The sequence below is a fragment of the Flavobacterium fluviatile genome (assembly GCF_010645065.1).
Lineage (GTDB): Bacteria > Bacteroidota > Bacteroidia > Flavobacteriales > Flavobacteriaceae > Flavobacterium > Flavobacterium fluviatile.
In genome coordinates this window covers 115,343-230,685 of sequence record NZ_JAADZW010000001.1, presented here as the reverse complement: position 1 = coordinate 230,685, position 115,343 = coordinate 115,343, and the positions used below count along the sequence as shown (strand labels likewise).

The following is a 115,343-nucleotide window of genomic DNA, read 5'->3' as shown; positions in this document are numbered from 1 at the left end:
TGCAGATAACGGAAAATCAGCACTAAAAAAAGCGGTTATTTTTTTACCCACTGTAGTAGTTAGTGATGTAATTATGCCTGAAATGGTGGGTACAGAATTATGTGCCAAAATAAAAGAGAATCCACTAACTAGTCACATTCCTGTTATATTATTGACTTCACGTTCTTCTTTGATTTATAAATTTGAAGGATTAAACAGTGGTGCCGATGATTACATTAGCAAACCTTTTAATTTAATCGAATTCAAACTTCGTATTAAAAACATTATTGAGTCGTCTCAACGTTTAAAGGATAAATTCACCAAGGAAGATGCCTTTACTCCTACTGATGTTGTACTTACTTCAGTAGATGACGAACTCCTAAAAAAAGCTTTTAAAATAGTCGAAGAAAATATTGCCAACAACCAATTTGATATTCCACAGTTTTGTAGTGAACTTGGAGTCAGTAGAACGATGCTTTTCTTAAAAATTAAAACTTGGACCGATTGTACGCCAAATGAATTCATTCATGAAATAAGATTAAAAGCCGCTGCTCAACTTCTGGAGCAGCATAAAATAAATATCTCGCAAGTAAGCTATAAGGTAGGATTTAACAATCCTAAATACTTTAGTAAATGTTTCCAAAAAAAGTACGGAATAACCCCCAGCGAATATTCCGAAAAATTCTACTCCAATATTCTGTAAAACTTCTAAAGCCTTAAATTTAAAGGCTATTTTTTGCGATTTTGCACAATTGTATACCCTATTTTGGACTTTTAGAGATTTTTAGGACGTTACATTTGCCTTATGAAACTCAACAAAACAAAAATTTTTTTATTGCAATTACTTCTAACATTGCTCGTGATTTTTGAACTGCTGCTGTTTTTAAATTTATTTATTTAACCTAAAACCAAAATGAATGTTAGCAACCAAAAAAATTAAGAAAAAGCATTGGCTCTTGTTCGGACTCTTGTTTGTAATGGGAATTAATGTAAATGCGCAAGAACGCAAAATTACCGGAAAAGTCACCTCAAGCGAAGATGGCTTAGGTTTACCCGGAGCGAATGTATTAATTAAAGGAACCAGAATAGGTACCTCTACCGACCTTGATGGATCTTATGAATTGACAGTAAATGGTAAAATTACGTTAGAATTTAATTTCATCGGATTTGATACTAAAGATGTAGTTGTAGGCAATACTAATACTATTGATGTAGCTTTAAATTCAAGCGTTAATACGCTTAGTGAAATAGTTGTAGTAGGTTATGGTTCACAAAAGAAAAGTGATATAACTGGGTCTGTTTCCTCTGTAAAATCAGCAGAACTTACCGCCTATCCCGTTTTAAGTGCGGAGCAGGCCCTACAAGGTCGTTCTGCAGGGGTTTCTGTGCAATCTAATAATGGTGGTGAGCCTGGAGCTCCTATCAAAATTAGAATAAGAGGAGGAACATCCATAAATGCTAGTAGCGATGCACTGGTAGTAGTCGATGGATTCGTTGGTGGGACAATGCCACCTCCTGAGGATATAGCTTCTATGGAAATCTTAAAGGATGCGTCGGCAACAGCTATTTATGGTTCCAGAGGTTCAAATGGTGTAATTATGGTAACAACAAAAAAAGGAAAAGCAGGGAAACCGACGATTGAATTGAATACCTCTTATTCTTCGCAACAAGTAAACAATACCTTGGATGTTTTAAATGCTGATCAATTTGCTGCATATAGAGCAACTTATGTTCCGGGTTATGTTAAAGGATCAGCCGATACTAACTGGCAAGATGTTATTTACCGTGCTGGTGCAATCTCGAACACACAATTATCTTTTTCTGGAGGTTCCGATGATGTTAGGTATTATGTGTCGGCTAACTATTTCAATCAAGAAGGAGTTATTATTAATTCTGATTTAGAGCGTTATGCAATTACGAGTAACGTCGATTTCAAAATAAATGATAAGTTCAAAGCAGGAATCAATGTTTTTGGAAACAAAAGTAAAAGAAGCGGGGTATCTACACAAGCACAAACAGGTGGTACAGGTAATGCTGATGTGGTGTCTTCTGCCTACCGATTTGCACCCGATTTAGGAATTTATAAACAAGATGGTACCTATACTACCAATTCACTTGGAGACGATATTGACAATCCTTATGCATCGGCTATGGAAAGAGTAAACGAAACTACTTTTACAGCACACCGAACGAACTTCTATGCTGCTTATGAATTTATCAAAGGTTTGGAGTTTAAAACAACTTTTGGTTTAGATGCTACAAACTCTAAGTTAGGACAATTCATTCCGACGACTTTAATCGTTGGTGCTGGAGTTGGTGGTCAAGCTGAAATTACAGAAACAACACGTTCTACAATCTTATCAGAGAATTACTTAACATACAAAAAAGATATTGGCCTTGGATCATTGACTCTTTTAGGTGGGTATTCGTACCAAAAAAACAGAACCGAAGAATTATATGCAGGTTCCCAAGGATTTGTAACCAACAGTGTTTCGTACCACAATTTAGGAGCAGGATCTAATCCATTGATTCCTGGTTCGGAATTAACAGAGCAAGAATTAGCTTCTCTTTTTGGTCGTATCAATTACGATTATAATGACAAATACTTATTTACGTTCACGGCAAGAAGAGATGGTTCGTCTAACTTTAGCGAAAATAACAAATATGCCTTTTTCCCTTCTGGAGCAATTGGGTGGAATATGGGGAATGAAAATTTCTTAAAAGACAGTAAAATAATCTCTAACTTTAAATGGAGAGCCAGTTACGGAGCAACAGGGAACCCATCTATTGCACCTTACGGAACATTAGCACGTTTTTCGGAAACATACGCTGTAATTGGAGATCAAGTAACTAATGCAGTGGCAGTAACATCCTTAGCAAATGATGATTTGAAATGGGAAACCTCTTACCAAGCTGATTTTGGTGTTGACATTAGTTTTTTAGACAATAAAATCAACTTCACAGCTGATTATTATTCAATCATCACAAAAGATTTATTGTTCGCACGACCATTACCCGAATATGTTGGATTAGCTAACCCCTACCAAATTCAAAATGTGGGTGAATTAGAGAATAAAGGTTTTGAATTTGCATTAAATACAAAAAACATTACAAATGCTGATTTTAAATGGACTACGGATTTCAATATTTCATTTAATAAAAATAAAATCAACAAATTACCTAATGACGAAGATATCTTAATCGCTTCGGCTCCAGGTCATTTCTTGCAAAGTGATTCTCAAATTTTACGTGTTGGTGAGTCAGTTGGTTCTTTCTACGGTTATATTTATGACGGCGTGATTCAAGCAGGACAAACTATTCCTGTAGGCTATGAAAACAGCCCAGGTGGAGAGTTACTACGTGATGTTAATGAAGATGGAAAAATAAACTCAGATGATAAAACAATTATCGGTGATCCAACTCCTGATTTTATTGCTGGTTTCAACAATGATTTCAAATACAAAAACTTTGACATGAACATCTTTTTCCAAGCATCTGTTGGAGGTGATATTTTAAATTACACATTGCTTGAAATGGCTTCTGGAGATTCTAATGCAACAACAGAAGTATTGAATGCTTGGACACCAACCAATACAGATACCAATGTTCCGATGAATGCTCGTAGAGCAAAACGTATCACATCAAGATATGTATATGATGGAAGTTACATTCGTTTGAAAAATATCTCTTTTGGATATAATTTACCAACCGATTTTTTAAGTACTACAGGAATTGAAAAAATTAGAGTGTATGTAAGTGCTCAAAACTTATGGACACAAACTAAATATCCTGGAGCAGATCCTGAGGTAAACTACCAAAACAATAATAATGTAAGAAGTAATACCAACTTAGGGTTGGATTACGGAAGTTATCCAAATGTTAAAACATTTACTATGGGTATCAACTTTAAATTTTAATTGTAAAAAGAAATCAAAATGAAAAAAATAATTATATGCATATTTTCAGCGGCGCTACTGATAAGCTGTTCAGATTTAGAAGAAAATCCTGTAGGCATTTTAGCACCAAAATCATTCTTTAAAAGTCCTTCCGATGTACAAGCTGCCGTTAATGGTAGTTTTGCTTACATGGCATCTGAAAAATATTGGGGACGAAAATTAACCGTTTCACTTTTGTTAAGAGGTGACATGGCTGATATCGGTGATCAAACTACCTCTATTGCTCGTGTAGAAGTTAACAAATTTACCATGACGGATGAAAGTGCTATGGTGGCAAGCTTCTGGCCGCAATCATACGCTATTATTGGCGCTGCCAATCAAGCAATTGATGGTGCAAAAAGAGTCACTGGAAAAGAAGCGGAAATAAATGCAATTGCGGCACAAGCTTATTTTGCAAGAGCGTTCGCCTACTATAACTTAGTACGTCTGTTTGGAGCGATTCCTTATATTGATTTTGCAGTTTCTAATGTAAATGATGTAAATACTTTATCGAAAACACCTGAAAACGAAGTTTACAACAAAATCATTAGTGATTTACAATATGCAAAACAATGGTTACCTAACAAACAAAAAGTAAAATCTTTACCAACAAAAGGAACAGCGGCTGCATATTTAGCTTCTGTTTACTTAACTTTGGGTGATTTTCAAAATGCATATACAGAATCTAAATATGTAATTGATAATGAAACAACTTTTGGATTAGGTTTAGAAGCTGATTTTCAAGATTTATTTCGTTCGACCAAAACAGCTACTTTAAAAGAACCTTTATTCACCATAGATTTTATAGGTCAATCACGAGTGGGCGATTTAGGTCAAGATTATTTAGCCTCATTAACAGGTATAAGAGGTGACCAATCTCATAGTTATGGTGAAGGTTGGTCGGTAGCGGTTCCTACTCTTAAAGTTTTTAATGACTGGGATGCACGAGACTATAGAAGAGCAGTGAGTTTTGATACTACTGCCGTTAGAAATGGAAAAGTAGTCGATTATACCAAATTTACGTCAATGTCTTCTTTGGCTGTAAACAGACCTCATATTGCAAAATACAACCGTTATGCAGGTGTCGCTGGTTCAAACGGACGCGAATCTGATAACAATTATTTTATAATGCGTTATGCAGAAGTATTATTGATTGCTGCTGAAGCATTGAATGAAATTACTCCAGGTTCACCAGAAGCTACTGGTTATGTAAACCGTCTTTTACTTAGAGCAAGAAATAAAGGCGGAAAAATGAGTAACTTTCCAGTTGATGTTCCTGCAGGTCTTTCTCAAACTGATCTTAGAGCACGAATTCTTAATGAAAGAAGGTTGGAATTGGCTTTCGAATTTGGAAGATGGTTTGATATCAAACGTTTAAAGCTAGGATCAGAAGTATTTAGTCCTACAGGTAATGAACCACAGCCGAACTTTGATCCAAAAAGAGACTACTATTTTCCATTACCTGGTGATGAATTGAATAGAAATCCAAACTTATTGCCAAACAATGCTGGTTATTAAACGTTAATATTTATGATTAAACTTAGTTTAAGCAGTATAATTGTTTGCATGATAATGATTACATCATGTAAAAGCGAACGTACTTCTTTAGCCCCGTCAAGCGATTCGTCGCTTGACCGGCTATATGAAACCCGTTATGAATCACTAGTTAATTATCCTGTAGATTCCCTTAGCTTTCCTAGGGCTATGACCCCAACAACGGGCGTAATTAAAAAAGTCCCCTCTAAAGATTGGACCAGTGGATTTTTTGCTGGTAATCTCTGGCAATTGTATGCCTTAACAGGAAAAGATGCTTATAAAGAGAAAGCGATTGCTTGGACGGCATTTATCGAAAAAGAAAAACACAACGGCAAGACTCACGATATGGGTTTTAAAGTGTATTGCAGTTTCGGAACAGGAGCCAAATTAGATCCTAGCAAAAAAGCTGCTTATCAAAAGATTATAGTTGAAAGTGCAAATACCTTAATTACACGTTATAATAAAAAAGTAAAGGCCATCCGTTCCTGGGATTTTAATAAAGACATTTGGGAATTCCCAGTGATTATTGACAATATGTTAAATTTGGAATTGCTGTGTGAAGCATCGATTATTACAGGTGATACCAAGTATAAAGATATTGCCGTAAATCATGCCAACACTACTTTAAAGAATCACTTCAGACCAGACAATAGCACTTTTCACGTAGTCGTGTATGATACCATTACAGGAAAAGCCAAAGCCAAAGTTACGCATCAAGGCTTCAATGATGCTTCCTCTTGGGCTAGAGGTCAATCTTGGGCTGTTTACGGTTACACCATGATGTACCGTTACACCAAAAATCCTGCTTATCTGAAACAAGCAGAGGCGACAGCAAACTATTTTATAACCAACAAAAACATGCCGCAAGATGGCATTCCGTACTGGGATTTTATAGATCCAAAAATTCCAAATGCACCAAAAGACGTATCGGCTGCTACTTGTATGGCTTCAGGATTAGTAGAGTTGTACACCTATACTAAAAACAAAACATACTTAGCCTATGCTGAAAAAGTTGTAAAAACACTGAACAGCAAAAACTACATTTTAGATGCAACTGTAAAAGGCCCTTTTATCTTAGACCACAGTACTGGAAACTGGCCTAAAAATGATGAAATAGACGAACCAATTGTTTACGGAGATTATTATTTCCTAGAAACATTATTACGATTAAAATCGATTTAAACATGCCACTATCCAACCTCTCAAAAACAAAAAAATTTTATGTCGCTGTTGTTACTTTTCTAGTAGGATTTACTGCAAATGCGCAAACAAAAGACAGTCGAAAAACGACTAATTTAAACGCAAATTGGCAGTACGTCGAAAACAATACCGACCAATTGCAAAAGATCAATTCAACAGCAAATTGGCAAACAATCAATTTACCTCATACTTGGAACAGCGAAGATGTAACTGATTTAGAGCCAGGATACCGTCGCGGTGCAAGTTGGTACAAGAAAAACCTTCAAATTTCAAATATAAACGCTACAACGAACTATTATTTATACTTTGAGGGTGCCAATATTACCACAACTGTTTACATTAATAATAAAAAAGCAGGCACTCATATTGGTGGTTATATCGGTTTTAAAATTGATGCTACTTCATTTCTAAAAGAAGGAGCCAACGAAATAATCGTTCGTGTGGATAATAGTTATAATATTGAAATTATTCCTTCTCAAAAAAGTGACTTTTACATCTACGGCGGAATCACCAGAGACGTTTGGTTACTGGAAATGAATAAAACTCACATTGCCAACTTGAAAGTAAACACGCCAAATGTTAGTGCAAAAACAGCGACTATAAAATTAGATTTTAGTCTAAATGATTGGGATAAAAATTCAAATACAAGTTTAAAAGCAGTACTTAAAAATCCAAGTGGAAAAGTGGTTGCTTCTAAAACTGTCGTTGTCAAAGCAGCTGCTGCTACACTTACTTTTGATAATCTTAAAAACCCAATTCTGTGGGATACAGACAATCCGAATTTATATACCGTAGAAACTGCTCTTATAAAAAATAAAGAAGTAATTGATAACCTTACCGAAAAAGTAGGATTGCGTTGGTTCGAATTTAAAGATCATGGTTCTTTTTACCTTAACGGGAAGAGACTCTTAATTAGAGGAACACACCGTCATGAAGAACATGCTGGAGTTGGTGCGGCCATGTCAAACAAGCAGCACCGTGCCGATATGGAACAAATTAAAGAAATGGGGGCCAATTTTGTACGTTTGGCTCATTATCCGCAAGATCCAGAAGTGTACAAAGCTTGTGATGAACTTGGTTTATTAGTTTGGGATGAATTGCCATGGTGTCGTGGTGGTTTAGGAAACCAAACGTGGCAAACCAACGCTAAAAATATGTTGACAGAGATGATTCAACAAAACTATAACCATCCTAGTATTATCATTTGGTCGCTAGGTAATGAAATGAACTGGCTTCCCGATTTTGAAGATGGTGGCAATATCGAAAGAACCAATACTTTTTTGAAAGAGCTAAACAATCTTTCACATCAATTAGACCCAAGTCGTAAAACAGCTGTTAGAAAATATTACGAAGGTGCCGAAATTGTAGATGTGTTTTCTCCTTCTATCTGGTCAGGTTGGTATTCAGGAAGTTATAAAAGCTATCAAAAAGCGCTTGATATCTACAAAAAACAATACAAACATTTTATCCATGCTGAATACGGTGGTGATAGTCAAGTAGGGCGTCATACTGAAAAGCCTGTTACTGGAGAAGGTGTCATTCAAGCAGAAGGTTGGGAAGAAGCTATAGTACAAACACAAGTTGCCAATATTGCACAAATTGGTGATTGGAGCGAAAATTATATTGTTGATTTATTCGATTGGCACTTGCATGTTTCTGAAAATGATCCTGAATTTGTAGGGAACATTCAATGGGCTTTTAAAGATTTTGCCACTCCCCTACGCCCTGAAGATGATATCCCATATATGAATCAAAAAGGAATTATGGATCGTAACGGAAATCCCAAAGATGCTTATTATGTATTTAAAAGTTACTGGAGCACAACTCCTTTTGCATACATCGAATCACATACATGGACCGAAAGACAAGGTGAGAAAGGAAAACCTAGAACTTTAAGCGTGTATAGCAATTGCGATGAGATTACCTTTTATCAGAACGGAAAGTCCCTAGGAACTAAAAAAAGAGATTTAAAAGCGTTTCCAGCACAAGGGTTGAATTGGGAGGTTACTTTTGAAGCAGGCGCAAACAAATTGGTAGCAGAAGGAAAGAACAAAGACGGAAAAATAGTAAAAGATGAAATTACCGTAAACTACCGTTTTGAGAAAAATGAAGCTGCTGCAGGACTAACACTTTCTTCTGAAAAATTGGCCAACGGGAATTATTTGGTAACCGCAACAGCTATAGATCAAAATAATTTACGTTGTTTGGATTATGAAGAGCGCATCTATTTTCAATGTTTAAAAGGTGGTAAAACCCTTAAAAACCAAGGAACACCTACTGGAACAGAAGCCATCAAAATGGCAAACGGAAAAGCTGCAATTGAGGTAACACCTGATGACACTAGTACCCCTATTGAAATGACCGTTCTAAATCAAAATTTTAAAGGATCGTATTTAAAAATTAATCCGTAAAAAACAATTATTCGTATGTTTTTTTTAACAAGAAAATACTATTAACAAATTTATGGGTTCTGTCACATCTATCAGAATCAAATATAAGAATATCACTATTTAAAAATTATCTCGCCGATTTTCGGAATGATTTAAAACATAGATATCTCTGTCCTAATCATCTGATTCTTTCTAAGCATATGCACAACTTCAATTCCACTCAATTTACTTTTTACCGATTCAAAACTTTTAAATCATAATCCGTTTTGTATGCGCCAATTGATAAAACGATGATCCTGTTCTAAAATATTGTTGAGATATTTACACTGCCGGATTTTAATTTTTGAGAACGAACGCTTGTTTTAGACTTTGATAGCTGCCCTGCTTCTATCACGATACTTTTATACTAGACGGTTCTATATAAGGGATTAACGTTAAATTATTATTTTGCAAAATAAAATATGAGGTTATTCAAGTTATAAAAATATAAAAAATAACGGGGAAAAATATAAACTCGTGCAGATGTGCAGGGTTTTGGGCAGATGGAAAAATAATGGGACACTAGAAAAAAAACTGCAAATAATTTCCCTAAAGAAAAAAATTTCTGAAATATTTGCCAGTTCCGAGAAACGTTATTGGATCAGGGAAATCACCCGGGAACTTAACAGGCTTGAATGCAGTATAAAAGAGAGTAGAGCTAACTTCAATTTTGCCACAAAACGCTATGGCGGTTAAAATAAACTTTATAATGAAAGAAGCTGTTTTTCATTGTATAATATTCTTGAGTAATTAGCTTTGAATAAGAGTTTGGTACAACACATTTCCAATATCGGCAAAAAAGCATTTATTACTAAATATTTTTAGCTTATATTGCCGATAACGGAATCATATTTAAAAACATGAAGTATCTTTCGGTAGTTGAATTTGCAAAAAAACTGAATCTCTCTGAAAGGACGGTTCGTAATTATTGTTCTACAGGAAAATTAAAAGGGTCGTTCCTAACCGGTAAAACGTGGAATATTCCCGAAGATGCCGTAATTTCAAAAAAAAAAAAAAGAAAGTACAAATGTTTTATTGGAAACTCTGAAAGAACAAAAGAATATGAAGCTAAAAGGTGGTATTTACCACCGCACGCAGATAGATTTAACTTACAATTCGAATAAAATTGAAGGTAGCAGGCTAAGCCATGATCAAACGAGATATATTTTTGAAACCAATACAATTGGAGCATCTAAAGAAAGTGTAAATGTAGATGACATTATTGAAACTTCTAACCACTTTAGATGCATTGATTTTATTATTGAAAGAGCAAATAACAAGCTTACCGAATCCATCATTAAAGAACTCCATTTTTTATTAAAGTCCGGAACTTCTGATAGTGGAAAAGATTAGTTTAATGTAGGGGAATACAAAAGAATGCCAAATGAAGTGGGGGGCAATGAGACCTGTCCGCCTAAAGAAGTTTCTCAAAAGATGAAAGAACTATTGTCGGATTACAATGCCATAAAAAATAAAAGTATCGAAGACATTATCGATTTTCATTATAAATTTGAAATTATACATCCTTTTCAGGATGGAAACGGCCGTGTAGGGAGATTAATCATTTTTAAGGAATGTCTGGCCAACAATATAGTCCCATTTATAATAGATGAACAGCTGAAACTATTTTATTACAGGGGACTTCAGGAATGGAATAATGTAAAAGAATACCTAATGGACACATGTCTCACTGCTCAGGATACTTACAAATCAATACTAAATTATTTCGAGATAGAATACAGGTAAAAAACAGGACAAAACAATCAATTTGACAAGAAAAACAATTAAATTTACCGCCAAAAGAATTACGGAAACAAAAAACAAAATAACCTATTAAAAATCAAAACATTAATACTTAAAAATTAACAGTTTTATTTTTATGGCAAAATCGTGGCAATACCAGTTTTAAAATAAACAAAACGCAGCAAATAAGCGGGCTTCCAGACTTAAGTTCGAATCCTGCTCTCCCCACGGAAAGGCCGAAAAGCCGGAAAACTTAAAGTTTTCAATCTTTTCAAAAAGCCATAAAAAATGTCTGAAGACCTGCAAATTCAACGATTTGCGGGTCTTTTTCGTTTAAAGCCTATTTTCAATATTTATAAAAGCTCACAAAATTAAAGGTGCAGAATCGGTGCACTTTCAGGCGCAGAGAAAAGTGCACCAGAAACAGCAAAAATCCCTTATTTCACAGGGGTTAACGAGATTAACGACTTGATTTGGCAGTAATATTATTCTACATTTATTAATTTAAAAAGTAGGATTATGTTGGAAAGCAGTTTTGGTTTGGGATTCTTTTTAAAAAGACCCAAAATAGAAAGTAAAGAATGGATCGTATATTTCAGAATAACTGTTGACGGTATCCGCAAGGAAAGCTCAACAAAGAGAAAATGGGATAATACGCGATGGGATCAAAGGTTTGAAAGAGCAGTCGGCTCAAAGGAAGATGCAAAGTCAATAAACTTCTTTTTGGATGCTCTGACTTTAAAAATCAATGAAATCAAAACCGAAATGATGTACAGCGGCAAACTTATAACCGCTGAGAAAATTATGGACGAGGTTCTGGGACGGACAGCGCCAAAGATTAAGGTGCTGGAAGAATTTCAAAAGCATAATGATGAAATGAAGGCGCTTCTTGGAAGAGGATATGCCAAAGGTACTCTCGACAGATTTACAATCACTAAAAACCATTTAACAGCATTTATCAGATTCAAACTTAAAAAGGAGGATGTTGAATTTGCAGATTTGAATCTCGAATTTGTGAAGGACTTTGAGTTCTACCTTAGAACAGTACGCGACTGCAGCAACAACACCACTCTTAAATACATTGCAAATTTCAAGAAGATTGTGATCCGCGCCATTGATAAGGAATTAATCACCAAAGACCCTTTTAAGAACTTTAAGGGACGTAAAACAAAACTGGTAAAAAAACCCCTTACCGCTCAGGAATTGCATGAACTGGAAAGGCATTATTTCACAACCGACAGACTCAATGTGGTAAGGGATGTATTCGTTTTTCAATGCTACACCGGACTGGCTTACATAGATGCCTATCAATTGAAGAAAACGGATATAAAAGAAGGCATTGACGGCAATTTATGGATTATGTCCGAAAGACAGAAGACAAATTCTACCACTAATGTACCGCTACTTCCTCAGGCACTTCAGATAGTTGAAAAATATAAAGAGCACCCGCTGTGTCTCCAGCGCGGAACTGTACTTCCTGTATCATCGAATCAGAAAATGAATGAGTACCTGAAAGAGATTGCGGTCTTGTGCGGATTTCCTTTTACATTAAATACCCACATAGCACGCCGCACTTTTGGAAGCACAGTCACACTCAACAACAATGTTCCTATAAACGTAGTTAAAGAACTGCTCGGCCATGCATCAGTGAAGCAGACCGAAGCGTATGCCATTACAGAACAGAAAACAATTGGCCGCGAAATGTCAATTCTAAATAAAAAGCTGAACAAAAACGCTTCAAAGATTTCAAAACAAGATTTAGCGGTTCTCGGAAGACTTGAAAAAGAAATCCAGGCAATCAAAAAGAAATACAGTATAACTTCTTGAAACTTTCTTCCAGTTGGCAATTAAAATCAAAAAGGCTATCTCAAAATTGCTGAGATAGCCTCTTTTTATATAGTTTAACTTCGCTTTTATAACCCGGATGATAAGACGGGCTGTATTTAATATAACCTAAATCCTGCAGCTGTTTAAAATATTTGTGATAAGTGGGTAGTGTATTTACATGCGCCATTTCCATTATCTTACTTCGGCTGACTTGTATCGTCCTTCCTTGCCCCTGTCTGTAACCCAACCCTAATATTGCCGTTAAAATTGACAAATGCCAGACATTAAGCTTTGGGTCAGCAATATAAACTGAAAGATATTTCATGATATTGCTATCTTTTAATTTCTTAGTCTTTTTCATCAATAAAAAGTTTTTGAATATCTTCTCTATTGTAATAATAGGATCCAAGCACTTTCTTAAAACGTACTTTTTGTGATGTTCTAAGATTTTGAACAGATCCGGCAGAAATGTCGAGCATCTTGCGGACAGCCTTACTCTTCAGCCACTCAGGTTCTCTTACAATATTTTCTGCATTAAAAGCTTCTGCAACCGCATTACGGATTGTATCGGTCATTAACAGTCCAAACTGCCTTAAATCATCTTTTGTTATAAATTCTTCCATAAAATACCAGCTTAAATCCTTACAAAAAAATAAATCATATACTTAAAAAAGATCTTTCTGTTTCCAAAAAAATTGCAACAAAGCTTATTCCAGATAAAAATAAACACTGCTTCTTTTATTCTTATTCTTTGTCGGGACATAAATAAGATAACCGTAATCATCTAATTCGCGCATGCATTTATGATAAGTTTTTGGAGATACGACCTTAGCGATAACCTGGATTTCAATACTGTATGCCTGTATTGGATTTATAAAATTCCTGCTTGCGCGAAATTCAAGCAGGGCCGCAAAAATTGCAATGTGAGTTGTGCTGATCCTGAAGTCATTTTCAATTGCCTTAAAAAATCCCGATAAAAGCTTAAGGTTTTCCATAACTGTACATGTGTTGGAAAAATCACATATGATGAGATTTTTTTGCTGTCTGAGTCTCAATATTCTGCCGCGGTTTCAGCGGGCTAATTTTACAGCCGTTTTTAATTTCCGCCAAACTAAGTTTCTGCATCCTGTCGTTATAAAAATTCAAGGTTTTAAAGCGTGGATTTGCTTCCAAAAAAACTTTCATTTCTCTCCCCTGTATCATAAGAACAACTTCTTCCCTCCTGCCCTTTTTCAAAGAATCGGCCAAGGATTCGAATGTCTCATAGTCATCATTTTTAAGAGGAACAGTCCGTAAAGCATTGCTCACATTGTATCCATACGCATCTGGAAATTCATGCATCCGATAATTGTCATTAAGATCCCTGTCGTTGAAGTTAAACTGTTTCCAGGTTCCGCTTTTTAGAACTGCTCTTCCTGCAAGCATTTCGTATGCTTCTGCAGCGCTGAAGCTCTCAGGTTTTTCATTCTTAAAGTAATGTGTACAGCGGCTGGATGGCGATGAATCTGTATGAAGAATTGATCTAAATCCATCAAATTGGTAGGCCCCTTGCGCATCTTTTACAAATTGCAGGGAATGTTCAAGCCGCTCATTTTCTGAGATGTGATAAGAAACAGGAACAGTAAAATTTAACAGCTGTTCCTGCATATTCGCCAATACTTTGCCATAAGCCTCATGAAAACCGCATTTTATCAGCTGTTCCTCTAAAGTTTTCTTGTTTAATTCCAGACCTCTAAGATAATCCCGCTTATCTATCCTTTGAAAAGCGACAGCACTAAGCGCTTCATTTACAAGCCTAACAATGATATTGGGATAAACTTGATGCTTCAATTTATTATATTCATGCTTCAAAAACCTGAGAGTTATTTTTTCATCTACAGCTTTCGTCTTTTCATATTTAAAAAGTAGCATCTTAAAAAATTTCAGTTTCTCTATGCCAAAAGAGCGTTCTATATTAGGGCTGTTCTGAAATAAAAATTTTAATTTTTCTTCCTTGGACTGCCAGACTTTTATCTCATTTTCTACTCGATTGTTTTCAGAAGACATAACTCAGTTTTAATTTATTTAAGCACCTTAAACCGATCTGCCCGTTTTTTTTGAACGGGAATTACTTTTTTTTTCTTTCTGAGAGGTCTCATCGGAATTGTCAGCCAAGTCTGCGCTCTTTCCTTTGGTCTGCGACTGCTTCTCGTTCTTGCTTTCACGGTCATTTATTCTCTGCAGAGAAGAATCATAAACCTTAATAGTCTTAAACTGCGGATTAGCTTCCACAAACTGTTTCCTCTCCTCTCCTCCTACAACAAAAGTTACGGACTGCAGATTGCCTTTTTTCAGAGAGTTCATCAGATCTTCCTTGTACTGCGGTGTCAGCAGTTCTTTTATAGAATGCTTTTCCAGCGAAGCTTCCAGATCATATCCATAGTTCTGATGATAATGCTGCAATTTGAAATTTCCACGGTCGTCACTTTCTTTGAAGTCCATACGAATCCAGCAATTATAGGCTTCACCGTCCTTATTCTTTAAATCCTTATTGACCGATCTGCCCTCCATCAAATTATACGCCTCTTTGAGAGTGATGCTGGTATTATCATTATTAATATAAAAAGTCTGTTCCAATCCCGGCTTATTATCCTCTTTCTGGAGATTAACCTGATAGCTATTGAAAAAATACATATCGCTCTGGTCGGATTTTTTAAAATTCAGTTCAACGGTTACTGTATCTTTGTTAGAGACACCATTGTTCATAATACCTGTATGCATCAATTTAAAATCCTTATCCCCTTTCTGGATATTCTCTCTTAATTCAGCATCAAAAGTTTCTCCGAATCCAGTATATTTTAACTGGTCTTTCAGATACTGTACATTTTTCTCGTTCATGATATTCACATTTAAAATTAGTACTGATTATAAGTTACCCAGTATTTCAAGATTTACCAGGTGCCTATTTTTTATATTAAGTTCAAGATTCCTGCCTCCATTTTTCTCAAAGACCTGCATTGTGAATTTCTTCTTTTCTGGTATCGTAAATTTAGATATAGCAAATACTACTGTAGTTTCTGATTTGTCGGAAATCCTGCTAAATTCTCCGGTGCATAAAAGCGGTGTCAGTTCTATTTCCTGAGCTGCAGTTCTTTTGGATTTTTTCTGGTCTCGGATAAAAAAACGAAGCTGATCCACATCGTAATTAATTCTGGAATCATTCCCTAAAAACACTCTGAAATACATCACATCCTGATGAATAAAAATGCCGTCAACCTTAAACTCAATTTCTGCATTTTTTGAGCCCAGTCCGCTTACCTTATTTTTCTTGGATAAAGCAAGCAGTGCATATTCTTTTATTTCTTTCTGGTTTTCGTTCTCAAGGGAAAACAGCAGCGATTTATCCTCGCCAATTCGTAATCGTGCATCCACATTTAATGTAGGACACAGATCATCAAAATTTAAAATGAAACTGTAAAGATTGCCGTCAGATGTTACAACAGTCAGGTTAGTCTGCGGAAAATTCTGCTTTCCAGCTTTAAGAAGCAGTATATTTTCCACTCCTTTAGCTTTCTGCACCAGAACATCACGGCTTCCGATATCCAGGCTTTTTACCGCATACGGAAATAAAATGCTGGTGGTTTTTGAATAGCTAAGCTGTATATTATTAAATTCGGCTTTAGCATCATACTGTGCAGAAACTGAAAAACCAGCCAGAAAAATAAATGTGATAATTAGTGTCTTTAAATTTTTCATTTTCTTTTAGTTTAAAGTTATTGTTCATTCTTTTCTTTTTCATCGTAGAGAAGCACTTTGTAACCTGCCTTGACTGCTACTTTTATCAGCTTAACTTTCCTGCTTAAAAGTGATTTGGCTGCCTCCACTCCCATTCCTGCCGCCTGAGCTCCCCAAGAATCACTGACTCCTACCAGTCCAATACTCTGCATGGACCTGTCAGCGGATGCTTTTGCTACATCCCTGTTTATAGTTCCAGGAATGTAAATGCCTTTAATGCCGTCTATATCAAAGACGGATAGTTCAACCGGGAAAATGGAATTCTGGTATTTTATGGTATTGATCTTTATTTCAAGCCTTTCTCCCTTAAGTGACGCTGTCCCAAAAACGAAACTGTTTTTTGGAATTAGTACGCCATTGATAAAAACGTCACTTGCAAGTCTGATTTTTACAATAGAACCGTTGACAATCGTCTGCGTTTCATGAACAGCTGCCTCAACTGCGTTCTGATTTTGTTCATCGTTGATTTCACCATCAAGCGAATAAAATGAATTTGCTGACTGCTCATAATTTACTTTGTTTGTCTGAAGAGAGCTCAGGTTTTGCTCTTCAGCTTTTCTGCTCACTGAAAAAACTTTTCCTTTTTGAAGCTTTGAGTTCTGACGCAGTTTTTCCTGTACACGTTCTGGATGCTGGATATCCAGAATATTTTCCAGCATGCCGCCAAGCTGGGCAAGTTCAGGATCAGGCTCAGAAGGCGCACTCATGGCTGCCATGAGCTGTTCAAGATTTTTCAACTCGGCTGATTCACCGTGAGGCATTTTCTGGTACTGAAATTCCCTCATATCCTGACCGCTCTGATATTCTTTTGGAGGCTCCGCAATAGCTTTCTGGAGCGCTTCAAGTTTCTGGTACATCTTCTTTTCATTATCTGGTTTTAGATAGTCTGTTTTCAGTCCGTTTTGTTTATCATTCCATGCAACCTCATCCGTATCAAAAAAACGTTTTGATTCAAGATTATCATTATCTTCCGCACCAACCGAATAATTAGGATCTTTCTTTTTTTGTTCCTGCAGTTTTATCGAATCAATTGATGCCTGGTCATAATAGCTCATTTTATCCAAACTGGAATCTTCCTTTAGTTTTGGATTTGGAAGCAGCATATTAAATCCTTTTTTTTTAGTTCCTGAAATTGGATTTTCTGTTCCCTTGCCTCCTCCAAGCACCCAGAACAGCATGGTTATAAATGGAAGAACAAGCAGTGGAAGAACCAGCATCATACTGCGATTCTTTTTCTCTCTGGCTGAAAGTGTTTTATGTTCCATAATCTTATTTTTTATAGTTAGATGAATTAGTTGACTTGAGCTTCGGACTGATGCTAAAATCTTCAGCGTTGGAATTTTGATTTTTAGACAAATCGGTTAAGTCTGCTTCATTTATCACACTGTCAATATATCTGCTGAGGTTGGATCTCTCAGCATATTTGTTAAATGGCAGATCCAGAGAATGCATATGGCCTCCCTTATCACTATAAGCAGGCTTAAGCACTTTTACTGCATCAATGCTCATTGATTTTTGACTTTCTGACAGAAAACCGCTCAATGCGTTATAAACACATAAAATCGTTCCAAGGGCCGCAAAAATGATTACTGAAAACTTAAGCTGTGAATTTGAAAGGTCTCTAGTCAGCCTATTCATTTTTGTTACCCACCAGAATCTGATTATCATATATGACCTTGAAGACTTTACATTCTGTTTTTGTTTTCGCATCAGTCTTCTCATGGCTTTCGGTTTACTGTTCCCAAATCCTTATTCTCAAGAGTATTGAAGCGTTCAATCAGAAAACCATGCGGATTGTTATCGCTCCTTGAAACATTTCGCAGCGTTCCTTCTGTAATCAGATTTCTGTTCAATATGCTTGTTGTCCTTATAATGTTCTGCCGGGCATAGCATTTAAAGCGGTAGGGATATTCATTAATATCAATGCGGACGCTGTCTACAATAACAGTCTGGCTTATATTTCCTGATATAATTCCCGAATAATATCCGTTTTCTTTTAAATCATCGTATATCCGTTTAACAGAATTATCGGCCAGATACAAGGCCTTGGTAACATTGGCTTTAATTACTTTATCATCTGGGTCAAGGCTGAAGAAAAACTGATGGAATGTCCTGACATGATCCCTTGCTTCAATAGGTACATTATCCTTACGGTCTGATGCAAATGCCTCAAGCGCCTTTCCATTTGCGAGGATATAAACCTTGTCGTGCATCAAAGCGACGGAACTGAAACTTTTATAAATAGAATAAGAGGTTATAGCAGCGCAGCTAAGAATAACCAGCATTGTAAATCCTCTTATATGACGAAAAGCAGTATCTATATTTTTCATTTTACTAAACATAATCGAGTGCTTTTAATTTTTAGAGTTTCCCTTGAGCTTCTCGCTCATGTAATTTCCTTTTTCCTCAAAATAAGGCGACGCAGCTGCTGAAGATGACATGCTCTGGCTCATTCTGCCCGTTGCATTTCCCATTGAATCCATTACCATTCCTGCTCCAGTGGCAGCACCTCCAATCACAGTAGAAGTTGACCCGCCAAACAGGCTTGTCACTTTGTGTCCCAATGCGCTTCCTCCTGATGCATGCACGATATAATTGGCCACGGAAGGCACAGTAAAGTACCCCACAATTCCTATAATCATGAAAATCAAGTATCCGATATCGGTCCTGCTGAAAAAAGTATCTCCCGAAGTATTAATCTGTGAGATATCCAGCCTCAGCATCTGTTCCTGAATCTTCCCGATAATGCTGCCGAAAATGTTGGCAACGGGAAGCCAGAGATAAATGTTTATATACCTGGCGAGCCAGATCGTCAGGGTATGCTGGAATCCGTCAAAGACTGCAATACCGAACACCAGAGGTCCTAAAATGGACAGCACCACAAGCTGAAATGTTCTGAGCGTATCAATACACAATGAAGAAGCTTCGAAAAGAATTCTCAGAATTTCGCTAACCCATTCCTTTACAGAATTCCTGAAACTATATGACGCTTTCTCCATTGCAAATTTTACATCATTTCCGATTCCTTCCATAAGTCCTTCATCTGAAGGATCTGCACCGTCATGGGTGTATTTATACCATCTGTCGCGGTCGCCTGTGCCCAGCACTCCGACATACATTTTCCAAGGTACGCTTTCTTTGACTGCTTTTTCTTTTTCTCTCAGCAGCACTTCGATTGCTTTGTTTGACCCCTCAACCATAGAAGCTGTGGCAGTAACTGTTGGTTTCATGACCCCGTTTATGAGCGCCAGAACAGAAGGAAAAATCATAATGCAGAAACCAATCACAAAGGGCCTGAAGAGCGGATAAAAATCAATCGGTTCCGCATTGGCAATATGACGCCAGACCCTGGAAGCGATATAAAAAATAGCAGCAAAACCCGCCAGCCCCTGCCCGACTCCAATAAGATTGCTGCAAAGCGGCATCATATCATCGTAAAGCTTTTCCAGAACTGCATGAAGACTGCCTATATTATCTCCGAGTCCCTGTGCAGAAACTGCTTCAGGGAACAAAAAGAGCATTAAAACTAATACAGCTGATTTGAAAATATTTATCATAAGACCAGAGTTAATTTTTAAACTGATAACTGTTCCGCACCGCATTCACATCATTAGCCTCCTTAGAACGCTGCATTGAAAACACTGATATTGATCCGTTGAAATCATTTAGAAAGAGCACCTTCTGCTGCATATCTTCATATATCTTGTCAATAGCTGCAAGTCTTTCGTCATCGCTCATTCGGAGTTTATCAGCTGTTACGATGGAAGTCAGTTCGTCTAAATTTCTAAGGCTTTCCCTGCTTAAATTAGAATACACTTTTTCAAAATACTGGATTTCCTGCGGCCTGAAACTTTGATTTTTAATGATACGGTCTATCCCTTTTCTGCTTTCCCTCATAAGCATAAACTGATAATCAATAATATCCCCGACTCTTTTGTAATTCTTAACAACAGGACTTACCTGCATCAGGGCATCCAGGAAAGTCTTATGAAGTGAAAAATTTCCTTCCGACATATCTTTGACAGCCTTATACCCTCCGCTGAGAATATCATATCCTTTCTTCATGTCGCTTAATATCTTTTTAAACTGCGACAGCTTTTCAATATTTAAAATAAGCTGTTGGATTTCGGCTGACTGCGCCTTTACCGAAAAAGGCATACACATCAGAAAAAGCATTCCAAAATATATAAGTAACTTTTTCATGTTATTAGTGTTTATAGGCCAAGCAGAACTTCGGCTTTTTTTACATCATTTTTTTCTCTTGCTTTTGATAATGCCAGAAGTTTAATCTCACCGCTGAATTTTTTACAGAAAGCATAATCATCCCGCGCAGCTTCATAAAGCTTATCAATACGTTCAATGCGTTCATCATCTTTCATTTCAAGTGATGTACTGGTTGTGATCAGAAACAGTATATCAAGATTGTCATCACAGCTGTCAAACAGACGCCTGAAAGTCCTTTCAATGTATTCAAGTTCATTTCCGTGAAACAGATCATCCTGGGGGAGGCTTGCTAAAGTATTTTTATATATCTTAAAAATTTCAATCTGAAGAGTGATTATTTCAGCCACCCTGGCGTAGTTTTTTACTTTAGGATTAACAGATATCAGTGATGTGAAATAATCGCTGTGCAGGTTGACTTCTCCTTTCTTTGCATCTGATATAAAATTAAGTCCGCTTTTTACCGCCTTATAGCCTTTTGCCGCATAATCCACATATGTCCGCAGGGCCGCTATCTGAAGCACCAGCATCCTTTTCTGTTTTGCCTGCTGAGCCTGAAGCTGGCATACAGATAAAAATACAGACACAAAAAGCATTATTATCTTTTTCATCATTTTTAAAGTTGATTACGGAATTCCGTAAAATTGTTTCACTTTATTTACATCAGCGTCCGTTTTTGCCCTCTGGAGGCTGAGCAGTATATTCTGCTGGTTAAAAAGTCTCAGATCATTGTAACTTGTATCTATCTGATCTGCTGCTGTATTTATAATTTCGAGTCTTTTCAGATCGCTCATCTGCGTGGTGAAAGATTCTATGATTAAAAATATCTGGTCGATATTTTTCATGCTTTCTCCAAGAATTCCGTTATACACTTTTTCCATGTATTCAAGTTCAGAGATCTTGAAATGGTCGTCTCTTTTAAAAAGATTCCAGGCCTTTTCATATTCGGCAATCAGGCGGGTCTGTTTTTCTGAAATTTCTTTAATTCTCTGATAATAGGTTATAATAGATTTCACCTTCTGCAGTTCATCGTAATAATCCTTATAGAGATCACGCTGTTTTTTTGTCCAGTCCGAAATCTCATCGAGTTTCAGTTTTGAAAGCGTATTTTCAATCTGCTTCTGTGCATTCTGAAGCCAGATGGTCTTGTTCTGCATTCTTTGGATACCCAGATCAATTGCCTTTATTACTTTCTTGGTAACTGCCTTTACAATCTCCAGTATAGGCATGGCTGCTGTCTTTTCTGCAGGTCTTGCAGGCATGCTTACTAAAAAGAAGCACAATAAAAATGTGACAGCTTTAATTTTCGTTTTCATTTTTACATTAATTTAAGTTCCGCTTCTTAATTCCTGAGCCATAGCGGCAATTCCTTTTTTGATGTCTCCTCCAAATTTTTGGGCGTAGGCATTCATTTTTACTTTCTCGCTTTCCTCCGTAGTGTAGGCAAGATATTCTTCCAGAGATACTTCTGTCCTGTAGACTTTAGACAGCATTCCTCCTAATGAGATAAAAACCTCCTTGTATTTCTTGGAAGGATCATTTGCTTTGTTTACCGAAAGCACCAGAGCCTTTTCCTTATCGGTCAGCCCAAGCAGTTCCTGAATCTGGTCAAACTTATTCTGGTACTTGCTCTGGTCTAGAAGAATTTTGCAGTCGCTGTTATTAATGATTGCCTGCTTTACTACGGGTGAAGAGATAATATCTTCAACCTCCTGCGTCACTACTATCGCCTCGCCAAAGAACTTACGCACAGTTTTAAAAAGATACTTGATATATTCTGACATTCCTTCCTTTGCAATAGCTTTCCATGCTTCCTCAATAAGGATCATTTTTCGTATACCCTTCAGCTTTCTCATCTTACTGATGAATACTTCCATGATTATTATGGTCACTACCGGAAAAAGAATCGGATGGTCTTTGATGTTGTCCAGTTCAAATACAATAAAGCGCTCTTTTAGCAGATCCAGATTTTCAGCAGCATTGAGCAGATAGTCAAACTCTCCTCCGCTGTAATAAGGACGAAGCACATAAAGGAAATTATTCACATCAAAATCCTTATCTTTTACATTATCACCCTGAAGAACCGTTACAAACTCCTGTTTTAAAAACTCATAAAAAGTATTGAAACAGGGAAAGATGGATTCATCCTTATCCAATTTATCGAAATACAGCTGCAGGGCATTGGAAAGCGCCACGTATTCGCTTCTGTTAAATGTTTCATCATCTTTCTTCCACAAAGCCAGCAAAAGCGTTTTGATGCTTTCCTTTTTCTCGGTATCAAGACTGTCTCCTTCCCCGATATAAAATGGATTGAAACGAATCGGATTCTTCTCGTCATAGGTAAAATAATAGCCGTTTACCATATCGCATAAGCCTTTGTAGCTGTGACCAACATCCACCAAGACAATATGAGTTCCCTGTTCGTAATAGCTTCTGACCATATGATTGGTAAAGAAGGATTTTCCGCTTCCAGAAGGCCCCAAGACAAACTTGTTTCGGTTAGTGCAGATTCCCATCTTCACCGGCTCATCGCTGATATCCACGTGAACAGGCTTTCCCGTCAGGCGGTCTCCAAGACGTATTCCGCAGGGACTCAGTGAGGATCGGTAGCCGGTCTCCATATTCAGAAAACAGACAGCCTGCTCGGTAAAAGTGTCAAAAACATCATTCATCGGAAAATCTGCTGCGTTTCCGGGAATACCCGCCCAGTAAATCTGCGGAGCTCCAACTGTCTCCTGTTTAGCCGCCGCATCCATCTGCGCGAGAGCAGATGACACTTTGTTTTTTATGTCTTTGAGTTCTTCTTTTTCGGATGTCCACGCAAGAACATTAAAATGCGCTTTCACAGGCAGGCGCTGCTGTGCTATAGCTTCATTGAGAGAATCATTTGTGGCATCCCTTGCGATCATATTTTCTCTGCTGTAAGCAGACAATGACTGAAGTCTTAATCTTTTGCTCTCCAGTTTCTGGATTGTTTTCTGCGAATCTTCAATGAAAATATACTGGTTGTATATGTGATTGCAGGACAGCAGCTGGCCGAGTGTTGAAGCAAATCCGATACTGAACTTTGTTTTGTCTGTTGAGTAACGGTCAAAATTGATTCTTGAACCGCAGAGCGTCGGCAGATCGGCGGCATCTCCAAGCGTAAAAAGCTGGCTGTGCTTATCCCCTATCTGCATCCCGTCTGAAAACTTGAGATCATTATAGATATACGAATTTTCATTTTCAGAAAGAAAACAATACTTTTCAATAAGGCCTGTGTTTCTGCTATGGCTTTTCAACTCATCATTTCGAAGTCTTGTCAGCCTTATGAAGCCACTGTCTTCCATAATCCTTCTAAACTGGCCTGTACTGTCAATGAAGTCCTGAAGGAACTGCATATTGAGAGTTTCATCAGGTATCAGTTTATTTCTTATTAGATTAGAAAATAAAGAACTGGAATTTTTTCTTCCTGCTGGTTTCTTAGTAATCATTATATAACAGCAGTGGTCAAGAAATGGCCTTTCATTAAAAAATCTCTCACTGCTTCTGGTTAAAAAACTGCTGTCTTCATTATCAAAGTCCGCTTTGTAGCTGCTTTCTAAAAACCAGTCCTGTTTATGAAAAACTGTGAACTTCGGCAGAATTTTTATCGCCTTTATCCATGACTGGTGAAACGCCTCATATTCCTGATCCGACATTGTGAAAATCTCCGGCAGATCAGCCTTAAAAACCACTGTAATATCTCCCTGTTTTGATAAGATGCAGTCATGCTGCACGTCCATTATCGGTAAAACATCATCTAACTCCTTTTCCATTTTTCCTAGTTTTACTAATCTTCACTTTGTTTATATAAAGACTTCTGGCTGTATTTAAGATATGCAACCCAAGATTTGGGTCCACACAATTGCGAAGGACCTGCCTTTTGTTTGAAATATTACATCCCTTTAAGCAGAAACCTAAAGACTCTTCCAGTTCAGGAATCTGTGCATGACGTATTTTAATTATTGCCTGTCCTTCAGATTCTGGAATCTGAAAATTGGACCAGAAAAGATGACGCTGCAAAGCAGCATCAGGTTCGATAAGCACAGTGTAATAAGGCTTGACATTTTCAACAGCCCATAAACACTCGGCATTATGCTGCAGAAATAAAATTTCCTGATACAGCCTCATGTCGGGAAAAACAGCAGGAGTGCCTCGGAATCTCACGCAGATATTCTGCCGAAAAGAGGAATGTGACTGGCACGGGGGTGATGACCAGATAAAATCAAATTCTTTGTAATGATCCAAAAGATACTGGTGTGCATCCCCTACAATCACTTTATCTTCTGGAAAGTTCTGCGAGTACAATGCTGCCAGTGCAGGATCCAGCTCAACTGCCGTAACCGATACGTCATCCCAGTTTTTTCTGTTTCCGCCAATTCCGGCATATAAGTTTAAGACTTTCATAATCCACCTCCATCTCTATAACGTTCTTCAGCTATCACTTAATAAAAAGAGCCCTGCTCCGCACCTTAACACATTTAGGAATCTGCCTCGCAGATAAAGCTTTCATCATGCCGAATTCACCATACTGCCTGCTCATTTTATAGATCTTAATCACCATCACAGTTCCTGCCGTACCAATTAAAGCCACACAGACAAGAGATGGAATGCCTACTATGAAAAGCACTGCAAAAACAATCATAAGTCCCACGACACCCCCGCCCAGGTACCATATGTACTGGGCTTTCAGGCCTTTAAATTCAATTGACTGATTGATTCCTTTGTTAATCTGATAAATACTGCTCATTTTAATGCTGGTTAAACTCCAAAGAAAGATTTGATCACAGTGGCAACTACTACCAGAAACACGCAGCTGCCAAACCACGCAGCTGCCACTTTACCTGTGTCGGGATCTCCTGCATTCCACTTCTGATATACTTTCACCGCTCCTATGAGTCCCAGTATTGCTCCAACTGCATACATAAGTTCTGTCCCTGCATCAAAATAGCTTCTCACCTTTTGGTTGGCTTCATTGATTCCGGCAACACCATCTTGGGCATAAGCATTTCCATTAATTACTAAAAGCAGAAGAATAATGCTTACTAATAACTTGTTTGTTTTAAAAAAACGCTTTAACTTTATTCCATCGTTCAACATCTCATATCTTTTTAAAGATTAATACTAATTCAAAAAGCAGAGGAACAGCGCCGTCGCATCATCTATTCTCCTTGTCACATTTTACCATACCGCACTAGAGCGGACGGGGAAAGTTCTTCTGCTGTCATTTAATTATTTTCTTCCCATAGTTTGTCTGCCTCATTAGAAGTGAGAAGCAGTTCCGGGTACTTTTTCGTTTCGTAAACAAGAAGATTATTCACATTGCTGCGCAAAGAAGAGATCTTCACATAAGGATATTCAGAGAGTATTAATCTGATGTAATTATTGAATTCCTGCTTTGGACGGCCCAATGCGGCGCTTTCTGAAACTGCTCCTGTCAGTCTTGCTGACAGTTCTTTAACCTCATCAAGTGTAGCAAAAGATTCTTGAAATGCTTCATTGAGATTTGTAGGATTACCATCTTCCTGGTCAGAAGAAGGGAAGGAATCATTTTTAGTTTTTTTTCCTATTGACGGAAAACCAATTTTCTTTCTGCCCGAGAGAATCTGCTTTATCTCAGAAGAATAATAGCGGAATCCTGTATACAGATACCATAAAACTAATAGAGTAACAACAGCCACTAGGTAACTGTTCCATGAAATAGAATTTAACATAGCATTTTTCATTTATCATTCAACATCTTCTCATACTATGAATAAACCAGCAAGAACAATTATGGTTTATTTTACATTCCAAAGTAACTTCGGAAATAAAACTTCTACAAGTACAACTTTTTCTGTACCCCAGCTGTACCCCTGTACCTCGCAATGATATTAGGGGCTATGCGAAGTGCATTAATTTAAATCCATAAAAAAACCTCCTTAACAGGAGGCTGTTTTTTGATGATTTTAGATATTTATTTTTCCGTAATTTTCTTAAGCATCATAAGCTCGGCATCTTTCTTCTCAATAAGCTGCCAGCCATTATCTGAGAATGTAAAATATGCTTTTTCTTTTTTTTCAGCAGGAAGGCCTGGCCATAGTACTCCAAATGCATTCATATCATATTTTACATTGTACTCGGCTACCGCTATTCTGTTGTCATTAGTTTCTGCAGCTATCTGAATGATTTTATCAAATTTTTTCGTTCCGATCTTGACCTTCTGTATTTTATATTCTCTTTCCTCTAAAGTTGTTTCAAGCAAGAAGTTTTTTGATAAGGCTGTAAATTCGATCAAAGGCTTATCACGATCTTTAAATTCTCTTGTTTTCATTATCTTGACAAGGCCTTTTTCTTCCAGTCCTGATTCCAGCATTCTTCTTGCATGAATAGGATCACTGCAAAAAACTTCAAAATCTATAGCAGATGGATATTTGTATTTTTTAATAATCATGTTTTCAGCAGTTTTAGAATCCAGTTCTTTTTTCTGGCACGAGATAAAAAGAAGCAGAACTACTAGTGCTATTTTTAATAATGTTTTCATAATATCAAAAATTAAATTAATATTCTTTTATATGTTTGATAATTTTTTCTAATGTTTTAATCACAAATTCTTTATCCTTTTCCTCAGGATTATAAGACTTACTTCTTACGGACTGATACGATAAATTTCGTTTAAATGGAGTTGACAGATAAGGAACAATCGTTTTAAAAATCAGACTCATTGATCTTGCTTTCAATATTCTTGTTTCATCGGTTGCTCTTAAAATCAGCCCCATTTGATCTGAGGAAAGTGTGCATTGGATTTTATTTTGGTCAGCAAGATGCGAGGGATTGCCACTTTTTTTAGAAGATGAAATATCTTGTGCTTCAATTATGTCTCTGCTCTGAAGAAAATTGATCTCAGATACAAACCAGTTTTCCAAAACATCCTTAATGTTCTGATGGCTGGCATCGAACGTTATTTTCACATTTGAGTGAAGCTGTTTGAAATCCTTGAAAAATAGCAGAAGCAGGTTTAATTTGGAAGATTGTTTCTCGGTTTTGTAAATCTGTTCGGTCATTCTTTCTGTTAGAATTGAAATATATTGCACCGAATTAAAATTATGGTCGATTAGAAGTTCGTCAAGCGGAGTGAAAATGGAAAGATTTTGCATATCATCATTATGTTCTTCTAACAGCTTTAAAAACTCCCGGAAATAAAGGATCCGGCGATAAGTTAGTTTCTTTCCGTTTTCTGCTTCAATTGCATTCTGTACTATTTTTACAACTCGCTTGATTGTCACTTTATCAGTCTCAGTGCTTAAATTCCTTTTACTGATTCTTTGCAGTTTTAATGCTAGTTCCTTTCTGCAAACCATAAGATAGGTAATTGGAACTCTTTCATCTAGGCTCAAATAATAAGAGAATCTATCCTCGATGAAAGAAATCAGATAATCCAGGTTTGAAATGAGAAGATCAGCGAGCTTCCGTATTTTGTCAGATTGAATGACCTTTTCCGTTCGATTTTCCATAATACTGTCCAGCAGAAAAATTAGTGTTGAATGATATTGCCTGACTGTGACGCGTATATGTCGTTTCTTCCTTAATGAAAAAACTTCATTTTTTATATGCACCTGTATTTTTATAGATTCCTTGGAAATATTCTCAGAAATAACTGCTATATCATTATCAGTCAAACTGTCAATATTCATGCTTAATGGATCAAAAGTGTGCAGTATCAAAGAATCAAACCATTCTAATGGATATATATTATTCATCATAGTATAGTTTTTTTTCGATAATTACATCAACCACTAGCTGCCTTTGAATTTTTCAAAAGAATTAGATCGATAATCAGAAAGCGATAAAGAAGTGTACTTTTTAAAAAATATCCTAAAAATTGACAGACTTTCGAATCCCAGTTCTTCTGATATTTCTACCAAACTCAGCTGACCATCTTCCAGAAGAATCTTAGCCTCGCTTATAAGTGCCTCTATAATTAATAGTTTGACGCTTTTGCCGGTAATTTCTTTTACCACTCTGTTTAAATAAATTGGAGTGATAAAAAGAGCTCCTGCATAAAATTGAACGTGATGCTGTTTTTTATAGTGAATTGACAATATTGTCAAAAACTCCATAACAATATTTTCCTTTCTAGTGAACTTAGGCATCGAATTCCCAACATACTTCGTATAAATAACTTTAAGTTCATAAAGGAATAAATTTAAACTTATACGGTGTAGCTCACTTTCATATCCCTCTCTATGTGCATTCACATTTACATAATATACAAGCCTATAAATAAGAGACAAAACTGAATATTCGTTTTCATTCAGTGATGCTTTCATTGTTTCTTTCCTTATAAAAAAGTAAAACGAGTCGATTAGCTCTTTTTTGAGACAGTTTTTAACCGTAAACTCTGAAGAGAATGTAACTAGATAAATCTGCAGTTTATCGTGAATTTCAAGAATATTACAATCTGAGTCTTTAGGAATTATAATTAAATCGCGTGCCGACAAATCTTGAATAACGTCTTCAAGTTTTAATTTAAATCCTCCTGATCTTATTAGCAAAAAGGCTAAATTTTCAGACTTAAATTCATCTACACTATTAGTGACTTTTTCATATTTTTTAATAAGGTGAATATCGAATCCTTCAATAGGAAGGTTTTGCAGTTTCGTGTTGATTAAATTCTTTAACATTATCCTAATTTTATCATTTTTAAGATGTATTCAAGTTTTTAATCTTTAAATTTCCTTCTAATTATGAGAAAAAAAAAGAAATAAAGATTGGAAAGAGTAATTATATATAGAACATATGCAGAAATTCTAAGGTTGTTCCATAAACTTAATACATTATGATTTTCGGCTTCCATCTCATCATAGGTAAAAAGACCTATGATGAAAAAGAGACCTATAAGATTTACTAAAATCAAGAGTGGAAATAAAATGCTTCGCAGTTTCATTCTAATAGGATTTTAATAATCTATTCAATTTTACTTGATTGCGTTTAAAAGAACCGCCAGGTTAATATATGTCATTTGGTTCTCTTTCAGGAAGGGAACTGACGGCCTGTTTGTCACTGATGTCTTCCAATCAGGATCACGTTGTCTAGCCTCGGCATATAAGGAGTATCTTGAAATTGATGAAACTTTTAAAATTGTATCTTTTTCATCTTCTTCCAAAATTGAATCAACCACAACAGCTGCCTCATATGATACGATGTGTTCATATACCTCGTCATAATCATCCTGCGTTCTACTAATTAAATCCGCAACAAATTCATTTAAATTTGTTTTTACAGCTATACTCAAATCGGATTCACTAATAATTTCTACAAGTTTTCCTTCAGGATCTGATAAAATCAATGATATCAATTCTGGTGTTATAGTAATGACGCTTTTACCTGTCATTTTACTACCTCCGCGTTTAGCCAGCAAAAAGAATACTTGATCAATTAAGTGCTCATTAGAGCTTGGATATCCATATTTAGAAACATAGAAGTCAAGGTCATTGTAAAAATTAATACCTGTCTGTTCAAAAGGATTAAACTTATTAAAAGCATTTATTCCTTTTTCATTTGCATTTGGAACCACAGTGTTCACAATTTCAGAATTATAATCTTGGTCAGCTGAACATGAAAATACCAAAAAAGCGGTCATGCTCATTAATAAAAAACTTTTCATTTCTCAATAGTTTGACGGTGAGCGGGAATTACCCCAGTCCATTTCATCCGGATTGGCAGAACTTTAATTCAGCACCTTGCTGAACATTTTTGCCTTTGAATTCGGAGCAAATCTATTTCGTAAAAAAGCCTTGCGCAAGCCATTGTATATGGATTTCCATGAAATTACACTATGGATTTCATGGAAATCCACACCTCATTTTAACATAACAATTCCTTAACATTCAACTATTTAACCTATTTTTACAAATGGCTTTAGAAAGATAATCCTGCAGTGGCAAATTTTCTTCAGGATTCATTAAATCACAATGAAATATCTCTAAAAAATATCGCCCGTATGAGACAAAATTTAATATTTGTAATGCTGTTTTGTGTTTTTTATTCTGAATTCGGTTTTGCACAGAAAAGAGAATTAAAATCAACTGATTCATTAAAATATAAAACTTATACTTACCTTGACGATCAATTGTATAAGTATCGAGAAGACAGTTCGAAAGCGTCTGTATATCTCTTCAGTTATCTACATAAAGCTAAAAGAGAAAAAAACTGGAAACAGATAATTTACGCATACCAAAATATCCTTCATCATTCTCCTGAAAAATTGCGCCTAATCTACGCAGATAGCATGATTTACAGTGCTAAAAGATCAGCTGACAATACTCTCCTTGGTTCATCATATCTCTCAAAAGGAATAGTGTATTATGGTCGTAAAGATTATGAGAATGCTTTCCAGTATTACATTAAGGCAAATAGCTATATTTCTGGTTCAGATGATAAATATCTTATCAATAAGGTAAAATATCATATGGCTCAAATCAAATACTATCTTGGGTTTTATGACGAAGCCATTTCATTATTTAATGATTGCTTAATCTACTTCAAAATTGAAAATACCACAGCTTATCTCAACACACTTCATTCAATTGGAGTGTGCTACAACAGAATTGGAAATTACGGACTGTGTTCTAATATTAATAGAAAGGGTATTAGGGAAGGCAAATCTATGGGAATTCCTGACATGGAGATCTATTTTATTCATTCGGATGGAATTAATGAATATTTCAAAAAGAATTATCATCTAGCAGTGTCAAAAATAGAATCAGTTATTGGAAAAGTAAAAGACAATAGAGATTTTGCTAATGAAACAGTAGGTTACTTTTATATCGGTAAGAGTTTTTGGGCAGTAAAAAATAAAGAGAGAGCCCTTCCCTATTTAGTAAAAGTTGATTCGGTTTTTCAAGACAAAAACTATATAAGACCTGATCTTCGTGAGGCATACGAGCTTTTAATTAGTTATTACAAAAATAAAAAAGATCTCAATAAGCAATTGTACTACATCGACCAGCTACTCCGAGCAGATACAATATTAAATAATACGTACAAATATCTTGTGACTAAAATACATAAGAGCTATGATACCAAAGAACTAATAATTGAGAAAGAAAAAATTCAAACTGAAAATAAGCAGATTCATAAAGAACTTGCAAAGGAAAAGCATTATGACTTAATTTTTGCGTTGGTTATACTGGTACTTTTTACTGTATCTTTTTATCTTAACTACAGGCATCAAAAGAATAAAAAGTTTTATAAAAAGAAATTTGATGAACTTATACTTGAATTAAACACCAAACCTCAAGATACAAAAGAATCGACAAAAGAGAAAGGAGTAATACTTGATATACCCTTCGAGACGATTACTTGTATTTTAAATGCATTACAGAATTTTGAAGATTCTAAAAAGTTTCTAGGAAAAGATCTTCGCCTCAATTTGGTCGCTTCAATGCTAAATACCAACTCAAAATATCTCTACAAGGTGATTTCACATTACAAAGGAAAACGTTTCGTAGAATATATTAATGACCTAAAAATAGATTATACAATAGAATTACTAAAGAATGATAGAATGGCAAGAAAATATACTAATTCAGCTTTAGCAGAAATGGCTGGTTTCAGCAGTACGCAGCAATTTGCTCTTGCGTTCAGGCAAAAGACCCAAATGCCAGTTAATTTTTTTATCGAGCAAATAAGCAAATAATTCATTTTTTTGAACTCGTTTTAATCTGTAACTTTTACATTTGCTGCCGTAATTAAAAAAAAAGACAATATGAAAGATCTAATCGCAAAGATTAATGCAGAGATTGAAACATTCAAAACTGAATCTGATTCTCTATCGGAAAAAGGAGTTAAAGCTGCTGGAGCTCGAGCTCGTAAATCTTCTTTGGAAATTGAAAAACTTTTAAAAGAGTTTAGAAAAGTTTCTATTGAGGAATCTAAAAAATAATCGCTACAAACTCAATTAAAAAGCCTTTCAGAAATGAAGGCTTTTTTATTTATTGGTCTGACGTTCCTTTTCAAGCAAATCAAATTGAATTCTTAAAGTCTTTTTTAGAATATTATAGTAATCAATTTTTTCCTGTGTTAATTTAGCCTCTAAGTTAAACGATTCTTCAACAATCACTATTAGCGATTCCAAACTTTTTAAGACAAATAAAGATTTAAAGTCTATTTTTAAGTAACGACTTATCGTATAAATCTTATCCCATCCACTAATACTTTCAGCACGCTCAACTCTTCCGATCATCGTTGAACTGTAGTCTATTTTGAGTCCAAGTGTATGTTGAGAAAAATTTTGTTTTAATCTACCCAATCGAAGCATACATCCAATCTGCAGATTAATTAAATTTAACTCTATTTCACTTGTTGTTTCCATTTAGTAAAAATTGAGAAAAAAGATTAATTTATTCGATACAAATTTGTATCGAATAGAATATTTTGTTATATTTGTCACAAATAATACATTCAAAAATGTAATTTTGCGACTCTTCAATTAAAATATTTGAAGCATTCGCTTTGAATCTCGTTTCAGAAAACTGGTAATTTTTAACGCACGAGATGATAAGTAAGATGCTCACGTCATAGGCGTGGGCTCACTTATTCGTGCGTAAGGTATACCAGTACCTCTGAATCGTTTAAGCTGAGTTCTACGCCTTTTTACTTTAACTCCTCTTTCCTATTCATCGCAAATCCTTCATTATTTTTCTATCGCATTAGTAACTGTATACTAACCAAAAAAAAATGCCTGTGAATTAAAATCAAATTTGCTTAAAAATTAAGTATAAAATTGGCCCTCAACGGCAGCGACCAAACTAGCGAAGAGGACCTTAGCTAATCAAAATCAATTTAACTAACCAAAACCAATATTATGAATTATTTTTCATTCTTCAAGGATGGAAAGGGATTTTATTGCCTAATATTTATAGGCTTTCTTTTTTCTTTTTCATCATCATTTGGCCGTAATATAGATCGGTATAATACATTTTTTCAGGAAAATCAGGTACACGGAACTGTAACTGATGGCTCAAATCCACTGCCTGGCGTAACAATTTCGATAAAGGGTAAAACTAATAATTCATCCATTAGCGACTTTAATGGACAGTACACAATAAAGGCCTTAGCTAAGGATACACTGATTGTCTCATTTATAGGATTTAAAACAAAGTATGTTCCAGTAAATAACAGAGCTAGAATTGACATAAACCTTGAGTACGACACAACTACACTACAAGAGGTCCGGGTAAATGCTGGTTATTATTCCGTTAAAGAAAGTGACCGTACAGGGAGTATTGCCCGGATTACCTCCAAAGATATAGAAAATCAACCTGTAACAAATGTCTTAGCTACGATGCAGGGAAGAATGGCAGGAGTAAGTATTACACAAACTACGGGGGTGCCTGGTGGAGGTTTTGATATCAAAATCCGAGGACAAAACAGTCTTAGAGCAGATGCTAATTCACCGCTATACATAATTGATGGCGTGCCAATCTCATCTGAGCCGATTGGTTCCTCTTATACAGGGACTACCTTTCCGATTCTTGCAAGTCCAATTAACAGTATCAATCCTGATGCAATCGAAAGCATTGAAGTTCTTAAAGATGCTGACGCAACATCCATTTACGGCTCACGAGGTGCAAACGGTGTGGTACTGATAACCACCAAGAAAGGAAAAATCGGAAAAACAAAATTCAATATTTCTGCTTCCACTGGAACCGGAAGGGTCACTAAATTTCTAAACCTGATGAATACCCAGCAGTACCTAGTTGTCCGGAGACAGGCGTTTATAAACGATGGCAAGACGGCATACGGTGCTAGTGATTATGACATTAATGGAACATGGGATCAAAACCGGTACACCAACTGGCAGAAGGAACTAATAGGCGGGACAGCAATGATAAATGATCTGCAGGGTTCGGTTTCTGGAGGCTCAGCAAATACACAGTTTTTGCTAAACGGCTCATATCACACTGAAACGACCGTTTTCCCCGGCCAGTTCCGATATAAAAAAGGCGGAAGCAATTTCAGTCTGAACCACAAATCCGAAGATGAAAAATTTTCGCTCAACTTCTCCGCCGGATTTAATTCTCAAGATAATGACCAGCCTTCTTATGACTTTACAAGTGACGCCAGAAATCTTCCTCCTAATGCTCCTGCACTCTATACTCCAGAGGGAAATCTTAATTGGGAAAACAATACATGGCAGAATCCGCTTAGAAATCTTAACACAAAGGCTGAATCTGTTATTAACGACCTGACAGGAAATGCTGTTCTTTCTTATGCAATAACACCAGAACTTTTAGTCAAAGGAAACTTCGGATTTACTTATCTTGACAACAACGAAACGAGGATTGTGCCTTCCACAATCTATAATCCTGCTTTTAATGTCGGCCCTTCACAATCCTCAATTTTCACAAATGATGTGAATAGGTCTTCATGGATTGCAGAACCACAGATCAGCTGGAATAAACAGCTGAAGAGTGCGAAAATTGATATTCTTCTGGCTTCTACATTTCAAAGCCAGCGTGGGACTAAAATCTCCAATTTTGGATTAGGCTTTACCTCCAACAGCCTAATTTACAACTTGGCTGCAGCCAAAACGATCAGAGTGCTTCTGGATGAGGAAACACTATACAAATATCAGGCTTTTTTCGGACGGATTAATTTTAACTACCAGCAAAAATATATTGTAAACCTTACCGCGAGACGTGACGGTTCAAGCAGATTTGGGCCGGGCAATCAGTTTGCAAACTTCGGGGCGGCCGGGGCGGCATGGGTGATTTCAAACGAAAGATTTCTACAGAACAGCCTGTGGCTTAGTTTTGGAAAAATAAGAGCAAGCTATGGAACTACCGGAAATGACCAGATTGGCGATTATCAGTTCTTTGATACTTATTCAGTCAATGGAATATTGTATAATGGAATTTCAGGCCTTTCGCCAAGCAGGCTATTTAATGCGAATTTTGGCTGGGAAACAAATAAGAAACTGGAAGCGGCGCTTGAATTGGGATTTTTTAAAGACCGAATTTTCACGACAGTGGAATGGTACCGGAACAAGTCTTCCAATCAACTGGTTGGCATTCCGCTTCCGGGCACGACTGGCTTTTCATCCATGCAGGCCAATCTGGATGCGGTTGTACAGAATAGAGGATTTGAATTTACCCTTAGGACTGTCAATTTTAACAGCGGAAATTTTAACTGGACCACCAGTTTTAATCTTACAGTTGCAAAAAACAAACTCCTTTCATTTCCTAACCTTGCGAGCTCAACCTACAGCCAGCAGTACAGGATCGGACAGCCCCTGAATATTCAGCTCTTGTACAAATTTAATGGAGTTGATCCCCAGACAGGAATTTATCAGTTTGAAGACCTCAATCGGGATGGACGTTTGACGGCAGCTGAAGATAGGCAGATAATAATGGATCTAAACCCAAAATTTTATGGAGGTCTTCAAAATAGGCTGGCTTATAAAGGTCTTTCATTGGACTTCCTATTCCAGTTTGTAAGCAAGGACAGCAAAGCCTATTCCATGAGCCCTGCCGGTACGATGTCAAACAAACATGTCAGGCTGATGGAGAGCTGGTCTGCACAGGGAGATTCTGCTGCCTACCAGCTTTATACTGCTGGCTTTAATAGCGCTGCGGTAACAGCAAACAGTCTGTTTAATCAAAGTACTGCTTCTGTAACAGATGCTTCATTTATAAGGCTTAAAAATATAGCGCTTTCATATAGGCTTCCCCTAAGCCTCAACAATACGCAATGTACTATACTGGTTCAGGGACAGAACCTGCTAACTTTTACCAAGTATGATGACGGAGACCCTGAATTCACAACCTATGGCTACCTGCCTCCGCTTAAAGTTATTACGGCAGGAATTCAACTAACTTTCTAATATACGATTATGAAAAGAACATATTTATTTATCCTGCGATTTTTAATGCTTCCAATTCTATTAAGCGCACTATCGTGCGATTCCTTCTTGGAAGTCGACCTGCCAAAATCTCAATTGGCAACAGAATCAGTTTTTAAAAATTACAGCACCGCCGAATCGGCGCTTAGCGACATTTATTCAAAGATAAGAGACAGGGGAATGCTAACCGGAGACGGCATAGGTATTTCAAATCATCTTGCCTGCTACACTGACGAGATGATAAGCACCGAGAGCCTGTCAAATCCAAGCTTCAGTTTTTACTCCAATACGCTCCTTCCAACTAATTCTATAATTGCCGATTATTGGAATTCTGCCTACAACCAGATTTATGCCGCCAATTCCATTATCAAAGGCTGTGAATCCAGTACGGCTTTAACGAAAGCCCAAAAAGATCAGCTGACCGGCGAAGCCCTTTTTATACGTGCTTTGGAACATTTTTATCTGGTAAACCTTTTTGGCAGCGTGCCGTATGTTTCCGAAACGGATTATAAAACAAACAGCAGGATTTCAAGAATCGCCCCTGAGGAGCTTTATCCAAAAATTGGCTCTGATCTGGAGGCTGCTGTGGCTCTTCTTCCAGATGCATACATCGCTTCCCAGCGCATTCGCCCGAATAAGTATGCCGCGAAAGCTCTACTTTCCAGAATTTACCTCTACAGCGGTAAATATCCTGAAGCATCAAACACAGCATCGGCAGTAATAAACAATCAGAGTTTGTATGCCATTGAAAATATAGACCTTACTTTCCTGATAAATTCCAAAGAAACGATTTGGCAGCTTCATTCCGGCGCTGCAGGAAAAAACACCACTGATGGCGCTTATTTCATATTTACAGTGGGGCCTCCTCAGTATGTTTGGCTGAGTGACGTACTCTACAGTTCATTTGAAGCTGCTGATCAGCGCCGCACCCATTGGATAAAAGAAGTAAAGGATGCTTCGGGAACTTGGCATCATCCTTTTAAATACAAAGAAAATTTTGATACATCGGTCTCAAAAGAATACACAGTCATGCTGCGCCTTTCTGAACAGTTCCTGATCAGATCTGAAGCCAGAGCAAAACAGGGCGATCTTATTGGAGCCAAAGAAGATTTGAATAAGGTGAGAAAAAGAGCCGGACTTGCAGAATCGCCTGCATTGACGCAGGACGAAATACTCGCAGCTGTTCTTGAAGAAAGAAGACATGAACTTTTCACAGAGTACGGTCACCGCTTTTTTGATCTCAAAAGAAACGGAAAGCTTAATAGCGCTCTTGGAAATATTAAGGCAGGATGGAATGAAACTGACCAGCTTTTCCCTATTCCCGAAGCCGAAATCAATGCAAATCCTAATTTAAAGCCGCAGAATCTGGGATACTAAACACATAGCCTATGTTACCAGTATATTTTAATCGACGATTATATGCCTTTAAGGCATTGCTTTTACCTTTTTTAGTTTTATTATTTATTTTGCCGTTAGTAGCCTGTCCCTTATGGGGACAGGTGGTGCAAAAAACAAAACTTACTCCTGAATCTTATCCGATGTGGGGCAGCGTAAGTTTTGACAAAATATCGCCTGAGCAAATGTGGGCGAGCTACAAAATGAGTTACAAAAGCAGCAGTGATACACTTTTTGTCAGAAACCTAAACAACCTGAAAACATACAACTTCCCAAATGGAGGAAAAAGCGGCTTCTCCGTAAGCCAGATCTTTTTCTGCCAAACTGGTAAAGAACTGATTATCGCTAATCTTAAAAATGGAAGTAAAGAGATTATTAAGGAAATAATTGATTTCGATTATAGTGAAAAAAGCGATCAGATACTTATACTTTCAGCTGGCGAAATGAAAAATAAAACCCTCGCAATCCGATCATTTAAAACAGGAAAGCAAAGAATAATCAGCAATATCGATCATTTTTCACTGAGCAGTGAAAAAGGACTGCTGGCTTACAGTACATTCTCCGATCAGAAAAGTGCTATTTCGATTACTAACCTTCAAACTGAAGAAACGTTTGACATTCATAAAGGAGTCGTCCATTTCTCCTGTCTGAACTGGCAAAAAAACGGTCTCTCACTAGCTTTCACTGCAGGAAATGATCCCCAACTGCCTCAGGCGATGTATCACTTTATTGTTGCTGATAGAAAATTATATGATTTTAAATTTCTGAGAGATAGTACTTCAATTATTAATGCTGGGTTAACATTTGATTCAGAATCTCCTATTGTTATATCTGATGATTTGCAGCGACTGTTTTTCACGAATGTCTATGCAAATTCGCAGATTGGGAAAAACGAAATAAAAGATGTTGAAATATGGGGTTCTGCTGATAAAAGAACTTTCATTCAGCGGCAGAATGCAGACCGATTAAATAAAAGAAGAGTGGCAGTCTGGACTCCAGTTATAAATAAAACTGTACAGATTACATCATCTGAACTGCCAGATTTAATTTTAAGCGGCGATATGCGATTCGCTGTTTTATCAAACCCCGAAGATTACGAGCCACAGTACGAATTTACGGCTCCACGAGATTTTTATGTCATGGACCTGCGGACTTTTGAGAAAAAAATATTCCTAAAAAATTACAGACCGGAATTCCTTGCCTTTAATGCGTCTCCTAATGGTAAATACCTGGCTTATTTTAAAGATGGAGATTGGTGGACTTACTGTTTTAATTCAGGTGTCCATAAAAATATCACTACTGCCATCGGCATCAAATTCACAGCCAAAGAACAGTCTCTGGTGCCTGAATCAGTCTGCGGCAATCCAGGATGGACATACAATGATAATCAAATATTGCTGTACGACCAGTATGATGTCTGGACTCTCGAACCTGAAGAAAATTCTTTTATAAGGCTCACCAGAGGCAGGGAATCAGGTGTTGTATTTAGAATAGCAAAATCATTCGATAAGCCTCTCTTTGACCACTTGTTTGAAGGAGAGATACAGGATATATTTGACCTTGACAAAGATTTAATTCTAACAGCCAAAGGAAATGATGGACAAAACGGTTTCTACAGATGGAATAAAAAATACGGAGAAAAATCCATCATTTTTAAAGACGCTCTATTTGACCAGATCATTTTCAGCGATACGAAGAAAAATATTTTCTTTAGGGAGCAGAAATTTGATATGCCTTCAAAACTAGCTTTCATAAATAATTCCTCAGCTCCCAAATACTTTTTTAAAAGTAATCCACAGCAGGATAAATACTTTTGGGGAAGATCGGAGCTTATTGAATATCAAAATTCGAAAGGGGTAAAATTAAAAGGGGTATTACATTACCCCGCAGAATATAATGCTCTAAAAAAATATCCGATGATTGTAAACATCTATGAGCGTAAGTCATCTGAACTTCATCGATACTATAATCCAACTTTTTATGTGGAAGGTGGATTTAATCCGTCTATATATACATCTGAAGGTTATTTTGTATTGCAGCCTGATATTAGTCTCGAATTTCAAAATCCAGGAATTGCTGCTGCTGACTGCGTAATTAGTGCGGTTAAAAAAGTAATAGAACTAAATGCCGTAGATGATAAACATATCGGAATCATGGGACATTCTTTCGGAGGCTACGAATCTTCATTTATAATAACACAGACCAATTTATTTGCTGCAGCCATTGCAAGTGGTGCGATTACAGATTTGGTCTCATACCATTATACCATAAATAAGGGCAATGGAAGACCTGATATGTGGAGATTTCAAAATGAAGAATGGAATATGGGCGCAACGCCTTATGAATTGTCTAAAGCATATTATGATAATTCGCCTATTAATTTCGTGGAGAAAATTCAGACTCCTGTATTATTATGGAGTGGTAAAAATGATTATCAGGTGGACACTCATCAGAGCATGGAATTCTATCTTGCCCTTCGTCGTGCACACAAAAAAAGCCTAATGCTTTTATATCCTGATGAGGGGCATTCTCTTATAGATCCAGAAAAACAAAAAGACCTTTGTTTAAGGTCACTTCAATGGTTTGATCACTTTTTAAAAGAAAATAAGAAAAGTGAATGGATAACCCAAAGCTTAAACGAGAGGAATTAAAAACAATGCAGTTCCAAAATGGAACTGCATTGCCATTTAAAAATGCAGATTGTGAATCCATATTAAGGATTTTGTTTGTACAGCGGCTGCACGCAGTTTGTGTCCAAATCGTATGCGATTGGACTGTCGTCGTTAACACGGCAAAGATTTGGAGTAGGCGTGTCATCGCATGCAATTCTTACATTGCCACAGCCTGCAGTTGAATTAGGAAAGTATCCCCATTTGAAGGCTTCATCTTTTGGTGCACTCTGCATGGAAGTTGTAGCAAATGCTCCTCCTAGCGCCAAAGCAATAACTGCTGCCGGCATCATGTTTTTCAAAAATAACTTTTTCATGATTTCTAATTTTTAATTTATATAGGATCTACTTTTTTCTACAGGTGTTCGATCTTCATTCCTGATACTGATCAGTATATTTTCAATTCTTTGGTATATTATTTAATCAGCTTGTTTTTTAACTCGTAAACAACTAGATCATTTCCTATTACGGCATATAAATGATTTCCATTTACCATCAGTGAACGAAGCTGTTTTGAAGCCGTATGAAATACTGGAAAACTCAGCACATAGGCATTCCGTTCTATATCATAAACATCAATAATAAAGCAGGTCTCCCAAAGCATATCTTTTTCATATTTTCCTTTCACTTTTGAATTTATAAACAATAGATTTCCTGACAGTGTAGCAATTTCATTAACCACATAAGATGGCGTTGACATCGCAAATTGTCTACCTTCTTTTAATTTTGATACCTTCATTGTCACTTTGGAAATGGTATCGATCGTATGTCCGCGGTGAACAAGATTGCCTTTTGGATCAGCAATTATAAATTCATTGCGGTAGCGGTACACATAAACCAATTTTTCGCTTGCTGTGGAATAAAGCAGTTGGCCATCTGTATCAAAGATTCCATCAACCTGTTTTTGAAGAAGTGTTCTGTTAAACCTGGTTTTAGGAACAGCATTCTGATTAAAAATTCCGAGCATATTCTGCATGTTTTTTGAACTGTTGGATCTGACCGCTATACTTGTGGAATCTATTGGAAGTGCTATGGTGAAATATGGGCTTCCCTTTAATTCTCTGTTTACCTCCCAATTTTTTAAATCCCCTCGTAAGATTATGGGAACACTGCCGTCATTCATATAGAAGTAAGGTCCTTGAATTTTTGTCGTTATCATTTTAAATGGAATTTTCTTCGGATCCATTACTATTTTTTCTTCTTTTTTGTCGTTAAGCAAAAAGCTATAAGATTGTATATACGAAGGGTAATCGTAATTGGCCAGATATATTTTACCGTCTGATTCTCCGGCTATATAAAAGGAATTGTATTTTAAATCTACCTTCTTCTTGAATTCTACAGGATGCTGTGGATAACGTCTAATAAATGGATTATCATGGTACATTGTTTGCTCGGATGTCAAAAACAATACAATTACAATTAAGATACTTCCAAAAATGATTGTAACAACAGATTTTAATGATCTATAATTAAAAATTATCTGCTGCCTAGATTTCTCAATAGTCTTACTCATCATAAAAGCTATTGCGGATAGGATAATAAAAAATATATTTAAGTACAAATGAGCATTCCAGCTCATTTTTTCAAGAATACCACCACAGGAACAGGGAACAAATGAACTAAAATTTAGAAGTATAAAAATATAAGCTGTGAACGCTGACATAAGTCCAGTGGATAAAAAGAAAGCATTTTTTTTTGTTTTAGGAAACAATAGCAAAAACGCAATAATAAGCTCAATAGCTAAAACCGCATACGAGATCCAGTCAGCATAAATACTCAGCATGGGAGATTGCCCAATTTGGACTTTAAAATTCTCAAAGTCCAGCATCTTACTAACTGATGCATAAACATATAAGCTAATAAGCACTAAGCCAATTTTGTCTACAATTACTATTTTATTTCTATTACTTAATTTCATAATTTAAAAGAAACTTTTTCTAATTAACTCTAATGAAACTTTTAAAACATAGACAAATTTAAAGCGCTGATTTGAAAGAAAAAACATCAAAAACAAACCAAAAAACATCAAAACCATACCAATTTCTATTTTCGTATGTATGTAATAAAAATGCTTTACAGAATAAAATCCGTAAAGCATTTTTCAGTTTTTAATACTCTTCAATTAAACTTTACCATCTTCAATGATGCTGAATAACTTTTGGTTTAGTTCTACTAGACCAGCCTTTTGAAGACATTCATGCGAGATGTTTTTCAGTTCTGCAAGTTCCTCCTCTGCGATGCTTCCCATAATGCTTCCTTCATCTTTTTCCAGCAGTAGTCCCCTTTCAATAAAATGGGATAACAGCAGTACATTTTTGCGTGAAATTTTTAGATCAATCTTCACCTGCTCACTCATGCCAGGGATGCTCAATACAGTATCAAACACCTTGGCTGCATAATTCTTTGCACTCATAATTTCAGCGTTTTTAAATTAATAAATTAAAGCCTAAAGTTAGCAATGGCACTTCAAACCATCATAAGCAAAATTTACCTATGATGGGACGTATTGAATTTTCCTTTATACATTCGTCTAAGTATTTGAAAGTAGTCTGAGTTTTTTATTCAGACTCTTTAAGATTGCCGCGTTCCTGCAATCTGCAAGATGTCCGGTTGTATCACAACCGATATCTTGCTGCCTCTCTGCTCGGAACTCGCTGGCAGTGAAAACTGGAAGATTTGTAATGTCGAATGAAAAGGAAAAATGATGAAAGACGAGAAAAAAAACAGAACAAGATGGCTTCATTTAAGGCTAAATGAACATGAATATAAAATCCTTCAGAAATATTTTGCAGAGTCGCTATGCCCAAAACTGAGTGATTTTGCCCGAAAAAATCTGCTGAAAAAACCTGTTGTTTTAAAATACAGAAACGAATCTCTTGATGATTTAATAGCTGAACTAGCAAGGCTCAGATCAGAACTGAATCCCATTGGAAACAACTTTAATCAGGCAGCGAAAAAACTGCATTCTCTATCGCAGATCTCTGAATTAAAATTGTGGATTATGGGTTTTGAAACAGACAAAAAAATGCTGTTTAATTCTATTGAAGACATTAGAATGACTATTCGAAATCTTGCTGAAAAATGGTTGCAGTCATAAACACGGGATCATCAGTCAGAAGCATTTTCAATTATAATGAAAATAAAATCGATGCAGGAAAAGCAGAACTTATAGGAGAAGGAAATTATCCTTCAGCAGCTTGTGAACTTCAGAAAGTTTCAAGGTTGAACCTTCTTTTAAAACAGCTGGAATTAAATTTAAATGTACAGCGCGGAAGCGTCCACATATCGCTCAATTTTGATTCCTCAGAAAATAATCTGTCAAAAGAAAAGCTTATGGAAATTGCGTATTCCTATATGGATAAAATTGGGTTCGGATCGCAGCCGTATCTAGTCTATCAGCATTATGATGCAGGACATCCGCACATACATATAGTGTCTGTAAAAGTGAAGTCAGACGGAAAGAGAATTGACATGCAGAACATAGGCAGGAACCAATCTGAAACAGCCCGTAAGGAAATTGAAAGGGCATTCAATCTGGTTCCTGCTCAGAACTGCCAAAAAGAAAAGATCCTGAATATAAAACCTGCCAGTAACACTGTTATCAAATACGGAATAGCTGAAACTAAAAAAGCTATTACTGCTGTATTAAACGTAGTAATTCCTAATTATAAATATACCACCTTAGGAGAATTAAATGCAGTCTTGAATCTCTATAATGTTACCGCCGTGCAGGGCAGTAAAGATTCAAGAATGTTTCTCCATAAGGGTCTCGCTTACCAGATCCTGAACGATAAAAAGCAGCCTGTAGGTGTTCCCTTAAAAGCCAGCAGCTTTTACATGAAACCTACCCTTGCCTATCTCGAAATAAAATTTGCAACAAATAAAACAGGACGAAATCCTAATTTAAAAAGAGTAAAGAATGCGGTTGATCTCGCCTTTCTGCAGAATAGGATAAAGTCAGTTTCAGACCTTGACAGAATTCTGATTAAGGATGGAATCAAGACTTCTGAACGAAGAAATGAACAGGGGATTCTTTACGGTCTAACCTACATAGACCATAAAACAAAATGTGTTTTTAACGGAAGCTCTTTAGGAAAGTCTTACTCAGCTTCTGGCATCGAAGAACGCTGCAGTATCAAAAGTTTCAGCACCGGCAGTGCCGCCCTAAAAATTCTTGAAGATAATATATTAAAAAATAAACCATTGCAGACCTCTTTTATTTCTGCTGGCGAGCTGCAGAACATTATTGATTCGGTCCTCCAGCCCGAGTTTTCTGCTGATTATATTCCGTCGCAGCTGAAAAGAAAAAAGAAACGAAAAAAAGGAAAAGGACAGTCAGATTACTAACTAAAAAACTAAGACTATGCAGACAGGTGAAAATGAACAGGCACTTAGAAAAATTTTGGATATGACAAGGCTTATCAGTATAATATTATTAGGTCTTCATTTCTATTATTATGGATATAATGTGTTTAAAATATATGGACTGGCAAATAGCTTCGGCGATAAGCTGATGGGGAATATATTCCGCACTGGACTCTTTAATTATTTTCACTTGTCAAAGCTGTTTTCTTTGGGATTGTTATGCATTTCCCTGCTTGGGGCAAAGGGCAGAAAAAATGAAAAGCTGGACTTCAAAAGTGCATTCTGTTATATCGCTTTGGGGCTATTGGCTTATTTTTTGAGCTGCTTTTTTCTGGCTATTTCGGCTGCCCCTGAGAAAAAAATGGCCCTTTATATGTTCTGCACTATCGTAGGATATCTGCTCTTGATTTCGGGCGGAACACTTTTGTCTAGAATCATAAGAAGAAATCTCAGCGATAAGGATATTTTTAACAGTGAAAATGAAACATTCCCACAGGAAGAAAGACTCCTTGAAAATGAATATTCTATTAACCTGCCGGCACATTACAGATTAAAAAATAAAGTCCGAAAAAGCTGGATCAATATCATAAACCCTTTCCGCGGAATCTTGGTTGCAGGTACTCCAGGCTCTGGAAAATCTTATTTTGTAATCCGCCATATCATAACCCAGCACATACGCAAAGGCTTCTCAATGTTTGTATATGATTTTAAGTTTGATGACCTCAGCATAATTGCTTATAATACCTGGCTTGAGAATAAACATTTATACAAGGTTGAACCCAAATTCTATGTCATTAATTTTGATGACCTGAGCCGTACGCACAGATGCAATCCCCTTGATCCAAAATCAATGGAAGACATAACAGATGCAGCTGAATCAGCACGCACCATTCTTCTGGGATTAAACAAAGAATGGATAAAAAAGCAGGGCGACTTTTTCGTCGAATCTCCTATCAATTTTCTCTCCGCCGTTATATGGTATCTTCGTAAATACAATAACGGTGAATTCTGCACCCTGCCCCATGTAATTGAATTGATGCAGGTCGAATACAACAGTCTTTTTACCCTGCTGAGATCTGAAAAAGACATAGAGATTTTGATAGATCCATTTGTTAGTGCCTACCTCCAGAATGTTATGGAGCAGCTGGAGGGGCAGATAGCCTCTGCTAAGATATCTATGGCTAGGCTTTCCAGTGCGCAACTTTACTATGTGCTGTCTGGAAATGACTTCACACTCGACATTAATAATCCAGAAGATCCCAAGATTGTGTGCATGGGGAACAACCCGCTAAAAATACAGACATATGGTGCCGTTCTTTCCCTTTATGTCAGCAGGCTCATCAAGCAGGTGAACCAGAAAGACAGGCTAAAAAGCAGTCTTATATTTGATGAATTCCCGACTATTTATCTCAATAATATGGACAGCCTAATAGCCACGGCCAGAAGCAATAAGGTAAGCACCTGCCTGGGGATTCAGGACTTCAGCCAGCTGCGTAAGGATTACGGCCGAGAGCAGGCGGATGTCATACTCAATATCACCGGAAATATCATTAGCGGACAGGTTAATGGCGACACTGCAAAACAGCTCTCCGAACGTTTTGGAAAAATAATGCAGGGCCGCGAAAGCATTTCCATAAACAGCTCGGATACCTCAATCAGCAAATCAAAGCAATTGGAATCAGCTGTTCCGAGTTCGAAGATTTCCTGTTTGAGCTCTGGTGAATTTGTCGGCATTACAGCCGATAACCCAGACTGCAAAATTGAGCTGAAAACATTTCATTCTGAAATAATCAATAATCATGAGCAGCTTAAAAAAGAAGAAGACTCATATCATGGAATCAGCCCGGTGCGTTTTATTAACAATACGATGATTGAACGCAATTATCTGCAGATAAAAGAAGACATATCCGAAATCGTGAATTCTGAAATGGAGCGTCTTTTGCATGATCCTGCCCTGTCACATTTAGTGATCAGAAAGAAAAAATAAGCATTCCATGCTTTCACCATTTTTAACTTGAATCTGCTTTTTCCATAGTTTTCGTCATGAATTAAGAAAGACATAAAACGTTATTTTGAGAACAACACAACAACTAAAAAATTGATAATAAACAATTTAAAAAACATTATCAACACAGTGGTTTTATTAGAGAAAAGCTATATCAACATCTATATCTTTAACTGACTTGTACATCTCTGTCTGGTACATAACTATCTTAAGGTATTTTATCAGCTTATGAAAAAAAACTACGCTACAAACAGAGAATCAGGGAAACTATCGATGAAGAAACTTTTTAAACTTACGTGGCCCTTTAAAAACAAAATAAAGTAGCGATGTTATTACTATAACATCGTCTTTTCTATATCTCAATTTCTCTTCTCAAGATATTTTTAAAATCAATTATAAAATTTAAAAACAGCAATGATATGGTTAAAGTACTGAGATATACGAGAACTTTCTGAATGATTAAAAAATCTTTAAATAGTGGAAAGAAAAGAGGCATAAAAACACCGAAAATTATAATATATATTAACATAGAAAGAGTATAGCTTAGGGTTTTAGAAAAACTTTCATTTAATTCGTATAGACAGCTGTATAATTTTGGAAACAAATCCATCTCAAAATCATTTCCAATTTCTACCAGAAGCGTCCTATCAAATTTTCTATCCTGATACTTCTCTTTATTAATTTTTCTTGCCAGATTTTCAATCTCCCTTTTCTCCTGATTACTTAAAAGATCAATAAGTATTGATTTCTTATAAGAATTATATTTATGATCCAGATAATAGAAAAAAGTATTAGCACATCCTATTCCTGACCATACAGAAACGACATCAAAAGAGTAAATAATATCTTCGTCATAATTTCCATATAACTCCAGATTATATCTTCTTCCTTTAACACGTACTAGATCCCTAAGTGCAAGATAAAAGTACGCTCCTTTTAAATCCTGATCATTTATAAATTCTTCTATTAATTTTTTTGGCTTTTTTTTCATGTAATCATCATATAAATGGCGATATGTCAGCATTTTGTACTTATTTTCAAGTACAGCTTTAGTCTTACCATCCCAAACCTCATAACTGCTGAATATTTTATCACAGATTCTTCTAAAATCAGTCACCTTATTAGAAAGCATAATAACCTTATTTTTTATATCTCTACTTTCATTTCTTATTTGGAATATTTTCGATATTATAAAAGTTATTAAGATTACAGAAAAAATACTTGAAAATGTAAAAATATTCGAAATCATTCCGGTTAATAATCCTTCCGAATTTAAATTTACTTTAATATAGAAATAGCTGAATATTAAAATAAAAAAAATTGAAACGGCATAATTCAGTTTTGATTTATTCTTGAAAAAGTAATTACATGAGTTCTTAAAAACCTGTATCATTTCATTAGATATTTGAATAATTGGAGAATGAAATTAACCTACCTTTACATGGCAGTATATCTTAAATTAAGATTTATGTTAATAGTTTTTTAATTCTAAACTATTTTGATACCAAGTAAGTAAATCAATTTTCCTCATTTTTAAATGCAATCCTAACATCAAGATTTTGTTCATTACGAATAAAACATACTTGAAGATATTCCGTACGCTTTATTTCATAATGGCATGATGCGTAAAATCTGTCAGCTTCTTCTGATCGGGACCAGGCCAGACCATAGGTGTTAAATCCTAAATAGTTTTCAACCTCATTTTTTGTTAAAACAGGATAACTGTGATTGGCGCTTTTCTTTAAATAAGGTGTTACAAAATCAACATCTATTAATTCCAATTCTTCCCTTTTGCAATATTCTTCCAATTCATATTGTTTTTCATGTAACACAAACCATAAAAATCCTATTTCCTGATATGATAGTCTTTCAAACTGGATATTTTTGCAAATCTCAACCAAAGTTTTTTCATCTGGAAGAAAATCATGATAGAGCCATACCTGAAAAGAATTTTGAACAAGCTGTGAATATCGATCTATGAAATATTTCCGTACAATCTCAGGAAATTTAATTATTAGCTTTTTCAAATGCTTCCCTTCAATTGCATGGATTTTAAAAGATTCGCTATTTCTGGTTTTCTCTATAAATTCTCTACATGCTTTTGTTAGATAGCTATTGGTTATAATTACAAAATGATTGGCTTTCTCAGCTCTTGCCCATGCCAATTTTTCATGAATATCTGCAACAGCAATTCCTGAAGTATACTTTTTACATTCGAAAAACCACTTTTCCTCAAATTGATGCACCATCGCATTATAAATAGTTCGATATGCTTCAATATCTCTCCCATCATCCGCACCGCCTTGTCTCCATTTTAAAGAATGAAATGAAAACATGGCAATTAAATCAAATGATAGTTCTTCAAATTGTTTCCAATTTATCTTTTCAAAATCTATGTCTTCCTCATTAAATTTCATACAAAGATCAATATTTCTCTCTTATTAATAATAATTCTTCTTTTATAAAGTCCATTATTCATTAAAGCGCTGCTAACTGGTACTTTAGGATTGCTGCATTATCTATACTATTAACTGCCTCTGCCAAATAGGAAAAGTGTTCGAGCATATCTTCAACAGATAGCTGATGCTCCTCATTTAAATTATATTGACCGGGATAGAACTGGAGAAACTTTTCATCAACAATACCATTTCCGTGCGCATATAAATGCCTAATTTGCAGAATTTTTTCAATTTTTTCCTGCATATTATGATCAAGTATTTTAAGATCACTTATTTGGACATTATCTGAAATAAAACCTTTTACGCTTCCTCTTTGCAGTTTGCCCAATTTCTTTTTTGCCCAATAAAGTACAAATTCCTGCATATCTGCACAATCAAGGACTTCCTTTATGGTAACCTGCTGACCAGATTTTAATGTTGCTGGATTTGCTAGATAAATTTCATACAAAAGATCGGTTAAATAAATTTCAAAATTGTCAGCGCATGACGAAAATAAAATTCTCATTAGGATCTTTCCTTCGTGATTATTTGTCGGAATAGATATGGAATGAGGATACAAAACCTTTCCTAAGTCATTAATAATATTGAGTACGCTGGAGTAATGTTCTAAAAACTTTGATTTTGAACTTGTACTGGATAGACGAAAATTCAGCCATTGCGAATTTAATTTTTTAAGCAATGGAAGCTGATCTTCATCTTCTGGTTTTATTTCCGGATTACTAAGAATAATACTAGTGCCTTTTCTTATATAAAATTTATTCTCCAGAGCGATGCTATTAAATGATTTCTCTACTTCAATAACATACAATCTTTTACTTTCATAAATTATATAATCATACGTAATTAAAGGGGCTGGAGATAATAGATCAATTGCTTTATGTGTTACTCCATTGGCACGGAAATCTTCACTTAGTCCTGTTATTTTTATATCTCCGTTAATTTCGTAGACACCTAAAACAATAATTCCCCCGTTAGTATTTGCAAATGCCGCTATCATTTGTGCAAGACTTCGAGCTGGAGGCAAAACTGCTTTATATTCTAGTTTTTCACTTTCAGGACTTCCAATTACTTTATATATTTCTTTACGTAAATTCATAGTTAAACAGGAAACTTAACAATCTGCGCTTTTTTTAGAAGATGTCCCAAGGAGATTACCTTAGGTTTAATGTCATCATCAATCCATAATTCAGAAGCCTCATAGTCCAGAATATCAAGTTCTGAACCATAATATATAATAACTTCACCATTATATGCTGGTCTTGCAACTATACTTATTGGTACATCATTTTTTAAAATACCTGCCAGAATTGTTGGTGCAGTGGAATCGTCCAAATGATCTAGATTATAGTTATCCAACGTCTTGAGATAGTTTACGATGTTTTTTTTAGCTTTTTTAATTAAGCTCTGGGCGTAAACGAACATATCTGTAGTAGGAGTAGATTTATGAGAGAACATTTTTTTTAGGTCTTTATCTTTTATCGCATTTTCCCATTCTTCTATAGAAGATATTCCCATATTTGATATTATCTCCTGCGTCAAAGGCAATAACACATTCGGCTTCTGTATTTCGTTTGCTTCATTGCTTAGAAGTTCGCGCAGCTGTTCAATGTCATTTATATTGTAATGTTTTAAAAGGGAATATATTTCTTTAGCATGTTCTATATTTTCGAATAATCGTGGATTCTCTTCTATTGCTTCTGCTACTTTAGACAAATGTGATAAATCTGTTTTGCTTCTCATCACTTTATATAAACTGTCTTTATCTTCAATTGTATTCATAAACAGTTCTGCACGCTTTCTGTAAGTTTCTGAAAAAAGTTCTTTACCTTCTTCTGGATTGTTATCAAACCACTCAGATAGCAAGCTGATAGCTTTTATAAAATTCTGGTCTTTATTGCTTATGTTTTTAAGTTTTTCATTGATTTTAACAGCAATATCTACTTTCTTTTTCTCATGATAATTACCAAACCCTATGTTATGATGGAGCAAAATGTCATTCCAGTCTTCACCAAGGAGCTGCAATATTTCTATTAAGTCCCCGTCATTTATTAAATCTGTATAAACTTTGCTATATGTCTTAAAAGTTCCATTTTGATTTGGAAAGATAGCATTTTTTTCAAGCAGTGGTAAATTGTTATCCTCGCTTAAGATAAATTCCCCAACCTCATTCAACCACTCAAAAGCTGAATTTTCATTGTCAAATTTTTGAGATAATTCGCCGACAGATCCTATGTCTGCTACATCCTTTATCAGGTCATTAAATGTGATTTTATTAATGCCGTCCCAAACAACCTCAATCCAGCTGTGGAGATTTATTCTTTTACAAATAAGTGTTGGAAACAGATCATATGTGTATTGCCATAATTTTTCTTTTGTTTCTTTTGAATATATGTTGGAAGGAAACCAAAGTTCACTGAGTTTACCTTTACTGTTATCAACTAAATCAACAATCGATTTTCCCAATAAGAATTTTCTCATTGGTTTTTGAATAAAGTCTCTATACCAATCTGTATCAAAGTACTTTTCATCAGTTGCAGGCATTTTGGATTTTGCAATATTGAAAATATTCGTGAAAGGTTTATTCTCAATTTTATTTATTAAATCCTGGTAAAGAGATAATGCTTGTTGCAAAATTTCCTTATTTTCTAAAACCTCAGGATCATTATCTCCCATCAGCCATATACCATCTCTTTCTGTTTGCGGATTAAAGCTGAAGCTGTTGACAACTACAGGAAAATAAAAATTTTCCGTGCCTATTAATGGAAAATCACAGAACAGTTTGGGGATTTTACCCAAATTTAAAACTTCAAAATTATCAGCTCTTTTAACAGTTCGTGCGGCAATTGAAACCTTACCGTTTGTTGCATATAATAATCTGACAATACTTTTTTTGCCGTTTTCTATTTTGATTATTTTTTTAAATTTATTATTACTTTGCAAATCATTTATGAATATAACCTCGCTTTCAGTGGTCGTGTCACTTATTTCTACCTGATAGATTTCAGGAATAAACGAAAGGACATACGGGATTAAATTTATAAATTCATAAACTCCGATATCTGCAATATCTTTTTGCTGATCGGATTCAAGTACATAAGTAAAAGAGGTATTAAATTCTTCCGGATTATATTGTTTGATTTTACTCCCTTCAGTTGAAGAATGAAACTCCTTCCAGGCATTTTCAATATTAGGTATGAGTGCCGCAGTGGTTTTTCCATTGCGGTTCAAAGGAAAACCAAAATCAAAAAGTTCACCTTCAATTGTTTCAACCACACCTTTGATAAACACTTCTTTAGAAAGAAGGTGTGTAGTTAGAAAGCCGGTGCCAAATCTGCCGGTGCGGGCACTAATTTCTCCTTCATCAACTTCCTTAGACGAAATTTGGTTTATTAGCCCTCTGATATCTTTTTCCGTAAAGTGGTTTCCATTGTGCAGAAATTCAATTTCATCATGGCTGTAATTAATCCTGACCGAAACTTTTCTATCGGTTTCGGCCACACTATCTTTAGCATTTTGCAGTAGCTCCCACGCCCAGCGACCATGGTTATTCTGTACTGTTTTTTCTAAATCATGCAGCCTCTTAATTATCTTGTCTGCAATTGATCTGTTGCCATCTTCTCTGCGGCCTTCTTCGATTGATTTAATCATATAAACTAATTACTTTTCTTCTTCATAATAAATTTTATAGAATTTTCTGCCGTCCTTTTCTGTGCCCTTTTCTATCAAATCCTTATTGCCATGAATATAAATATCAAAATTCCTATCCAGTTTCAAAACACTTTTAAAGACGCGGGACTGTTTTTTAACAGCGTGCGATGAAATTGCAAAATCATCTGAAATCTCTACATTTTTGCTTTCTCTATACTCTTCGTCATAACTTCTAAATGACTGTATCATTTCAGGATTATCAAACACCGCTTCTTCAAAGCTTTTTTTCTCAAATCTATCATGTGTTTTAAAATATTCTACTGAGCGATTTAACATATCTATTTTATCAGCTTTGCTCACTTCAAATTCTTCTGAAAGCTGATTTGTTACAAAATCTTTTGTAATTGAAAGAAAATTTTTAGTGAAATGGTATTCGTCTGAAAGAGGCTTAATGTTTAAAAAGTTATCTTTCCAATATTGGGTGTCATTAGATTTATTTGAATCGACAATGCAGACCTTAAATCCATTTTCAACCTGCTGTTCAAATATTAGGCAGCCCTTATCCAGTTTACCTACATTAACCCCATTATCATATCTTATTATATAATTATCTTTTGTTGAATCAAATTTTAGAAATACATCTTTAACCTCAGTCTTAAATAGACCTATTGCATTTGTTTCAATTCCGTCTAAAAGAATATTTTCAAACAGACAAACCGTAAACTCTCCTCCATTTACTTTTGGATGGGTCGAACTTGAGTATAGATGCTTTGAAAGTTCAATAGAATTCTCATAAAATGAATCTATATCAGAAAATATTCTACTAATTAAAGTGTACACAGCATTTAATGACAGCTCTGTAGGATTGGTAAAATTGAACTTTTCATTATCATTAAAAGAGGACAACAAATACTTTAACAGATATTTTTTTGTATCTCCCTCAGGAATGCTTACCTCTCCTGCTGAAATTTTAATTCCTTCGTCCCTCAATTTGTTTCCGACAAAATGAGTAGCCATATTCTGTAGTTTAACTCCGGTGAAATCTATCATTTTATTATATTAAATAATTTTAGTTTTTCAAGTTTAAGATTTTCAATTTCTTTTCCTAGCTCTTTTTCGAGGTTTGCAATGCTTGATAAAGCCTTTACTGATTCAGTTTTGATCAGATACGGTGCAGATTTGAAAACACCGTCAAATTCTGGCTTATTTTTCAGCGCATTTGAAAAATTAAAAGTAACCTTATACATACCATTTTTTATATTGAAAAAACTGAACTTGTAGAGGACTTTCATTTCTTCTAAAAATATAGACCCTTTCGCATTCTGCTCACTAAGCTCAGTAAGAGTCTGGAGTCCTTTTCCCTCAAAATTTATAACCAGATCTTTATCCACTTTATCACGGTAAAGCTCTGGTATTTCGGTATTCTCATCAAACTTGAATTTTATTGACTGGATATCAGCTTCATGAAACATTGTCGAAGATGCAATATTGCTGAAGCTGAGCAGAAAATTCACCCGCTCAGTATTGGAACTGAAATTTTTAAACATAACCTTAATTTTCTCCTCTTCAATAAAATCTATTCTTGTAAATTCATCTTCAACAAGTTTGACAAGGCGGTTTACAATATATTTGTCTGCTTTGCTAATCGTATTTTCAGTTACGACAACCAGCTGGTTGTCTTTTTTCTTGATTACTATTTCTGCCTTGCCCGGTTTGGTATTAACTAATAAACTGCTTGTAGGATCTTTGGTTTCTGTAATCAATGTCATTTTATATTCATCTTTAGCAGGACTGGCTTCAAACTTAAGGCTATCGGGATTTATTATTTTTACATTTAATCCTTCCGTCAGATTATCAGTATTGATTTTCACTTTCTTAAAAACAGACTCTAATGTTTCATCCTGTTTAATATTAAAAAATGCATCAGAACTGTTTACAGTTTTCCCTTTAACATCGATATATGATTTAAAATCTTCAAGTTCTTTAGGACTGAAGAGCAGAGAACTCATCAATTCTATCAGTTTTTTAATATCTGCATTTTTTGTATAAACACCTTTTTTGGCAAGGAAAAATTTAATGTCGTTAGCTGTTATTGCATCTGTTTTTAAAAAAGGTTTTATAATGTCCCCATATGGCAAAATATTTATAAAAGCTTCATTTAAGTGTTTAGAATTAACTAGAGATGGTTGGTTGTCTTCTTGGTAAACTTCATTCTTATTGGTGATTGATTTAGTAGTTGATAAGGAATCTAATGCTTCTGAATCAATATTGTGATATTTTAATATTGTGACTTTCTCATCCAAAAGTTCTTCATTAAAGGAACGGATAATCTCAAGAGCATCGTTCTTATCTTCCTCTTCATTATAATCTGGAAAATAAAGTCGATATTCATTACCATAACCGCTGGTAAGGCTTATAGTTAGCCAGATAAGTTTCTTTAATGCTTCTGGCGAATACGGATCAGAACAGAAAAGAAGAAAACTTATTTTTGATTTACTTTCCTTCGTAATTGGAATTACAGAAGAATTAATAAATTGAGGTGGAAGTTTTAGCCCTCTTTCTCCTATATGCTGTGGGCTCTGATTGGCTTCAGTGATTGGGTACGCAAATTTAACAGGAACGTCTGGCCTATAATTTTTCGCTGTCGTTATGCTGCTGATCAAAAAATTTGCTTTGTTATTATCAATTAAAAAGTAAGTTATATTTTCATTAAGCAAGTTTCTTTTATAGTTTTCTTTACTAAAATGGATAAAATCCCTCGAAACTTCATCGTTGTCAGTTGACAGCCAAAATAAGAAGCTGTAAACATCGGTGGATTCATAACGTTTATGTGGAATTTTATTTTTTTCTTCTAAATCTGAATATATAATATCTATATCATGAAGATATTTTGTTATTTCTGTCTTTGAAGAATCCGGGTATTTAACTGAGTGAAGAGAGGAAATCATCAAGAAATCACCTGATTCTTCTTTTAATTTGCTTTCAAAGTCACCAAAAAAATTAACAGTATATACATCATCTTCCTCCGTTTTCTCATTAAACTGTTCTACTTTATAATTTTCTCCAAACTGATGCCAGCCGATGAGCTCTAATATTTTTTTAACTATTCTATGGTTAATCGGAGTATTCTGGTTTTCAATAGGTGGTGCCAAAGAAGCAAAAGGGTTAGAATCTAACTGATTTTCAACAGCAACAATCCAAGCTAAAAGCTTTTTATCAAAGTCAGCTCTAGATATTTCTTCTCCAATAATAGAACTGGTGCCAAATTCTAAGGTTAAGGCTTTTACTATAAGTTCTCTAACCTGCGACGAAATTTTAGGTTTGTTTTTTCCCTCATAATATCTATCTATTTTTGTTGATGCCTGATCTATAAGAACCTGTGTGTTCAAAGGTTTAATTTCACCTATTTTTACTTTGCCGATTTCTGTTGCTTTTAAGAGTTTCTGATCTACACTTCCAATAACTATCAGTTCATAATTAGAGGCATTTGGAGATTCGGTTTCAAGCTCTTCACACCATATTTTGGCAGCCGAATGCCGAATGATGTTCTCAGAGGATTTTACCTGGCATAATTTTACAGTGCCGTCGGAATATTTCCATCTAATATCCACTTTTTCTGACTCATCTAACGGTTCAAGCGTAACTGACGTCCAATGATTATCACTTTCGAGTGTATCTAAGACACAAATAATTGTCTGTATCAGATAACCTCGTATTCCTGCATTACCTCCCATAATATTTTTGATGTTATAAATGGCGGCTTAAGCTTTAAAGAGCTTAGGCTTTAAAAAATTCAATAGATAAATTGCTAATATAAAAATATTCCTATTATAATATTTTATCTTTTTATTACACTTGTTTCAAAAAAGTGCAATAACTGTTTATATTCGAGAAATTTTGTTCACTAGTTTACAGACTTAATCTTATTAATTTCATATTGAATCAGTCCAATTTGCTTCAATCTCTCTTCAGCGCCATGACGGCTGAAACTTGCGATTAAATCTTCTGGCTCAATATTCCTCGCTCTCAAAGTTTTATTGATTTTAACTATCGCTGAGTGAGGAATGTCATATTCGAGCAAAGCGGCTAGATTATTTGGCAGAAAGCCATTTTCTAATTGAGTTGCATAAAAGGAATAATTTCCAAAACTTAATCCATGTTTTTCAAAGACGTACTTTTGAATATCGTTAACAACAGTAATCCACTTAGGCAGCTTGTAGTCAAACCAATGCCTGGTAATATTAAGCACAAAATAGGACAAATAATTTATCCTCTCTCTTTCATTTTCAATTCTTTCTTTCCAATATTGCTCTTCAAACAATTCGTCTATTACGCCCTTGACGGATTTTTTAAAACCATATTTTAAAGTTAGTGCGGCCAGTTGATCTGCACTTAAGATACCTGCTTTATTATCCCCTTTCTTTTTCAAATTGTCCCAGCAGAACTTGGTAATGGCTTGTAGATTTTTATATTTTGGGAAAGTGTCCCAATTCAAAAGATCATGATAAACAGATAAGTTTGCTTCTATTTCTCGCAAGATATTGATCTGACCGTCAATTGGAAGGGACGAGTTCTTTCTTAAGATATCTTTAAACTCATCATCAAACTCATCAAATTCCTTTAATCTTTCTTTTGAAGTTGCTTTCAGCTCGGAATTATCAAGATTGATTAATATTTCAAGTGGAGCATCATCCTGAGAAAATATAGGGATGTCTACATTTAGTTCCAGTTGGTTTGGCCGTGCTTCAAATCGATAAACATTGCCTATAAAATAATTATTCATTCTGCCACTTCTTCCGGCTATATTTTTATAATCAAAGAAATCGATATCTTTTGTGCCTTTCTTTTTGTCAAATAAAATTACATTTTTTGCTGAGGTATTAACACCTTCAATCAAAGTGGATGTGCAAAACAGATATTTTATATGTCGTTTATTGAATAGATCTACGATTGTACTTCCCAAATGTCTGGGCACGGCTCCGTGATGGATTGCTGTAAATCTCTGTAATCCTTCAATTAGAAACCAGGTGTTGTTTATATTTTGTATTAACCACTCTATCACATCTGAATTTTCATTAACTGATAGTAGATCAGGTTTTCTTATCTTGATAAAATCCACAAACTCAATGGCAAGATCAGTGGCTTTTTTCGGCGATGAACAATAAATCAAGGTCGGTTCCTCAGTTGTGATCAAAAGTTCGAAGAGATCATTTTTTTTCTTTTCCTCTTTCTCCTTCATTTTCAAACTCTCCTTGATTTCCAGAGATATTTCGTCAACAGCAACAGTTCTAAAATCCGATGGGTACCACAGTAAATCATATTTTTCCTTAAACTCCAATGGTATTTCCTTAATCATCGGGCCGAGCATATAAAATTTTGAAGTGTGTTTCAGTAATTTGTGCAAAGCAGTATTTAGCGTTATTGCACGATCATCTCCCCTTTTAAGACTCAGCTTATAAAACTCATCAATTATAAAAAACTCTATTTTTGGAAATTTGTGGTACTCCACAACTCGCTCACCTGTAAACAAAAATAAATTCCCCATTGTTTGTGAGGGTTCTTGAGCAGTTGAAACGATAATCTTGTAAAACTCATTGTATTTTGAAAGCTTTTTTCTGGTTTCATCAAGTAATGCTAAAGTAGGCTGGATAACAACCAGATTTTTGTACTTTCCGCTTGCAACTATTTCTTCTATAAGAAGGCTTTTTCCAAAACTCGTAGGTGCACTCAGCACTACACTTTTATCGCTTTGCAAGGCTGTGGAAATTTCAAATTGCTCTTCATGCAGAAATACTCCTTTCAGATAGGGAGATTTATGCAGTTCATAACGCAATGATGAGCTGCCCGTTAGAATTTTCTCATCAATATATGGATACAGTCCGTAACTTTGGATAATGTCATTTAGCAATTCCATGCATTGATCATCGATGCAGTTCCCTCTTTCCAACAAACGGATTACAAGATCCCTGCCATCATGAACATTAGAAGAATAAGTTCTATTTATGAAGCTTAATATTTCATAGCTTTCTTCAAAAGTAAATTGCGATTTGGATCCTATATACTTAATAGCATCATCATAGTTATCAAAACTCATATTTTTTGCATGTTTTTAAGTCGGCTGTCAAGTTCTGTATTAAGTTCATCTTTACACGGAACAGGCAGTAGCAGCAACAGTAGTTCAACATCAGTTTCAACCTTGCCATTAAATATTTCAAATAGCTCCCTGCATTCCTTTTCCAAAGCAGCAAAATAATCATCTGTATTATCACAATGATCTACAAAAATCTTACTGCTGTAAGTACATACTAAAGGTATTACGATAGTATCAAATACTTCATCAAGATTCTTATGCTTGTGCATTAAATTCATCCAATATTCAACATCAGGTATTTCCTGTGGTATTTTGCGGCGAATCAGCTCGAATTCTTTTTTTAGATAATTGGCATTTACATGATTTAAGACATCCTTTGCCAATTCCTTAACACCGCTCTCGCCATCCATATAAAGCTTGGATTCCCCCAGCCATAATTTTTTTTTGTTCTCTTCAATTGTAATATGAATTCCGTCAAAACCATGGACGGTCGCATTATGCGAATCCTTAAAATAAATTTTTGAAACTAGAGGTATTGTATTGCACCAGTCCCTTAAAAGAAGATGCAGAATTAATTCGCCAAATTCTCCGCGCCTTTTGTACTTATCAGTCAGATAAACTGTATTGGCAGCTTCTACAATTCTTTCCACCACTTCTGTATAAGACAGAGTCATACCCTCATGATATCCAAAAGCAAACTCCGGAATCACCTTTCTGATTACTTCAACCAGTGGTGTAAGTCTGAATTTATTAGATTCGAAACCAACATGATAAACGCGAAGATTAGTATCTGAAATTTTTTCAGAAAGGACTAAATCAGACTCAAATGGGCGCGCCATACAATAATTATTTTTTTATTATTAATCTCTTCGCATTCTTTATTTACAACAGATAAACTCCTAAAGACCAACGAAGTCTGTTCCAATAATTTTCAAACTTAAAAAATGGTTTTTAATTTCTTTTACGGTTTTACGTAAAGAGTCATTAAAATTAAAAATACTTCTTTAATTTTTATTGGAATCAGGTATATATACCTGATTTTTTTGATAATATAACCAACAAAATGTACTTTGATTTTTAATTGCTTTTTTCTGGACTATTGACTTTTAAAGTAATTATTTGGAACGAAAATATTGCCTTTAAACATGTAATATTATTTTCAATTCCAAACTGTTAAAAGACAGCCAAGATAGTGCTCGCCGCATGTTGCCCGCTCATACTTGTTCTATGTGCGTTTTCCTGTACTTCGGGACTTATAACTCTCTGCATCTTCTAACGGTCCACTGATTTCTTGTCTTTTTTCACATTTTTTCTCCGTGGAGCTTTTCTTGGAAAACATCCATGAAGAATTGGAAAATTGATTAGGGAATCTGTAAAAAACTACCACCGTGGGCCACATCATGTTTTTATGTGCCAGCTCTACTTTGAGGAATACTGCTTTGACATCTAAAGAAGCTCTTTTGTAAAGATAACTTTAAACATCCCTTATAGACGGTGCCGGACATCACCTTTATGATCCATCTGATCATTACTATTCCTGATTCTTACCCCTCCTTCAGACAGAGGCAAGCGTCCCAGATAATACGCTGGCCTCCGAAATACCCACCGCATGAATCAAACGCAGAACGGCTTTGCGCTGTCTTAAAATACACTCTCCCTTGAGATTATGCAAAACCTGCCGTATAAGAGCATCCTTAATTTAGGACATAAACGTAAACTGTTGAAAACAAGGAAAACTGAATCGTCTCGAAATTTGCATACAACCAAAATAATTCCTATTTTTACATACAAATTATATTCGCATGGGACTTATAAAAGCAATTCAGAACTGGAAGGAAAAAGTGCATAATTCCGATCTTCAGAGAATCAGAGTGACCTCTGGCGGAGCTTTTTATATGAAAAGCGAGGATATTTTCAATGACAAGGAGGAGTCGATCGAGCTGCTTAAAAAACTCAACGCCTCTGTGGACAAATATAATAAGGCTTCAAAGAACCATCTGACTGACGTCAAATAGCAACACCCAAAGCCTATGCCCAGACTTGACCTCATTATCTTACCGCTGCTCTCTGGGTATCTATTTCTAATCACTTTTAATCTTACGCGCTTCTATCATCAGAGAATTGAAAAACAGAGGCTGATCTTCAATTCCCTTGCCGCTGCATTTTTCATTGCCGTAATAGGCTACATTATTGATTTTTTTGTACTGAAATCAGCCCTGTTGATCGATTTAAGAACCAGTACTAGCGTCTTTGTAAGCAGGCTGATCGGCATAGAGGTTCCGGGCCTTAAGCACTCCATATTCTTTTTCGCAATCTCTTACCCGCTTGGAAAATTTTTAAACCTTTTTTTCGGCCGCATCTTTTCTTTTGCCTATACCGTCGAGAAATGGGGAAACCAGCTCGACAGGCTTTTCTGGTTCTCCCTGAATGAAAAAAAGGATGAGAACAAGCTCCTTATGCTCACCACAAAAAGCAATAAAGTCTACATTGGTTACGTCCACAGGATCTCAGAGCCCATCGGCGAAACCCATATAACAATAATACCCAATTTCAGTGGCTACAGGAGCAAAGAAGACCTGAAGCTCCAGATCACTACACAGTACACCAGACTCATAGAGAAGCTTGTAAAAGATGGAAGAACAGGCGAAATCGCAAACCTTGGAATCATCATACCTGTAAGCGAGATTCTGACCATATCTAAATTTGATATCGAGGTGTTCAGCAGCTTTAATGACATGGAAAGCGCTGAAGAAAAAGAGCCTCAAGAGGAAAAGAATCAAGTAAGGGATGCATTCCTAACGCTCGGTGATCATTTTATCAGGAAGATTTTCAAATAGGCCTCTCCCAGGCTTGAATCGTTGTACATCATTTCTTCTCCTTCAATACTTCCGTTTTCATTTCTGTCCACATTTCTGCAATCTTAAAATCAGGTATTTTCACCTGTAGTTTGTTTCATTTTTAACCCGACTTTTGCATTAGTCCATTCAATATGGTCTTATGAATAAATAATTATTCGTACGAAAAAAAACCTCGCACCGAACCTACCTATACTGAAACTATGTTAGTATTTAATTTGCTAAAAAAATGTACAGCAGTAATCTTAAAAATCACTAATATGGCTCACTCATTCTTTAAATCGGAAACTTTTCGAAAAATCAATCTTTTTATGATAAATAAGCTTCTCTTTGGATCTCTACTGCTGGCATCCCTACTGGTTTCGATTTCTATAGCCAGCATATCGGCATCCCACGGGACAATTGCTTTTTTAATCCTGATGCCGCTCATATTCAAAATGAAAAGAGAGCTGCGCAGAACCTCTCTTATTTCAGTGACCAGAATTGTCTAGGATTGATTTCATCGTACTTTTCTATAATTTCATTTAAAACTACAGAAATCCGTACAATGGCTATTTTAATAGAAACTATTTTTGAATTTGATTTTTAACCTAATTAATATTTTATGACAGCAAAAAAGGAAGAAAATGAAATTGCTTACTCATTCTTCAAATACAAAGAAACTGATGAGATCCACATCTTCAAAGGAAAATTTAACCCTGACGGCGGATGCAGTGCACTTTTTAAGTGTATCTGCCAGAAAATAGAAGACCGGAGAGCAGATGACATTACTAAAGTCAAAACATGCCTCAATGAAGATGATGCCAGACAGTTTGCAGCTGACAAGGGAAGGCCTGTGTGCGGAACCTGCGTAAGCGATCTTTATGAGACTTACAGCTAAAATCAGTCCGTTAAGCAGAATTTAAGACGCATCGAAGCTTCGGCTTCGATGCGTCTTTAAGGCTATAAATAACCACAAACATATTCCTTATCGCCAATTTCATAAAATGAAATGCCAAAAATTGCTACTTTTAAAATTATTCTTAGTGACCATGTCCATATTTTTAAAAACATAAATTGAAATCTTTTCTTTCACAAAAAATTAAGGTTACTATAAATATTATAGTGGACTTACTTTAAAATTTGCTAATAGACAGTCATAACAAATTTTGTGGCAGAATCGTGGCACAAGATATTTTAAAAATCAAAAATCCAGTAAAAACAAGGCTTTACGGCTTTAGGTTCGAAACTGTATACCAAATAAAATTTTAAAAAAAAATCATGCACTTCAAATATATCCGAAGCGCATGATTTATTTTTTTTTGAAAATACTTTACCTCAGAATTATTGATCAGCTACAGGTCTATTAATTTTTGCTGAATAGCATTATTTTTCAGCTTCTCGAAAATAAAGCAGAGCAATTATTGGCGCTGCTATTGCATATAAAATGAGATATAGAAAATTCTTTTCAAATCCAACAGCTTTAAATACCATAAAAGAAAAAAAGGCTGTGGTGATAATTGCAATTACTGCTAAAAACAGCTGCATTTTCTCATATGCGTTTTCTCTATTTTTATCTGTAATTTCAAATGGATAATTGGCATATTCAGGCTTTTTTATTAAAAGCCCCATAACAGCCAGTACAAGAAGATTAACACCTGATGAAATCCACAATGAACTCTTAGAACTATAGCCATTCACCTTCCCTTTTATATCAAGATGGGAGGCAACAATTTCAGGAATCTCTGAATAATGCAATAATAGCATCAGAATATAGATTAAAAATATCGACAAGCTAATTGCGTAAAGTATTATTATTTTTTTAGAAACCATAATTTAAAATTTATAGATTGATATGTTGGGTAGAGAAACAATATAAGCGCAGCGCAGATAGAAAAGAAAAATGAAAATATTCCATGGTACATGATTATAAAAAGATGAAATACGATTCCAATATAGAGCATTATCTTTCGATATTTTACTGATGCTGTTAAGCCCAAAAATAATAATATTTCAAGAACTATAACGCCATAGGTCAAAAATGAGACAATCAAGGGATTGCTCATTAGTTGATTCATCCATATTGACATACCTGTTGGCATTCCAAAAACACTATGGTTAAACCAGTAATATATTGCCGTGCCGTTTACCCATTCAGCTACTGTCAGCTTGCCAAAGGAAGCATGATAATATATTAGTGCCACCTGAATCCTTATTATCCAGATAGAGAATAGACCTATTATATTTTTGGCTGAATCAATTGGTTCCATATATTGCCAATGATTTTTTCTTGGGTCAGTCAAGCAAAATGGTATGAGCAAAAAGCTTAGTATTGACGCAATCTGATCCCCTCCATCTATTATTGATGAAAAATAAAGAAAGCTTATGCTAATCCACCAATGCAGCAGCGAAGTGATTTTCATAAAATAACCGGAAATAGTCATCAATAGGATAAGGATTGCCAATCCTTTCATATAAACTATATTATCAAAACCGAGGAGCGTAAAAAAATTGTATTGATTTATAGGCTGCACCGGATTCAATAATGGATTTATTATTGTGCCATCGATTTTTTTGTGGAATAATATGGAAATGGGATTTGCTATCAAAGTGAGTAATGTTCCCATAGCAACTATACTTCTAGCAAGTCCAACAGTGTTTGTATACGGGAAAAACTTTAAGCATAATGTTCTAATCCGCTCATTAATTTTCTCTATCATTACATTTTATATTTAAACGGATTATTTTTGCTGGCATTTTTATTCTATTTAACGATCTGCTCCACGCCCAAGGTATCGCTTTTTGATAAACGACTACATATTCACCGCAAAGTATCGGGTCTTTCATCTGATTTTGGACCGGAATTGCATTCATGGCTACTTTAGAGTATAATCCTCTTTGATAGCTCCACATTGTATTCTTGTATAGGCTGTCATTTATTTGCCTTTTCACAAACTGTAGTTCTGACATTACTTTTGATGCTGTTCTATTAAGCCCAAATATATTTTGGTAAGACGAATGCCTTTGCGAAATTTCTTCAAACCTATTGTCGCTGTTTTTTTTGTAAATCACAATTTGCGCCTCTCTCGGGTTTCTTGTAAAAAAAGCCCACCCCTGAGGGACAAAAGTGAAAAGCTTATTTTCTAAATTAATATTTAGTTTTACAGGGTTCTCGCGAACAGTATAAAAAAACACTCCTGAAATAAATGCAAATGTAAAAATGGAGCAGATGGCAAAAGTTATAAAATAACTTTTGCCTTTAAATAATTTATCAATCCGCATAATATTCGGCAATCTCATTAATTAATGATTCTGTTCGCAAATTAGCTTCGTCAGGATCTATAAAAATTGGTCCAGGATTTATGTCATCTGGACCTATGTAATCCATACCTGTATAGTCTAAACCGTAATCTATCGCACCGTCATATGAAACCTGGCTCCCGCTATCAATGCTGGGACCGTAAAATGCAAACTTAAAATAAATCAAAGCGGTAACTGCCACTGTATTGTGCGCAGCTATCGCAAAATAAGCAACGCAAGCCACTGCCCATGTGCAAGGGACAACATACTCTTCACCTTCTTCTGTTATCATGTTCTTTTTTAGCAGACTGTTATATTCTCCCTTTTCAAGTGCACTCTGAAATGTTTCCATGTAGGTTTTAAAACTGTCTTTCTGGCTAAGTTTAAACTTACCGGTATGGATATCCGATTTAACCTTTTGGAAGACCTGCTTAAGTTCAGGAAATATTACTTCAAAATTTTCTTTAATCATTGTAGATCCAGCTTCAATAGCAATCTGTACTTTTCTTTGATCCCCGCTGGTTATTAGCGCTTTAAATTCTGACAGGAAACCCGGGTTTTTTCTATTTATTTCATTTATCAGAATATCAAGCTTACCAAGCACTTCAGCTCTTTTGTCATTTTTAAGATTATCTGTGAGCTGGACTTTACTCTTTAGCTGATTTATGTTTGCCGCAAACTCTCCAACCCCAAAAAAAATTGAATTAAAGAGCTCTACATCGGTGTATTGAGCAGAAGTTTCTTTATCCGATCCGTTTGCTTCATATTGGCTGCAGCTTGCAAACAATAGGCTAAGCGATAAAGTAAGTGCTATTTTACACACATGCTTTTTTATTAATTTCATGGTTAATTATTTTACATTATTGATTTTGTGTCGTTCAAAAGCTAAAATTTCTATAGCGTCTTTCTTAATTATTGAACAAGATAATGCTTACTCAACGCTATAAGTTTCAAAGGTTTTTCTAAGTTTTAATTTCTGATCTTTCATTTTATTTAGTCCTATTGTGATTTATTTTTTAATCCTGTCTTTAGAAAAACAGTGGCTGCGCAATAACATAGGACGAATTGTTCTATAGAATCATTTTTAATTCATTAACTGAATCAAAAAAAATGATAAAATAGGAAATCCTATACTGATGAATATCCCTATATATTCAAACAAGCTAATGAAAAGTGACCGCTATACAGCACATCTAGCTAATTTTTCAGACATTTCAAATTAACAATAAAAAATAAGTTTTTCTTTACGGCTTCACGTAATAACCTGTATTTTTTAAAGCCATTTTATTTAAAATATAAAACCAATGAACTTCTTCCATTCAAAATTTAAGAGAGTCCATACTGGGCATAAGCCCAAACATACAGCTCTGCCCGGATCTGCCTTATGAGTTTTTACAGAAAAAACTCAATTTCCAAAAAATGCAAAAGAAAGAGTTGCAGCAATCAAAAACGGATAGGATATGCTTATTTTTCAAGCTGAAAAAGCCTGGAAGATGTCGAACAAATAAAAAAGCTGAATTTCAGCAAGTCAAAGTAATTTTCGAAAATTAGTCTACTCATTTGCCAAAAAACATACAATTACGGATTAGAGATGGAAATTTTATTTTTATTTTAAAAAGAAGCAAAAGATCTAAAACGACAAGTTATTTCAACTGTGTATTTCTTTTTATATAATACAATCATATAAAAAACTCATTTTAGGATCATTAGTTTCCTTATAGCTGCCAAGATTAGAACTGAGAAAACAAAAGTTCTCTGGTACACAAAAAAAAGCCCCTCAAAGTTCAAGGAGCTTTCTGGCAGCCGGCGGGTGCCTGGAATGGTATGCGGTAACTAACTAAATCATTGTACAGAACCTTCAGACGAACCCCGCCGGTCCCCTGTTTTTTTTCTGACTGATTAAAATGTTGTTTACTTTACCAATATATAGCAAAATTACCAAAACCTGAGACAGATCACTTACAGTTTATTCTTTTAGAATTACAGCTTTTTAAGGCAGCAGTCCATTCTTAAAGATTTCCTGCAGTCTTTACAAGGCTTTTGGTGCAGTTTAAACAGTATTTGAATTTCCCCTCTTCCTTACTTTTTTTCTGCAGGCAGCGTCCTGCTGTATTAACGAAAAAAAAAAGTATTATGATAAAACAGTAAAGGTAAAGCACCGGCAAACAGCTGGGTGACAGAATAGTGGTAAAATCCTGCGGAAAAAGAGATGGCAAACAGGCTGTAAAAGCAGTGCCAGCCTTGTCTGATGTATAGTTTTGAATTATTTTTGCAGCATGAATTACGAAGATATAAAAAGACATTTTGAAACATTTCCCCCGCCCCAGGAAGTGGACTGGAAACCCTGGGCAAAGATTACAGATACGCAGCTTTTTTTAAAGAGCTGCTATATTGGAATCCGCAATTTCAACGGCCCTGTTGAAAGGTGTCCTGCCTGGTGGCATCTTAAAGATTTTTACCTGCTGATAAAACGCACCGCTGCACAGCCCGCTGCCCCGTCTGAGCAGCCTGTTACTGCCATTGAAGCAGCAGCATCAGAGGCATTGGAAGCTCCTGAAGAAGAAGTAATACAGGAGTCAGTTGAAGTATAAACACAGAAAAGACTGAAAAGAGGCCGAACATTCCAAGTCTGAAATCCACAATATTTTATAATTCCGGCAGGAACTTTTTCATATCGCTTTTCAGGCTGTTAAACTCAGTAAATACTTTATTGAGCAGTTCTATGATCCCTTGGTAGGTTCTTGGTTTTACGGCATAATAATCCGCACCGAACCTATAGGAAATCTGAATATGTATAGAACTGCTGCTAGTGGAAAGCATAATTATTTTTACGCCCTTCAGAACGCCTTGAGGAATTGCGGATCTCTTTGAGGGATTCAAAACCGTTTTTTCACGGCATATTGATATTCAGAAAAATAAAATCTGGATGACGCTCCGCATTCTTAAGTGGTTGGAGCAGCTCATTTCCATCTGCTGTCTGAACTATGCTGATGGGCAGTTTTAATTCTGCCGCCGCCTCTAGAAAGAGAATTCTCTCATCATCTTCATCTTCATCAAGATAAATAATACGCTCAGGGTTCTGCTGCTGTGTCATGAGTTTACATTTTATAATGCATTTTCAAAAAAAATCTCTGAACCTGCAGGGTTACTAAAAAAATAAGCCTTTAGAAAACTATCATGGGAGAAATTGCAGCTGAGGGGACAGCATCAGATAAAGATAATTATTTTTTATTTAGGAAAAGACGTTCAATAATTAAGAGATTTCAATTACAAAATGAAAATAATATTGCTCAGGCAATAAGGAATTTAGAACTGCTTTTCTGGACACTGTTCCAGTCCATTTCAAATACTTTTTGAAGAAGATTTTTCAGTCCCTGAAAACTGCTTGGTTTTACAGCATAGAAATCAGCACCAAGTTTATAGCTGAGTTCAATATTGTGGGGGCTTTTGCTCGTAGACAGCATAATAATCCTCACCTTTTTCAAACCACCATCCCTGCTGCGGATTTCCTCCAGGCAGTCAAATCCGTTTTTGATAGGCATGTTGATATCAAGGAAAATCATATCAGGAAGGCGCTCTAAACTGCTATCAAGTGTATTAAGAAGTTCCTGACCGTCGCAAGCAGCCTCAACAGCAACAGGAAGTTTTAAATCCTCCACTGCATCAAAAAATAGCAGTCTGTCGTCTTCATCATCATCAGCTATAACTATAACTTTCTGGAAATTCTTGAGTTTGGACATGGCTTATATTTTTTTGCAGTAACAGAAGACAAGAATCTAAGAATCTGCAAATACCTTATAAAAATATAAGTCTTTGTAAATCGATAAACGATTGAATTATATCCGTGGAGCGGTTAATAGCTATTAAATTTACGAATTTTAATTAAACAAAACACTATTGACCGCTCAATTATTGCGCATAATTAAATGATTTATTCATTCTATTGAATAAATATCAAAAACTGCAGGCTGTATTTTTCAAATATTCGGAAGCTTTCCTTCACTTACAGACCCTTCTGAAAATTCTGAATAAAGCAGTTTATAGTTTAAAAAGCAGTTTTGTTATGTCTTTAAAAATAAGGCTTTTTAAATTTTGTTGCTATTTATAACATATAAAAATTTAAAACTGTTACTATCTGTACTAATTTTGATCTGTATAAAATGATATAGATTATGAACCGGGCAATTGTACATATTGACATGAATACCTTTTTCGTTTCCTGCGAAAGGCTTACCAATTCAGAGCTTAATGGCATTCCGCTGATTATAGGTGGCGGGGATCGGGGCGTTGTAGCCTCATGCTCGTATGAGGCGCGCCGTTTCGGGGTGCGCTCGGCAATGCCGATCCAGATGGCACTCAAATTATGCCCGCAGGCTAAAGTCATGAAAGGAGATATGGAACTCTATTCAAGGCTTTCCCATGACGTTACTGAAATTATTCAGGAAAAAGCGCCTGTAGTAGAAAAAGCCTCTATTGATGAATTCTATCTTGACATTACCGGCATGGATAAATTCTACGGAAGCTACAAATGGACCGATGAACTGGCGCATCGCATCACAAAGGAAACCGGCCTTCCCCTTACCTTTGCCCTTTCGGTGAACAAAACGGTATCGAAGATCGGCACGGGAGAAGGAAAACAGAAGCAGAACCTTGAAATCCCCGAGCATCTGGTGCAGTCTTTTTTAAATCCCCTCTCAGTGCGGAAAATACCCATGGTGGGCGATAAAACCTTCCAGCTCTTATCCCGCATCGGTATACGCACCATTAAGACCCTTTCTGAAATGCCAGCCGAAGCGCTCCAGCGCATGATCGGCCAGAACGGCATCGAGCTCTGGAAAAAAGCCAATGGGATTGATAACAATCCCGTGGAGCCCTACACGGAAAGAAAATCGATTTCCACCGAACATACTTTTTCCCAAGATACAATTGATATCGACAAGCTGGGAAGGGTTATTCTGGGCATGGTCGAGAAACTTTCCTATCAGCTCCGCTCTGAGCAGTGGCTGGCCTCGACCGTAACGGTAAAGATCAGGTATGCCAATTTTGATACCGAAACCAAACAGTGCAGGGTCCAGTACACCTCGGCAGACCACATACTGACCCAGACCGCAATGGATCTTTTTGACAAACTCTACCAGCGTCGCATGCGGCTGCGCCTGATCGGGGTGCGTTTCAGCGGACTGGTGCGGGGAACCTATCAGATCGACCTTTTTAACGATACCGAAGAAATGCTGGCGCTCTATCAGGCTATGGACCGCATGAAAAACCGTTACGGGTTTGATGCGGTAATGCGCTGCGCAGGTGCTTCTTTTAAGCCCAATACCAAAGACGAAATCTTAAAACGTAAAAAATAAATCATGTATCTCAACTGCCATTCCTTCCACTCCCTGCGTTATGGCACCATACCGCTTGAGGATCTGATATCCAAGGCTGCTGCCTTGGGTGTCGAGGCTATGGCATTGACTGATATTAATACCGTGACGGGGATCTATGATTTTATGAAGGGCTGCCAGGCTGCCGGTATCAAGCCTATTGTCGGAATAGAATTCCGCTCAGAGAATGAACTCCGTTATATCGGACTGGCAAAAAATGCGGCAGGTCTTGCTGAAATGAATCGTTTTCTGACCCGGCATAATTTTGAAAAAACTGCACTTCCCCAGTCAGCTCCCGACTTTAAAAATGTTTTTGTGATTTATCCTCTGGAGAATGTTCCTGCTGTTTTAAAAGAACATGAATTTATCGGACTGCGTCCCGAACAGACACCCACACTGGTACTGACCAATTGGAAGACGAAAATTGACAAGATGGCCGTTATGCAGCCGGTTACCTTCCGTACCAAAACCGAATACAAACTGCATAAAATACTGCGGGCTGTTGACCTGAATATAATTCTTTCCCGCCTCAGCGCTGCCGATTACTGCGGGCAGTATGAAGTCATGGTTGATTTGGACAGGATTCTGAAATGTTATGAAGAATATCCGCAGATCATCTCCAACACGGAAAAAATAATAGCGGACTGCCATTTTGAATTTGATTTTAAAACGCCAAAAAATAAGAAGTACTACACCAATAACAGAAAGGACGATTTGCACCTTCTGACCACCCTCGCCCAGCAGGGGCTCGAATGGCGCTATGGGCAGCATAATGCAGAGGCAAAATCAAGAATGTTACGAGAACTCAAAGTAATTGACCAGCTGGAATTCAGCGGATACTTTTTGATCACTTGGGATATTATACGTTTCAGCAACTCCCAGGGTTTTCTGCATATCGGACGGGGCAGCGGTGCCAACAGCATCATTGCGTACTGCCTGGGGATTACCGATATCTGTCCTTTGGAACTGGATCTGTATTTTGAGCGCTTTTTGAACCTGAACCGCAAAAGCCCTCCGGATTTTGATATCGACTGGAGCTGGAAGGAACGGGACGTAATCCTGGAATACATCTTTTCCCGCTACGGCTATGAACATGTAGCATTCTGCGGCACCAATGTGGAGTTCAAATACCGCTCTATTTTCCGTGAGGTCGGCAAGGTTTTCGGGCTTCCAAAGGAAGAACTCGATTCCTTGGCCAAAAACCCGATGACCCTGCATCCTGCAAACGAAGTCGTCCGTGAAGTGCAGCAGTACGGCATGATGCTCGAAAAATATCCGAACCAGAGAAGCATGCACTCCTGCGGCATACTGATTTCAGAAGAGCCCATCATTAATTATTCGGTGCTGGAGATGCCTCCCAAGGGATTTCCCATAGTACTTTTTGACATGCATACGGCGGAAGATATCGGGCTTGAAAAGTTCGATATCCTGAGCCAGCGCGGCATCGGCCATATTGATGACAGCGTAAAGCTGATTGAGAAAAACCGAGGCATAAGGCTCAACATCCGTGACACCACGATTTCAAAAGATGAAGCCAGCTGCAACAGCTTTCTTTCAATGGGAAAAACCATAGGCTGTTTTTATATCGAAAGCCCTGCCATGAGAGGGCTGCTGCGCCGTCTGAAATGTGACAACTATAAAACCCTTGTGGCTGCCTCCTCTATCATACGCCCTGGGGTGGCACAGTCAGGAATGATGAAAGAATATATCTTCAGGCACAATCATCCCGACAGGTTTGAATATTTTCATCCAGTGTTTAAACAGCAGCTCGGGGAAACCTACGGTATTATGGTATATCAGGAAGATGTGATCAAAATTGCCCTGCATTACGGCGGACTTCCAGCTGCCGACGGGGATATCCTTCGCCGTGCCATGTCTGGAAAAGGACGTTCCAAAGCGGCGCTGCAGAAAGTAAAGGATAATTTTTTTAAATCCTGCGCTGCGCAGGGCCATCCCCTGGCACTCAGCCAGGAAATATACCGCCAGATCGAGTCCTTTGCAGGTTATTCCTTCTGTAAGGCGCACTCTGCCTCCTATGCCGTGGAAAGCTACCAGAGCCTGTATCTAAAAGTGCATTATCCTATCGAATTTATGGTAGCCGTGATCAACAATCAGGGCGGTTTCTACCGCACCGAAGTGTATGTGCATGAAGCAAAGATGTCAGGGGCGGCAGTGCACAATCCCTGCGTGAACAAAAGCGAGTTTGAAACCACGCTGTACGGTTCTGATGTCTATCTGGGTTTCATGCACCTGCAGAGTCTTGAATCCAAAACAGCTGTTTTGATCCGGCAGGAACGGAAAAAAAATGGGCTTTATAAATCACTGGAAGATTTTATCAACCGCATACCCATTGGCATAGAAGCCATACAGATTCTAATTTTTATCGGAGCATTCCGTTTCACCGGGAAAACGAAAAACGAGCTGCTGGTCATTGCCCGTCTTATTCTGGTAAACTTTAAGCCCGATAACCGAAATCCTATGCTGCTAGAGCAGCCGGTTAAAGAATTTGTGCTGCCCAAATTGGAACGATCCCCTTTTGAGGATGCCTTTGATGAGATTGAGCTTCTGGGCTTTCCGGTCTCCTGCTCTCCTTTTGACCTGCTTCAGACCTCTTTCAGGGGCAATGTCATGGCAAAGGACCTTTTGGACCATCATAAAAAACAGGTTCGCATGCTGGCTTACCTGATATCACGCAAGCATGTTCCGACCAAGATGGGGGATATGTATTTCGGTACATGGATCGACGCAGATGGAGAAATGTTTGATACGGCGCATTTTACCGACAGCCTGGCTGCATATCCTTTTCAGGGAGGGGGCTGTTATCTGCTGCTGGGTAATGTCGAAGTAGACTACCACTTCCCTACCATTACAGTTATAAAGATGGCAAAAATGCCTTTCATCCCCGATCCGCGCTACGAACAGGAAAACGATTGGAAATACAGGGCGCAGCAGAGAATACGTGAAGATGTCAGCATGACCCATCGCGCACCCTATCCTCAGGAACATGAAATCAATATTCCAAGGCTTAAAATGAGCAATTAACAGGCTTCTTTCAGCTTTAGACCTGCACTGAGTATGAACTAAAAAAATAAAGAACATGATGCTTTTTGATGACACTGAAATTTTTTCATCAGGCAATGGCGGCAGAAGAATATTTGACGTCCCTGATGCGGATCTGCTGCTGATTGATAATTTTTTCAGCAAACCTGAATCCGATCATTACTACAATGTTTTATACCACGGCACCCGATGGAGGGAATATGAAATGCCCATGTATGACAAAGTGGTTACAGCCCCCCGAATGATCTCGTGGTACGGGGACAGTAACCGGCCTGAGCGGAAATCCAATCCCGACTGGCCTTTGGAACTGCTCCAGATCAGGGAGCGTGTCGAAAACGAATCCCATATAAACTTTAACGGCGTACTGCTCAACCTCTACAGGGACGGAACTGACGGCGTGGGATGGCACAGCGACAAGACCTCATCGAGCAGCAAAAATATGAACATCGCTTCTGTGACTTTCGGGGAAACGCGTCTGTTCCGCCTGCGCCATAAAGTGCTCAAAGATATTGCGCCAATCGAAATTCCGCTGCACCACGGAACCTTTCTTCTCATGGCAGGAAGCACCAATACCTACTGGGAGCATCAGGTGCCTAAGACAGCCCGTCCCGTTCTGCCCAGGATCAACCTTACCTTCCGTCAGGTCAGGGAAATATAAAATGGTAATTTACTTTTAAACAATTGAAAATCATAGCAATCCTATAAGAATCCTATTTTATAATATAACAGCTATGTTTTCTTTCATGTTAACTTTGGAAGTAGCTATTAAAATTTAAAAATCATGGAAAATCTACATAACTCCGGACAAGAGCAGGACTCTCATATTGATATTTCGCAGCAGGCTGAAATCCAGCAGTGGGCTGAAAAGTTAAATGTGCCTGAAGAGATATTAAAAGATGCAGTAAGGGCAGCAGGCACTACTGTAGAAGAAGTAACCGAGCACTTGAATGAAACTCCTCCTTCCAGAGAAAGCGCCTCAGAAACCGTTCGCTTGAAAGACGGTCCCTGGCATGATGAAAAGGAGAATAGTGAACATCACAATCAGGAAGGAAGAAGCATTGAAGAGGCAACAGACCCTTCAAAACTATCACAGCTTTAAGTTTCAAAAAACGTATCGCTATCCATATGAATAATTACTTTATAAAAAGTAAAAACGAGAAGAGAGAAAAGATCCTGAAGGCATTTTTGATTAAGCAGTCAAATGATGCTCTTCAGGATTTTATTTTAAGATAATCGCTGGCCCATTAAACGATAGGTAAAGCATCCTGCATATAACAATTGCTTGTTACCATTCTTTTGAGTTAATTGCATAAATTTGTGCTGCAGAATCTTTGATCTGCCCCTCCGCTTTAAAAAATAAATAGAGATCAAAAACATTCCGTTTTAAAAATGAACGATCCAATTCTAGAGAACCTTAATCCCAGCCAGCTCCAAGCCGTGAAAACCACAGAAGGTTATGTGCGTGTAATTGCAGGTGCCGGCTCAGGAAAAACAAAGGCCCTTACCTCCCGCTTTGCCTATATCGTGGATAGGCTGGGCATCAATTCCTCCAATATCCTCTGCGTGACCTTTACCAATAAAGCGGCACAGGAAATGAAAAGACGCGTCAAGGCGCTCATTGGCGACCTTTTTGATGTCAGCTTCATCACCACTTATCACGGTTTCTGCGTACGTTTTCTGCGTGAGGAAATAAACAAAATCCATTACCCGAAAAATTTTATCATACTGGATGCCGAAGACCAGAAAACCATTTTAAGGGAGGTGTTCAACGAACTGGACATCAATTCCAAAAACCTCACTTTCAAACAGGTGCTCCGCTTTATCTCCAAACAGAAAAGCACCTCCGATTATCTGGGATATATGCTCGAGAATAAAAGCTTTGAACCCGATGAAAAGGAATCGCTCTCCAGTCGCGTGTATCAGAAATACCTCGACAAGCAGAAGCGCAATTATGCGCTGGATTTCGATGACCTGATCCATTTTACGGCTTTCATACTCGACAGCAATCCTGATGTGCTTTTAAAATGGCAGCAAATGCTGCATTACATACAGGTCGATGAGGCGCAGGACAGCTCTGACAGCCAGTTTCATCTGGTGGAAATGCTATCTCGTGTGCACCAAAACCTCTTTCTGGTAGGGGATCCCGACCAGACGATCTATGAATGGCGGGGCGCAAAACCCGAATATCTCGTGGAATTCGACAGGATGTTCCCTGATACGCAAACCATTATCATGAACCAGAACTACCGCTCTACGCCAAACATTCTGAAAGTCGGCAACCATATTATCAAAAACAATAAGGTAAGGGTGGACAAGGATATGGTCACGGATAATCCCGAGGGGGTTGAAGTGGTGCATTTCCATGGCAGAAATGATTACGAGGAAACGCTATGGGTGGCTTCGGAAATCAAGGAAATCCTTAAAACGGAAAATGCCGCCTATTCCGATATCACTATTCTTTACCGCTCCAACCATCTGTCGAGAAATATTGAACAGGCGCTTATCAAAGAAAACATACCCTATGCCATATTTGGAGGCGTGCGCTTTTTTGAACGAAAGGAAATCAAAGATGTGCTTTCCTTTTTAAGGCTTATCGTTCAGGGGGATAATTTCTCTTTTCTGCGCCTGCACAACCATCCGTCAAAAGGGCTCGGTAAAAAATTCCTCGAAAGGCTGAGCCTTCTGGCAGGCGAACAGAACCTGTCGCTGCTTCAGGCTTTGGAAAAGAATATGGAAGATAAAGAGCTTAATAAAAAAGGAGCCGCTGATTTCCTTGCTCTGGTAGCTGCACTGAAAATAGAGGCCGAAACAAATTCGATTTCCGATCTGGTTAAAATCATACTCGATAAAAGCGGGCTTTCCGAACTCTACCGAAAAGATGGCGATGAAGACAGGCTGGAAAATATAAAAGAGCTCGTAAGCTCCATGTTGCTGCTGGAAAAAGAAAACAACGGCTCTGTAAATATCGCTGAATACCTTCAGGAAGTGGCGCTTTACACCGATCTTGACAAAGACACGGAAAACCAGGACAAGGTGCGCCTGATGACCATCCATATCTCCAAAGGCCTTGAATTCCCCTATGTATTCCTTTGCGGTTTTACCGAAGGGGTGCTGCCAAGCGCGCTTTCGATTAAAGAAAGGAGAAAACGGGCCATAGAGGAAGAAAGAAGGCTGATGTACGTGGCAGTCACGCGCGCCGAGAAAAGGTTTTACATGACCGATTCGGAAGGCTTTAATTTCACCACAGGGCTCAACAAATACCCTTCAAGGTTCCTATTTGAAATCAAGGAAGAATTTTATGTGCGTAAAGGGAAACTGTCCCCTCAAATCCTTCAGGAGGCGCAGTCATCGGCGGCGGCTTCAAAAAACAGTGAAGATACCGAGTTCATTGAAGGGGATCTTGTAATGCATCCTGTCTGGAACAAAGGAAAAGTGCTTGCTGTAGATACAGAGAAAAACCAGTACACTGTGCATTTTTTTGAAATGGGAAAAGAGAAACCCATTGACTTTTCGTTTCGTTTCCTCACTGCCGCGTCAGATTGTGAACCCGAGGGTTCTTCCCCTGCCGAACTTTTGAATATCCGGGAAAACTTAAAAAAATGCACCAGATCCATTTGCAGGCCAGGAGCAGCAGAACGGCTTTCCTGAAAATGGGGATGGCCGTATTTTTAATGATAAAAATACAGACAGTGAAAAGGAAGAATGGTAAAAGCGGGCTCATCAGAGCGGTATTGCCGTATCGGTACTTAAATCATTTTTTATACAAAAGCCCATTGCTGTTTGAAACAATGGGCTTTGTCTTGTATCGGCGTATAGTAGGCAGTACCTAAAACTTTTTCATAAAAGGCATGCGGTGTTATCGGAATGTAACTTAAACTATAACGCTGCAAAGCTGTATTTTAGTGTGCTGCATCCTGTTTTACTCCTTGCTGTTCTCCATGCCGCTGATGATTTTGGCTACTTCAGTCTCAGTGGATTTTAATTTCGCCTGGCAGAACTCGATGAGCTCGGATGCCCTTTTTACTTTGGCAGCCAGCTCATCCACAGAAATGGTTTCGTCTTCCATCTCTTTGGCAATCAGGGCCAGCTCTTTGGCCGCAGCCTCATAAGTCAGTGTGTTTTCCATCATATTGTCTTTTTTCATGGACCGTACTTTTCAGTACGGCATCTTTTACTATTATTTCTATTTCCTGTCCTTCTTGTATGTCTTGAGCTCCGTTTACAATTTTATTGTTTTTCCGGATCACTGCATATCCTCTGCTGAGTATATTCTGCGGGGACAGCAGTTTTATGTTTTTTTGGTAATCCTCCAATTGGAGCCTGCGGCTGCGAAGGTACTGGCTGTTAAAGATCTTCAGGTTTGCTTTCAAATGCTGGAGCTCGCTTTTTTTCTGCTGGATAATGCTCTGTGGGCGCTGCAGTGTTTTCTGCGCGGTCAGCAGCAGGTCTTGCTTTTCCCCAGCCAGAATTTCCCTGCTTGTCCGGACAATATGCTGCTGGGTAAGCATCAGCTGTTCTTTCGGCACGGCAATCAGTTCTCTGGCATTATGGGTAACCATGCTTTTAAGACCGCTGAGTTCTTTGTAATACCCAAGGAAAAGCTGTTGCGATTTAATGACTATAGTCCTTTGCAGCGAGAGTATATGCTGCTCGAAACTGCGGTTGTGCACTATGATGAACTCCGCCGCCTTGGTGGGGGTTTTGGTATGGGTATGGGCCATCAGGTCGGTAATGCTGACATTTTTCTGGTGCCCGATGCCGGTTATCACAGGGATCGGAAATTTGGCAACTGCCCTTCCGATATTATAATTGTCAAAAATCAGAAAATCAGACTGCGATCCGCCTCCCCTTGTAATGACAATGGCATCATAAGCAATCCCGGTGTTGTATACTTCAATAAGTTTGTTTACGAACAGTTTGGCATTATTGTCCCCCTGCACAACGGTATGATAGTCATCAATCTGAAAAACATAGCCAAAATCATTATGCTGCATCGTATGGCGGAAATCCTCATTTCCGGCAGAACTGCTCGAAGAGATCACCGCAACCCTCTGGATTATCGCAGGAAGCTTCAGACGGCTGTTCAGCGTGGAGTAAAGTTCTCCTTCTTTGTGTATAAAATCATTTTCCTTGACCAGCCTTGCAAGGGTAGCGTTGCGCTGCTGTTCCAGAATGCCGAGCATGAAATTGCTGTCGATATCCAGAAGGTTTACCGAGAGACCGTATAGCGGATGGAAATCCACGCTCACCTGAACAAGAACATGAAGATTGTTGGTAAAACGCTGTCCGGTGCTGATTTCAAAATCAAGGATCTTCAGCACTCCTGCTCCCCAGCTCTTGCCCATTATTTTAGCAGTGATCACACTGCCTTTCTCTGATTTCTCCACCAGTTCAAAATAATGGATCTTTTTATCGGCCTTGAAAGAATGATTGGTAATATCAGCCACTACCCAGTACGTCTGTCCCTTAAAGCGGGAATTAATCGTATCCTGGATCTGGTCGTTGAGCTGTGAGAGTCTGATATACTGGTCCGGTCCCATAGTTTTCTGGCTATGCACATTTTATTTTTTTGTGCCTGCTTTTTACTTTAGCGCTAAGGTAGTAATAATAGATTGCAATCTCAAAACGGTACAGTAAAGCCAAAATAGGAGACATATTGCAGAAAGCAGGCAGCGCCTAACACAGGAGTACGGCTTCGGTTATCTATTATGCCTATTGGCCTTCATGAAAATGCAGCAGGAATTGCGCCCGGTCGTGTAAAATAAATGAGATCCCCTGCTGTAATTTTATTCTTTCTGATTTCTGATAAAGATAATGAAATTCAGGTTTTTCAAAATGATTGTATAGTTTGGTGTCTTTTGCCCATAAAAAAACCTGTATCGTCTGATACAGGTTTCCTCTTTATCTTAAACGGCGAAATTACTTCTCGTCTTCTGCTGCTGCATCAAAATTGATGGTATTGTAGGCAGTTTCGGTAAGCAGCGTATCGGCCTCTTTTTCCTCTGCTAAAGTCTTCTCAAGAAGCAGCACCGCGTCGTCCTCTCCCAAAGTGGTCGTAAAAGCGGCAAGGGTGCCGTAGGTCGCAATTTCATAATGCTCGATTTTCTGCGAAGCCGCAATAATACCAGCATCTCTCACAGGCCCTTTTTCGGTTTCTTCCATAATGCTCTCCCCTTCCTTGATCAGTCCTTCCATGGCATCGCATTTCTTTGCCGATGCTTTTTCTCCAACAAGTGAAAAAACTTTCTCCAGTCTTGCGGTCTGCTCTTGGGTTACCGTCAGATGGTCGTTGATTGCTTTGATAAGGTTTTCCGAAGTGGCATTCTTGGCCATTTTCGGGAGCGCTTTGGTAAGGGCTTTCTCTGCCCAGTAGATATCTTTAAGGGAATCGACAAACAGTTCGCGCAGACCGTCGGCTGCTGATGCTTTTGCTTTTACGGCTCCGTTTTTTGCTGCTGTGGTTTTAGATGCAGTTTTGCTTGCTGCTGCTGTTGTGGTTTTCTTGGCAGTGGTTGTTTTCTTATCTGTAGTTTTCATAATAATTGTTTTTAAGTTATACAGCAAAGGTAAAAGTGTATGAGTTTATGGTTTTATACAATAAACTTTGATTCTTACAGCTTTATAAGCAATTGTAAATCAATATCTTCTGCAGCAAATGCAGATATTGTAACGGCGCTCTGGTTAGATGTAACTTTCTTTGGTCCGGCAGTTCTATTTTAGCGTCTCATTTAGCAGATGCAATACAAACCTTATATGAAACGATTTTACTTTTTACACCTGACGCTGATTTTGTCTTGTATTTTTCCTTCCTGCCTGAAAGCACAGCAGATCCAGACCGATCGTCCCAATGAAACCGAAAGCCCTTCTGTGGTGCCTGCAGGGCGTCTGCAGCTGGAAAGCGGTTTATATTATCAAAAAGAAGAAGGGACCCAGACAGTCGAATCACCGCAGGCTGTACTGCGTTATGGGCTTTTTCGCAATGCCGAACTGCGTTTCGAAACTGCTCTCCAATTCACAAAGCAGGACGGACAGTCGCAGTTGGGAATCCAGCCTTCGGCAGTAGGAATTAAGTATCATCTTCTGGACCATAAAGGTATGCTGCCCGATCTGGCGCTTCTCAGCCGCCTTTACATTCCCTGGATTGCCGATAAGGCATATAAGGAAGACCATTACAGTCCCGAACTGCAGCTGCTGGCACAGCATGAAATCTCTTCCAAGGCGCATGTAGGCTATAATGCCGGCGTGCAGTGGGTATCCGAAAACCTGCAGCCGGAGTACATTTATACCTTGTCAGCCGATCATGCCCTGACTAAAAAGATAAAACTCGTTGTGGAAGCCTATGGCACAGTAATTTCCCATCATCATGCCCAGAATACAGCTGATGCGGCGCTGCTGTTTATTCTCAGTCCCGATGTGCAGCTGGACCTCACTGCAGGAACAAGCCTTATGCATGCCGGCTCGCAGAAATTTGCGGCCGCTGGTTTTTCCATACGGATCTGACAATAATCGATTATAAGCCATTTCTCTTTCCTGTATTCATTTTACTCTTTATATTTTTTTGCTCTGATGCCCGAAATGCCCTGCGTTTCGGGCATCTATGTTTTAATTCCCATCCTATGTTTTTAGGTTCTTTCCTTGAAGCAGGTTTCCCTGCTGCTTTCAAGGTTCTCTTTCTATGAACCCTCTTTTACTCCTTAAACCGAAACACTCTTTTATGGTTTTGTTTCAACTGCTGCAAGCGCTTTTTAAGGATATTTTCCAATTTCAAACGGGTTAAAAGGGCAGCCAAAGTAGTGCCCGCCCTCACCTGCATGCGCATAACGTCCTGCGGCCGCCCTTCGGGACTTATAGCACTCCGGCTCGATAGCGCTCACTTTTCTTCTGCTTTCTTTTTTCCCGTTTTTTCTTTTGAAAAATTTGCGTTTCGGCGTATGGGGAAAGAAATCTGAAATAAGTATTCACTAAAAATTTTATGTCATGGAAATCACAGGACGAATTGTAAAAGATGCCTCAGTTTTTAAGGTAAAAGAAAACCGTGAGGTGCTGAACTTCTCTATAGCGATAAGCGACAGCTACAAGCCCAAAGGAAGCGCCGAAACCAAAAAGATTGTAACCTATGTCGACTGCTCCTACTGGCTCAGCGCAGGTCTGGCGCAGTGGCTCAAAAAAGGAACGCTCGTACAGCTTTTTGGGCGCATCGGACTGAATGTCTATATCGGAAATGACGCCCGCGCGCACGGCGCTTTGACCTTTCACACCTCGGATATTAAAATCTTGGTTTTTCCTCAGACCCAAAGCACAAAAGCTGTACCCGCGGCTAATAAAGACAATAAAAACGAAGAGCCTGACGACCTGCCTTTCTAATTGTTATCTGCCAATACATTTTTATACACGCCTAAATACAACATTATGAAAGCCTTAGAAAAATCAACTTACAGCCAGTACCGTGTAAGCGATGCCTTTAATGAAATTATCCGAAGAAGCATTACTTCCTACAGCGGAAAACGCAGAGAAAAGCTTAAATCCTTTTTCCTTGATTTGCAGCAGGGAGGATGCGTGAGCGGCATGATTTCAGAATTTATCTACCACACAGACTGCAAAGAATTTTACATCGAATTTATCGATGACCTTGAAAATATCAGAACTGAACTGGAAGAAGCCATAGACGAACCCATTGAAAACCGCTTTAGCGCTCCGCACTACACTTTTGTCTGCTGGCTATGCTTTGAGGAATACTGTTATGACCTCTATTCTAGGCTCTTTGAGTAAAAATTTTCAACCTTAAATATTTTCTTATGAAAGCTTCTGAAAATTTTAAAAATGCCATAGAGAAATACCTCAGCACTTTGGCGCAGGGAGATAAAGCTTTTGCACTGCACTACAGCAAAGCTTCCAAAAACTTGGACGGCTGTCTGAATTACATTGGCGGCGAGGTAAAAAAAACAGGATTATGCTTCTTTGACAATCAGGAAATCTTCGACATGGCAGTGAAGTACTACACCGATGACACCATCGGCAAGCCTGCCCCTGTTGCCTTTAAAGCCGTTGTGCAGTCCCCTGCAGCCGCTGACCTGTTCTCGCAGCCCGAAACTGCCGCACCGCCTATAAATAGCGAACCTGTTCCAATAGTAAAAAAAGATGTAAAACCTGCGGTGCAGACCGCCCTTACCCTCTTTGACTTATGACACCCAAAACCATTATCGAAAAGCAGCTGGCGGCGCTGAGCGCCGCGCTTGCGCCCATAAAACCCGAGGTTTTCACTTGGGCAGAACAGACTATTTTCTTGAAATGGGGCGTTTTGTCACGCTCTAAATTCTACTGCTTGGACTGCAACCATGTCTGGAAGCCTTCCTGCCAAAACACCTGCGCCAAGTTCACAACTTGTCCTGCCTGCGGCGGAAAGCTTAAAATGATGCCCTATAATCAGGTGCATTTTAAAGAAACCGAATACTTTGCCGTAGTGCAGCAATGTGCAGGGTATCAGGTGGTGCGTATGGTCATTTCCCACAAACACATGAAAAAGAATTTCCTGCCCTCCTATTTCCATAAGGAAGTCATGCAGCACTGGATAAACCCCAAAGGGGAAGTGCGAACGTTCTCGCTCAGCACCAATGCATTTGCAGGCACGCTCGATGCGTGGAAATTTTACTCCCCGCTAGAAATAAAGCCAAAGGACTTCGTCCGCAACGCCCGATTCTATATCAATCCTTTTAAAGTGTATCCGCAGATTAAAGTGCTGCCGATTTTAAAACGCAATGGCTTCAAGACTTCCGTATACGACATTGCACCACACCTGCTCTTCGCATCGCTTTTATCCGACCCCATCGCCGAAACCCTGCTCAAATCCAAACAGCTGAACCTTTTGCAGTATTATCTCTGCGCATCACGGCAGAACATCCGCCGAAACTGGCAGGCTGTCAAAACGGTTATCCGAAACAAGTACAAGATTTCCGATGTCCCCATATGGGAGGATTATTTGGAGCTGTTGCGTTATTTCAAAAAAGACCTTTCCTATGCCCTTTATGTCTGCCCTGATAATCTGCAAGATGCTCACGACCATTTCGTGAAAAAGAAAAGGGAACTCCTTAGAAAGAAGAAGCTCCATGACCTGCGCCTTGAGATCGAAAAGGCGCAGAAAAAATACGCAAGCGACAAGAAGCGCTTTTTCGGACTGCTCTTTACAGAAAAGGATTTGAGCATCTCCGTAATCGAGAACGTAAGGGATTTTATGACAGAGGGCGACGACCTGCACCACTGCATATTTGCCAACGAGTATTACGGCAGAAAGGATTCGTTGCTACTCTCGGCTAAAATCGAAGAGAAATCCGTAGAAACCATCGAAATCTCACTCAGCCGTATGGAAATCCTCCAATGCAGGGGGCTGAAAAACAAGCCCTCGAAACACCATTCGCAGATAATGCGCCTGCTCTCTGAAAACCTGTATCAAATCAGGGAACGGATGAAGAAAAGAAAAGCCAAAACCGCAAGCCGATAGCACTATCGGCTTTCTTTTTGTAAAAACAGACATCAAGAGCCCGCCGGCTTGCAGCCGGCGGGCTCCGTTTTTTCAAGACGTCTTGATTATCGGATGCTGATGGTGTCCAGAAGGTTTTCCTGATCTATGAAAGCCGCAATGTACTGATGGACTTCATTGCGTTTCTCCTGAGCGGTTTCAAAAGTATTGATATGGTACTGCTCGTCCTGGTCCTCGATATGTATGATCTCGGTATATCCTTTTGAAATCAGGCTCCCTTTGAGTTTTAGTATGGTGTGCTGCTGGCGGGCATCCAAATCTTTTCTCACCTGTAGTTGTATCTCTTTTTCCATTGTGAAAGATCTGTTTGATTTGTTTTGGTATATTTCTTTATTCAAATATAATTATTTAGCACTCATCACCACTTCTCTGCAATGTTAAAAAAGTGAAGAAGCGAAGGGAGGATAAAAGTTTATGCAAAAACCTGGAGTGGGATTTTTGCCGACTTTGAGATCAAACATAATTATCTAAATGAAAAAAGGGATTAAAGCTTCCCAGTAGAACTGAATATCTTTAATTCCTTTTTTTAGCCTCACTATTTACTTTATATAAATGCCGCCCTTTCAGTTAGTGATGGCATCAATTTCTGCATATCCTGCGCGATTGCCGTCCTACGTGTTTTTTAATGCCTGAAGTTTTTTATACCGTGGTCACAAAGCCAAATGGCGCCAATTGAACACAATTGGGCCATTTTTTATTTATAATGTTATTAATTTTTGCTTTTATTTTCTTTTTCAACTAAGGCAAAAAAATGGTTAATTCCTTTATTTCTTTTCAGAAACAGCTGTCTTTGCTAATATCTATTCCAACTCCCTTTATGGTGCCGTTTTTAAATTTGCCCGGTGTTTATACTGAACTCTTGATTCTTATTCATAAGCATTTCTTTATTTTTTTCAAGTTTTCTTGATTAAGCAACATGATTGCTTTCGTAGCCATTAGAAAATAGCATTATACAAAGGCATCTTTGAAACTCCTTTTTATCGATAAGACATATTAAATTCAGGGAACAATAAATAAAGTTTTTTTCGTGCCGGTTTTTTATAATTTTTCAGAAAATTCAAGATTAATTCTGCTAAAAGAACATATTTCGTGAAAATAGAAGCAAGCAAATTGCCTGTAAATAAATAGACATCTATAACATAAATTACTTCAAATGAGGTTTTCCGTAAAGAATCAATTAAAAAAAAAGCCATATTTACCTGCAAATTACCAAAAACACTTTTTATGAAAAACCTATTTACACTTTTTTTGTTTGGGATTTTTTATACCTCCCAAGCACAGCCAAAGCTAAAATTTTCTTATGACCCGATAACGGGAAATCAGATAATCCGAGAACTTTGTTTTGGATGCCAGACCCAGAGACCTGGCAGCGAAATTAAGGAAATTGATGCCGTAACCGAGCAAGATCTACAGAAATTCTCTCCAGGAGACGCCATCTCATATTATCCCAATCCAGTCAAAGAAGAACTCTATATCAGCTGGGAATCTTCACTTGAAAACTTTGTCTCATCCATTGAAATAATAGGAATGGGCGGGCAGATTCTAAAAGCATACGGGAATACTAAAAACAGCAGCTCCCAAAATATCCCCTTTCAGAACCTTTCTGCTGGGGTCTATCTTGTATCGCTTTCATACAGTAACGGAGAACAGAAAACAATTAAAATTATCAAAAAATAATTTATGAAAAAGTTTTACCTATCGCTTATATTTTTATGCTTTAGCCTTTATTCCTCAGCCCAGGCGGGCGTAACTGGCTCATCAGCTGAAACGGGAGTTTTAAATGGAGATCTTTCAGTAACCTTATCAGGCGGTGCATCCTATAACATTCCCATCATAGTTCCACCTGGCATCAAAGATGCTGAGCCGCAGCTAAGCCTTTCCTATAACAGCCAAGGCGCTAATGGGGCTGCTGGTTATGGGTGGGGAATATCGGGAATTTCTACCATATCGAGAATTCCTGCAACCAAATTTCATGACAATACCATAGATGGCGTAGATTTTAATACGCTTGATCGCTTCGCTCTAGACGGACAGCGATTAATTTTAAAAAATACTGGACAAACTTATGGCGCAGATAATGCCATTTATGAAACTGAAATTTTCTCCAATTTAAAAATCACCTCCTATGGCGTCCATCCAAATGGAGCTAATTACGGTCCGGCCTATTTTAAAGTAGAATATCCTGACGGCTCTAAAGCCTTTTACGGCAATTCAACAGATTCCAGATCAATAACCGAATGGTCTATAACCTATTGGGAAAATGCGCAAGGGGCAAGGATTAGCTATGCCTATAATTCGGCAAATAATCTGCTGGAAATTTCATCTGTAAAATACGGCGCACTATCCACCGCAGTCCCAATAAACGCAGTCCAGTTTGTGTATGAAACAAGATCCAGGCAAGAAAGCTACTATATTGGAGGACAGAATATCAAACGCACCAATCGTTTAAAAGAAATAAATATTACCGGGAATGGCGTCGCATTTAAGAATTATGCTCTTCAATACACCATTACAGGCCCCTCATTATCTTATGACTATCTATATTATGTTACGGAAAAAAACGGAGATAAGTCTAAAAGTCTAAATCCAACCCTGTTTAGCTACAATGAAACTGCCACTAATATTTCCTACGTTACCAATCCAAATACATTAAGCGTTGACAATGCCTCTTCCTTAAACTCATCCGCAGTGTCAGGGGATTTTGACGGGGATGGAAATATGGATTTTATCCTCTATCCTTCGACTGGGAGTTCCGCTAAAGCCAAGTATTGGCTTTTTACAGGAATAAGCCCTAATACAGGATCTCAGACATTTCCAAACATGGGATACCCTGTAAATCAAGGCGCATTTCTAGATATCATACCGGTTAGTTTTCTTTCTTGGAACAGTAAACTGATGTCCAATCAAGGCTGGACAGTGGTTCAGATGAATGCGTCAACTGGCGCTACGGAATTTAAGACCTACGCTACCGATGGATCCAGCCTAATTTATCCTCAGGGAGAAAAAACATTTACTTTTCCTTTCTTTAGCTATTATTCCGAACACCCCTTAAGCTGTATACAGAACAGACCCCCTATCCTAAATACAACTTCAGTTCCCAAACGTTATTTGGGAGGCGACTTTAACGGTGATGGCTTAACAGATATAGCTGCGGTGGAAGTGAATTTCACATATTCTTATCTGGCTCCTTGCGATATTAACAATGAGCCTTTACCAGTGAATGATATCTATTCCGGCAATACCTACTTTGTAGATCTTGACCGCCGTCTCGCTTCAAATTATATTAATAATGCCGGCAAAATAAATGTTCTTGAAACAAGCAAAACATACGTAGCAGATTTTAACGGAGATGGAAAATCAGACGTATTTGTCATTGATGCTGGAATAGTAAAAGTTTATTCTCTTAATGACAATAGACAATTTGTGCTACTTTGCCAAATGTCAGACACCGGTATCGTTTTAAATAAACCCATCTTAATTGGCGACTACAATGGAGATGGAAAATCAGATATTATGATGCCCAAAGAAACGAATAATGGATGGTATCGATACTTATCAAGCGGCTTATCGTTTATTAAAGAAAGTAAGACTCTTCCCTATACCGTCAATGATCCCTACACAAGCTACAACTATACCGCTACAGATTATAATAATGATGGTAAAAGCGACTTCAATGTTATAAAAAATTATCGGAATGGATCTGCTGGCACCATTCAAATTACAGCTTATACAGAAACGACTCCTGATACTTATTTCTCAACATCTGCTATCACAACAGCTCAAGCAGCTATTGACATCTATGCCCTGCCTATCTATCTGCCTTCATCAGATAGACAGAAACCCAGATTTGAAGTTGCCTTTATAAATAATAACAAGCTTCATTTTTTTAATTCTCTCAAAAATTCAAATAAAGACCGCCTTTTAACGGCTGTCACTAGTGGGAATGGGGTGCAGGAACTGATAACTTATACAGCATTAGACCAAATTTATAAAATCAATTTCAATTCTATTTACAGTCCTAGTACGGGCACCGAAACCTATCCCTATTTTGATATAGTGTCATCTCCAGACTTCCAAATAGTGTCAAAATTGGAAAAAAAGAGCGAAACTTCCTCAAAAATGAAATTATACGGATACTACGGCGCTGTCGCCAATTATGAAGGTCTAGGCTTTATGGGATTCAGATCAATGATGGAAAGCAATTGGCACGACTCCACTAACCCCGCATTGAGCACCATTACAAGCATGGACATTAAAAGAAGAGGCGCTGTTTCTGAATCGTACCTCTTGCCTTACTTAACCTATCCGTATAATGGATTTGCAACGACAAATTTCACTACAAAAAGCATTTTTTCTTACACTCCCATTAATGCGGATGATGCCGTTCTGCCTTCTAAAGTTTTCAAACAGCAGAACACTGGAACTACTGAGGTCAACACACTGAAAAACAGCACTATTGAAACCGTAAACACCTTTGATGCCAATAATTATATCACAAATTCAACGACCACGACAAAAGAAGGAGGCAGTACCATACAGGTCGCTTCAACGGATGTCACCTATCAATTGCCCGTCTCAACACCTTTTTACATTTCAGGACGGCCTTCAAGCAAAACGGAGAACATAACGCTCCAGCCAGGAGGCAGCACTTTGACACGCAAGGAAGTCTATACGTATAATAGCCAGCAGCTTCTTGATAATACGGTAAAAACTGCTACAAATGCTCCTACAATTACCGAGACTAATAATCTATATGATTTATTTGGAAATATAAAAACAAAAACTATTAGCTCCAGCACCCTCTCAAGAGTAAGCAAATATGAATACGACACCACAGGAAGATTTCTAACTAAAATCACTGATCCTAATCTCTTATCAACTTCTTTTGAATACTATCCAGAGACAGGATTGCTAAAGAAAAGAACAGATCCATATTTACAATCTGTTTCATACACATATGATTCCTGGTTTAAAATGCTCACAGAAAAAGATGACCAATTAAATATTGAAAGATCAAATGTTTACACCAGAAGCGGAAAAGAGACTATTATAACGACAACAAGAAAATCTAGCGTTAATAGTACCTTAGATACTGCGGTTTCTGAGGAAAAGTTTGATGATTTGGAGAGAAAAACGAGATCGGGAGTTAAAGATTTAAACGGTTCATTCTCATATATTTCTTACTTATATGATATTTATGACAGGCCCTACAAAGTAAGCGAATCTTATTTCGGCTCTTCTGCATCACAGTGGAACGAAACAAAATTTGACATTTACAGCAGACCTACACAAAATATTCTGTTCAACGGCAAATCGATTGGAATTGCATATGCAGGTCTCAAAACAACTATAACTGATGGCCAAAAAAACAAGGAGCTTACAAGCAATGCAATTGGAAAACTTGTTTCATCTTACGAACCTTTAGGCGGCACTGTATATTACACCTATTTTGCTGATGGAAATCTAAATAAAACTTCTTATAATGGCATTGATATTATTACGGAACAAAATGGCTGGGGATATAAAACGAAATTAACTGATCCATCGGCGGGCACTTATATTTATGCAAACAATGACTTTGGAGAATTGATTTCTGAAAGCATTCAAAATGCAGGAATTATAACAACCATAACCAGAGATCCTGCCAGCGGAAAAGTAACCTCAAAGACTATTGAAGACCCAGGAACGAATACACAGACCAGTTATACTTATGATGGTGATCTTCCGCTAACCATAACATACGTTGACAATAAAGAACCGGCTGGAGCAAACACTACCGTTATAACCAATAATTACGACAGCACCTATAAACGAATAACTTCCATAGTAGAAAATAAAACGGGAGTATATAAATTTACTAGATCTTTTACCTACGATGCGCTTGGAAGAATAGCGACCGAAACAAAATTGGCTGAAATTGGCGGTAAAAGCAGTTCAGTCCTTACACAGAATGTATATAAAAATGGCGGTTTGCATAAAATAATAGACAATAATAATAAAGTGCTGTGGCAGGCCAATACATTTAATGCAAAAGGACAAATTGAAGAATCTGTAACGGGTAATGACATCAAGATGACCAACTCGTACAACACTGACGGCTATCTTTTTAAAACGCAGTTCGATAAAACCACCACTCCCACAGCGAATATACTTACTCTTAGCACATCATTTGACAAAAATAATGATCGTCTGGACAATAGAATCAATAGCGCTTTTAGCAACTATACTGAGGCATTTGAATATGACAGCATGAACCGTCTGACAAAATTCACCAACAAATCAGGGGTACAGGAAATACAGGCTTACGATGCATCTGGAAAAATACTAAGCAATAGTTTAGGCGCTTATGATTATGATCCGGCAAAGAAATATCAAAATACAGCAATTACCCTTAATTCAGAGGCTGAAGGATACTACAGCAACCGTGAAGGGATATACAGTGACAGTATGGAAGATGGCAGAGGTTTTGGGGAAGTAAGACATCCCGGTGATCTCTTTTACAGTTATGATGACACAAAAGCTCATACAGGCAAAAATTCATTAAAGCTTGCCAATACAACTTCTTCAGAAAAATACGTACATAGTGATAAATGGATAAGCATTGATAATGCCACTGATACACAGTATACATATTCTGCATGGGTCTACTCGGATAATCCTCAAGCTGAGATGTTCCTATTTATGAAAACACCAACAGAGACGGGATATTTTAGTGTAGTTGACAACATAACAACTGATGTTAAAAACCAGTGGGTTAAAGTTGAAAAAACATTTAATGTTCCTGCACATATTAAAAAGCTTAACATCCGATTAGACAATAATGGATCAGGAAATGTATGGTTCGACGACGTTGTGCTACGTAAAACTAGTGATCCAAATACATCGGAAAGAGTTCTAAATGTTACTTACAATGCATTTAAAAGCCCTATCCAGATAGAGGAAAAAAATGTGGATAAAGTAAGTTTTTCATATAACGACAATAACCAGCGCAGCATTATGTATTATGGAGGGTTTCAGACTGACAAGCTGGCTCGTCCCCTTCGTAAATACTATTCTATGGATGGAAGCATGGAAGTTAAAGAAAACAGATTCACAAACACTTTTGAATTTATAACTTATGTTGGAGGCGATGGCTACTCTGCTCCTGTCGCAGTTAAAAGCGATGGTACGGGAACAACGCAAAATTATCTATATTTGCACCGCGATTATCAGGGATCCATTGTTGCGGTCACAGATGCCAACGCAAATATTGTCGAAAAACGTCTATTTGATGCTTGGGGAAACATAATAAAAGTTCAGGACGGTGCAGGAAACACCTTAAATGGACTGACGGTTTTAGACAGAGGATACACAGGCCATGAACATATCCAAAGTGTTGGGCTGATTAATATGAATGCAAGACTTTATGACCCTATTCTGCATAGATTTTTACAGATCGATAATGTTATTCAGGATGTAACAAATACTCAGAACTATAATTCATATGGCTATGTTTACAATAATCCATTATCAAATACCGATATTACGGGCAATAGCTGTGACTGTCCGGGAGGAAGCATCGGTATAGGTCCGGGAACTGAGACAGGAAGCAGCTGGGACTTTAAACAATTTGATAAAGATTATAGGATCAGCGAATGGTGGAAAAGAAATATAAATGGTGATAAATGGAGCGATGCCATTAAAAGCGGAGGAAACTTCATAAGTAACAATCTTAAATCATTTGGCAATGACATTAGCAACGGCTTTAAATCTCTTTTTGGACATAAGAGTGATGGACCGCCAGCAAATAAAAGTACTTGGATTAAAGTATCGGATTGGTTCACTGTTAATACAGATTACTTTGCTTACACACAAACTCGACAAATTGGAAAAAAAGCTACATTTGATTCTGGTGTAGGAGATCAATTAAAATTAAAAACTTATATGGGAGTAAAACTTAGGCTTGGAAGTGGGGAAATGTTTGAAATAAATGATACTTTTTTTAATGGAAAGAATGAAGGAAGAAATTATCAATTAAATCTAGGCCAACATAGCTTAAATTTTAGACCAAAAGATTATAGAATAAGATATATGGCTCCAAGCGGTAAAAACACTTCACAAGGAATGAGTATAGGCACTGATGGCGTTGGTTGGCATTACAATATTAGAAATGGTAATGGCAGAAGCGCTGGCTATGATGTTGCATTTAGACCTGGAGGATACACAGTTATGCTCGTTTCGGGAGTTATCTTGTCAATCTTTCAGCCTGAAGCAGCTCCACTAATCGAATCTGCTGCAGAGGAAATTATTGCGCACTCTTATCAACTCGCATTTTAAACAACTCATATGATTCATCCTTTATTAATCAATACTACTATGAAAATTATTTGTCTAATATTTATAGCAGCACTTTTTTTCAGCTGCAAAAAAATTGTAATAAGTGACAACTTGACTTTTGTCCCTCAAAAAAATTTTAAAATCAAAAATTTAAAGCAACCAAAGGAGAATAGTGTTTCTATTGGAAGTTATATTACAGGTAAAGATTCGGTAGTTTCACAATCCGAAATCCAATCTAAGTATTCGCTTATAGCAATTAAACTGTCAAACACCACTTCTAATGTCATTTTCAATAATTACGAAAAGAATGACTGTCCTACGCCTGGTTATTTTTCTACAATTAATGAAGGTCTTTATGAGATAAATATAAGTCCCCAGATCTTTGATTCAAAAAGCAGAATTAATAAGATAGATTTTTTCTCGGATAAGAAAATAAAATACCAGATAAATAACGATAGCATTAAAAGCTTTAGTCTTAATTTCAATAAATTCGCTATTAAAATTAATAATGATGACAATAAAACCATATATGCGAAAATTGAATATTATGGACTTAAAAATTTAGATGCTCAAATGCTTCTTTATCAAATGCAAAATGATTCCTTTCTTTTTATTTTAACACCTATGAAAAAAAATATAGCTTTAGAAGAGAACTTTTTATATACTTATCTGTTTAAATAGTCGAAATATTTCCTAGAAATAAAAGACAGCAGATAAAAATGCTGTCTTTTTGTAAACAGCAAAATTATTTAGTGTTTCTTTTAACATTTAACTCTACGATACATACAAACCGCTTCTAAGCAAAAAGTTAAAACAATTATCTTACAAATCAATCTCAAAGTAAGTTAATTTCTTTAAATCATTCATAAAATGGTTTGTAAATTGTTGAGTAAGGGTCATTCTTAAAAAAAAGTTAAAACAAAAGTTTTAACTTTTTTTTTAGCCTTTTCGATGTTATTAACCCACTTTATCCTATAAATAATAGCGGTTTGTAAGTGCAGTTAAGTTAACTTTACAGAACACAAACCATCTTTAAAACTCTGTAAACATTAATATTACAAAAAATCATTCCCTTCATCTTAACATTAATTTAAGTTTATGGAAATTGAAGAAGAAAAATATAGAGGAAAAATTACAGCTAATAAAGCTCAAAAAATGCTTAGCGACGAAGGAAAGAATGTTACTCTGGAAGAAGCAGAAGAGATTAGAATTTCTACAGAAAAACGCATATGTTCAAGTAAGAAAATTTCTAAACGAAAAAAGATGAAGATACCTAATCCCCAAATTGGACTCGATTCTTTTTTTTGCCATAAAAAGCTAACGAAAGAAACAATATAAACAGAGTATTAATTTGAATTGGGTGCAGAATCGGTGCATTTAATTTAAAGTACAAATCAAGACACTGAATAATTGTTAATTATAAGCTTAAGTTCGAATCATTACTAAAACATACATAGAAATGTTAAGTTAATAATTAGGTATTTGTTGTGTTACTCCTTTTGTAACATCTCCGATTAGCAACAAATTCACTATATATATTGTGAACAAAGTATTTTCATATAATGTTTTAATTACAGTTCCTTTACGCATCTAAAACCAATGTGATTGGCAGCAGACCTGATTTCTCCTTTTCCTCTTGTGCCCACCATATACCGAGTGCAGTATTGATCCGTGCATAAAAACGATCCTCCACGGTGAACTCGTTTAATGTCTGTAGGATCACTAGGATCATAGTAAGTGCTTGGTCCTTGCGGATTTCTAACAGTTTTACTACTTTCTGCTAATGATTTGTAATAATCTACGCTGTACCAATCATTTACCCATTCCCAAACATTTCCAGCCATGTCATATAGCCCGTATGCATTTGGAGCATATTGTGCTGTTGGTGCAATACCTTTGAAACCGTCTTCCCCAGTATCACCGTCTTTAATAGGAAAATTCCCCTGGTAAATATTGGTCTGAAATTTTCCTTTAGGTTTTAAATCATTTCCCCAGGCATATAAATTTCCAGTTTTACCGCCGCGAGCCGCAAATTCCCATTCTGCTTCCGTTGGGAGTCTTTTTCCTGCCCATTTGGCATAAGCCGCAGCATCTTCATATGCAACGTGTACAACTGGATATTTTTCTTTTCCTGTAATGGTGCTTTCAGGACCTTCCGGATGCCTCCAATCAGCACCTGGCTTATAACGCCACCATTGAAGGAAATCACTAAGATTAATCGCTGAAGATGTAGGAGTAAAAACAGCAGATCCCGCTATTAAATCTTCTAATCTTGCAGTAGGAAACTCCTCTTTTGTTGGTTTTTGTTCAGCAATGGTTACATAACCGGTTGCTTTTACAAATTTTTCGAATTCCTCATTAGTTACTTCTGTTTCATCCATGTAGTAGCCATCAACATACACTCTATGAATAGGAGAAGCATCTTTTGTCAATCCTTTAATATTGCATAGACTCTCGTCTTCTATATTTGTTCCCATTGAAAATTCACCCCCTGGAATCCAAACCATTCCCTCAGGTGCTTTAACAGTTGGTTTAAATTTATTCTCAACAGTTGGTTTAAATTCAGGTTCTAAAGCACTTGGAGTTTCATGACATTCTGCAACTGTTTTTTCTTCTTTATCTGAAAATCTTGTGTAACTGTAGGCTATTGAAATTATGGACGATAATAATAACACAAAAATCCAAAAGGTCTTATTTTTCATTGATTTATAAATTCGAAGTTATTACTCTGTTAAAAAAAATCGGATTCATTTAAAATTAATTATTCATAACAGTAGGGCAAAAGTCTTTTGATCTGCAAAAGATCAAGTTTTTATAGCATATATCTGCACTAGGTTAAAAGCAAATTTAGCTAATCTGGCATTTTTCATTTACCTGATTTTTACCTAATCTTGTGCCAATGGCGGTTTTTAAGCATGTTATTTGCTAAATTTATACTATTGAGGAAAATATTTCGCAAATAAAAAACGTCTTAGTTGGTACTCTGCTTTATATTCGTTGGCTTTCAGTCAAATAATCTCTCTTTCATCGGGGATAAAAAATATTTTATTTTCAAAATTTATTTTTTAATCAGTTCACATACATTTCAAAAAACTTATTAAAAAAAATATTTACGCTGCAAACTCCATCTTGAACAGCAAATTGGTTATTAAATTAAATCAAATGTAGGCAAAACAAACATCATTTCTAAGTAAAATCCTATTGTTTGGCAAGTAAATCTTTTTCTGCATTATTGAATATCAAAATATTCAATAATCCCACTAGTACGTAATTTTTTGAGTTAAGTATTTTTTTTTAAAATACCATTTATATATTTCTTTGACATGATCTGCTCTACCTTAAATACGGGATACATTTATATTTTAATTATTTTTTCAACCGCAATTTTATCATCAGCCATGATCCTGAGAATATAAGTTCCAGCTGGTATTTGCGAAACATTAATCCGCGGTTTGTTTTCATTAGTCCCCTTTTCCTTTTTAATTACTGAGCCTGTTGTTGTCACTATTTCAATTTCAAATCGATTAATAGCTTGATTAAAATTTAGGTAAAAATAATCGCTACTAGGATTTGGATAAACACTAAAGTCTGCTTTTAATAGATCGTCTATTCCAAGTGATAATTCACTACTTTCAAATAGCTTATCATAAGCTGGTAAAGTTCCATCAGCCCACAACGCATCGTGTGGATGTCCCTCTCCTCCATCATCATTATCAAACCATGCAGGTTTTACATTTTGGAAATCTTTTACCCAAGCCACTGCTTTAGCCAACATTTGTGCGATAATAGTTTCTGCATTTGGCTCCGTTTTTCTTAAATCAGTTGTTTCTCCAGGATCATTTATTATATCATATAATCGCCAACTTCCATTTCCGCCGGTTTTAGTAATTTTCCATTTATCAAGTATAATTGCTCCATTGTGAAAACCATTTGGTGGTCGCATAATGTATAAAGGATTCTCTGGTCGCACATCTTCTCCGCTAATCATTTTATCCATAAAATCTTTTCCATCAATTGTTTTATTTACAGCCATAGTAGCTCCAGCTACATTGACGAGGGTTGGATACAAATCAAGGGAACTAATTTGATGTTCAAAAGTGCCATTTGCAGCTATTTTACTTGGCCAATGTACAAACATTGGTACTCTATGTCCCCCTTCTTGCACGCTTCCTTTTAAACCATCTAAAGGATAATTAACGGCACCTTTGCTATATGTATAACCACCATTGTCGCTCAAAAACACAATGAGTGTATTATTATAGAGACTTGGATTCTTTTTTAGTTCAGCTACAATTCGACCAATATTTGTATCCATATTTGTTACCATTGTTGCATACGTAATACGATCCTGCACAAATTCCTCAATTTTTGCTGCTCGTGCTGCTGCATTAGTAATTTTGGTAACTTGTGTAGATTGGGTAATATAAGCGCTATTGCGAACCAAATTTTCAAAATTAGGATTATCCAATTTAAACTTAGCAATTTCTGCTTCGGGAGCTTCTAAAGGTGTATGAGGTGCGTTATAAGCCAAATAAAGGAAAAATGGATCTGATTTAGTTGTAGCATTATTGATAAAACCAATTGCTTCATCTGTTAGCACATCAGTTAAATAATCGTCATTAACAGCATTACTAAATTCTGTGCGGTCAATATAATTTCGGTTTCTTTGTAATGGATCTTGATACTCATTTGTTACCGGATTACTGCCACCTAACCTTTTATAAAAATTATCTTCATAATCGTATTCAAAATAATTTTTCCCTCCACCCAAAAATCCGAAGAAAAAATCAAAACCTCGATCCAATGGTTGGTAGCTTCCTTCAGTAAAACCCAAATGCCATTTGCCTATCGCTCCGGTTGTATAGTTGGCATCTTGTAATAAATTCGAAAAAAATATTTCGGTTGTGGGAATTCCTAGCGGAGTATTTATATCATTTGGTAAATTGTATTGTGCTCCAATTCTGTGTGGGTACATTCCTGTAAGTAAAGCTGCCCTACTTGGTCCACAGAATGGGTGTGCCACATGAGCATTTTTACATATAATTCCTCCCTTGGCAAGAGCATCAATGTTGGGCGTATTGATTATTCCTAGATCTTCTGGAAAAGCGGCTGTACGATTAAAACCAACATCAGCGTATCCTAAATCATCTGCTAGGATAACTATTATATTCGGCCGTGCCCCATTTGTTTGTGCTTCAACAAATATTGAAAACAAACTTAAAACTAATGTTAAAAGAATGTACTTTTTGGTATGATCTTTGTTACAATTGTTTTTTAATTTCATTTTTATCTGATTTTTTTTCAAATATATACTACTGCTACAAAAACTATTAGCTAGAAATTACCTGTTGTTAACACAATTATAACCAAAACAAAAAGAGGCTTTAATCTCTTAAATTACAGCCTCAAATTATTTATAAAATAGGTTATTTTGATAAATTAAAAACACCTGGAAATTGGTCCATATGTTGGTCACTCCAAATTTCTCTTAAACTTTCAGGATCAAACCATTTTGGTTCTGAATGTTCTTTGCTCCACCTTTTAGCGCCTTCAACCATCTCCTTGAGTTCTTCTGGATATTGTTTACTTAAATCGGTAGTTTCACCTATATCTTCTGTTATATTATAAAGTTTCCAAGGTGCTTTTTTGGCTTTTACTGCTTTCCATTGGTCTAAACGAATTCCTACATCTGAGAAGCCTGCTCGGTGACGCATTGCAAAAATCATTTCACCTTTACGTGGATTATTATTCGTAATTACATCATTTAGAATATCTTTTCCCTCAATCTTTTTGTCGTTTGGTATTTTTGCTTTCGCTAAATTGGTAAAGGTTGGATAAAAATCTAGTGAGCTAACATTGTAGTCAAAACGTTTTCCAGCGGGCACATGATTCGGCCAATGAAAGAACATTGGCACTCTAAAACCACCTTCAAGAACATCGCCTTTATCTCCCTGCAGTGGAAAGTTATTGGCTCCTTTGTCACTTCTACCACCATTGTCACTCAAAAAAATAATCAACGTATTCTCGTATTGTTTATTAGCTTTAAGTGCTGCTACAATTTTACCAACACCTCTATCAACTGCGTATACCATAGCTGCATAAGCACGACGGTCTTTATCTTGAATTGATTCAAACATTTTAAGATCTTCTTTCTTTGCTTCTAAAGGTGTGTGTGGTGCATTATAGGCTAAATAAAGGAAAAATGGCGTTCCTTTCTTAGATGCTTCTCCAACAAATCGAACTGCCTCTCGGGAAAAAGCATCAGTTATATATTCTGTTTCATACATATCTTTACCATTATGCTCTAAGGGAGTCAAATAATCCCAAATGTTTTTATTGCCAGCTGCAATTTGCTTATCATATTTTGCTCTATAATCACTTGGAATATAGTTATGCCCCCCTCCTAGAAAACCAAAAAAATCATCAAATCCTCTTTTGTTAGGGTGAAATGCAGGAACGGCACCTAAATGCCATTTTCCAATGGCTCCTGTATAATATCCTGATTCTTGCAAAACTTTACTCATGAAGGTTTCGCTCAAGGGAATTCCCTCGCCCACACTTTTCTCGCTGTTTGCAGGCAAATTAAACTGTGAACCAAATTCATGTGGGTATCTACCCGTTAACAAAGCAGCTCTACTTGGACCACAAAATGGGTGAGCTACATAAGCAGAAGAAAAAATAGTTCCTTCTTTGGCTAATTTATCCAGTTCTGGAGTTATAATGTCTGTTGCGCCATTAAACCCGACATCTGCGTAGCCTAAGTCGTCACATAAAATCACCAGTATATTAGGTCTGGTTTTATTGCTTTTATCAATCTGAGAAAATCCTGTGACAGTTCCAAGCAATAAGATTGCTGGAAAAAGTTTCCTCATCACATTGGCTTTTTTATACATATAATTTATTTTCTTTACTAATTATAGCGATCATTCCATCAAGATGTTTCTATATTTTGAACGAAAGCGGTATTTATGAAGCTATATTTAGATTTAAACATTTTTAAGTTCTTCTCTCATTCGATCCAAGAAAAGCTGAATTTCACCAGGTTGCCTCTTGGAAATCTCGGTTAATTCTTGGACAAATATTTTGCTTAACTCATTTTGTTGTGTATTCTTGTACTCTTCTGAAACAGCGTTCTTTTTATAATCCTGCATTAAGTTGATATATTTATTAATATAATCTTCTCTTGCTTTTAATAATTTTTTCTGTTGGCTTCGATTTAAATCGAATTCATCTGTCGCTGCTTTAACAAAATAGCTCACTTTTTTTTGTTGATTTGCTGGCACATTTTGCGAATAAGAATTTGCAACTCCAATCAAAATCGCAAACGCCAAAAATATTTTTTTCATAATTCAGTAAATTTTAGGGTTTAGTTAAATAGTTTTTATTTTTATTTTTTTTGCCATACACGTACATACTCAATTTCAAAATCGACTATTCCATCATCTTTTTTTCCAGATGGACTGTTCAGTTCTAAATCTTCTTTGGAGTCTGGAACACCATGCCAAGGGAAAGTTTCCTGATCCAACCAAATGGATAAAGGCTTGGTTACTACATAGCCTTCATCAAAACCTTTTGATTTTGCCCATTTATTGATCTTCACCTTTGATGCTTCACTAAACAATTTTCCATCAACAAAATATTTGATTCCATTCTCATCCCATTCCATTCCATAAATATGAAATTCATCTGCAACTCGAAAACCTAAATCATGATGTTCGGTATAGACGCTATTATTGGCTTTCTTAAGTGTCCAATCGTGAATTGACCACCATAATTCACGATCCAGATCTAATTTTGTTTTCTGACGATGATCTCCAAAATGTTCAAATATATCCAACTCTACACCTGTACCCATGGCCCAAAAAGCACTTGTAATTTCCGCATCAGCTGCTTTACTTTTGATTTCCATGTATCCGTACTTAAAAAATTTTCTACCTATCAGGCAAGCCGTAGTAATATTTTCGAATTTGTTTTTCGTTTCATCCTTTCCCCACGGTTTACCTAGTTCTTCACTAAATGGAAAATTGGGTTCCCATTTGGTCTCTAAGATTAATTTTCCATCTTCTAAACGGTAATTATTTCCCGAAAACTGAGAAGGAGCTCTACCAATCCATACCTTTTTATTAGGATAATCGGGATGTTTGTAAACTGGTTTTCCGTTTTCGAATTTTCCAACAACATACCAACGGTTTTCGTCTAGCTTTGCTTCATCAAATTCGTCACTAACCGCTGTATTTAGTACCCAATTTCCTTTGTTCGTAGGATCAGAAAAAGGAATCACTTTTCTATCCAGTTTTGTCTGACCATTTAGTATCAAACTCCATGAACATATGCTAAAAGTCAACAAAAAGAAGTTCTTATTTTTGTATAAATTCATATTAATAAGTGTTTACATGGCGACTTCCATAAACTCGACTGGTGCGCCATTATGAGTTATAAAGGCAACTTTAACACCTTCTGAGGGTGAAAAAACAGGAACCAAAAGTTCTTTATCTAGCAATGCATCGTTTATATTGTTTACAATATATGCGACGTGCGGTATAGTACGCAACAGTTCGGGCATGGGACTATCTGCATCAAACTTAACCCATTCTATACCGTATTGATCTTTGGCAAAATCAGTAAAATGAATTTTGCCTGCTTCGTAAAAGCCATCCCATTCTTTTTCCTCCGTAGTAGGAATCCCTATATGACTAAATGTGTAGTTCATAAATAATTAATTTAAATTTCGCTTCACTTTTTTTATAGCTAATAGCATTACAAAAGAAACTAAAACTTTCCTTAACTACCAGATACATCTTACCTTCCGCATACATTATCTTAACATAATTTCTTAAAAAACGCTAATCTAGCACCAAATCAAATTACAATTGCATCAAAAATACTCATGCAATAATTTTTTAGCATGAATAATTAAAAACTAATAATTATTCATTCCTTAAATAACGAACTAGTTATTGTATACCTATTAACTATCTTAATGAACAAGCATTAATATCTTATAAGTTTATAATTTCAATAAATATAAAATTTGCTTTTAAAAATACTTTTTAAATAAAAAATCAGCTTAAAAATATCAAACATGTTAAAATAAACAAGGTCAAGGGTAATTTATAGTAATATGTCGATATAAGCATGCCTTAAATTAGCATAAACAAATAAAAAAACAATAAATTATGAAAAAAAATTATCTTAGTTTACTAGCGTTTATCGCTTTTTCAACTCTTGCTAACGCGCAAATCACGACCATAGACTTTACTGATCCTAGTTATGATGAAGCAAATGTACAAACCGATCTAAATAATCATGCTGATTGGAATTCCCAATCGTGGTATGCAAACGGTAGTAATAACCGTATCGGAATATTAAAAGCCAATTACAAAGTAGCTTCTTTAAATACAGCCATAAAAAATGCTGCAGTAGGCCAAATCGTTAGCGTTAAAGCACAAATACAATTAGGTCAAAATTCAGAAGCTTTTATGGAGGCAGAATCGTTTGTTTTAATGGCCTTTCAAGCTACAAACGCTGTAACGGGTTCCAACAATACGAACAGAGATGGTGTTATTCTTAAATCATCAAATGCAGCGGGAAATGAAGTGTCTTTAGGCTATCAAGGAGCTGGAGGATTTAGTACTAATCCCGCCATTAGTCAGGCCGCTAAAGATGTGTACGAAGTACTGATGGAAATTACCATAGGGACAGATGCAGCATCCACCGTTGTTAAATCAAGATTAAAAAACTTGGCATCCAACGAAACTTCTGCTGTTGGTTCTTCAATTGGTATTAATACTACTATTTATAGTGCTTTAACTGGTAGCACTGGTGCTTATTTATTCTTCTACACCTTTAACCCTTTTCAAGGAATGGCAGGTACAGATTATAACATCAATAATATTTTCGTAAACAAAATAGAATTTGGTACTACGAACAACCCTTCGCTAGGAACAGCAAAGTATAATGCTTTTGAGTTTACAATGTTTCCAAATCCTGTACATGAGACCTTGTTTGTTTCTACTGAGGAGCCTTTAGAAAAGGTAGAAATATTTAATATTTTAGGGAAATTGGTTTTAATCCAAAAGAACGAAAGCAATCAAATGAATGTATCCTCGTTAAGCGGGGGTGTTTATTTTGCCAAATTGACTTCTAAAAATGGTGTTTCTACTAGAAAATTCATAAAAAATTAATATCACTTTTTAGACCAGAAAAACAGCTGCTTTTAATTTAACTCGCTCTACAAACAGAGCGAGTTTTTTTTATATTTTAAATAGTAATTTATTGTTTTGAACTCTAATTAAGAGCAAAAAACATGAAAAATTATCTTAAGATCATGCTGCAATAAAAATATCAAGCAATTGATTTGATCTCAAAAATCACATTTTAAGATTTTAATTAAAAAGGTGTTTGAACAATCATGGTCGAGACGTTAAATATGTTTTCCCAAGAATTTTAATGTCAAATCAAAGTACTCCTATTCATTGATATTTTCATATAATAATGTTGTAATAAAATGCAGGATATGAAAATTTAAAACAAAAAAAAGGTTGCAGTCTCACGCATAATACGCTCGACTGCAAACCTTTATAATAATGAATATATTTTACTAAAAAACTACTATTGTAAAGGACTGTTCAAACAACCATGTGCCGTCGGGTTGCTGCACAGCTTCAATAGGAACTGTTCCGTTGTAAACTACTTTTTCTCTGAAAGTATTTCGCAAGGTAACCGTATACGTTCCAACAACTGGAAAATAAACAAAAACTGTTTTATCATCGGTAACTAGTCCTTTAGAATCATCTATAAACTCCGTCAAATCGGGATAAGGAGCGACAGAAACATTTTTAAAACCATCTTTCAAAAAATAACTTCCTTCTTTTATTTCCCACTCATGAGATAAGGCACCTTGCGACAAATCATAAATTGAAATTACTTTACCCGCAGCAATATTGGTATTAACATTGGCTTTTAGTGGAGCACTACCGTACCATGTTACATCCGAATAAGTAGGAACCGGAATATCATCGGGTTGGCAACTAGTACACCACACGCCTATGAATAAAACTATAATTATTATTTTTTTCATTTTTTACTATTTTTAAATTATTTAGTTAGATTCGGATTTCTTGCCACCTCGTTACTTGGTATTGGTAAATATTCACTAACACCTTCTACAAAATTTTGAGCAGGGATCGCAAATTCATTTGGAACTAATGAACTTGGCATTGTCCCTGGAGTTTTTACAACCGAAATTCTATATTTGGTAATCGTAGTTCCTTTTGAATTTACAAACTTGTAATCTTCAGCATAATAATTATCCGTTGCTAATCGTTCAAAATTTGATTTTACAATTCCCCATCTTCGTAAATCTGTAAAACGTAAAGCATGCCCTTCCAAAGACAACTCTAACGGACGATCAACATACATTAATTTATTCATTACCATGTCGGCGGTATAGGCAATTCCATCGTAGGTACGTGCTGAGCCGTATTCACCAGAAGTACCATATAAAACTAATCCCCAGCGGGCACGTACTTTATTAATTAGATCTAAAGCTCCTTGAACATTACCTGTTTTGGCATAACATTCCGCTTGCATCAAATAAACTTCCGCCAACCTATTCAAAGTAATATTTTTAGAAGATTTCTGCGCACCATCAGGATTAGCACCTTCGCCAGTATAAAGATCGTGGTTGGTATATTTCTTGTAAAAACCAAAAATTCTAATACTAGCTGTAGCATTTACTGCACCCATTGGCAATGCAGGATTTGCTTCGAGTACGTTAGGTGCTAAATAAACAGGAGTTTGTAAATCTTCTGGTAAAGTGATCATTGCAGAAGCTCTTAAAGGAACATTACGCAATGGAGACGTAAGGTTAGTAGGTACTAAATGATTTCTAGAATCTTTAGGATCCATAGGTTCTGTTTTGTACGCATACGCTACCCAAGCCGGTGGAGTTACACAAAGATTTTGAGAAAAACACAAAAATGCCGCTCTTGTTGTTAAAATTTCCTCATCAAACTGTCCTAAATCGGGACGCAGCTTGGCGTCAAAATTTATCTCAAAAATAGATTCGGCATTAAACTCACCCGCTGTAGTAAATAATTTACTCATATCCGTTACAAGAGAATATTTGTAAGCAGAATTGGTAATGACATCATTTAGGTAAACTTTAGCAGCTTCATATTCTTCTTGGTACAAATAACTAGTTCCTAAAAGTGTAGCAGCAGCACCTTTGGTAGCCCTTCCCAACTCTTCGGGAGTTCTTGTTGGTGGTAAATTGTCATAGGCGTACTTAAGATCTGCTCTAAAAAAGGCTAAAACAGCATCGGAGGAAGAAGTTGATCTAAAAAAATCTTCATTTGTAACAGGCGTATGATCATCAATAATTATTCTTCCTTTGTTAAAAGAGGTATGCAAGTAAAAATGGAAAAGACCTCTTAAAAAACGTGCTTCTGCCATTTGTTGTGTCCATTTTTCATTGTCAGACGAAGCCTTAATTTTTTCTAATGCCTCAATAACTTGATTGGCTCTAAAGGTTCCTCTGTAGCAAGCTGCCCAATGACGCTCAATAAACTGATTATCATTACCATAGGTTTGATACCAAAATGTGTACCCTAAATCTGTGGTTGGAAAAGGTGTAGGTCGTACTGTAGAGTACCAACCCATATCAGAACGTACAGCCTCTTCTCTCATATTGAGCACAAACTGTGATAATAATGTAGCGTATGCCGACGTAAGCCCTTTGTTTGTTTCTGTCAAATTATTCCAATAATTACTTGAATCGGTATAATTTGGGTTTGTTTCTGTTAAATCTGGACTACAGGAATTCAAAAACCCGACAGCCAAAACTATTGAAGTATATTTATAAATAAATCGTTTCATAATCATAAATTAAAAATTAAAGTTTAATCCCAACGAGTACATTTTTGATAATGGATAATTCCCTTTATCTAATCCTCTTGAATTTACATTTCCTCCAACTTCAGGATCATAACCTGTATATTTAGTAAAGGTGAATAGGTTTTGCCCTGTAAAGTAAAGCCTGAAGCGGTCTATTCCCATCGCCGAAGTCACTTTTTTAGATAAACTATACCCTAAGGTTAAATTACGGATTCTCATATAAGAACCGTCTTCGATATACAAATCGGTATTTGGAGTATAATTTGGATGTGCAGAATATATTCCTCTATATGCTGGAAGCGATCCTGTTGGATTTACATCGGAGTAACTATCTAATAGTTCTTGTCCTCTTCCGTACCCTAAAGCTGTAGCTCTAGCTCCATTTACAATTTCATGACCAATTGCTGAATAAATGTTCATTGAAAAGTCAAAATTACGGTAATCAAGATTTAAACTGTATCCTATTTCGTACTTTGGAAGACCACTTCCTGCATAAACTCTATCTCCAGAAGAACGCACAGTTCCGTCACCATCATTATCTTTATAAATTAAGTCTCCCATCTGTGCATTTGGATCTAATTTTTTATAAGCTGCCAATTTTTCTGGTGTATCTACAATTCCATCTGTAGTAAATACAAAGAATGCTCCAGCCTCATAACCCTTTGCAATAGCCGTAATTTGTGTTAATGCATTCGCTGGACCCGGAATTATACCTGAATCATTAGTTAGAATAGGCTTGTCTAAACCATCAATAATTTTAGTTACTTTGTTTTCGTTCGTACTAAAAGTACCGTTCATTCTATATTTTAATTTACCAATATTGTCTCGATAACCGATCGCAAGCTCATATCCACTATTAACCATATTTCCAATATTCAAAACTACTTGATTAGAATTGTATAGTGGTCGCGTTGAATTTGGTAAAAAACCACTAGAAGTATCATCCAACCCTACAGAAGGAGGTAATGTAAGATTAAATAACATATCCTCTTTATTTGTCCTATAATATTCCCCTGTAATTGTTAATTTGCTTTTTAAGAAAGCCAGATCAAAACCAATATTATTTTGTTGAGAGGTTTCCCATTTTACATCGGTATTTCCAATGGAAGTTTGTATAGCACCACCACTTAAAGAAGATGGGCCAAACGAATAATCAATACCACGGTAAATAGAGGTCGAATAAAAATAATCCCTAAAGTTTTGATTCCCTACCGTACCACTACTAAATCTAAGTTTAAAGTTACTCACGACTCCTTTAATTGGTTCCCAAAATTTTTCTTCAGAAACGTTCCATCCTAACGAGAACGAAGGAAACATACCCCATCGATTTTGTTCAGCAAAACGAGACGAACCGTCTCTCCTAATACTTGAACTTAGTAAATATCGCCCTTTATAATCATATTGTAATCTGGCAATATAACCTGCCAACCTAGTCTTATAATCAAAACCTGATTGTGCACTGGCTACGCCTGTAGCACTATTAATGACATCGATATTATTGTCTGATATATCAGCTTTTGACACCTGAAATTCTTCATTCTCATACGACTCTCTTGAGACAGCAGCAGTAAATGTAAACTTATGAGCATCTAAAATGGTTTTTTGGTACGTTAAAGATGCATCCCATGTAATTGCAACACGTCTTGCTGCATCCTGAGAAATTGAGCTTGGTTGTTCGTAGTACTCTTGTCTTGTAGCATCATAAACAGATTGTGTAGGACGAAATATTTTGCGTGTACTATTGTATTCGTTCAGACCTACACGTGTACTGAAATCCAAACCTTTGAATATTTGATAGCCTAACGAAAGATTCGTAAAAGCTCTAGTAGACTTTTGGACATCGGTTATATTTAAACTGTTCAAAATGGAAACATTTGTATTAAAATCGTCACCTCCATAAGAATCAACATTGTCAGCACTTACATCTAATAAACTTTGCGTAGGTTGGTAACGAATCAATTGGTTCACGGTATTTGCCGCACCTCTATTGTTAAGTTCAGAAGTCATACCTCCTCCAATATCTACCGTCCATTTATCCTTTTTGAAGTTTACATTGGCTCTGGTATTGAATCGTTGAAAACCAGATTTGTAAATAATACCTTTTCTATCAAAAAAACCCCCGACAAATGAATATTTTAAGTTTTTATCACCACCACTAACATTCAAAGTATAGTTTTGTGTGGAAGCATCATCAATAAATAATAAAGACGACAAATCAGTATCGTACTGAAAACGATCTGGATTTTCAGTTAAAGGACCAATATTGATAACATCATCCTTGCTTCCGTTTAGGTTTCTATCTTGTACCATATTCATATAGGTTTGATCGACAGCATTTAACAAAGGTTGACCATCTCCAATACGCTCAAAACCATAACTTCCGTCCATACGAACCGACATTGCACCAGATTTGCCTTTTTTAGTAGTTATCAAAATAACACCAGACGCTCCACGAGTACCATAAATAGCCGCTGAAGCCGCATCCTTCAATACATCAATACTTTCTACTTCATTTGGACTTATTCTTGGATCACCTTCTTGTGGAATGCCATCTACCACATATAGGGGGGTATTTGAACCCGAAATCGAAGTTATTCCTCTTATCAGAATTTCTGAAGACGCTCCTGGCACAGAAGAATTTGTTACGTTTACCCCAGCAATTTGACCTTGTAACGCATTTCCTAAATCAGACGTAATTTGGTTTTCTATATCAGAGGCTTTTACACTTCCAACTGCTCCTGTAAGTTCTTTTTTAGTAGTTGTTCCATAACCAATTACTACAACTTCATTTAATTCCTGTGAAGCAACATTTAAAGATACATTGAGTGTAGAACCTTGTACGTTAATATTTTTTGTCTTCATTCCGATACTACTAAAGATCAATAAGTCCCCAACCTTTGCCGTTATACTATAATTACCATCAAAATCTGTACTTTCAACTTTTGATGTTCCTTTAACTTGCACATTCACTCCTGGAATGGGAATTTTATCATCAGCACCTATCACCGTTCCTTTAACCGTTATTTCCTGAGCATAGGTTCCCAAAGTAAACAAAAGCAAAAGAAGTAAGATCCACGAAAAGCCTAACCCTTTCCTTTTCGATTTGTCCATTTTTCTCATTTTCATTTTTTAAAGTTTAGTTATTATTTAGTTTTAATTGATTAAAGCAAACTTTTTTATCTAAATAGATTGCAACTTCTATTCTAAATTTTCAACGATAGTGAAGTTGCTTTTAAAATTAATTATCAGTAGAAATAGTTCTGATAAATTATTATATGTTAAAAAATCATTAATTATTTCTACAAATAAAATAAAATAGTAGTAAAGTACTTTTAATAAAATTACCCGATAGTAGCACTATTTTACCTTTCCAGAAAAAAGATATTTTGACGCTGTAATTTTAAACTGAAAAATGGAAATTCCTTATAAGTAGGACTAATTAAAATACAAAAATTAATTTTTAATTTTCCTACGCCCATCAGTCTTGTAACACAATTATAGGGTGGTAATGGAAATCTTCAAGGTTAAAATAAACTTGGTCAAAACCTTTCCAAAGAATTTTAAATTGACAATAATATTAAAGAGGGAACTGAATACTTTAAAAATGCAATTATTATAAAAACTAATAACTATATATGCTATTTATTAAAAAGAACTACTATTTGTTACATTATTATTGCTATCAAATACAATTTCTACTGATATATAAATTATTAATTTCTATAGGAAACGACTTAAAAATTATCAAATTTAAAAATATGGTAAAAAAATGCTTACGAAAGGTAAAATGAAGTACTATTCCATTGTATTGATTTAGTTCATTTGTATGATACTTTATTATTATTAATCTTAAAAAAAAACTATGCAGTAAAAAAACAAGCCACTAGTCACATTAAATAAAAAATCGGAAAATGCTGGCACATTTCCCGATCGGGTTTAATTAATGATTAAAAGAAACTTTTAACCAAAAAAATCAAAGCAAAAATATGAAAAATCGCTCTCATATGAAGGGTCATACCCTTTTATTGTCCAAATTTGATAAAAAATGGAAATTAACATCACTAATCTTTGTAATTTCTCTATTTCAAATGCATGCTTCTACAATTGCCATAGGTATGGACACCTCCACAGTACTAGCAATTGAAAAACAAATATCCGGTCAAGTAACCGATGGAGTTGGTCCTCTACCTGGGGTAAACGTAAATATTAAAGGAACCACCAGTGGCACCACTACAGATTTTGATGGAAAATTCACACTGACTGTTAAAGATCATAATGCCATACTAGTATTTAGTTATATTGGATTCAAAACAAAAGAAGTAGCTGTTGCCAATATTACAATGCCAATTGTACTTGAGGAATCATCTGCAGCGCTTGATGAAGTTGTAGTTGTAGGTTATACCGCCAAAAAAAAGGGAGAGGTTACCGGCTCAATTAGTACGCTAAATTCTAAGGAACTACAGAATACAAGTAATAACGATGTGGCTAAATCACTTTCTGGAAAAGTGCCAGGTTTAATTGTTGTAGATCGTGGCGGCTATCCAGGTCAGACGGGTAATATGACGCTATTAATTAGAGGAAAATCTACGCTTGGAAACAATTCACCTTTAATCATTATTGATGGTATTTATTCCAGCGACTTTTCTTATCTAGCACCTCAAGATATCGAATCGATGTCTATTTTAAAAGATGGTGCTGCAGCCATATATGGAGCAAGAGCTGCTAACGGGGTAATATTAATTACCACTAAAAGAGGGAAAACGGGCAAAACCAAAATAAATATTTCATCTACATACAGTCTATCCTCTTTTTCTGTTAAAACAAAATTTATGTCTTCAGAACAATATGCAATTTATAATAACGAGATAGCCGAAAGAAATGGAACAGCTCCGAAATATACACAAGAAGATATTGACAGATATGCTGCTGGAAACGATCCATTAAATTATCCAAATACCAATTGGGCCGATTTAACTTTTGCACAAAATTCACCTTTACGCAGAACAGCAGTAAATCTTTCGGGAGGTTCGGAAACAGTTAACTATTTTGTTAGTGCAGACAACATGGATCAGGTTGGAATGTTTAAGTCGGGAGACGTTAATTTTAAGCAAAACCAAATCCGTTCTAATTTAGATATTAAGATTGGAGATGATTTTAAACTTGGTGTCGATTTAAATGGAAGATTTGGAGTGAACAACCAGCCAGGTGTTGATCTAGGATATATTTACAAACATATTTATACCAATGAACCTACGCAAGTAGGTATTTATCCAAATGGATTGGTGGCTTGGGGAGGAGAAAATGGATCTAACCCAGCAATAATGTCTAGTTCCGAATCAGGCTTTGTGACACAAACCGACAATAATCTTAGAGGCCGTTTTTCGTATGATTGGGATTTACATAAAATTACCAAAGGCTTGTCGATCAAAGGATATGCAGGAATTCGTAAGATGAGTAATGACATAAAAAATTGGTACACACCTTGGACCGTTTACCAATATATTCCATCAAGTGGGCAATATGTGGCATCAACTGGTTTTTCTCAACAAGGTAATCAAAACATATTGCGTGAGAGTTTTTGGAAGTTTGATGAAGTGATGCTGAACTCCACTTTACATTACACTACTGTAATTGGCGAGAAACATTCTATTAACAGTTTTATTGGCGCTGAACAAATTACCTCTAAACAACGAACTTTTTGGGCGCAACGCACAGGGTTTCCTAGTAAGGATCATGCCGAATTATTTGCTGGTAGCGACAGCGGGCAAATATCTAGCGGATCCTCGGCAGAATGGGGAAGAGTAAACTATTTTGGTTCACTTTCTTATGACTACGCCAAAAAATATTATGTAGATGTGACTTTCCGTCGTGATGGATCTAGTAATTTTGGTCCCGGAAAGCAGTTCGGATCTTTTCCAGGGGTGGCTTTGTCATGGGCTATAAACAATGAAAATTTCATGCAAAACCTAACATGGATTAATTCCTTGCGATTACGTGCCTCTGCTGCTCAAATGGGTAACGATCAAATTGAAGGTTTTCAATACCAAACCAGTTACAATTATGGCGGTAATACCAATGTTCCACAGCCTAACTACTATATTTTAGGAACATCTGGAATACGAAACAATGGATACGTGAGTTCCAATGTTCCGAATCCCGATATTACATGGGAAAAAGCCTTTATGCGTAACATTGGTTTAAACTTTAGCCTTTTTGATAATAGATTAACTGGAGATGCTAATTATTTTTATCAAAAAAGAAAAGATATATTGATAACCAAAGCGGCTGCTATACCTGATGCCGTTGGTCTTAACCTACCACAACAAAATTTAGGAAAGGTCGATAATTATGGGTATGAATTTCAATTAGCATGGGCAGATAAAATAGGTGCTGTTGGATATAATATAGGAGGAAATTTTACACAAGCCAAAAACAAGGTGGTTTACATGGCTGAGGCAGCAGATGTGCCAGAGGGACTCAAAAGAGAAGGGCACCCATTAGATTCTTATATCACCTATCCAACCAACGGTCTTTTTAAAAGCCAGGAAGAAGTAGACAATGCTCCAGCAAAATTAGCTGGTACCGTTCCGGGTGAACCTTATTATATAGATACGAATAAAGACGGAAAAATAGATTCTAACGATAGAGTACGCCTATTTTCATCCAATGTTCCTCAAATACAGTTCGGTCTCAGTGGTGGGGTGAACTACAAAGGATTCGACTTTAACTTTCTTTTTCAAGGACAAGCCAAAGCCAAAACTTTAGTTTTCTTTGATCAAGCGGGTGCTAAGCCAGAATTTGTATTTACTGACAGATGGACACCAGACAATCCTAATGCGACTTACCCAAGAGCTTTTGCACAAGGTGATAAATACAGCGGTCAGCAAAGTCCTTTTACCAATACACTAAATGCTGGGTTTGAAGGAGCCGATCTTTACTACAGAGATGCTTCGTTTGTACGACTTAAAGAAGTAGAATTGGGATATACTTTTTCAAAGGATCAAATGAAATTTGGAGATTTAAAACTATTTGTAAGAGGATTTAACTTATTGACTATGTTTTCTGATATTTATGATTTAGGACTTGATCCTGAAGCAACTGGATATAATAACTTCAGAGAAAGTACCTATCCTTCTTTAAAATCAGTTTCGATGGGATTCAATATTAACTTCTAATGTAACGAAAGGTGATACGTGACTTTTTAATTTAATAATCTAAATAAATTTAGTAAAATGAAAAAAATAAAATTAGTATATATCTTTGGTATCATAAGCTTATTTTCTATGATGAGCTGTAGCGATGTATTAGATACAGAAGCATCGAATGCCTTTGGAGAAGATCTTATATATTCTGATCCCGCACAAGTAGAGAAATTACTTTTTAATGTGTATAACAGTACCGAAAGTTGGGCAGTAAACAGAAACGAATGGTGGGGCATTCGGTTTAATATTGAAAACGCTTCCTTCGAATCAAAGTTTAACTTTCAAAATTTAGATTTATTCCGAGAACAAGCAGGTTGGACTTCTAGTAATGCTGGAATGCTTGGCGCCAAGTGGAACAATTATTTTCATTACATCCGTCTCTCTAATGAGTTTTTGGATCGAATAGACAACAGTGAAGCCATGCAAAAAGATCCTTCAAAAGTGAATATACTTAAAGCAGAAATGCGCTTTCTGAGAGCTAACTGTTACAGTAAATTGATTAAGTTTTTTGGAGGAGTGCCTCTAATGGATCATGCTTATGAGTTAAATGATGACTTCAATATTAAAAGAAATACTTATAATGAATGTGTAGCTTTCATCGTAAAGGAATTGGATGAATCTGCCGCTGTATTGCCACTGACACGACCTGATGCCGAATTTGGTCGTGCTACACGATTAGCGGCATTAGCTGTAAAATCACGTACTTTACTGTACGCTGCAAGTAAACTGCACGATGCTGCTTCTGCTCCCAAAAATGATCCTCTGTTCGTCTATACAAAAGCTACCAAATGGCAAGACGCTGCTGATGCCGCAAAAGTAGTAGTAGACCTAGTGGGAGGACGCGCTTTAATTCCGGTAGCCAATGCTACGGCTTACCAAAAATTATATTTGTCTCCCAATGCAGACATGCTTTTCGCAAGACCATATGGTTCACAATATTATGAATACGGAACCGATGCAAACTCTTTATGGGATTTAACACAAGCTCCTAGTGGTTATGGTGGGTGGGCACTATCCTCTCCTACTCATAATTTTACATTAGAATTTAATATGGCCGATGGAACAACAACTTCTGGTAGTACTTTTAATGCCACAAGACCAAATGATAATCGCGAAATGAGATACTATGCTGATTTACTATACAATGGAGCACCCTATCGAGGTCGTGACGTACAATATTTTTTATCGGACAATCCTACTATTTATCCACATGGATTGGATTCGCCAAAAGGTTTAGGAAACACGGAGCATTCTTCAAAAACAGGTTATAACATTCGTAAATTTCAAGATGAGTCTGTGCCTGTTGCGGGGGGTATTTCACCTAAAAGACCCTATGTTTTGTATGGTTTAGCAGAAATATACTTGAATTATGCCGAAGCTTTGTATCAGCTAGGAGATGAAGGTACCGCACGTACTTATTTAAATAAAGTGTCAACTAGAGCTTTACAACCAATTATTACAGCAACTGGTCCAGCATTACTAGAAGCGATAAAAAGAGAAAGACGCGTTGAACTTTGTTTTGAAGGCCACAGTTTCTTTGATGAACGCCGCTGGATGAATGAGTCGCATTTAGGATTTCCTATTAAAGGACTGAACTGGAAAAAAGATGCTACTGGTGCACTTTCTTTTACAGAAGTTACCGTCATCACCAAACCTTTTGATGTCAAACAATACTACTTACCTATTCCGCTTACAGAAATCCAAAAAGCTCCTGCCCTAATCCAAAATCCAGGGTATTGATTTTTAGTTTTTATTTAGTTAAAAAGCCAAAAAGAGCTATTCTTTTTGGCTTTTTTTAGTTTCTGAGTTGGCGTTGTATTGCAGATAATTGAAGTCGAGTGAGGCGGATTATCCTTATTATTGAAGTCAATTTCTCTTAACTTTAACTAGATACTTTTATCTACGAGTATACAGTATTGATTTTTTTATTTATCTGATTGAGATTGACAATCTTTTGACACAAACCCTTTCTCTCCCCTCATAAAAACTTATTTATGGGTCTCAAATAGAGTTTAAAACTATGCACTTTCAGTGCATCTCGCTTTTGCTTCAAAAAATTTCCACACCGCAGATTCGTAGATTTTAAAAAATTTATAAGTAGAAAAATTTGCGAATCTGCTGTTAAATTATATTCCAACACTGCAGCCTTTCAGTCTGCCCAACCAAATCTATGGACTTTCAGTCCGTGATAAACCAACAAAAAAAATCCCCGAAAAAGCAAAAAGCTAATTAGGGGATTTATCATCAAAAAACAAAGTACTTTACTCTATAATAAGTTTTTGTGTTGCCAATGTTTTTGTGTTGGAATGAATGGAAATTAAATACATTCCTTTGTTTAAATCGGCCACGGAGATTACTTGCGATTGCGTGTTTTTTGTTACTTTCTTTACGGCAACACCTAACATATTAAAAATGGTTACGGTTCCGTTTTCTGAAGAAACTACAGTTACACTCTCGTTTGCGGGATTTGGAAACACTTTAAAAGATGTTTTTTCTATTTCTGAGGTCTTTAGTCCTAAGTTGACTTTTTGAAACGAAATATCATCAATATACAACAAAGCATTGCTTCCTACTACATCTGTATTTCGCAATTGTATCTCTAGACGATCTCCGTTGGTGATGCTTAAATCGGAAGCAACATTTCG

The 115,343-nt window shown here is 36.6% G+C and carries 93 protein-coding genes (2 of these 93 running past the window's edge); 38 read left to right on the top strand and 55 right to left on the bottom strand.

All coding sequences use genetic code 11. The annotated features are described in order from the left end of the window. The 9 genes from GXM17_RS00840 to GXM17_RS00810 all read left to right on the top strand — a co-directional run. On the top strand, positions 1-682 hold the 3' end of the coding sequence (locus GXM17_RS00840) for a hybrid sensor histidine kinase/response regulator transcription factor (protein ID WP_163397400.1). It extends 3,398 nt beyond the left edge of the window; the window shows 682 of its 4,080 coding nt (coding positions 3,399-4,080); its start codon lies beyond the left edge, outside the window; the stop codon is at positions 680-682. Positions 683-896: 214 nt separating this feature from the next. Next, positions 897-3,896, top strand: coding sequence for a SusC/RagA family TonB-linked outer membrane protein (locus tag GXM17_RS00835; RefSeq protein ID WP_163397399.1), 3,000 nt, complete (start codon positions 897-899; stop codon positions 3,894-3,896). An 18-nt stretch (positions 3,897-3,914) separates the two neighbouring features. Next, positions 3,915-5,432, top strand: coding sequence for a RagB/SusD family nutrient uptake outer membrane protein (locus GXM17_RS00830; protein ID WP_163397398.1), 1,518 nt, complete (start codon positions 3,915-3,917; stop codon positions 5,430-5,432). Positions 5,433-5,444: 12 nt separating this feature from the next. Further along, positions 5,445-6,632, top strand: a complete 1,188-nt coding sequence (locus GXM17_RS00825; protein ID WP_163397397.1) for a glycoside hydrolase family 88 protein — start codon at positions 5,445-5,447, stop codon at positions 6,630-6,632. A 2-nt stretch (positions 6,633-6,634) separates the two neighbouring features. Continuing rightward, positions 6,635-9,061 carry a glycoside hydrolase family 2 protein gene (locus tag GXM17_RS00820; RefSeq protein ID WP_163397396.1) on the top strand — a complete coding sequence of 809 codons (2,427 nt, stop codon included), beginning with the start codon at positions 6,635-6,637 and terminating at the stop codon, positions 9,059-9,061. 878 nt (positions 9,062-9,939) lie between these two features. Beyond that, positions 9,940-10,203 carry a helix-turn-helix domain-containing protein gene (locus tag GXM17_RS21620; protein ID WP_208796400.1) on the top strand — a complete coding sequence of 88 codons (264 nt, stop codon included), beginning with the start codon at positions 9,940-9,942 and terminating at the stop codon, positions 10,201-10,203. Then, complete coding sequence (locus GXM17_RS21730) at positions 10,142-10,432, top strand: Fic family protein (protein WP_244307298.1); 291 nt, start codon at positions 10,142-10,144, stop codon at positions 10,430-10,432. The genes GXM17_RS21620 and GXM17_RS21730 overlap by 62 nt, the downstream gene beginning before the upstream one ends. A 24-nt stretch (positions 10,433-10,456) precedes the next feature. Beyond that, a complete protein-coding gene (locus GXM17_RS21725) occupies positions 10,457-10,825 on the top strand; it encodes a Fic family protein (RefSeq protein ID WP_280115288.1) in 369 nt (122 codons plus the stop codon). Positions 10,826-11,341: 516 nt separating this feature from the next. Further along, positions 11,342-12,649: a site-specific integrase gene (locus GXM17_RS00810; RefSeq protein ID WP_163397395.1), complete on the top strand. Its 1,308-nt coding sequence runs from the start codon at positions 11,342-11,344 to the stop codon at positions 12,647-12,649. A 40-nt stretch (positions 12,650-12,689) separates the two neighbouring features. On the opposite strand, the gene GXM17_RS00805 is transcribed toward GXM17_RS00810, so the two are convergent. The 22 genes from GXM17_RS00805 to GXM17_RS00700 all read right to left on the bottom strand — a co-directional run bounded on the left by GXM17_RS00805 (position 12,690) and on the right by GXM17_RS00700 (position 30,311). Beyond that, positions 12,690-13,010: a hypothetical protein gene (locus tag GXM17_RS00805; protein ID WP_208796399.1), complete on the bottom strand. Its 321-nt coding sequence runs from the start codon at positions 13,008-13,010 to the stop codon at positions 12,690-12,692. Beyond that, positions 12,997-13,272 carry a helix-turn-helix domain-containing protein gene (locus tag GXM17_RS00800; protein WP_163397394.1) on the bottom strand — a complete coding sequence of 92 codons (276 nt, stop codon included), beginning with the start codon at positions 13,270-13,272 and terminating at the stop codon, positions 12,997-12,999. Before GXM17_RS00800 ends, GXM17_RS00805 begins: the two co-directional genes overlap by 14 nt. Positions 13,273-13,356: 84 nt before the next feature. After that, positions 13,357-13,644: a hypothetical protein gene (locus tag GXM17_RS00795; protein ID WP_163397393.1), complete on the bottom strand. Its 288-nt coding sequence runs from the start codon at positions 13,642-13,644 to the stop codon at positions 13,357-13,359. Between the two features lie 22 nt (positions 13,645-13,666). Further along, complete coding sequence (locus tag GXM17_RS00790; RefSeq protein WP_163397392.1) at positions 13,667-14,695, bottom strand: hypothetical protein; 1,029 nt, start codon at positions 14,693-14,695, stop codon at positions 13,667-13,669. Positions 14,696-14,722: 27 nt separating this feature from the next. After that, positions 14,723-15,526, bottom strand: coding sequence for a hypothetical protein (locus tag GXM17_RS00785; protein ID WP_244307297.1), 804 nt, complete (start codon positions 15,524-15,526; stop codon positions 14,723-14,725). A gap of 27 nt (positions 15,527-15,553) precedes the next feature. Continuing rightward, positions 15,554-16,384: a conjugative transposon protein TraN gene (traN, locus tag GXM17_RS00780; RefSeq protein ID WP_163397391.1), complete on the bottom strand. Its 831-nt coding sequence runs from the start codon at positions 16,382-16,384 to the stop codon at positions 15,554-15,556. Positions 16,385-16,401: 17 nt separating this feature from the next. After that, entirely contained in the window at positions 16,402-17,688 is a 1,287-nt protein-coding gene (gene traM / locus GXM17_RS00775) for a conjugative transposon protein TraM (protein ID WP_163397390.1), read from the bottom strand. 4 nt (positions 17,689-17,692) lie between these two features. After that, the gene (locus GXM17_RS00770; RefSeq protein ID WP_163397389.1) at positions 17,693-18,061 is read right to left on the bottom strand and encodes a hypothetical protein; all 369 of its coding nucleotides are present in this window, start codon (positions 18,059-18,061) and stop codon (positions 17,693-17,695) included. 80 nt (positions 18,062-18,141) lie between these two features. Continuing rightward, on the bottom strand, positions 18,142-18,753 hold the full coding sequence (gene traK, locus GXM17_RS00765) for a conjugative transposon protein TraK (RefSeq protein WP_244307296.1): 612 nt from the start codon (positions 18,751-18,753) through the stop codon (positions 18,142-18,144). Between the two features lie 24 nt (positions 18,754-18,777). Continuing rightward, complete coding sequence (gene traJ / locus GXM17_RS00760; protein WP_163397387.1) at positions 18,778-19,980, bottom strand: conjugative transposon protein TraJ; 1,203 nt, start codon at positions 19,978-19,980, stop codon at positions 18,778-18,780. Between the two features lie 10 nt (positions 19,981-19,990). Further along, positions 19,991-20,626 (bottom strand): TerB family tellurite resistance protein, encoded by a 636-nt coding sequence (locus GXM17_RS00755; RefSeq protein ID WP_163397386.1) that lies wholly within the window; start codon positions 20,624-20,626, stop codon positions 19,991-19,993. Positions 20,627-20,637: 11 nt separating this feature from the next. Next, positions 20,638-21,255, bottom strand: a complete 618-nt coding sequence (locus tag GXM17_RS00750) for a hypothetical protein (RefSeq protein WP_163397385.1) — start codon at positions 21,253-21,255, stop codon at positions 20,638-20,640. Between the two features lie 15 nt (positions 21,256-21,270). Then, positions 21,271-21,960 carry a conjugal transfer protein TraI gene (locus tag GXM17_RS00745; protein ID WP_163397384.1) on the bottom strand — a complete coding sequence of 230 codons (690 nt, stop codon included), beginning with the start codon at positions 21,958-21,960 and terminating at the stop codon, positions 21,271-21,273. A 12-nt stretch (positions 21,961-21,972) separates the two neighbouring features. Then, the gene (locus GXM17_RS00740) at positions 21,973-24,441 is read right to left on the bottom strand and encodes a TraG family conjugative transposon ATPase (protein ID WP_163397383.1); all 2,469 of its coding nucleotides are present in this window, start codon (positions 24,439-24,441) and stop codon (positions 21,973-21,975) included. Further along, on the bottom strand, positions 24,422-25,072 hold the full coding sequence (locus GXM17_RS00735) for a DNA cytosine methyltransferase (RefSeq protein ID WP_163397382.1): 651 nt from the start codon (positions 25,070-25,072) through the stop codon (positions 24,422-24,424). The genes GXM17_RS00740 and GXM17_RS00735 overlap by 20 nt, the downstream gene beginning before the upstream one ends. Positions 25,073-25,106: 34 nt before the next feature. Further along, entirely contained in the window at positions 25,107-25,415 is a 309-nt protein-coding gene (locus GXM17_RS00730; RefSeq protein ID WP_163397381.1) for a DUF4133 domain-containing protein, read from the bottom strand. Between the two features lie 11 nt (positions 25,416-25,426). Continuing rightward, on the bottom strand, positions 25,427-25,765 hold the full coding sequence (locus GXM17_RS00725) for a DUF4134 domain-containing protein (protein ID WP_163397380.1): 339 nt from the start codon (positions 25,763-25,765) through the stop codon (positions 25,427-25,429). 128 nt (positions 25,766-25,893) lie between these two features. After that, positions 25,894-26,379, bottom strand: a complete 486-nt coding sequence (locus tag GXM17_RS00720) for a hypothetical protein (RefSeq protein WP_163397379.1) — start codon at positions 26,377-26,379, stop codon at positions 25,894-25,896. Between the two features lie 242 nt (positions 26,380-26,621). Then, entirely contained in the window at positions 26,622-27,188 is a 567-nt protein-coding gene (locus GXM17_RS00715) for a hypothetical protein (RefSeq protein ID WP_163397378.1), read from the bottom strand. A 16-nt stretch (positions 27,189-27,204) separates the two neighbouring features. After that, on the bottom strand, positions 27,205-28,407 hold the full coding sequence (locus tag GXM17_RS00710) for a hypothetical protein (RefSeq protein WP_163397377.1): 1,203 nt from the start codon (positions 28,405-28,407) through the stop codon (positions 27,205-27,207). Positions 28,408-28,440: 33 nt separating this feature from the next. Then, a complete protein-coding gene (locus GXM17_RS00705; protein ID WP_163397376.1) occupies positions 28,441-29,328 on the bottom strand; it encodes a helix-turn-helix domain-containing protein in 888 nt (295 codons plus the stop codon). 293 nt (positions 29,329-29,621) lie between these two features. Next, entirely contained in the window at positions 29,622-30,311 is a 690-nt protein-coding gene (locus tag GXM17_RS00700; RefSeq protein ID WP_163397375.1) for a CBS domain-containing protein, read from the bottom strand. A gap of 336 nt (positions 30,312-30,647) precedes the next feature. On the opposite strand from GXM17_RS00700, the gene GXM17_RS00695 reads away from it, so the two are divergent. Together GXM17_RS00695 and GXM17_RS00690 are read left to right on the top strand one after the other, a co-directional pair. After that, positions 30,648-32,345 (top strand): AraC family transcriptional regulator, encoded by a 1,698-nt coding sequence (locus GXM17_RS00695; RefSeq protein WP_163397374.1) that lies wholly within the window; start codon positions 30,648-30,650, stop codon positions 32,343-32,345. A 69-nt stretch (positions 32,346-32,414) separates the two neighbouring features. Next, positions 32,415-32,591, top strand: coding sequence for a histone H1 (locus GXM17_RS00690; RefSeq protein ID WP_056253890.1), 177 nt, complete (start codon positions 32,415-32,417; stop codon positions 32,589-32,591). A gap of 45 nt (positions 32,592-32,636) precedes the next feature. On the opposite strand, the gene GXM17_RS00685 is transcribed toward GXM17_RS00690, so the two are convergent. Then, positions 32,637-33,020 (bottom strand): hypothetical protein, encoded by a 384-nt coding sequence (locus GXM17_RS00685; RefSeq protein WP_056253887.1) that lies wholly within the window; start codon positions 33,018-33,020, stop codon positions 32,637-32,639. A 492-nt stretch (positions 33,021-33,512) separates the two neighbouring features. On the opposite strand from GXM17_RS00685, the gene GXM17_RS00680 reads away from it, so the two are divergent. From GXM17_RS00680 to GXM17_RS00670, 3 genes are read left to right on the top strand one after another with little or no spacing between them, the layout of a single operon-like run. Beyond that, the gene (locus GXM17_RS00680) at positions 33,513-36,533 is read left to right on the top strand and encodes a SusC/RagA family TonB-linked outer membrane protein (RefSeq protein ID WP_163397373.1); all 3,021 of its coding nucleotides are present in this window, start codon (positions 33,513-33,515) and stop codon (positions 36,531-36,533) included. Positions 36,534-36,542: 9 nt separating this feature from the next. After that, positions 36,543-37,928: a RagB/SusD family nutrient uptake outer membrane protein gene (locus tag GXM17_RS00675; RefSeq protein WP_163397372.1), complete on the top strand. Its 1,386-nt coding sequence runs from the start codon at positions 36,543-36,545 to the stop codon at positions 37,926-37,928. An 11-nt stretch (positions 37,929-37,939) separates the two neighbouring features. Continuing rightward, a complete protein-coding gene (locus GXM17_RS00670) occupies positions 37,940-40,597 on the top strand; it encodes an alpha/beta hydrolase family protein (RefSeq protein ID WP_163397371.1) in 2,658 nt (885 codons plus the stop codon). A 62-nt stretch (positions 40,598-40,659) separates the two neighbouring features. Here the strand turns inward: GXM17_RS00670 and GXM17_RS00665 are convergent, their stop codons facing one another. From GXM17_RS00665 to GXM17_RS00655, 3 genes are all read right to left on the bottom strand, one after another. Further along, complete coding sequence (locus GXM17_RS00665; protein WP_163397370.1) at positions 40,660-40,932, bottom strand: DUF6520 family protein; 273 nt, start codon at positions 40,930-40,932, stop codon at positions 40,660-40,662. Positions 40,933-41,030: 98 nt separating this feature from the next. Next, positions 41,031-42,533, bottom strand: a complete 1,503-nt coding sequence (locus GXM17_RS00660; protein WP_163397369.1) for a MauE/DoxX family redox-associated membrane protein — start codon at positions 42,531-42,533, stop codon at positions 41,031-41,033. Between the two features lie 204 nt (positions 42,534-42,737). Continuing rightward, positions 42,738-43,028: a hypothetical protein gene (locus GXM17_RS00655; protein WP_163397368.1), complete on the bottom strand. Its 291-nt coding sequence runs from the start codon at positions 43,026-43,028 to the stop codon at positions 42,738-42,740. A gap of 291 nt (positions 43,029-43,319) precedes the next feature. Between GXM17_RS00655 and GXM17_RS00650 the strand changes: the two genes are divergently transcribed. From GXM17_RS00650 to mobC, 3 genes are read left to right on the top strand one after another with little or no spacing between them, the layout of a single operon-like run. Continuing rightward, on the top strand, positions 43,320-43,712 hold the full coding sequence (locus tag GXM17_RS00650; protein ID WP_163397367.1) for a plasmid mobilization protein: 393 nt from the start codon (positions 43,320-43,322) through the stop codon (positions 43,710-43,712). Continuing rightward, positions 43,697-44,962 carry a relaxase/mobilization nuclease domain-containing protein gene (locus GXM17_RS00645; RefSeq protein WP_163397366.1) on the top strand — a complete coding sequence of 422 codons (1,266 nt, stop codon included), beginning with the start codon at positions 43,697-43,699 and terminating at the stop codon, positions 44,960-44,962. The genes GXM17_RS00650 and GXM17_RS00645 overlap by 16 nt, the downstream gene beginning before the upstream one ends. Positions 44,963-44,978: 16 nt before the next feature. Further along, the gene (gene mobC / locus GXM17_RS00640; RefSeq protein ID WP_163397365.1) at positions 44,979-46,967 is read left to right on the top strand and encodes a conjugal transfer protein MobC; all 1,989 of its coding nucleotides are present in this window, start codon (positions 44,979-44,981) and stop codon (positions 46,965-46,967) included. 370 nt (positions 46,968-47,337) lie between these two features. Here mobC and GXM17_RS00635 read toward each other — a convergent pair whose 3' ends face one another. The 8 genes from GXM17_RS00635 to GXM17_RS00600 all read right to left on the bottom strand — a co-directional run bounded on the left by GXM17_RS00635 (position 47,338) and on the right by GXM17_RS00600 (position 60,022). Then, positions 47,338-48,117, bottom strand: a complete 780-nt coding sequence (locus tag GXM17_RS00635) for a hypothetical protein (protein WP_163397364.1) — start codon at positions 48,115-48,117, stop codon at positions 47,338-47,340. Positions 48,118-48,502: 385 nt separating this feature from the next. Then, entirely contained in the window at positions 48,503-49,402 is a 900-nt protein-coding gene (locus GXM17_RS00630) for a restriction endonuclease (protein WP_163397363.1), read from the bottom strand. Positions 49,403-49,463: 61 nt separating this feature from the next. Beyond that, the gene (locus GXM17_RS00625) at positions 49,464-50,540 is read right to left on the bottom strand and encodes an AlbA family DNA-binding domain-containing protein (protein WP_163397362.1); all 1,077 of its coding nucleotides are present in this window, start codon (positions 50,538-50,540) and stop codon (positions 49,464-49,466) included. A 2-nt stretch (positions 50,541-50,542) separates the two neighbouring features. Continuing rightward, a complete protein-coding gene (locus GXM17_RS00620; protein WP_163397361.1) occupies positions 50,543-53,092 on the bottom strand; it encodes a sacsin N-terminal ATP-binding-like domain-containing protein in 2,550 nt (849 codons plus the stop codon). Positions 53,093-53,101: 9 nt separating this feature from the next. Beyond that, positions 53,102-54,142, bottom strand: a complete 1,041-nt coding sequence (locus GXM17_RS00615; protein WP_163397360.1) for a nucleoid-associated protein — start codon at positions 54,140-54,142, stop codon at positions 53,102-53,104. Beyond that, positions 54,139-56,826 carry a PD-(D/E)XK nuclease domain-containing protein gene (locus GXM17_RS00610; protein ID WP_167522103.1) on the bottom strand — a complete coding sequence of 896 codons (2,688 nt, stop codon included), beginning with the start codon at positions 56,824-56,826 and terminating at the stop codon, positions 54,139-54,141. The genes GXM17_RS00615 and GXM17_RS00610 overlap by 4 nt, the downstream gene beginning before the upstream one ends. Positions 56,827-56,996: 170 nt before the next feature. Next, complete coding sequence (locus GXM17_RS00605; protein ID WP_163397359.1) at positions 56,997-59,186, bottom strand: DEAD/DEAH box helicase; 2,190 nt, start codon at positions 59,184-59,186, stop codon at positions 56,997-56,999. Then, entirely contained in the window at positions 59,183-60,022 is an 840-nt protein-coding gene (locus GXM17_RS00600; RefSeq protein ID WP_163397358.1) for a HamA C-terminal domain-containing protein, read from the bottom strand. The genes GXM17_RS00605 and GXM17_RS00600 overlap by 4 nt, the downstream gene beginning before the upstream one ends. A 963-nt stretch (positions 60,023-60,985) precedes the next feature. On the opposite strand from GXM17_RS00600, the gene GXM17_RS00595 reads away from it, so the two are divergent. From GXM17_RS00595 to GXM17_RS00585, 3 genes are all read left to right on the top strand, one after another. Beyond that, positions 60,986-61,198, top strand: a complete 213-nt coding sequence (locus GXM17_RS00595; protein WP_163397357.1) for a hypothetical protein — start codon at positions 60,986-60,988, stop codon at positions 61,196-61,198. A gap of 15 nt (positions 61,199-61,213) precedes the next feature. Next, positions 61,214-62,020: a hypothetical protein gene (locus tag GXM17_RS00590; protein WP_163397356.1), complete on the top strand. Its 807-nt coding sequence runs from the start codon at positions 61,214-61,216 to the stop codon at positions 62,018-62,020. Positions 62,021-62,642: 622 nt separating this feature from the next. Beyond that, a complete protein-coding gene (locus GXM17_RS00585; protein ID WP_163397355.1) occupies positions 62,643-62,918 on the top strand; it encodes a hypothetical protein in 276 nt (91 codons plus the stop codon). Positions 62,919-63,403: 485 nt separating this feature from the next. On the opposite strand, the gene GXM17_RS00580 is transcribed toward GXM17_RS00585, so the two are convergent. The 4 genes from GXM17_RS00580 to GXM17_RS00565 are packed head-to-tail and all read right to left on the bottom strand — an operon-like array spanning position 63,404 to position 66,161. After that, a complete protein-coding gene (locus GXM17_RS00580; RefSeq protein WP_163397354.1) occupies positions 63,404-63,850 on the bottom strand; it encodes a DUF1648 domain-containing protein in 447 nt (148 codons plus the stop codon). Continuing rightward, positions 63,832-64,737, bottom strand: a complete 906-nt coding sequence (locus GXM17_RS00575) for a sporulation-delaying protein SdpB family protein (protein WP_163397353.1) — start codon at positions 64,735-64,737, stop codon at positions 63,832-63,834. Before GXM17_RS00575 ends, GXM17_RS00580 begins: the two co-directional genes overlap by 19 nt. Further along, on the bottom strand, positions 64,721-65,317 hold the full coding sequence (locus GXM17_RS00570; RefSeq protein WP_163397352.1) for an SdpA family antimicrobial peptide system protein: 597 nt from the start codon (positions 65,315-65,317) through the stop codon (positions 64,721-64,723). The genes GXM17_RS00575 and GXM17_RS00570 overlap by 17 nt, the downstream gene beginning before the upstream one ends. After that, complete coding sequence (locus GXM17_RS00565) at positions 65,289-66,161, bottom strand: sporulation delaying protein family toxin (RefSeq protein WP_163397351.1); 873 nt, start codon at positions 66,159-66,161, stop codon at positions 65,289-65,291. The genes GXM17_RS00570 and GXM17_RS00565 overlap by 29 nt, the downstream gene beginning before the upstream one ends. A 1,432-nt stretch (positions 66,162-67,593) precedes the next feature. Here GXM17_RS00565 and GXM17_RS21720 point away from each other — a divergent pair. Further along, positions 67,594-67,908 (top strand): DUF6965 family protein, encoded by a 315-nt coding sequence (locus GXM17_RS21720; protein ID WP_244307295.1) that lies wholly within the window; start codon positions 67,594-67,596, stop codon positions 67,906-67,908. Between the two features lie 55 nt (positions 67,909-67,963). Here the strand turns inward: GXM17_RS21720 and GXM17_RS00555 are convergent, their stop codons facing one another. From GXM17_RS00555 to GXM17_RS00545, 3 genes are all read right to left on the bottom strand, one after another. Next, the gene (locus tag GXM17_RS00555; protein ID WP_163397350.1) at positions 67,964-68,137 is read right to left on the bottom strand and encodes a hypothetical protein; all 174 of its coding nucleotides are present in this window, start codon (positions 68,135-68,137) and stop codon (positions 67,964-67,966) included. A 70-nt stretch (positions 68,138-68,207) separates the two neighbouring features. Next, complete coding sequence (locus GXM17_RS00550; protein WP_163397349.1) at positions 68,208-68,411, bottom strand: response regulator; 204 nt, start codon at positions 68,409-68,411, stop codon at positions 68,208-68,210. 196 nt (positions 68,412-68,607) lie between these two features. Further along, positions 68,608-69,057: a response regulator gene (locus GXM17_RS00545; protein WP_163397348.1), complete on the bottom strand. Its 450-nt coding sequence runs from the start codon at positions 69,055-69,057 to the stop codon at positions 68,608-68,610. 432 nt (positions 69,058-69,489) lie between these two features. On the opposite strand from GXM17_RS00545, the gene dinB reads away from it, so the two are divergent. The 5 genes from dinB (at position 69,490) to GXM17_RS00520 (ending at position 77,397) form a co-directional block, all read left to right on the top strand. Then, entirely contained in the window at positions 69,490-70,671 is a 1,182-nt protein-coding gene (gene dinB / locus GXM17_RS00540; protein WP_163397347.1) for a DNA polymerase IV, read from the top strand. 3 nt (positions 70,672-70,674) lie between these two features. After that, on the top strand, positions 70,675-73,731 hold the full coding sequence (locus GXM17_RS00535) for a DNA polymerase III subunit alpha (RefSeq protein ID WP_163397346.1): 3,057 nt from the start codon (positions 70,675-70,677) through the stop codon (positions 73,729-73,731). A gap of 55 nt (positions 73,732-73,786) precedes the next feature. Further along, positions 73,787-74,407, top strand: a complete 621-nt coding sequence (locus GXM17_RS00530) for an alpha-ketoglutarate-dependent dioxygenase AlkB family protein (RefSeq protein ID WP_163397345.1) — start codon at positions 73,787-73,789, stop codon at positions 74,405-74,407. A 123-nt stretch (positions 74,408-74,530) separates the two neighbouring features. Beyond that, positions 74,531-74,848 carry a DUF3606 domain-containing protein gene (locus GXM17_RS00525; protein WP_163397344.1) on the top strand — a complete coding sequence of 106 codons (318 nt, stop codon included), beginning with the start codon at positions 74,531-74,533 and terminating at the stop codon, positions 74,846-74,848. A gap of 290 nt (positions 74,849-75,138) precedes the next feature. Beyond that, positions 75,139-77,397 carry an ATP-dependent helicase gene (locus tag GXM17_RS00520; protein ID WP_163397343.1) on the top strand — a complete coding sequence of 753 codons (2,259 nt, stop codon included), beginning with the start codon at positions 75,139-75,141 and terminating at the stop codon, positions 77,395-77,397. Positions 77,398-77,668: 271 nt separating this feature from the next. Here GXM17_RS00520 and xseB read toward each other — a convergent pair whose 3' ends face one another. The 3 genes from xseB to GXM17_RS00505 all read right to left on the bottom strand — a co-directional run bounded on the left by xseB (position 77,669) and on the right by GXM17_RS00505 (position 80,286). Continuing rightward, entirely contained in the window at positions 77,669-77,893 is a 225-nt protein-coding gene (gene xseB / locus GXM17_RS00515) for an exodeoxyribonuclease VII small subunit (protein WP_244307294.1), read from the bottom strand. Then, positions 77,853-79,289: an exodeoxyribonuclease VII large subunit gene (xseA, locus tag GXM17_RS00510; protein WP_163397342.1), complete on the bottom strand. Its 1,437-nt coding sequence runs from the start codon at positions 79,287-79,289 to the stop codon at positions 77,853-77,855. Before xseA ends, xseB begins: the two co-directional genes overlap by 41 nt. A gap of 379 nt (positions 79,290-79,668) precedes the next feature. Next, on the bottom strand, positions 79,669-80,286 hold the full coding sequence (locus tag GXM17_RS00505; RefSeq protein WP_163397341.1) for a YciE/YciF ferroxidase family protein: 618 nt from the start codon (positions 80,284-80,286) through the stop codon (positions 79,669-79,671). Between the two features lie 216 nt (positions 80,287-80,502). On the opposite strand from GXM17_RS00505, the gene GXM17_RS00500 reads away from it, so the two are divergent. The 5 genes from GXM17_RS00500 to GXM17_RS00480 all read left to right on the top strand — a co-directional run bounded on the left by GXM17_RS00500 (position 80,503) and on the right by GXM17_RS00480 (position 84,244). Beyond that, a complete protein-coding gene (locus GXM17_RS00500; protein ID WP_163397340.1) occupies positions 80,503-81,249 on the top strand; it encodes a transporter in 747 nt (248 codons plus the stop codon). Positions 81,250-81,726: 477 nt separating this feature from the next. Continuing rightward, the gene (locus tag GXM17_RS00495; RefSeq protein WP_163397339.1) at positions 81,727-82,113 is read left to right on the top strand and encodes a single-stranded DNA-binding protein; all 387 of its coding nucleotides are present in this window, start codon (positions 81,727-81,729) and stop codon (positions 82,111-82,113) included. 45 nt (positions 82,114-82,158) lie between these two features. Then, on the top strand, positions 82,159-82,518 hold the full coding sequence (locus GXM17_RS00490; protein WP_163397338.1) for a DUF7222 domain-containing protein: 360 nt from the start codon (positions 82,159-82,161) through the stop codon (positions 82,516-82,518). A 26-nt stretch (positions 82,519-82,544) separates the two neighbouring features. Next, the gene (locus tag GXM17_RS00485) at positions 82,545-82,934 is read left to right on the top strand and encodes a Cas9 inhibitor AcrIIA9 family protein (RefSeq protein WP_163397337.1); all 390 of its coding nucleotides are present in this window, start codon (positions 82,545-82,547) and stop codon (positions 82,932-82,934) included. Further along, positions 82,931-84,244 (top strand): PcfJ domain-containing protein, encoded by a 1,314-nt coding sequence (locus GXM17_RS00480; protein WP_163397336.1) that lies wholly within the window; start codon positions 82,931-82,933, stop codon positions 84,242-84,244. The genes GXM17_RS00485 and GXM17_RS00480 overlap by 4 nt, the downstream gene beginning before the upstream one ends. A gap of 86 nt (positions 84,245-84,330) precedes the next feature. Here the strand turns inward: GXM17_RS00480 and GXM17_RS00475 are convergent, their stop codons facing one another. Next, entirely contained in the window at positions 84,331-84,576 is a 246-nt protein-coding gene (locus GXM17_RS00475; protein WP_163397853.1) for a hypothetical protein, read from the bottom strand. A 931-nt stretch (positions 84,577-85,507) separates the two neighbouring features. On the opposite strand from GXM17_RS00475, the gene GXM17_RS00470 reads away from it, so the two are divergent. The 4 genes from GXM17_RS00470 (at position 85,508) to GXM17_RS00455 (ending at position 93,937) form a co-directional block, all read left to right on the top strand. Beyond that, positions 85,508-85,960 (top strand): T9SS type A sorting domain-containing protein, encoded by a 453-nt coding sequence (locus GXM17_RS00470; RefSeq protein ID WP_244307293.1) that lies wholly within the window; start codon positions 85,508-85,510, stop codon positions 85,958-85,960. A 3-nt stretch (positions 85,961-85,963) separates the two neighbouring features. After that, a complete protein-coding gene (locus GXM17_RS00465; protein WP_163397335.1) occupies positions 85,964-92,599 on the top strand; it encodes an FG-GAP-like repeat-containing protein in 6,636 nt (2,211 codons plus the stop codon). 9 nt (positions 92,600-92,608) lie between these two features. Continuing rightward, entirely contained in the window at positions 92,609-93,280 is a 672-nt protein-coding gene (locus GXM17_RS00460) for a hypothetical protein (protein WP_163397334.1), read from the top strand. A 417-nt stretch (positions 93,281-93,697) separates the two neighbouring features. Further along, entirely contained in the window at positions 93,698-93,937 is a 240-nt protein-coding gene (locus GXM17_RS00455; protein ID WP_163397333.1) for a hypothetical protein, read from the top strand. A 233-nt stretch (positions 93,938-94,170) separates the two neighbouring features. Here the strand turns inward: GXM17_RS00455 and GXM17_RS00450 are convergent, their stop codons facing one another. The 6 genes from GXM17_RS00450 to GXM17_RS00425 form a co-directional block, all read right to left on the bottom strand. Next, positions 94,171-95,301: a formylglycine-generating enzyme family protein gene (locus GXM17_RS00450; RefSeq protein ID WP_163397332.1), complete on the bottom strand. Its 1,131-nt coding sequence runs from the start codon at positions 95,299-95,301 to the stop codon at positions 94,171-94,173. 653 nt (positions 95,302-95,954) lie between these two features. After that, positions 95,955-97,883, bottom strand: a complete 1,929-nt coding sequence (locus tag GXM17_RS00445; RefSeq protein ID WP_163397331.1) for a sulfatase-like hydrolase/transferase — start codon at positions 97,881-97,883, stop codon at positions 95,955-95,957. Between the two features lie 142 nt (positions 97,884-98,025). Continuing rightward, entirely contained in the window at positions 98,026-99,492 is a 1,467-nt protein-coding gene (locus tag GXM17_RS00440) for a sulfatase family protein (protein WP_244307292.1), read from the bottom strand. Positions 99,493-99,585: 93 nt separating this feature from the next. Further along, positions 99,586-99,945 (bottom strand): hypothetical protein, encoded by a 360-nt coding sequence (locus tag GXM17_RS00435; RefSeq protein WP_163397330.1) that lies wholly within the window; start codon positions 99,943-99,945, stop codon positions 99,586-99,588. A gap of 41 nt (positions 99,946-99,986) precedes the next feature. Beyond that, on the bottom strand, positions 99,987-100,976 hold the full coding sequence (locus GXM17_RS00430; RefSeq protein WP_163397329.1) for a family 16 glycosylhydrolase: 990 nt from the start codon (positions 100,974-100,976) through the stop codon (positions 99,987-99,989). 12 nt (positions 100,977-100,988) lie between these two features. Then, entirely contained in the window at positions 100,989-101,309 is a 321-nt protein-coding gene (locus GXM17_RS00425; protein ID WP_163397328.1) for a hypothetical protein, read from the bottom strand. Positions 101,310-101,775: 466 nt separating this feature from the next. On the opposite strand from GXM17_RS00425, the gene GXM17_RS00420 reads away from it, so the two are divergent. Then, the gene (locus GXM17_RS00420) at positions 101,776-102,783 is read left to right on the top strand and encodes a T9SS type A sorting domain-containing protein (RefSeq protein WP_163397327.1); all 1,008 of its coding nucleotides are present in this window, start codon (positions 101,776-101,778) and stop codon (positions 102,781-102,783) included. Between the two features lie 416 nt (positions 102,784-103,199). On the opposite strand, the gene GXM17_RS00415 is transcribed toward GXM17_RS00420, so the two are convergent. Genes GXM17_RS00415 through GXM17_RS00405 form a run of 3 tightly spaced genes read right to left on the bottom strand, consistent with a single transcriptional unit; the run spans position 103,200 to position 108,622 of the window. Next, positions 103,200-103,679, bottom strand: a complete 480-nt coding sequence (locus GXM17_RS00415) for a hypothetical protein (RefSeq protein WP_163397326.1) — start codon at positions 103,677-103,679, stop codon at positions 103,200-103,202. A 17-nt stretch (positions 103,680-103,696) separates the two neighbouring features. Then, positions 103,697-105,478 carry a RagB/SusD family nutrient uptake outer membrane protein gene (locus tag GXM17_RS00410; RefSeq protein WP_163397325.1) on the bottom strand — a complete coding sequence of 594 codons (1,782 nt, stop codon included), beginning with the start codon at positions 105,476-105,478 and terminating at the stop codon, positions 103,697-103,699. 9 nt (positions 105,479-105,487) lie between these two features. Continuing rightward, on the bottom strand, positions 105,488-108,622 hold the full coding sequence (locus tag GXM17_RS00405; RefSeq protein WP_163397324.1) for a SusC/RagA family TonB-linked outer membrane protein: 3,135 nt from the start codon (positions 108,620-108,622) through the stop codon (positions 105,488-105,490). Positions 108,623-109,500: 878 nt separating this feature from the next. Between GXM17_RS00405 and GXM17_RS00400 the strand changes: the two genes are divergently transcribed. Further along, positions 109,501-112,671 (top strand): SusC/RagA family TonB-linked outer membrane protein, encoded by a 3,171-nt coding sequence (locus GXM17_RS00400; protein WP_163397323.1) that lies wholly within the window; start codon positions 109,501-109,503, stop codon positions 112,669-112,671. 57 nt (positions 112,672-112,728) lie between these two features. Next, on the top strand, positions 112,729-114,438 hold the full coding sequence (locus GXM17_RS00395; protein WP_163397322.1) for a RagB/SusD family nutrient uptake outer membrane protein: 1,710 nt from the start codon (positions 112,729-112,731) through the stop codon (positions 114,436-114,438). A 521-nt stretch (positions 114,439-114,959) separates the two neighbouring features. Here GXM17_RS00395 and GXM17_RS00390 read toward each other — a convergent pair. Next, positions 114,960-115,343 carry the final stretch of a glycoside hydrolase family 16 protein gene (locus GXM17_RS00390; RefSeq protein ID WP_163397321.1) on the bottom strand. Its footprint extends 1,260 nt past the window's final position, so only the last 384 of its 1,644 coding nucleotides appear in the window; its start codon lies beyond the right edge, outside the window; the stop codon is at positions 114,960-114,962.

What these genes read in the sequence shown, in the direction of transcription:
- GXM17_RS00835 (WP_163397399.1), top strand. Translation starts at nt 897, where the DNA reads ATGTTAGCAACCAAAAAAATTAAGAAAAAGCATTGGCTCTTGTTCGGA.
- GXM17_RS00830 (WP_163397398.1), top strand. Translation starts at nt 3,915, where the DNA reads ATGAAAAAAATAATTATATGCATATTTTCAGCGGCGCTACTGATAAGC.
- GXM17_RS00825 (WP_163397397.1), top strand. Translation starts at nt 5,445, where the DNA reads ATGATTAAACTTAGTTTAAGCAGTATAATTGTTTGCATGATAATGATT.
- GXM17_RS00820 (WP_163397396.1), top strand. Translation starts at nt 6,635, where the DNA reads ATGCCACTATCCAACCTCTCAAAAACAAAAAAATTTTATGTCGCTGTT.
- GXM17_RS21620 (WP_208796400.1), top strand. Translation starts at nt 9,940, where the DNA reads ATGAAGTATCTTTCGGTAGTTGAATTTGCAAAAAAACTGAATCTCTCT.
- GXM17_RS21730 (WP_244307298.1), top strand. Translation starts at nt 10,142, where the DNA reads ATGAAGCTAAAAGGTGGTATTTACCACCGCACGCAGATAGATTTAACT.
- GXM17_RS21725 (WP_280115288.1), top strand. Translation starts at nt 10,457, where the DNA reads ATGCCAAATGAAGTGGGGGGCAATGAGACCTGTCCGCCTAAAGAAGTT.
- GXM17_RS00810 (WP_163397395.1), top strand. Translation starts at nt 11,342, where the DNA reads ATGTTGGAAAGCAGTTTTGGTTTGGGATTCTTTTTAAAAAGACCCAAA.
- GXM17_RS00805 (WP_208796399.1), bottom strand. Translation starts at nt 13,010, where the DNA reads ATGAAAAAGACTAAGAAATTAAAAGATAGCAATATCATGAAATATCTT.
- GXM17_RS00800 (WP_163397394.1), bottom strand. Translation starts at nt 13,272, where the DNA reads ATGGAAGAATTTATAACAAAAGATGATTTAAGGCAGTTTGGACTGTTA.
- GXM17_RS00795 (WP_163397393.1), bottom strand. Translation starts at nt 13,644, where the DNA reads ATGGAAAACCTTAAGCTTTTATCGGGATTTTTTAAGGCAATTGAAAAT.
- GXM17_RS00790 (WP_163397392.1), bottom strand. Translation starts at nt 14,695, where the DNA reads ATGTCTTCTGAAAACAATCGAGTAGAAAATGAGATAAAAGTCTGGCAG.
- GXM17_RS00785 (WP_244307297.1), bottom strand. Translation starts at nt 15,526, where the DNA reads ATGAACGAGAAAAATGTACAGTATCTGAAAGACCAGTTAAAATATACT.
- traN (WP_163397391.1), bottom strand. Translation starts at nt 16,384, where the DNA reads ATGAAAAATTTAAAGACACTAATTATCACATTTATTTTTCTGGCTGGT.
- traM (WP_163397390.1), bottom strand. Translation starts at nt 17,688, where the DNA reads ATGGAACATAAAACACTTTCAGCCAGAGAGAAAAAGAATCGCAGTATG.
- GXM17_RS00770 (WP_163397389.1), bottom strand. Translation starts at nt 18,061, where the DNA reads ATGAATAGGCTGACTAGAGACCTTTCAAATTCACAGCTTAAGTTTTCA.
- traK (WP_244307296.1), bottom strand. Translation starts at nt 18,753, where the DNA reads ATGAAAAATATAGATACTGCTTTTCGTCATATAAGAGGATTTACAATG.
- traJ (WP_163397387.1), bottom strand. Translation starts at nt 19,980, where the DNA reads ATGATAAATATTTTCAAATCAGCTGTATTAGTTTTAATGCTCTTTTTG.
- GXM17_RS00755 (WP_163397386.1), bottom strand. Translation starts at nt 20,626, where the DNA reads ATGAAAAAGTTACTTATATATTTTGGAATGCTTTTTCTGATGTGTATG.
- GXM17_RS00750 (WP_163397385.1), bottom strand. Translation starts at nt 21,255, where the DNA reads ATGAAAAAGATAATAATGCTTTTTGTGTCTGTATTTTTATCTGTATGC.
- GXM17_RS00745 (WP_163397384.1), bottom strand. Translation starts at nt 21,960, where the DNA reads ATGAAAACGAAAATTAAAGCTGTCACATTTTTATTGTGCTTCTTTTTA.
- GXM17_RS00740 (WP_163397383.1), bottom strand. Translation starts at nt 24,441, where the DNA reads ATGGAAAAGGAGTTAGATGATGTTTTACCGATAATGGACGTGCAGCAT.
- GXM17_RS00735 (WP_163397382.1), bottom strand. Translation starts at nt 25,072, where the DNA reads ATGAAAGTCTTAAACTTATATGCCGGAATTGGCGGAAACAGAAAAAAC.
- GXM17_RS00730 (WP_163397381.1), bottom strand. Translation starts at nt 25,415, where the DNA reads ATGAGCAGTATTTATCAGATTAACAAAGGAATCAATCAGTCAATTGAA.
- GXM17_RS00725 (WP_163397380.1), bottom strand. Translation starts at nt 25,765, where the DNA reads ATGTTGAACGATGGAATAAAGTTAAAGCGTTTTTTTAAAACAAACAAG.
- GXM17_RS00720 (WP_163397379.1), bottom strand. Translation starts at nt 26,379, where the DNA reads ATGTTAAATTCTATTTCATGGAACAGTTACCTAGTGGCTGTTGTTACT.
- GXM17_RS00715 (WP_163397378.1), bottom strand. Translation starts at nt 27,188, where the DNA reads ATGAAAACATTATTAAAAATAGCACTAGTAGTTCTGCTTCTTTTTATC.
- GXM17_RS00710 (WP_163397377.1), bottom strand. Translation starts at nt 28,407, where the DNA reads ATGATGAATAATATATATCCATTAGAATGGTTTGATTCTTTGATACTG.
- GXM17_RS00705 (WP_163397376.1), bottom strand. Translation starts at nt 29,328, where the DNA reads ATGTTAAAGAATTTAATCAACACGAAACTGCAAAACCTTCCTATTGAA.
- GXM17_RS00700 (WP_163397375.1), bottom strand. Translation starts at nt 30,311, where the DNA reads ATGAAAAGTTTTTTATTAATGAGCATGACCGCTTTTTTGGTATTTTCA.
- GXM17_RS00695 (WP_163397374.1), top strand. Translation starts at nt 30,648, where the DNA reads ATGAGACAAAATTTAATATTTGTAATGCTGTTTTGTGTTTTTTATTCT.
- GXM17_RS00690 (WP_056253890.1), top strand. Translation starts at nt 32,415, where the DNA reads ATGAAAGATCTAATCGCAAAGATTAATGCAGAGATTGAAACATTCAAA.
- GXM17_RS00685 (WP_056253887.1), bottom strand. Translation starts at nt 33,020, where the DNA reads ATGGAAACAACAAGTGAAATAGAGTTAAATTTAATTAATCTGCAGATT.
- GXM17_RS00680 (WP_163397373.1), top strand. Translation starts at nt 33,513, where the DNA reads ATGAATTATTTTTCATTCTTCAAGGATGGAAAGGGATTTTATTGCCTA.
- GXM17_RS00675 (WP_163397372.1), top strand. Translation starts at nt 36,543, where the DNA reads ATGAAAAGAACATATTTATTTATCCTGCGATTTTTAATGCTTCCAATT.
- GXM17_RS00670 (WP_163397371.1), top strand. Translation starts at nt 37,940, where the DNA reads ATGTTACCAGTATATTTTAATCGACGATTATATGCCTTTAAGGCATTG.
- GXM17_RS00665 (WP_163397370.1), bottom strand. Translation starts at nt 40,932, where the DNA reads ATGAAAAAGTTATTTTTGAAAAACATGATGCCGGCAGCAGTTATTGCT.
- GXM17_RS00660 (WP_163397369.1), bottom strand. Translation starts at nt 42,533, where the DNA reads ATGAAATTAAGTAATAGAAATAAAATAGTAATTGTAGACAAAATTGGC.
- GXM17_RS00655 (WP_163397368.1), bottom strand. Translation starts at nt 43,028, where the DNA reads ATGAGTGCAAAGAATTATGCAGCCAAGGTGTTTGATACTGTATTGAGC.
- GXM17_RS00650 (WP_163397367.1), top strand. Translation starts at nt 43,320, where the DNA reads ATGAAAGACGAGAAAAAAAACAGAACAAGATGGCTTCATTTAAGGCTA.
- GXM17_RS00645 (WP_163397366.1), top strand. Translation starts at nt 43,697, where the DNA reads ATGGTTGCAGTCATAAACACGGGATCATCAGTCAGAAGCATTTTCAAT.
- mobC (WP_163397365.1), top strand. Translation starts at nt 44,979, where the DNA reads ATGCAGACAGGTGAAAATGAACAGGCACTTAGAAAAATTTTGGATATG.
- GXM17_RS00635 (WP_163397364.1), bottom strand. Translation starts at nt 48,117, where the DNA reads ATGCTTTCTAATAAGGTGACTGATTTTAGAAGAATCTGTGATAAAATA.
- GXM17_RS00630 (WP_163397363.1), bottom strand. Translation starts at nt 49,402, where the DNA reads ATGAAATTTAATGAGGAAGACATAGATTTTGAAAAGATAAATTGGAAA.
- GXM17_RS00625 (WP_163397362.1), bottom strand. Translation starts at nt 50,540, where the DNA reads ATGAATTTACGTAAAGAAATATATAAAGTAATTGGAAGTCCTGAAAGT.
- GXM17_RS00620 (WP_163397361.1), bottom strand. Translation starts at nt 53,092, where the DNA reads ATGATTAAATCAATCGAAGAAGGCCGCAGAGAAGATGGCAACAGATCA.
- GXM17_RS00615 (WP_163397360.1), bottom strand. Translation starts at nt 54,142, where the DNA reads ATGATAGATTTCACCGGAGTTAAACTACAGAATATGGCTACTCATTTT.
- GXM17_RS00610 (WP_167522103.1), bottom strand. Translation starts at nt 56,826, where the DNA reads ATGGGAGGTAATGCAGGAATACGAGGTTATCTGATACAGACAATTATT.
- GXM17_RS00605 (WP_163397359.1), bottom strand. Translation starts at nt 59,186, where the DNA reads ATGAGTTTTGATAACTATGATGATGCTATTAAGTATATAGGATCCAAA.
- GXM17_RS00600 (WP_163397358.1), bottom strand. Translation starts at nt 60,022, where the DNA reads ATGGCGCGCCCATTTGAGTCTGATTTAGTCCTTTCTGAAAAAATTTCA.
- GXM17_RS00595 (WP_163397357.1), top strand. Translation starts at nt 60,986, where the DNA reads ATGGGACTTATAAAAGCAATTCAGAACTGGAAGGAAAAAGTGCATAAT.
- GXM17_RS00590 (WP_163397356.1), top strand. Translation starts at nt 61,214, where the DNA reads ATGCCCAGACTTGACCTCATTATCTTACCGCTGCTCTCTGGGTATCTA.
- GXM17_RS00585 (WP_163397355.1), top strand. Translation starts at nt 62,643, where the DNA reads ATGACAGCAAAAAAGGAAGAAAATGAAATTGCTTACTCATTCTTCAAA.
- GXM17_RS00580 (WP_163397354.1), bottom strand. Translation starts at nt 63,850, where the DNA reads ATGGTTTCTAAAAAAATAATAATACTTTACGCAATTAGCTTGTCGATA.
- GXM17_RS00575 (WP_163397353.1), bottom strand. Translation starts at nt 64,737, where the DNA reads ATGATAGAGAAAATTAATGAGCGGATTAGAACATTATGCTTAAAGTTT.
- GXM17_RS00570 (WP_163397352.1), bottom strand. Translation starts at nt 65,317, where the DNA reads ATGAGATTGCCGAATATTATGCGGATTGATAAATTATTTAAAGGCAAA.
- GXM17_RS00565 (WP_163397351.1), bottom strand. Translation starts at nt 66,161, where the DNA reads ATGAAATTAATAAAAAAGCATGTGTGTAAAATAGCACTTACTTTATCG.
- GXM17_RS21720 (WP_244307295.1), top strand. Translation starts at nt 67,594, where the DNA reads ATGAATTACGAAGATATAAAAAGACATTTTGAAACATTTCCCCCGCCC.
- GXM17_RS00555 (WP_163397350.1), bottom strand. Translation starts at nt 68,137, where the DNA reads ATGCTTTCCACTAGCAGCAGTTCTATACATATTCAGATTTCCTATAGG.
- GXM17_RS00550 (WP_163397349.1), bottom strand. Translation starts at nt 68,411, where the DNA reads ATGACACAGCAGCAGAACCCTGAGCGTATTATTTATCTTGATGAAGAT.
- GXM17_RS00545 (WP_163397348.1), bottom strand. Translation starts at nt 69,057, where the DNA reads ATGTCCAAACTCAAGAATTTCCAGAAAGTTATAGTTATAGCTGATGAT.
- dinB (WP_163397347.1), top strand. Translation starts at nt 69,490, where the DNA reads ATGAACCGGGCAATTGTACATATTGACATGAATACCTTTTTCGTTTCC.
- GXM17_RS00535 (WP_163397346.1), top strand. Translation starts at nt 70,675, where the DNA reads ATGTATCTCAACTGCCATTCCTTCCACTCCCTGCGTTATGGCACCATA.
- GXM17_RS00530 (WP_163397345.1), top strand. Translation starts at nt 73,787, where the DNA reads ATGATGCTTTTTGATGACACTGAAATTTTTTCATCAGGCAATGGCGGC.
- GXM17_RS00525 (WP_163397344.1), top strand. Translation starts at nt 74,531, where the DNA reads ATGGAAAATCTACATAACTCCGGACAAGAGCAGGACTCTCATATTGAT.
- GXM17_RS00520 (WP_163397343.1), top strand. Translation starts at nt 75,139, where the DNA reads ATGAACGATCCAATTCTAGAGAACCTTAATCCCAGCCAGCTCCAAGCC.
- xseB (WP_244307294.1), bottom strand. Translation starts at nt 77,893, where the DNA reads ATGAAAAAAGACAATATGATGGAAAACACACTGACTTATGAGGCTGCG.
- xseA (WP_163397342.1), bottom strand. Translation starts at nt 79,289, where the DNA reads ATGGGACCGGACCAGTATATCAGACTCTCACAGCTCAACGACCAGATC.
- GXM17_RS00505 (WP_163397341.1), bottom strand. Translation starts at nt 80,286, where the DNA reads ATGAAAACTACAGATAAGAAAACAACCACTGCCAAGAAAACCACAACA.
- GXM17_RS00500 (WP_163397340.1), top strand. Translation starts at nt 80,503, where the DNA reads ATGAAACGATTTTACTTTTTACACCTGACGCTGATTTTGTCTTGTATT.
- GXM17_RS00495 (WP_163397339.1), top strand. Translation starts at nt 81,727, where the DNA reads ATGGAAATCACAGGACGAATTGTAAAAGATGCCTCAGTTTTTAAGGTA.
- GXM17_RS00490 (WP_163397338.1), top strand. Translation starts at nt 82,159, where the DNA reads ATGAAAGCCTTAGAAAAATCAACTTACAGCCAGTACCGTGTAAGCGAT.
- GXM17_RS00485 (WP_163397337.1), top strand. Translation starts at nt 82,545, where the DNA reads ATGAAAGCTTCTGAAAATTTTAAAAATGCCATAGAGAAATACCTCAGC.
- GXM17_RS00480 (WP_163397336.1), top strand. Translation starts at nt 82,931, where the DNA reads ATGACACCCAAAACCATTATCGAAAAGCAGCTGGCGGCGCTGAGCGCC.
- GXM17_RS00475 (WP_163397853.1), bottom strand. Translation starts at nt 84,576, where the DNA reads ATGGAAAAAGAGATACAACTACAGGTGAGAAAAGATTTGGATGCCCGC.
- GXM17_RS00470 (WP_244307293.1), top strand. Translation starts at nt 85,508, where the DNA reads ATGAAAAACCTATTTACACTTTTTTTGTTTGGGATTTTTTATACCTCC.
- GXM17_RS00465 (WP_163397335.1), top strand. Translation starts at nt 85,964, where the DNA reads ATGAAAAAGTTTTACCTATCGCTTATATTTTTATGCTTTAGCCTTTAT.
- GXM17_RS00460 (WP_163397334.1), top strand. Translation starts at nt 92,609, where the DNA reads ATGATTCATCCTTTATTAATCAATACTACTATGAAAATTATTTGTCTA.
- GXM17_RS00455 (WP_163397333.1), top strand. Translation starts at nt 93,698, where the DNA reads ATGGAAATTGAAGAAGAAAAATATAGAGGAAAAATTACAGCTAATAAA.
- GXM17_RS00450 (WP_163397332.1), bottom strand. Translation starts at nt 95,301, where the DNA reads ATGAAAAATAAGACCTTTTGGATTTTTGTGTTATTATTATCGTCCATA.
- GXM17_RS00445 (WP_163397331.1), bottom strand. Translation starts at nt 97,883, where the DNA reads ATGAAATTAAAAAACAATTGTAACAAAGATCATACCAAAAAGTACATT.
- GXM17_RS00440 (WP_244307292.1), bottom strand. Translation starts at nt 99,492, where the DNA reads ATGTATAAAAAAGCCAATGTGATGAGGAAACTTTTTCCAGCAATCTTA.
- GXM17_RS00435 (WP_163397330.1), bottom strand. Translation starts at nt 99,945, where the DNA reads ATGAAAAAAATATTTTTGGCGTTTGCGATTTTGATTGGAGTTGCAAAT.
- GXM17_RS00430 (WP_163397329.1), bottom strand. Translation starts at nt 100,976, where the DNA reads ATGAATTTATACAAAAATAAGAACTTCTTTTTGTTGACTTTTAGCATA.
- GXM17_RS00425 (WP_163397328.1), bottom strand. Translation starts at nt 101,309, where the DNA reads ATGAACTACACATTTAGTCATATAGGGATTCCTACTACGGAGGAAAAA.
- GXM17_RS00420 (WP_163397327.1), top strand. Translation starts at nt 101,776, where the DNA reads ATGAAAAAAAATTATCTTAGTTTACTAGCGTTTATCGCTTTTTCAACT.
- GXM17_RS00415 (WP_163397326.1), bottom strand. Translation starts at nt 103,679, where the DNA reads ATGAAAAAAATAATAATTATAGTTTTATTCATAGGCGTGTGGTGTACT.
- GXM17_RS00410 (WP_163397325.1), bottom strand. Translation starts at nt 105,478, where the DNA reads ATGAAACGATTTATTTATAAATATACTTCAATAGTTTTGGCTGTCGGG.
- GXM17_RS00405 (WP_163397324.1), bottom strand. Translation starts at nt 108,622, where the DNA reads ATGAAAATGAGAAAAATGGACAAATCGAAAAGGAAAGGGTTAGGCTTT.
- GXM17_RS00400 (WP_163397323.1), top strand. Translation starts at nt 109,501, where the DNA reads ATGAAGGGTCATACCCTTTTATTGTCCAAATTTGATAAAAAATGGAAA.
- GXM17_RS00395 (WP_163397322.1), top strand. Translation starts at nt 112,729, where the DNA reads ATGAAAAAAATAAAATTAGTATATATCTTTGGTATCATAAGCTTATTT.